This window comes from Salmonella sp. SJTUF15570, from assembly GCF_043357055.1.
GTDB classification, from domain to species: domain Bacteria; phylum Pseudomonadota; class Gammaproteobacteria; order Enterobacterales; family Enterobacteriaceae; genus Salmonella; species Salmonella enterica.
This window is the reverse complement of sequence record NZ_JBEUKJ010000003.1, coordinates 57,672-173,014: the sequence shown is the minus strand read 5'-3', so window position 1 is coordinate 173,014 and position 115,343 is coordinate 57,672. Positions and strand designations below refer to the sequence as shown.

Below are 115,343 nucleotides of genomic sequence, written 5' to 3'. Positions count from 1 at the left end.
CGGCTCATGTCCGCTCTTCTTTAAGCAGTAAAGATGAAACCTTCAGCGGTCGCCTCGAAGATAACAGTACCTATCAGAAACTACGTTGGGTGATGGACTACTGGTGTGCGCTATGGTTTTGGCCGATCGACAAAGCGGATGAGTTGCCGGATCGCGGCACCTGGTTGTTCGAGATGGAAACCCTGCTTGACGGTATTGTCGTCACGGAAAGGGTCACTGAAGCCGCAGAACAGGCTACCGGCGATCTGTTTGCCGACGAGGGCATGGTGCGTGAAGAGTCTTCGCTGTTTTCCGGTGCAGGTCGCCTGAAAACCGATGTGTTGTTCCGCCATTTGCCGCGTCTGGCGATTGTTGATGCGCTGAAGAAGCAGCACCGTTTCTTCCATTGGGATCTGGAATTCTGCGATCTGTTCGCCGAGCGCGGCGGCTTTGACCTGATGCTCGGAAACCCACCGTGGTTGAAAGTAGAATGGCAGGAAGCTGGCGTGCTGGGCGACTACGAGCCGGAGTTTGTGCTGCGTAAGCTGAGCGCCTCGAAGCTGGCAATGTTGCGTGCTGATACCTTTAACGCAATTCCGGCGCTGGAAGATGCATGGCGCAGCGAGTATGAAGGCTGTGAAGGGATGCAAAACTTCCTGAATGCGCAGCAGAATTACCCGGTGCTGCGTGGCGTGCAGACCAATCTGTATAAATGCTTCTTGCCGCAGGCATGGCGTTTAGGAACGCAGAAAGGTGTGGCAGGTTTCCTGCACCCGGAAGGGATTTATGATGACCCTAAAGGTGGGCAATTACGTGCGGCGGTATATCCGAGGTTGAGAGCACATTTTCAGTTTCAGAATGAGTTAAATTTGTTTGTTGAAGTTGATCACCATGCGAAGTTTAGCAGCAATATTTATTCTGCTTGCCCTGGCTCTGTGGGATTTGAACACATATCTAATTTGTATGCTCCGCAAACTATTGATGCATGTTTTGAACATTCTGGTAGTGGGGACATTCCCGGTCTCAAAGACGAGATTGAGAGTGAGGGAAAATTAAAAGTTGTATGGAACACATCTGGCCACCGTTCTCGGCTGATAAATATCGCCACTCATGAGCTAGAATTATTTGCTCGTCTTTATGACAGCAAAGGAACGCCAGCCTGGCAGGCACGTTTGCCAGCTTTACACGCAGAACAACTTGTTGCTGTACTGGAAAAGTTTGCTAATCAGCCGAAGAGATTGGGTGATTTACAGGGGCAATATTTATCCCTGGAAATGTGGCATGAAACAAACCAGCAGAAAGACGGCACTATTGAACGTAAGACGCAGTTCCCTGAGGATGCATCACAATGGGTATTGTCTGGCCCGCACTTCTTTGTTGGAACACCGTTCTACAAGACGCCACGAGAAAACTGTACGTTAAACAGCGATTATGACTGCCTGGACCTGCTAACTTTGCCCGACGATTACCTGCCGCGTACTAACTATATTCCGGCATGTGATGTGCAGGAGTATGCCAAACGTACCCCACGCGTTACATGGACTGACCCGGGTGAAGATGAACCGAGAAAGGTGACGGATTATTATCGCTTGGCTTATAGAGCAATGATTGGTTCAGCTTCAGAGAGAACGTTGTCTTGCGCGCTCATACCTAATACGGTTTCACATGTAAATAATGCTCGTACTTACATCTTCAAAAATAAGCATGATCTGTTGAATATTGCCGCTTGTCACTTTTCACTACCTTTTGATTTTCTTTTAAAATCAACTGGTAAACAAAATTTACACAATACATTGGATGAGTTTTCTTTTACCGAATTTAACACCTTAACTATAATACGGCTTTCAGTAAGGGTTTTAATTTTATCATGTATTACAGACGGTTATGTTTATCTATGGAATAAAACGTTCACTCCAGATTTCAGCACTCAACGCTGGAGCCGTAACCTCCCGCAACTTCCACAAGATTTCTTCGCCAACCTGACCCCAGAGTGGCAGCGTAACTGCGCTTTACGCTCCGACTACAGCCGTCGTCAGGCGTTGGTGGAAATCGACGTGCTGGTGGCGCAGGCGCTAGGGTTAACTCTCGAAGAACTGCTCACCATCTATCGCGTTCAGTTCCCGGTCATGCGTCAGTACGAAGCGGACACCTGGTACGATCAAAACGGCCGCATTATTTTTACCCCAAGCAAAGGGCTGGTGGGCGTCGGCCTGCCGCGTACCGCGCGTAAAGCGGATCTGAAAAATGGCTTTGTCTTTAACGTCGATAGTCCTGACTGGACCGGCGGCGACTGCACCGATCAAGCTATCGGCTGGGATGATGTCAAGCATCTGCAAACCGGTATCGTCAGCGTCACTTTTGATGACTATACCCGAAGCGACGAAGGCGAGCGCCGTACTGTCACTTGGCAGGCTCCGTTTATCAACCCCGACCGCGAAGATGATTACAAAGTGGCCTGGGCATTCTTTGCACAAGATAAGGAGAGCGCGTGATGCTGCCTTCTGTTGTCAGTCGGCAGGTTGCCGACAGCGTTGCTTCCTTTTTACGGGCAGCCTTCCCGCTTAACAGCCCGCTGTTTAATGGTGAAGAAAATAATAACGTCTCGATGCTGGAGCAATTTCTGTCCCAGCCGGAAACGCTGCTGAAAGGGCCGTATCTTTCCGCTCAGCTGCCGTTTCGTAAAAGTGACTTACCGCTGAACTTCTTCCCTAACCTGACGCTGCCGTTCCCACCGCACGCGCATCAGGCGCAGGCGTTTCAGCGCCTGGGTATCGAGACGCCTCAGCCGACGCTGGTGGCGACCGGGACGGGTTCCGGTAAAACGGAATGTTTTATGTTCCCGCTGCTTAACCATTGTGCTGGGGCATCAGAGGCCGGTGTTAAAGCGATCATCATTTATCCAATGAACGCCCTGGCAACCGATCAGGCCAGCCGTTTCGCTAAAACCATCGCCAGCGATCCGCAACTACATGGCAAAGTGACTGTCGGCCTGTTTGTCGGCGACAGTGAAATCGAGCCCAGCAAAAAGATGTCTGCGGATAAAGTCATCACCTGCAAACATACCCTGCGCGAGAACCCGCCGGATATCCTGCTGACCAACTATAAGATGCTGGATTACCTGCTAATGCGCCCCGGCGATCAGAAGCTCTGGCGCTATAACCAGCCAGGGTCACTGCGTTATCTGGTGGTGGATGAACTGCATACGTTTGATGGTGCGCAGGGGTCGGATCTGGCCTGTCTGGTGCGCCGCTTAAAGCATCATATCGGTGTTGATGACAAGCGTTTTGCCTGTGTGGGAACGTCGGCTACCGTAGGTGACGAACTGGGACAACTACTCGATTACGCGAAAACGATCTTTGATCAGCCGTTTAGCAATGACGCGGTTATTCGCGAAGATCGCTACACGGCGGCAGAGTATCTGCAAGGTTATACCATCGAGTACAGTCAGTATCCGGGACAGGATGTCAGCGCAGCGCTGGATCCGCAAACGTACGCCAGCCCGGTAGATTATCTGAACGGACAAATTCCGCTGTGGTTCCCGGATAGTTCACTGCAATTACCTGCCGAGCTGGACAGCGATCTCGGACGTGAAAAGCGTATTGAGTTGGGCTCATTGTTACGTCGCCACAGCATCCTGCACGTACTCCTTGAGGATTTGCAGGGGGGAATTTTGTCGGAACAGCAGTGCCTGGAAAATCTCCAGGTGATGCTGGCGGAAAGCGCCGGGCATGCAACCCGCGTGCTGCAAAGCATTCTGGCACTAATTGCCCAGGCACGCCTGGAGGTTCCAGAAAAACAGGAAGATCGGGAAAAGCGCCTACAGGCGAATAAAGCACGTCCCGTTCTGCCTTTTGTGCAACTACGTTCTCAGCTGTGGTTGCGCGAGATGCGCCGCCTGGTCGCCAGCGTGTCAAAAACACCTGAGCTTGTTTTTGCTGATGATGTCGCGGTGGAAGATCGCGAACATTATCTTCCCGTTATTCACTGTCGTGACTGCCATGCTACCGGGTGGGCGAGCCTGCGCCATGGTCAGAGCGTTCAACTCGAAACTGATCTGGACGGTATTTATCGTCAGTTCTTCGAAAAAGGCCGTTCTATTGTACTGGCCTTCCCGGATAACAACGATAAACCTGTCAGCGGTGTTCACCAGAAGCTGTGCCCTTCCTGTTTAAAGCTCAATAAGCAATCTAACGTGCAGTGCGGGCATTGTGGCCATACTGGTCTGCTACAAGTACTTATCCCGGATATGCTCAAAGAGCGTAAGGATGAGCTGGAATTTGCCAACGAATGCCCGTACTGCAACAGCAAACAGGGTATTTCGATTCTTGGGTCACAGGCAGCCAGCCTGTCGGCGGTGATGATCCATCAGCTTTATGGCAGCCAGTTCAACGAACATAAAAAGCTGATTACGTTTTCTGACTCGGTACAGGATGCCGCACACCGCGCCAGTTTCTTTACCGCCCGAACCTGGCCGTTGATGGTACGCGGACAAATCGCCAGCGTGTTGGGTGAAAAAGAAACGTTACCGTTGGATACCTTTGCGGCACGCGTCTGCCGGCAGACGCGTGAGCGTTCACCGGATGATGCTCATTTTGTCGCGAGCTTCATCGCGCCCAACATGCAGTGGATGAACGATTACCAGACGCTGAAGAACGAAGGCCAGCTGGCAGAGAGTTCCGATTTACCGGAGCTGGTTTCTCTTCGTCTCGACTGGGAGGTATACAGCGAATTTACCCTACGCGCGCGAATTGGACGTACGCTTGAGGCCACGGGTTACGCAGCTGCAGGAATTGATATTGCACGTTTCAATTCAGCGATAACGGCGCTTCACCAACAGCTTGTCGAAGAGCTGGGTGATGAAATGGATGGGGTCAGCGTTGAGCAGGTGGCACACCTGGTGATTGGCGTTCTTTGGCATCAGCGGCAGGCGGGAGCTGTTCTGCATCCGGCGTTCGAAAGTTATCGGCGTGAGGGTAAGACCTTTATGATGACGCAGAAGGAGCGAACTTCACGCTATATGCCGTCTATTGGCCCGAAAACGCGTAAACCTGCCTATGCATCATTTGAAAAAATAAATGGTTTCCATCGCCTGATTGGCGCGAAATCCAACCCCAGCTGGTATCAGCATTGGATCAACCGAACGCTCAGCAACGGCAATAATCTGTTTATCAGCAGCCTGGCCGAGACGGTTTTACGATGTCTGTTTGCGGCACTGAAAATGGCTGGGTTGGTAAAAGATTTTGATACAAAAGGCAAAGAAGCATGGGGGCTGGTACCTTCGGCGCTGGTGGTGAGCCGTGATGTTGTTCAGCTAAACTGCTCTTGCTGTCGTGAGGTTGTTCGGGCACCGGCCGATCAGGGGTGGCACTGGCGAAACGCGCCATGTCTTTCTCTGCGCTGTGAAGGCCGCTATCAGGAAGCTGAAAATGCGGTGACCTGGCACTGGGATAATATGGACATCGCGCGTGTTCAGGGGGCAGAGCATACCGGATTACTGAGCCGTGAAGATCGTGAGGCTACGGAACAATCGTTCTACCGCGGTAATCAGCCATGGAATATCAACCTGCTCTCGGCAACACCGACGCTGGAGATGGGTATCGATGTGGGTGACCTTTCTACGGTATTACTCTGTTCTGTTCCACCCGCGCAGGCTAATTACTTACAGCGTATTGGTCGTGCCGGGCGTAAAGACGGCAATGCGCTTAACATTACGGTGGCTGAGGGGAACCCGCACGATCAGTTCTTCTTTGAACAACCTCTGGAGATGATGCAAGGGCAGGTACAGGCCCCTGGTGTGTTCCTGAACGCAACGGCTATCCTGGAGCGTCAGCTGGCCGCATTCTGCATGGACAACTGGGTGAAAACTGGCGTCCCGGCATCTGCTATCAGCAAAAATGTGAAGCAGATGCTGGACGAGCTGGAGTTTGGACACAAGTCTGGGTTCCCATATAACTTCCTGCGTTATGTTGATCAGCATCATGTGTATATTGCTCAGCAGTTTTCGTCTATCTTCCCTGACCTTACGGAAGACACACGTCTACAGCTCCTGTCATATTTGCAAGGAGCACCAGGACAACGTTCTCTGGTGCAACGTATAGAAGAAGCATTAAAACTGCTGGTGGAGGATCGCAAATCGTTGCGTTCCCGGATTGATAAGCTCAAGCGCAGTATCGACAAGCTGGAGAGCGATCCGCACGATCAAAACTTTGACAGCGATATGCGCGAGTTGACTTCGGAACGTCAGGCGCTGATGGCGCTGGTGAACCAGATCAACAACAAGCAAACGCTTAATTTCCTCACCGATGAAGGATTACTTCCCAACTATGCCTTCCCGGAGGCCGGTATTACGCTGCGTTCTGTGCTGTGGCGGCGTAAAGATGGTGGGGAGACGCGTGAATATCAAAACACGACCTACGAATACGAACGTCCGGCTTCAACGGCGCTGGCTGAGCTTGCTCCATTGAATAACTTCTATGCGGGTGGGCATAAAGTTGAAATCGAACAGATTGATCTGAAAGTGTCTGAGCCTGAAAACTGGCGTATTTGCAGCCACTGTAACTACAGCGAGAATATCGATCAGACCGGCGATCAGCATAAATACTGTCCAAAATGCGGCACACCAGGTTGGGCTGATGCCGGGCAAAAAACGACATTACTGAAGCTTCGTCAGGTTTATGCCCGCTCAAGCGCGCGTGACAGCCAGATCAGTGATGAGAGCGATAGTCGCGAACCGGCATTCTTCCAGCGACAGCTACTGGTCAGCTTCGAAAAAGAGGATGTATCGGCCGCTTATGCTATTGATGAAGGAGAAATCCCGTTTGGCTTTGAGTTTTTGAGCAAAGTGACTCTGCGAGATATCAACTTTGGCAAAATGGCGGATGATGCCAATGAGCTGATGATCGCAGGAGAGGCAAAGAAACGCACCGGGTTTAAAGTTTGCCTCGGCTGCGGCATGGTGCAGCGCCCTCGAGATCATGAACCACGTCATGACCTGAGCTGTAAATATCGCGCTGAACCCGAAAAAGCGAAGTTTGAAGATTATCTCTACCTTTATCGCCAACTGGAATCTGAGGCATTGCGTATCCTGCTGCCAGTGACCAGCTACAGCAACGATCGCGTGGTGGAAGCCTCCCTGGGGGCAGCCATTCAGCTTGGGCTTAAACATTACTTCAAAGGTAACGTGGATCATCTGAAAGGCGTGGTGTATCGCGAGCCGGAAAATGAGGGCGAATCCTGGCGTCAGTATCTGGTGATTTACGACACCGTACCAGGGGGAACCGGCTCACTCAAAGAATTGATGCGTACACCTGACAACCTGCTGAAATTACTTGAGCTGGCCTACAAGGCGCTAGTGGAATGCAACTGCAACCATGATACGCATAAAGACGGCTGCTATCGCTGTGTTTATGCTTACCGTGACCGCGGGCGTATGAAGTATGTATCAAGAGATCAGGCGCGTCTCCTACTGGCGAAAATCCTGAAGGCCAGTGCTTCTATACGCGTTATTGATTCCATCAAAAACATTTCGCTTGATGCCATGATGGGGAGTGAACTGGAAAAACGGTTCATTCACTGCCTGCAGGATAACAAAAATCTTCTCGTGAGCCGGAGTTATGCCCATCAGAATGCAGGCTGGATTATTAATACCCGTACAGAACCGGCGATGAGCTGGCATCTCAAAGCACAGGTTGATTTAGGGGTTAAAGAAGGAGTAGGCATCCTTAGCCGACCAGATTATGTGCTCTATCCTCTGATGCAGTCAGAAAAGATAAAACCGGTAGCAATTTTCCTGGATGGTTTTGCTTTTCATAAAGATAGCGTGTCGGATGATGTCCAAAAACGGCAGGCGATTAAAGACAGCGGTAATTTTTGGGTATGGACAGTGACCTGGGCAGACCTTCAAGAACAAGGTATTAAACATGTACAGAATGTTATGGCGCTTGGTCATAACCCGGATATGAAACAGCCTAAGTTTTATAACCCGTTCCATGATACAAACTTTGCTACGCTTGAAGGTTCATTCAGGGAGAGAAACAGTTTTGCACTGCTACTCGATTATCTCTCTGATCCCGGTAATAAAACTCTGCTATGGCAGAAAATGGCCGCTGCCTTTGCTTGGGTGTGGCTGGATCCTAAAAAGTCGCAGGATACCGGAGCCAAACAAAAGTATGCCTATGAAATGCAGGAGAACGCTCCCGCTTATCGGTTGAATGCACTTTTGCCTGATGAACCTTTTGTATTTGGAGGTTTACTGGATAGCTGTAGTTCATCACAACAGTTCATTGAGCTGGCAGTTGTTGTTCCTCAGCAAGCCATTAAATCAACGACAAGCATTGAACAAATGCGAAATTGGTTGAGGTTGCATATTTGCTTTGACGATCGTTATTCGCAGGATGATGGCTATGAAGCCGGATTTAACGGTTTCTGGTGGATGGTGAATTTACTGCAGTTCCTGCCAGATATGACATTTACCAGCCGTAAAGCGGTTCATTTACCGCAGGAGGCTGAAACGGTAAAAATGCAGACTTCGGTGGTAGTGGATATTCAGCCTGACGAGAGCTGGGCGGAGATACTTGAGTTTGGTTTATTGAGCGCAGAAGAAATCGCTTTGCTTCAGTCGTTATCGCTACCGGCACCGACGGTCGGATATGAATTGCAGGATGACGATGGTGAAATTATTGCGGAAGCCGATCTCGCCTGGCCGTTACAAAAGCAAGCCTTGATTATCGATAATCAGGACTTTACTCCTTTATTCGAAAGTAAGGGTTGGCACGTTGCGTTCGGGCCAATTGACGAAAGCACATTACAACATCTGTTCGGAGGTGACAAATGACGGTTCAAGCGCCAATGGTGGCACTTTCTGATGGTTTTCTGGGGGCTTTTGCGCGGATTCCTAAAGCACAGCAAAAAAAGGTCCAGGAATTCATCTCCAAGTTCCGCCAGGATCCGACGAGTAATGGAATTAACTACGAAAAAATCCACGATGCGCGCAGCAATAACGTGCATTCCGTGCGTATTGATCAGACCTACCGGGGAATAGTCCTGAAACCCGAACAGGGGGATCTGTATATGCTGATGTGGGTGGATAAGCACGACGAAGCTTATGACTGGGCGCGGCGACATGATTGTGCAATTCACCCGGTTACTGGTGCGATTCAGGTAATTGATATCAGCTATATTAAACCCGCCTCCGAACCTGTTGTTGTTGATAAACCCAAACTCTTTGCTGCTTATACTGCGGAGCAGATCCTCGCGCTCGGTGTTCCTCCTGTGTTTATTGAGCAGGTAATGGCTCTTGTAGATACAGTGGGGCTGAATCAGCTAGAAAGCGTGATGCCAGCGGAAGCTTGGGAACCTCTACACTGGCTGGCAGAAGGGCTGGATTACCAGGAAGTGCTGGAAGAGTTTAACGAACATCGTAATGAGCCTGTTGATACTAACGACTTTATTGAGGCGATTGAGCGAAGTAAACGTCGCTTCCATGTTGTTGAAAATGAACAGGAGCTACTGCAAATGCTCAATGCGCCACTGGAAAAATGGCGTGTGTTCCTGCACCCGAGCCAGCGAAAACTGGTGGAGTCTCCGGCAAATGGTCCGGTACGTGTATTAGGTGGTGCAGGCACGGGAAAAACAGTTGTTGCGATGCATCGTGCTCGTTGGTTATCCCAACGTCTGGCCGATAAACCGGGTAAGAAAGTCCTGTTCACGACCTTCACCCGCAACCTGGCGGCGGATATTCGCGCCAACCTCCAGCGTTTGTGTAGTCGTGAGGAGATGGCGCGTATTGAAGTTGTTAACATTGATGCCTGGATGAGCGAGCAACTGAAACGCCATGGATATGATTTCCGCGTGGTGTATGACAGCGATGAAGGGCGACGTAAATGCTGGAACTATGCCTTGCAGCAAGTCCCTGCTGAACTGGGTTTACCGGAAAACTTTTATTCTGAAGAGTGGCAACGTATTGTTCAGCCGAATGCTGTTTACAGCCGTGAAGAATATCTGAAGGTGAGCCGTATTGGTCGTGGCACGGCGTTATCACGTATTCAGCGTGCGAAAATCTGGCCTGTTTTCGAAGAGTTCCGGGCACAAATGGCGCGTGCCAAACTGCGAGAAATGGGTGATGCCATGCATGAGGCTATTATTCTGTTTAAAGAAAAACAGGTGCAATTGCCTTATAGCAGTATCGTAGTTGATGAAGCTCAGGATATAGGTGCACCGGCCTTTACCCTTATTCGTAGCCTAGTCCCGGAGTCTCCTAACGATCTTTTTATTGTGGGTGATGGACATCAGCGTATTTACCGCAATAAAGTCGTGCTCGGTCAGTGTGGGATTAATGTTCGTGGGCGTCGTAGTAAAAAACTGAAAATTAACTACCGGACTACAGAAGAGACGCGACAGTTTGCTGTCGGGTTATTAACCGGCATTAAGGTTGATAACCTGGATGGTGAAACTGATTCCAGCAACGATTATTTATCATTGCTTCATGGTGAAAAACCCATGATCACTTATGCTTCAGATTTTAAAGAAGAGGCTGCGACGATTATCAAGCAAATTCAGGCGTTGTTAGCCAATGATGTTCGTTCCCAAGATATCTGCATTACCGCTCGTACGAAGCATGCTTACGAGCGTTATGCTTCTGCTCTGAATGATGCTGGAATCGAGACCTATAATTTAGGTCAGGATAGTGGTGATAGTGATCAACGCCCTGGTGTGCGTATGGCAACTATGCACCGCATTAAAGGGCTAGAGTTCCAGTATGTGTTCCTTGCGGGTATCAACGATGGCGTCGTGCCGGAAGTGAAAGCCATATCATCTGACGATCCTGTTGAACAACGTGATGCTCTATTTAATGAACGTGCGCTACTCCATGTTGCAGCAACCCGTGCGGTAAAAGGGTTATTTGTTTCTTCATACGGCGTACCGAGTACATTACTAACTGTACACTAGTCTTTTATTATGTGGGCCAGGGTTCTTTTCTCTTGGCCCCGCAGCTGATGATATGCTTTTTCGCAAGCTGATTGACACCATTTGAGATCTTTTTTCACTAGTAGTTTAGCCCTTTGGATCCCTAGGGCAGTTCGTAAGCGTTTAGGCGATAGAGGCATTTTCTCCACTGGACGTGCGGCGGCAGAATCCGTCAAACGGAAGATAGCGGCCTTTATCGTCCGTCACGCGGCTGTAGTGTTGGTTGAGCTTCAGATCCACTCCGTTAAGTTGGGACAATGCAATAAGTACCGGTGATCTTTTGATTGACATGTTGCTATCTCAAAATTTAATGAATTTGAGTTATACAGACCGCCACTTAAAACTATCTCAATTTTCCTTTTTTTTGAGATAGAACGTTCCCTGTGAAGACAGGATAATTTATAGGTATCCCTATGCTTCAATCTCTGAACCACTTAACGCTTGCTGTCAGTAATTTGCAAACTAGCCTGACCTTCTGGCGCGATTTGCTGGGGTTGCAGCTACATGTTGAGTGGGATACTGGCGCTTACCTTACCTGTGGCGACCTTTGGGTCTGCCTTTCTTACGACGTATCCCGTAACTACGTGGCCCCGCAGGAAAGTGACTACACCCACTACGCATTCAGCATCGCGCCAGAAGATTTTGAACCGTTCTCGTATAAGCTGAAACAGGCGGGAGTGACGGTCTGGAAAGACAATAAAAGCGAAGGGCAATCTTTCTATTTTCTTGATCCGGATGGCCACAAGCTGGAGCTGCATGTGGGAGATTTAGCATCCCGACTGACGCAGTGCCGGGAGAGGCCTTACTCTGGAATGCGTTTCGGTCCTGGAAAATAATCACGCAACTTTCTGATCTTCTACGCAGTATTCAATTTTACATCCCATTCTGGGGGCAAATCCCCAAACTAAAACCTCACAATCCACTATTTTTCAATAAATTAAACGAAAAGGCGAGTCCGGCCTTCGCACCAAAAGCATATAAATGAACCTCAACTGAGATCTTTTTTATGTCTAAAATCCAGAAGTTACCTACCTTTCTCGGTTGAGCGCTGTGTTTTTTCCGTTGTTATCAGAATGCTAACTGTCAGTACAGAGCCGACAGACAAAAAGTATGTCTGCAATAATGTCTTGAATGTACATATAGTTGCGAGCATCATCGCAACTATGTGCTCATGGATTCTTTAACGTAATGACCGCTGACAAAACCCTAAAGCAAGCGATATCAAATATTACTATTTGGCGCAAAGGCGAACAGCGAGCGCCGCATAAGCCGTTATTGCTGTTATATGTCCTCTCGCACTATCGGCAGGGTCACGATCGCCTGTTTGATTATGGTTCTGAAATTCATGAGCAATTGCTGGATTTGTTGGAGCGCTATGGGCCACAGCGCCGTGAACAGCGCCCGGATATGCCGTTCTGGCGTCTGAAGGGCGATGGTTTCTGGGAATTGCAAAACGCGGAATTCTGCTCAACCAGCGGTAGCCGCCAGCTACCTAAACGTGAACTCATTGAATATAATGTTGCTGGTGGGTTTGATACCGTCAATTTCGCGCTGGTAACAAAAAAACGTAAGCTAATCGACACGCTGGCGCAGCAGATCCTTGAGGCGCATTTTCCGACCAGTATTCAGGAAGACATCGCTGACGAGATGGGTTTTGATATTCGCACCTCTCTCCGTCAACGCGATCCGAAGTTCCGCCAGGCGGTGCTACGAGCTTACAATTATCAATGTGCGGTCTGCGGCTTCAATATGCGCCACGACAACGCCCCTATAGCCCTTGAAGCAGCCCATATCAGATGGAAGCAGCATCATGGTCCTTGTGAAGTGCCTAATGGCCTGGCGTTGTGCGCAATTCATCATAAAGCGTTCGATCGCGGTTCGATTGGCCTGGATGAAAATATGCGCGTAGTGGTTTCCGACGCGGTGAATGGTGGCGGAGTGGTACAGCGGTTGTTCTGGGATTTTGCGGGGAAAGAGATCGCGTTGCCCCCGGTTAAAGAAAATTATCCGGGCGATCGGTTTGTGGAATGGCATAGGAAAGAGGTGTTCAGAGGAGGGCATTGATCTGGGGGAGTATTTTGAGTGTGGTATACGTTATCTGTTAAAAATAGCTCCACATCAAAAGCATCGAAGTAATCGGCCACGGTTCTCGCACTATGGTCTGTAGCGCGCTGGTGGAGTCACACCTGTGGTCAATCGACGCGTAGAGCGCCAGATGAGCCATCATGAGCGCAAGCGGAATTTATAAGGCGCGGCGCCTTAAAGAGCACGGGGAGATTGTAAGTAGCCCGATATTGTTGGCTTTTGCTTAGCTTGCTGACGGGATTCGTCGTATGAAACATGAAAATTACCTCATGTTTTATATAAGGATTCGACACTATATCAAAACCAGTAACTCTCAATCTTTCAAAGCTATGTGTCAGATCAGGTCGTGATAAGACACATAAATTTAAAAATCTATATATCTGGCCAGATAGACTTTTTTATAACAGCTTTATAAATTAAACAAATCTGCCATAGAGACAGATTTGTTTAATTTATAATTAGAGGTTTGCAACGTTATGATATACTTTTTGCACATCATCATCATCTTCAAGGGCATCAACAAGTCCTTCAAAGATTTCTAAATCTTCTGGTGAAAGTTCAACTTCTGATTGAGCAATCATTTCTAATTCTGTTGTTGAAAATTCAGAAATTCCAGCTGCTTTTAGCGCTGCAATTCCTTTGTGCAGGTCTGTAGCTTCAGTATAAATAACGATGTTTCCTTCTTCTTCGGTTACATCACGAACATCAACTTCAGCATCAAGCAAAATTTCAAAAATATGGTCAGGGTCTGTTCCTTTAAATACAATCACTCCAGTATTGTCAAACATATAGCTGACAGCACCTGCCGCTCCGATATTCCCGCCTTTTTTATTGAAAATTGTGCGGATATTAGCAATCGTACGGTTAACATTAGACGTCAACGTTTCAGCGATAACCATTGAACCATTTGGTCCAAAGCCTTCATAACGCCCTTGCACGAACGTTTCATCTCCGCCACCTTTGGCTTTATCAATGGCTTTATCAATAACATGTTTTGGAACCTGTGCTTGTTTCGCACGTTCAATAACGAATTTTAAAGCTGAGTTTGATTCCGGGTCTGGTTCACCTTGTTTAGCCGCAGCATAGATTTCTACACCGAATTTTGCATATACTTTAGACGTTGCACCGTCTTTAGCTGTTTTTTTAGCAACAATATTTGCCCATTTACGTCCCACTGGAAACATCTCCTCAAAGAATTATTTACATTAATGGCAGGTTAATAACCTGCATGTTTTTCTGCCGTATTATATCATAATATATAAATTCTCGTCTATGAGAAATAAAAAGTTCCAGCTTTTACGGAGGATTACTTTGATTTTAACAATAGCTAATATGGTGGGTAAGTCATTTTTTAATTTTCTTCTGGTTCTTTTTTTATTCTTAATAATTGAATCGCAGCAATAACGTCTTATTGATGGTGGTTTCGTTCATCAGGTGAGGTGGAACGCTTGCACGTTTTGCGACATATTGTGGCAGAAACTTAATGGCGAAATTAAGAGCCTATCCCATTAGGGCTATTTTACTTGCCATTTTGGACCTGGGCAGTGCTCAAAATCCTCACGTACTACGTGTACGCTCCGGTTTTTGCGCGCTGTCCGTGTCCAAACTGGCTGCGCCAATAACGCCTGGTGGGATAGTCTCTAAGACGATATATTCCCGCCTTGAGCCGTGTTAATTTGTTGCATACTTTTAAATGGAGGTATACCTCTTGTAGGCTATACCTCCTGCTTCACGTTATCGCGCGATTAACGCAAATACGCCCCAGCCAAAGTATTCTCGCGTCCAGGTGACGTGACGTTTGGGGGCTACCGTCAGTTCTGTTCGAACCTCTTGCGCAAACTCATCGTCAGGGTTTTCCTCCAGCCAGCGGCGCATGGTCATCCACTTCGCGGCTTCATATCTGTCCCAGCCTTGCAGGTCCGCCAGCACCATTTCCACTACGTCATAGCCGAGTTGGTCGAAAAAGGCGACCAGCTCGGGCAGGGGGCGAAAATCGGCGACAGATGAGACGCCACAGGCGTGGGCGATCTCTTCCGTTGCGGGGATCTGACGCCAGTACGGTTCACCGATGAGAATGATCCCGCCAGGTTTGAGGCTTTTGGCCAGCAGATCTATTGTCCCCGCGACACCGCCCGCAATCCAGGTAGCGCCTACGCAGGCCGCCACGTCATATTTTTCCTCGTCGATATAACCGGCCGCGTCGTTATGAATAAAATGTACATATTCACTGACGCCGAGCTCTTCTGCACGTTGTTTTGCCTGTGTGGTGAAGAGCGGGCTTATGTCAATGCCAGTACCTGTAACACCGTAATCGCGAGCCCAGGTGCAGAGCATCTCACCCGAACCGCTACCGAGATCGAGAATCCGCGTGCCTGGCTTCATGCGTAACGCATGGCCCAGTGTGGCGTACTTTTCCGCTGTAAACGGATTATGGATACGGTGTTCGCTTTCGCTAATGGTAAAAATACGTGGGATATCCATTGGGTTATTCCTTTTACTGAGGGCAATACCCTCAGAAGTGGATGCTTTTTCAGCCAGCAGCGCAAACAGCTTGCCTGCAAAAGTCTCGCCGACCGGCCAGGTGTGACTGTCCGGGCGCTGCAACACAGTGAAGCCAGCATCACCAAGCAGGCTGATATATTCATCATCGCGCCAGGCCTTCATTTGACTGCCGAAACGGGTGGTACAGCCGTTTTCCGCTATCGCCCAGAACTGCGTTGAGCTGGTTTGGGCCTCTTCATCCCAGGCATTTTCCGTTAACAGCAGATGAGGCTCGGCAAGAAACAGGCCGTGCGGACAACGCTGCCAGCCTGGCTGCGCCATGCCCTGGCGTTTAACTTCATCGAAGGTATGCACTTCAACAAGCAGTTTGCCGTCCGGTTTCAACCACTGCGCGCAATGACTGATGAGGCTTTGCGCATCCGCAGCGCTAAAGACATTCAGTTCCCCAAACGTCATCATAATGAAATCGAAAGGTTCCGTGGGGTGGTATGTACGAATATCTTGCTGAATGTAGTCAATATTCAGGTTTGCGGCTTGCGCCTGCTGGCGAGCCCATGTGATGGATGCCGGAGAGAAATCTACGCCTGTGCAGTGAAACCCACGCTCCGCTAACAGGCGGGTATAAAAACCGGGTCCACAGCCGAGATCCAGAATGCGGGCGCCACCGGGTAACTGACGGGTAATCCATGTTACCTGTTGCTCAATCACGGTTAGCCGGCGGCTGGCCCAGTCGTGGTCCTGCGACAGATGATTTTCCAGCATGCGTTGGCTGAAGGCTGGCTCGTCCTAGGGGATTTTGCCTTCATCGGGTAATAACCGAATGCGATGCGTTGCAAAAATAACGGCGCTGATATCCATCATCATCTCCTTAGCGATTGTCAGGCTGGGCGCGAACGTTGTTCAGCCCGGTCGTATTAATGCGGTAGGGCTGACCGTTAACGGATTTGATCAGCTTTTTGGTTTTGAGTTTTTTGAATACAGCGAGCGTGCAATCGGCGAGCAACAGCCCTTCGCGGCTATAGCATTCAACGGCGGTGACGCGGCCTGACGCATCGCGGATGTGCGTAATGCGTCCGCCTTTGGCGAGAACGTGTAAGGTACGTTGTTCCTGACGGGATAAATTCATACTGAAGAACCTGTTTAATCATCATAGGCAAAACGTGCAAACACACTGCGGTGTCCGCATTCGATTTCGGCGCATTGATAATCAGTCCGGCCTGAAAAGGTCGGGGAACTGATCATCAGATGATGACATTCTCCAGCATCAAAGCCTCGGGTTGAGTTGAAAGGTATTTACGTCGTGAATGATAACACCTGATTTCTGTAAGTGAATAACCGGGAGTGAAAAATGTGATCTCAAAGGGAGGATCATGCGTTTAGTAAGTCAGTTGAATAGATCCTGCCGCTACCATAATGAATATTGATTAAACTCATATACCCGATAATGGCCGTTTTGATAATCTCGGCGTATCTTTTTAGCCATTGACAGGGTTGTTGCGTTGGAAATCTTTTTTTAACCCACTGAAAAATATCACTTAAATATTTTTCATACATAAACATTTATGGTCCGCTGAGTTCGGATCCGGTTTTGTATGGGTTAAAAAAGGTACGTTATGAAAGTCATATGGACTGTCACTCCTGTGGGGTATCAGCGCATAGCGAAACGTTGCCCTTCATGCAGCGTAAAACGGGACTTCACGCCTTCTGGGGCATTTCGGGTTAATTCGCAAAAGAAGGTACTCGATGTCTGGAGTATCTATAAATGCACACACTGCGATTACACCTGGAATATCTCCCTGTTCTCGCGCCTGCCAGTCAGCAAAATTAACCGCGGTCTTTATGGCCGACTGATGGCGAATGATGCTGCCACGGTGCAATATTTTGCTTATGACAACGCGATCCTGAAGCGAAACAATGCTGAATTATCGGGGCAGCCTGATTTTCACATTCAGGAACGGTGGCTGGTCAGTATCGCCTCCCACAAGCAGGTCAGTGTTAGCGTCAGGATTTCCCGTTCTTTTCAGGTCAGCCTGCTGTCGATTTTGAAGAAGCAACTCCTGTTAAGCGCAGCCGAAATCAAGAGACGGATTGAAACAGGGCAAATAAGTGGCGTCACGGTGAAAATGCTTAAATCGCGAAAACTGAAGAATGCAAAATATGATTTGCAGCTCTCAGTTGAAACACTGTATGACCGGCGAAGGATTGTTCTGACCCGTCGATAAAAACAATAAGCTCACCTTACGTTTAAGAGTGCTGGTATGGCAACGACGTAACGGAATGAAAGAAGGACTAAGGGACAGGTGAGCTTTAGTTGAATAACGCTTGTCTGTGGCATTCAGTGAAGGCTGAATCGCCACGGATAATCCAGATTTTCGCACCAGTGATGATATTGTATGGATTCTTTGCGCAAGCCAGCAGAATGACAAAGGGCGATGGGTTACAATTATCTGTAGAGTAAACAAAAGGAATATAATGTGGCGCTATACAATATCTCTGAGAAAATACTGACTACCCTTGAAAAAACATCTTTCACCATCGAAAGGCTGCAGGAACGCTATGATCTTCAGGAGGCTATCAAGAAGAATATTGATATTATCGCGCCGGGCTGCCTTGTCATATCCGAAGAATTCTCTGATTGGGAGGATAGTCGGCGGAGGATTGATTTATTAGCGATTGACAAGCAGGCCAATTTGGTTGTCATTGAACTGAAACGTGATGAAATCGGCGCGCATATGGAACTGCAGGCGCTAAGGTATGCGGCAATGATTTCAACGATGAGTTTTGCGAAAGCATGCGAATATTATCAGGCATATCTTTGGAAGCATGGGATCGATGAGAATGCAAAAGAGAAGTTACTGGATTTTGTGGAGTTAGAAGAAAACGAACTCGCTGATTTTGGTAAAGATATTCGCATCGTTCTGGCATCAGCGGATTTCAGTAAAGAATTAACGACAACCGCAATATGGCTAAGAGATAAAGGTGTCGATATTCGCTGTGTTCGCTTAACGCCTTACAACTTTAAGGGTGAAGTGCTGATTAATGCTGAACAAATAATACCAGTCCCTGAACTGGAAGAATATCAGGTCAGATTCAGAGAGAAACGCACGGAACAAATTATTAGCAGTCAAAAGTCGGAGAGGGATTATTCCTTATATAAATATAAAGGAAAAACCTTCAATAAACGGAAGCTTGCACTTGAACTTTTCACTGACTGGATTAATAAACATAATCCTGCGAATATAGATGATCTCAAGAATAAATTGAGTGAAGACTTACAGAAAAGAACAGTAGCACTGGTTGAGCAGATCCCTGAAAAAAGGAAAAACAGATATCATATGCAGGAAGATGCGTTGATTGAGTTGCCGTCCGGTGAGCGTATTGCTATATCGAATCAATGGGGGTTAGGGACTATAGAACTGCTTATTGATTTTGTTCGTCAGGATAATTTTGTAGTTGAAAAAGTGGGTTGACAGGAAGTAATAATAAAATAGATCCCATTCATTAATGGGATCTCACGTTTCATCCGATACGAAGACCCTGGTCTCTTTGTCAGTAGCATCATAATTACGCAAGCCTCTTTACTTTGCTTATCATTTATATTTAATGTAAATATTCACTCAACACCATTAAAAAATAAGAAAAAATGACTCACTGTTGAGCTGATATTAATACCTGAACCACTGAATTAGAGTAATGTGGCGCTATTCATAGCGTAATTTTTTCTGTTGCGGTTACAGGGGGAGGAATGCACACCTTTAGACCATACTCACTAAGGCATAGCGATCTGTTATATGAAGATATTCCGTTAGAAATACGCGAGCAAATAATCTTATTGATTATTAATACGTTAGGGAATTGCTCCTCTTTTTATGATATGACATTATACTGCTATCATAATAGTCATTCTGACGAAGTTTATCGAAGAATATGTAAAACGTTGCGCAAAGAGTATGGCTTATTCACCTTATATGCGCATTCAACGTCATATCTGGATGAAATGAGTAATCTGTTATTAAAAACAGATGATAAAAGAAAGCATATTGATACCATTGAGCTTGCTTTTAACTATATAGATACCTACCTTCGAACCTATGAAGTTACGCTTGGGTTAGAACCGGATAAGGCGATTAGTGAATTAAATAATATATTTCATGAGCATAGTTTAAAATATCGATATGAAAATGGTAGAATTGTAAGGCTGCGCAGAATAAAACGGCTTAAAAACATATGTTATTATTTGTACTCTCCTGGAGAGTATGGCTTTGTCGAATATGATCTTATGGAAGCGTATAATCGCCTGATACTTAATGATTTTGCCTGTGTCGTAAGGGAATGTCATGCAGCCTTCAGAAGCGTTATTCTCAGAATTCATGAGAGAAAAGGTATCGTATATCATGAACAAGATAGTTTAAATACACTAATGGCTAATCTGATGGCGAGAGGCGTTATATCTGCTGAATATGTACATAAATTTCATTTTTTAAGTGACGTGCTGGAGTCAGAAATATTTCTGCCGATGGCGCCAGAAAAGTCGCATCATCACTACGCAATGATGCTCCGTATCTCTGAAGAGTTGGCCTGTAGTATCTATTATCTTACTGAGCGGAGTATATTTTTTCTTACCCAGCGGGCTGAAGAAGACAGTGTCGCGCCATAATAATGATCGCGCTGTCGCTCAGTCAGACTGGATCATCGTTATTTAAATTTGTTCAGACGTCGGAATTTTTTGTTCTGCCGTCTGTTTTTTTAGTGATGAGCTGTTCAGTGCAATAATAAGGGGTACAGTACGATGACTGATTTTTAAACTGCATATCATCTGTGTCGCATTTACTCATGGGTATTGGGTCAGGGAGAGAGAAGAATGAGCGCTATTTTAAAGCCTTTTTTATTGGCAATAACCCTGATGTTAATCTTAATAAGGCCTGGCTTTGCAACGGAGGATGGAGCGATAACCATGGTTAAAACCTACAGCGCTTATGACTATTTGCAGACCCGAGCGCGGTTGATGCACGCTGTCGCCGATCACGGTCTGGTGTTATTTGGGGAATTTGACCATGCCAGAGCGGCACAGAATGTTAACCTGAAAATGCCGCCGACAACGGTTCTGGTCTTTGGCAATCCTAAAGGCGGAACGCCTCTCATGCTGGCGCATCCCGAACTGGCGCTGGATTTACCGTTTCGGGTGCTCATTAGCCAGCAAGCCGATGGGCGAACGTTAGTCAGTTATCATCCCGCTGAAACGCTGCAACGTTATGGTCTTGATGCCGCAGATATACAGGCTTTGAAAAAACTGGAACAGCTCGTTGAAAAAAGTCTCCACTAAAGCTGAAAATCGGGCGATGTGTTTGCACGGGTGATGTCGCGAATAAATGCGCTCACATCGTCCATTACCTGATGCGACAAGGCGGCATCGAACGTGGCGCTATCAGCATCACAGAACCCGTGCCGCGCATCGTACATTTTACACTGCACCCGGGGGCGCTTTTCCAGCGCCTGTCGCATGGCGAGGGGATCAAACGCCGGCTCATAACGCGCGATAATAACCAGTGCCGGACAGAGAGGCGCAAGATGAAGGTACTGGCGTATACGGGAACCGTAATAGCAAATGACGCCATCGCATAACCCACTGGCTGCACTTAGCCATGCGAGCGTTGCGCCGACGCTATATCCTACGACGATTAGCGTCTCGTACTGCGTTCTGAGCTCGTGGAGTAATGTGGTAACGACGGCGGGATCAAAGCCGACATTTGCTGAAAAGTGACGGTAAGCCTCCTGCTGCTGTTCATAGCGAAAGGGGGTATGGTGAGGAAACAGCGCGGGAATATAGATGTCGAATCCGCGCGTCATCCATTCATGGCCTGCGCGTTGGATATGAGCGTTAATACCATAAATTTCATGCAGAATAATCGCTGCCCGGCGATGGCGGCTCGACAAACTGGAGGCGTTGCTTCCCCCGGATACGCCTGGGGCGAAAAACACGGTGTCTTTTATCATAACGCGTTCTTGATACAAAGAGAGCGGCTGGATTTTCGCCGATCACGCTATGTCAGAGACATTGTTCCTGTCAATGTACAGACACATTTTATGGCCTGATTTTTGGTTGATAAATTTTATATTGGTAAACCAATGTGCTGTTCATATTCAGGCATCAGAGCTAAAGGTGGAACATCAGTCGTGTATTGTCTACTGCCTTTCCTTTCATCTGGCCTCACTAGCGAAACGGGGCGCATTATTATTTTGTTGGTTGACCAGTTTCGCGTTTTTGGTGTGCTACGCGTGCTATCCCTCTTTACAAATGCTATAGTCTGATACCGGGAAATCGCATCGGACGGGCACGACCAATATGAAATCAAACACTTCTCAGCAAAGACCTTACCAGGAAGTGGGCGCAATGATACGGGATCTGATTGTTCAGACGCCGTACCGCCCCGGGGAGCGCTTGCCGCCGGAAAGAGAGATCGCTGAGAGGCTCAATGTGACGCGTACCGTCGTGCGTGAAGCGCTGATCATGCTGGAAATTAAAGGTCTGGTTGAAGTCCGCCGCGGCGCCGGGATCTACGTGCTCGACAGCGCGGATAATAACGAGATGGAAGGCGCTGACGTCAATCACTGTAATGACGCCGGGCCGTTTGAACTGTTACAGGCGCGTCAGTTGCTGGAAAGCAATATCGCTGAATTTGCCGCTCTGCAAGCCACCCGCGAAGACATCATTAAAATGCGCCAGGCGTTACAACTGGAAGAGCGAGAGCTCGCCTCCAGCGCGCCGGGCGGCTCAGAAAGCGGCGATATGCAGTTTCATCTGGCCATTGCCGAAGCGACCCATAACAGTATGTTGGTAGAGCTCTTCCGTCAGTCCTGGCAATGGCGTGAAAATAATCCGATGTGGCTCCAGCTTCATAGCCATCTGGGCGATACGCTTTACCGTAAGGAGTGGCTGGTCGATCATAAGCAGATCCTCGCGGCGTTAATTAAGAAAGACGCCCGCGCAGCGAAGCTGGCGATGTGGCAGCACCTGGAAAACGTGAAGCAGCGTCTGCTGGAGTTTTCCAATGTTGATGACATCTACTTTGATGGCTATCTGTTTGAGTCATGGCCGCTGGACAACGTTGATGCCTGATTATACCTGGAATAGCGTGGGCAGACCCAGTCCACGTTTTACTTCCTGTAACGTCTTTTGAGTGACCTCATGGGCCCGCTCGCTACCTTTTTTCAGTAATTCCATTAGCATTCCCTTATCTGCAATAAAGGTTGCCCGTCGTTCGCGTATGGGCGCGATCAGTTCTTGCAGGCAGGTCTCCAGCTCATTTTTACAGACACGGTCGCCTAATCCGCCTTGTTGATAATGTGCTTTCATCGCCGCGACTTTGGTTTTATCCGGATGGAACGCATCCAGCCACGTAAAGACGACGTTACCTTCTATTTTTCCCGGATCGCTAATTTTTAAATGGTTGGGATCGGTGTACATCGCGCTGACCGCACGGTGGATGGTCTCTTCGCTGGCGGAAAGAAGCAGGGTATTGCCGAGCGATTTCGACATCTTGGCGCTGCCGTCAATGCCTGGCAGACGGCCCGTATCGCTCAGGAGCGCCTGACAGGGTCGCAATATCGGCGAGGAGAAAAGACTATTCATCTTATGAACGATCTCATTCGTTTGCTCAATCATGGGCAATTGGTCGTCGCCAACCGGTACCATTTCGGCCTTAAAGGCGGTGATATCTGCCGCCTGGCTAATGGGATACGCCATGAACCCGACCGGCAGGGAACGGGTAAAGCCTTTTTGGGCAATCTCATTTTTTACCGTAGGATTACGCTCCACTCGGGCGACGGTAACAATATTCATATACAGCACCGTTAATTCGGCGAGGGCGGGTAACGCGGATTGCAGGCAGATCGTCGTTAGCGCGGGATCGATGCCGACGGCCAGATAGTCAGCTAACACTTGCGGAATATTATCGCGGATTTTTTGCGGATTACTGCCGTTATCGGTGAGTCCCTGCAGGTCGGCAATCAGGACATACTGTTGGTGATCCTGCTGTAGCGCGACGCGCTGGCGCAGTGAACCGACATAATGGCCGAGGTGCAGCGAGCCGGTGGGGCGATCGCCAGTCAGAATGATGGGAAGGGTGTTCATTAAGGACTCCTTTATGCTTACTGTAAAGCCGAAAGACGTCCCGAAACACAGTAGCCGCCTTTCGGCGGCTACTTAAAGAGGGATAGTGATCCGTGCCGCCTTCAGGAAGGCAGCCACCAGCGGAGATGACGTTGCGTAGCGTTGGATCGTTTCGTGTTCATGTGATCTAACGTATCACGACTAAACGTAAGGGTAAAGCGGCTGGCGTGTCGTCCGGGCATAAAGTCATATCGCCTGAACAGAGAACATGTTACTGACTTTGAAACGCGATTTTATAATTTGCTGCCCAAAAATACGTGGCGCTGAAAGGCGCATTTTTGATGCAAATCATTTATTACTGTGATAACACTGTGCGCGATAAAAACATTAAATATATTCACATAGTAAATATGTTCTATTGGAATGGTTGTTTTCGATATGACAAAAGTCTAAAAAGCCCATTGATGTGAAAAGGAATAAGAATTGTCTATATTCCGATTCTGTGGAATTAAGTAATTTCTCGGATAAAAATAAGAAATGATATTGATATTTCTTTTTTGATATGGTTCTTATAGCGGCTATGGTTATTCAGGAAACGATGCTTGAATGCCTGGCGTAATAGATTTCAGGTCAGTAGCGCTATTGTAAAATGGATTGTTGATGGCAGAAGGTATTTAGCAAGAATCCAGTTATAGCAGATTGTCGTATTTAATCTGGTATACAGAGACACCAACGAAATGGCTGGAAAATGGAACGTTCTTTCATTGTTGGCGTTCCGTCCTTGTCAGCCTGCTTTGCCGCATGATAATCACGGAGGGGGGATGGACGCCATCTATTTAAAACTGGACGGTATTGAAGGCGAAAGCCGGATCAAAGGTTTTGAAAACCAAATAAAACTTATTGCTTACAACCACAACCCGACAAAACGGGAGTCCGGCGAAGCGAGAGGGACATATATTGGAGGGTTGACGCTGACAAAGCCAGTCGATCTTGCTACGCCTGGCCTCTATGAGCACTATTGTAACGGGAAAACGGTGAAAGAAGGCGTGCTGACATTATGCCGTCGTGATAAGGGCGCAATGCTGCCATTTATTATTTATACGCTCACCAATGTGCGAATTTCACGCATGAGCAATCATGGCGACGCCGAAGGCAGCGCCACGGAGACCGTGGATTTGGTTTATAGCCATATTCGCTGGGATATTCCCGCATTAGCGTCGAAAAGCAAAACACGGCGGCCCCTTCACCGACAGGCGCTGTGGCGATGAGGACAAAACAAGCTTGCGGACTCGCAGTGGGCGATGCTGTATAGCGAAATGGCATTTAGCGGCTTGCGAAGGCTGATGAGCGCTCATGTAACCAATCGATTGCCTGAAAAGGCGATAACGCATGGCCCTTACACCCGTTATGATTTTTACGCATAGCCGCTAATAAAACGGCATTTTTTATATACACATCAAGTTGATAGTGTGTTTCTGACCTTGACGTAAATAAGCGGGAAAAGCGATGAAACACACCATTGGGATACTGGGGGGGATGGGACCTGCGGCAACGGCGGATATGTTGGAAAAATTTGTTGAATTGCGACATGCCAGTTGTGATCAACAACACATCCCGCTCATTGTCAGCTCTATCCCTGATATTCCCGATCGTACAGCATGTCTGTTATCCGGCGGGCCTTCGCCATACCGTTATCTGGAGCGTTATCTGCATATGCTGGAAGACGCCGGGGCGGAGTGTATCGTTATCCCATGCAACACTGCGCATTATTGGTTTGATGATTTACAGAACGTCGCGAAAGCGCGAATGATCAGCATCCTGGACGCTACCCTGGGGGATATTCCACCATCGGCGCGGCACGTTGGTCTGCTGGCGACCAATGCGACGCTGGCGACCGGGTTATATCAAAAGAAAGCGCTGGCGCGGGGGCTGACGTTAATTCAGCCAGAAGACGCGGGGCAGGCGTTGGTAATGCAGGCTATTTATACGCTTAAACGTGGCGATAAAACTGCGGCGCAAGCGCTGCTGCTGCCGCAAATCGATAGCCTTATTGCCCGTGGCGCTCAGGCAATTATTATGGGGTGTACCGAAATTCCGCTTATTGTGGCCGGACATGAACGCGCGATAGCGTGCCCGATGATTGATTCCACAGCGTCGCTGGTGCGCGCGGCGATTCGTTGGTATGAGTCCTGGCCAGACACCCGCGCCTCTTTGACCGGGGAGCAACGCCTTACCGCCTGAGGTGTTTACAGCGCGGCCTGAAGCCCACGCAGGTCGCGCCAAAATGTTTCGGCTACCTGACTCATGCGGGTATTCATGCGATAAGCATAAGCCTGAATCGGAATAACCAGTTCGTCGGCATCAAGCACTATCAGGCGCCCGTCGGTAATCTCCTGACGGATAGCATACTCGGGCAACCAGGCGATTCCGCAGCCGTCCATCGCAACCTGTTTTAACAATTCACTCATCGAAGAGACGAAAAATGTACTGAAACTCAGTTCAGCATGGCGAGTCAGAGTACGATTTATCAGCCGGCCCATATAGGAGTTCTGACTGTAATTAAGCAGGGGAAAGTGCGGCTGCTCAAGCGTATAGCGCGGCTCGCCCCGGCCATTGTTGGCGCAAACCGGAAACAGTCTCGACTCAAACAGGCGGATATTATCAAACGGCGCTTGTTGCAGGTTTTCATCGTGATAGGAAAAGATAAAATCGCTTTGCCCCTCACGTAACATATCCACCGCCTGGTCGACATCTATCGCCTCAACGGCGTAGGTAAACTGCGTCGGCATCTGCTTAACGATAGTCGGCAACAGGCCGAGGGAGAGCGAGTGGGCGGCGGCAATCTTGATTTTACGCAGCGTATAATCGCTGCCGCCGCGCAGTTCAGTCAGATTACTTTCCAGCTGCTGTAACAGGTGGCGAACCTGAGAGTGAAAGATTTTACCCTGTTCGGAAAGCTGTAGCGGCGAGACCTGTCGGTTAAACAGTTCAACGCCCACGGCATGTTCCAGGGCGCGAATCCGCCGGCTAAAAGCGGGTTGCGATACGTTGCGGATAATGGCGGCCTGAGAGAAATTGCGGCACTTTTCCAGCGTCAGAAAATCATACAGCCATTTTGTCTCAATATTGTGCAAACCTGCTCCAGTTACATCCATTTACCGTTATCCTGTCAGCCGCCCGAAGGGGCATTCTACGTCCATTCGGGCGGCTGACAACCGCTTATCCCGTCCTCTTTCAGAATGCCGCGATGGGGCAGCCTGAAACTAGCAGGAATTACGCCGGTTCAAAGGTACCTTTTACGCAGGCTTTCCCCTCATTGACCATGCGTTTGCCGCGCGCATACACCTGCTCAATGCGTAAATCTGCGCTAAAGACGAGCAGATCCGCATCGTGACCGGGACGGATTTCGCCTTTGCCGTCCAGACTGAGGAAGGCGGCTACGCTGGTTGTCAGCGGACGCAGAGCATCGGTCAGGCTGAATCCGTAGTGATTAACCAGCGTCTGCAACGTCTCCAGCAAACTTTCGAAGCCCGCGACGCCGATACCCGTCAGATTTCCGGCAGCGTCAAATAGCGGCTGGCTGCCGTTACCGTCTGAACTGAGCGTCACCCGGGAAAGCGGGACGCCGGCTTTTACCGCTCTGGCAATGCCCTCCGCCGGCGCGACGGGATCCGGGATACTGGTGGTAATGTCGATCACGCCGCCTTTAAGCGCAAACGCCAGCGCCTGCTCGAAAAGAGATTCGCTACGGTTGACGTGGGTAGGCAGCAGTTTACCGATCGGCACGTCGCTGTTTTCCAGGATGTCATACAGCGGCTGTAACCCTTTTTTGCTGCTGCCCATATGAAAAACGCTGACACCAGGTTTGCCCCCCAGCAGGCCGCCAACGCGTGATTCGGCGGCCATGCTGGCGAGTTGATTCCCGCTGGGTGCGGCGGAACGGTGGTCGGAGACTGCGCATTTCACGCCAATGACGCGATCGATCAGCGCGACGTCTTTTTCTACCGAGCCAGTAATGGTCGGCGACGGAACGTGATAAGCGCCCGTGAGCATCCAGGCGGTGATCCCCTCCTCATTTAGCGCTCGCGTTTTGGCTAACAGCGACGCGGGATGACGGCTGACGGAGTCGGTGCCAAGCAGGCCGACGACCGTTGTTATCCCGGCTTCCGTCAGGCGGCTCAGAGAGACTTCCGGCGTCCGCGTCGTCGGCCCCGCTTCGCCGCCGCCGCCGATCAGATGAACGTGTTGGTCGATAAAGCCCGGGCACAGCATACGGCCGCTAAGATTAATCACCGCACAGTCCGGTACGATATCGCCGGGGATGTCAGCGCCGACGGCAATAATTTTGCCATTCGCGAGTAGAACATCGCAGATGCCCCGGTCTTCTGGCGCAAACAGGTGCGCACCCTGTAACAAGGTAAACTCCGCGGCGGATAAATCAGGCATGATAACTCCTTATTAAACAATAAGCTGCATGACCCAGATCGACAGCAGCGCATTGATGGCGCAGACTGCGATAATATGCGGGTAATATTTGGCGTTGACTTCGGCAGTACCGAGACAGCGGCCGACATTCTGTACCGGGTTTCCCATCAGGTAAATGGCTGGCAGTAGTACGGTAACATCGTGGCCGCTTAGCGCACCGGCGGTAGCCAGACTGGCCGCCACGCCAACGGCGCCGCCCATACTCATCAGCGAAGCCAGAAGCACCGTAGCCGCTTCGCCGGGAAGCCCCCACAACGCCATCACGGGCTGGCAGATATGGCCTACCCAGTCGAGCAGACCGGTAATTTTCAGCGCCTGAATAATGACAAATGCCATGACCACATTGGGTAACAGGTTGGTCGTGGCGATGGTAAAACCGCGGCGTGCGCCATCGATAAACATATCCATGACATTCTTACGTACCTGAGTCGTCATGATTGGGCTCCTTGCGCAGGGTGACGGCGTTCTTCGATGTTAATCCAGACGCGCAAAAGGTTTGCGCCGATAAATTTGAATAGCAGAATGACCACCAGCGGAATGATGACTGACGTTCCCAGAAAGGCGAATACTGCAACGCCGGAGGAGAAATAGTTGGTGATAATAGCGCTGCCGCTGGTCTGCCAGGCGGCAAAAATCACTTTATCGCGTTCAGTGATTTCGCCTTCCTGCGCCAGTTCTTTGGTCATACCCGCCGCGGCGTCGGTATTTTGCAGGTTGGCGATCAGCGCCAGTGAGCAAATACCGGGAATGCCAAGCAACGGTTTCAGGATGGGCGTCATCAGTTGCTGTGCCGCCCGCAGACCGCCCAGTCCATCCGTAATCGCGATGATACCCAGAGAAAGGATAACCGACGGTGCCAGCTCCAGCGCAAAAAGGAAGCCATCTTTCGCGCCCGTTCCGCCCGCGCCGCGAAAGGTCTGCGTACCGGTCACATGTCCGAATGACCCGTTGAGTACGGTAAAATCAAAAACGCGCCACCAGCCTTCGCTTCCGGAAAATACGCCGGAAAAGAAAATAATGGTGAGAAAAAACGCCAGGTATCCCTTTATCCCGACCTTTTCTGTATCAAGCGGCATGGCCGCCCCGTCCACTTGTTGCGCCATAGCGATCCCCGAATTTTTTTGATGATGTGTTGGTTGTAGCCACAGGCCAAAAAGCCCGAAACAGAAAGACCTTATCAGTCATGAGGGTAAGGGCAAAATGCAAGTATGTATCGTACTATGCGTTTCTTGCATAGCAGCGCGAAAAATCACCATCCTCGCTACTGCCGGAGGCGCGGGGAACCGTGGACGGTATAACGCGAGGTAAAAAAGCAAAGAAACAGGTGTTGACGCAGGCCGGAGCTGGGAGCAGGAAAAAAGGAGAAATAAATTTGACGTTAGTCAATTTCACGCCACTTAATTATCGTTGTTAAAAAATAGGATTTTTTAACCTAAATTTTACTTTTTTACTGTAATTTTTCACGCCTTAAGAGGAATTGTCACGGTCAGGTCAGTAGCCGCTGATAGGTCAGCTTGCGCCCTAAGAATCCTACGGGCAGGTAATAAAAAACGAATAATCGAATTAATTTCATGATGTGATTTATTTATAATTGTGATGATTTGAGAGGCAGCGATAATCATCATAATGGAATATATAGCCAAAATAATTCGAGTTGCTTAAAGGCGGCAAGGGAGTGAGTCCCCAGGAGCATAGATAACGATGTAACTGGGGTGAGCAACGGCCCGTCAGGGCGAGGCCCATGGATGGGCCGGGTAATCCGTAGCCAACACAGAAGCCACTTGAGGTAGGAAGGGTATATAAAATAATAGGCAGATTAATAGCACTAATGACCATAGAATAAGTATAGTTTTTAGTGGCATCTTTACCCTGAAATAACGTGTTGAGGATGTGCTATTAAAAACAGATCCGCATTGCGCCGCGAATAGCATTAAAGATACAACCCGGTGCGGATAGCGCGGGTTTACTCTACCGCTTATTCACGTATCACAAACCGTTTTTGTTTTATCTGCTGCGCGGCGCTGATCAGCGCGGCAAAAAAGAGCGCCGCGGCGCCGCAAAGCGTGGCGTTGATAATTGCCGACGCGCCATTGCCTGACAGACTGGCGGCGAGCGGACCGAGAATTTGCCCAATACCATACGTTAGCGTCACCAGGCCTAACAAATTAATATTGCCCGGCGCGCTGAGTTGTCGGGCAAGCGGCATCACCAGCGAGGTTGTGCCCATAAACGTGGCGCCAAAACCAATACTGCTCAGTATTAACAGCAACAACGAGTCGCTGGCGAGAGACAGTAGCACGCAGGCGCTCTGGATCAACAGGTTCGCGGTCAGGCATGGTAGGACGCCCCAATGTTTTGCCGCCCACAGCCAGCCGAAGCAGCCGGGAATGATCGCCAGGCCGACCAACGACCAAAGGTGCGCCGTGAGTAGCGGAGAGCCCGCGCTTTTCGCCATCAGCGGCAAATAGGTGGCGACAATGATGTAGCCGAATCCGGCGAAACCGTACAACAGCGCCAGTTGCCACCAGGGCATAGGCTGATTTTCGATTCTTGCTAAGGGCGCAGGCGGCAGCGCATGAGCGCGGGGGGGAATCAACATTGCCACGATTAATAGCAATATACCGGCGAGCGCTCCGGCCCCCAGCCATAGCGAATGGGCCGAAAGCGCATAATGTAAACCGCCAATGACATATTCGTTGCCCAGTGCAATCCCGGCCCCGACGCCGGAAAAGAGCGCGGCGATCACAAACGGATGGCGGGTATGATGCAACACAATCATTGATCCAAAAATCATCATTCCCGCACTCGCGACGCCTGCCAGGAAGCGCACCAACATGACGACCGCGGGCTGAGTAAATATCGCCATAGACAGAATAAGAATACCGGTGGCGACCGCCGAAGCCAGCAGCATGGGGCGTAGACGAGAGGGGAGATGAAAAAGGCCAAAGGAAAACAGTAAGCTTCCCGCCAGGTACCCTGCATAATTGGCGCTGGCAATCCAGGAGAGTTGGTTAAACGTTAGCTGCTTTTCCGCCAGCATTACTGGCAGCATGGGCGTATACAGAAAGCGGCCAACTCCCATCCCCAGCGTCAATACCATCATACCGAAAAGCGCCGTAAAAATGGGATGGCGAGGTGAAGCGCTCTGAGCATGAACCATGGTTTTTCTCTTTGCTAAAGTAAGGCAGGAATGCCGGATTGTTGTTGTAAATGATAATAAAAAGTAAAATTAATGTTTCAAATTTGCAAGAAAAGAAAGTGAAGCGCAGGCGAATAGCGGATTGAGAAGAGGGGCATCGGTGGGAAATGGCATTAAATTAATGCCTCCCACGTGCGGGGTTTGGCAGTTAATCTGAACGAGAATTGCGCCTTCCCCTTCTTAGATACTGAGCAGTGCCGGTATTTGCGACAGTAAATATAACACCAGACCAATAGCGCCGCCGACCAGCGTGCCGTTCACGCGGATAAACTGCAAATCTTTACCGATATTAAGCTCAATCTGCTGCGACATATCGCGCGCATCCCAGCCTTTTACGGTATCGCTGATGTGGCGCGTCAGGAAGGCGGCGAATTCCGGCGCGACGCGGTGCGCGGCCTGTTCCAGATGACCGTTAAGCGAGGCGCGTAATGCGTCGTCGGCGATCAGCGTCTCGCCAAACCATTGTCCGGCATGAGCGATGCGCTGCTTCACCTTCGAGTCTTCGGCGTTGATATCTGTTTTTAACCACTGGCGCAGATCCGCCCAGATCTCGCCGAGATAACGGTTAAACGCCTCATCTTCCTTCAGGTAACTTTTAATGTTTTCTGCCCGGGCAGCCATTTCCGGATCATGTTTAAGTTTATCGATCAGCCTATACGTCGCGCGATCGAAGGCATGACGAATCTGATGCGCGCGGTCGTGACTGATATCATCCAGCAGAGAATTTACCGCGTCGGAGACCAGTTCAGCGCTGTGTTCTCCCAGCCATTCGGTCGGCAGAATCTTCGCTTTTAACGGATGCTCGGTTTCCAGCCAGCGTATGATCTGTCTGGCGATAAATGTTCGGGAGCTGTCACGCTGTAACAGGGCGATAAGCTGGGCGATCAGCGTATCGAGTAACACCTGGTGACGATCGTTTTTGGTCATGCTTTCCAGCATCAGGGCGCTGGTGCCGGAAAGATCCACTTTATCAATCGCCTTATGTACCGCTCGCTTGAGCAGCCGCTGAATACGGGCGTCATCGGTCAGTTCCAGAAAGCCGCTCATAATTTGCAGCAGATGCTGCCCGACCCGGCTGGCGTTGTCCGGCTGGCTGAACCAGTTTCCGATAAGCAGCGCGGGTTCATGGCGGCGGATTAGCGCGATCAGCGACTGCGTATCAAGGAACTTCTCCTGCACAAATTGCCCAAGATTTTCGCCGATTCGGTCTTTATTACGGGGAATAATCGCCGTATGTCGTGAAATAAACGGAATGGGAATGCGGCGAAACAGCGCCACCACGGCAAACCAGTCCGCCAGCGCGCCAACCATCGCCGCTTCGGCAATAGCTTTTACGCCCAGCACCCAAAAACTGGGCGGCAGGAAAAGCGTGGTCACAAACGTCGCGGCGGCTATCAGCAACAGTGAGAGCGCCAGGCGTTTGGCGCGTTTGAGTTCGGCGATTTTATTCATAGGGTTAAGGATAGAGCCAGACGGCAGGAACGTGCAAAAAACATCAGGTTATCCTTTGCCGGATAAGCCTCTATCCGGCAGAGTGTTTACTTCTCAGCGGCCAGTTCTGCCGCCTCATGCTGGCGCACGCGCTGTAATAATGTCGCCAGGGTGAAGACCACGATCACCCCGGCTACCGCTGCCAGCAGGTGAAACGGCAGTCTCCCGCCGTGAAACCACAGCCAGCGGCCAACTTCGACCGACACCGCCATCACCGTCAGAATCACCATGTTCAGCGAGGCCGAAACCGTCCCTTTTGGCAAGTTGTTGGAGAAAAGCGTGAAGCGAAACAGCGTCGGGAAAATCATGCCAATGCCGAACGCGTACAGGCTGGTGCCCAGCACAGACCAAAGCCAGACGTGCGGCAGAAGAAGATTACCGAGGAGCAATGTCGCCAGCCCGCTTAACTGGATTGGTACGGCGCGCCAGATAAAACGCGGTCGGGTCGGATCTTTCACCAGGCGCACAACGATCATATTGGCCACGATCACCGCGCCGAATACGGGCACCTGCGCCCAGGCGAATTGCGAAGTACTCATCCCGCCGGCATCGATCAGGATCACCGGCGACACCGCCACCCAGCTCATCATCGGGATGTAGCTCAACGACAGCGTCGCCGCCCCGGTGAGAAAAATCGGGTTGCGAAACACATTACGAAAATCGCACAGTACGCTCACCGCGCTGAACGGCACCGCGCCGCGTTGCACCGTTTCTGGCATCGCCAGCAGCAGGCCGCACAACGCCAACAGTCCCATCACCGCAATAATACCGAACAGTACCTTCCAGTGAACGAAGTGCATCAGCGCGGCGCCGGAGAGCGGGCCGATAACCGGAGCGACCAGCACAATGGAGGTAATAATCGCCATCAGCTTAATGGCTTTGGTTTGACCGAAGGCCTCCTGTACCGTGACGTAGCCGACCGTTGCGATAAAGCAAATGCTGGTGCCCTGCACAAAACGGGCAACCAGAAACTGCGTCATTGAGGTCGTCAACAGCGTTGCCGCGCAGGCGAGAGTAAAAATTAATGCGCCTGCAATCAGCACTGGCCGGCGGCCAATCCTGTCGGATAGCGGCCCCAGAAGCCATTGCAACGCCATTCCGCCTGCCAGATAGAGACTGACCGAGGCCGGCGCAAGACTGACGTCAGCGTTAAAATCGCGCACGACGTAAATGATGCCAGGCTGAATCAGATCCGTCGTCAGATAGGCGGCAAAATCGTACAAAATCAGCGCCATCGGGAAAAATAACGTTGTGGCGCGTTGGGAGAAAAACTGAATAATCCGTTGCATAAAAAATGCGCTCCATGTCGGAGAACCCTATGATGGGACAGCGAAACTCAATACCGTCATCGTGACGTCAGGCAGGCGATGGAAACAGCGGCTGCGGATGTACTGAATTTCATGTAATCAAAAACGCTGCCGGTGAAAACACAGACAGGAAGAGACGCGTTCTGAATCTCGTCAGAACGTGTGGCGATTACAGATAACAATCAGCACATCACACCTCGGGAAATTTACGTTGCACGGAAAATATACACATTAAGTGTAATTAAATTTTGATGTTAATCAAAAGAGTTTGTCTGGTTAATAAAGATAAAGGCAGGGCGCGCAGACTGGCATTTTGCGTGTTCAGTTCCGAAAAAGCATATGCATTACAGATAACAGGATTTATCTTCCGTCGCGCCTCGCAATGCTGAAAAGGTACGGATGAGAAAGGAATTTTCAGGAGGTAGAGTCGCAGCTTCCTGGTTTGGGGTGACGGAGCGCCATGAAAAAATCGACGACCTCAACACCGCATGATGCGGTGTTTAAAACCTTTTTGCGCCACCCGGAAACCGCCCGCGATTTTATGGAGATTCATCTGCCGGTGTCGTTACGCCAGCTTTGCGACCTGCGGACGCTAAAGCTGGAACCCGGCAGTTTTATTGAAAAAAATCTGCGAGCCTATTATTCCGATGTGCTTTGGTCGCTGAAAACGCGCGAGGGCGACGGTTATATTTACGTCGTGATTGAACATCAGAGCACGCCGGATGCGCATATGGCGTTTCGGCTGATGCGGTATGCGATGGCGGCAATGCAACAGCATCTGGATGCGGGGCATAAGCATCTTCCGCTGGTGGTGCCGATGCTGTTTTATCACGGTGTTGATAGCCCGTATCCTTTTTCGCTGTGCTGGCTGGATGAGTTTGCGAACCCGGAAGTGGCAAGAAGACTCTATGCCGCTGCCTTTCCGCTGGTCGATATTACGGTGGTATCGGATGATGACATTATGCAGCACCGCCGCATTGCGCTGCTGGAGCTCATCCAAAAACATATCCGCCAGCGGGACCTGCTGGGACTGGTTGAACGGATTGCTTCGCTGTTAGTTACTGGTTGCGCTAATGACAGGCAGCTTAAAGCGCTGTTTAATTATCTTATGATTCAGCACGGACATACACCTCGTTTCACCACGTTTATTCGTGATGTGGTAGGGCATGTCCCGCACACTAAGGAGAGACTGATGACGCTGATAGAGAGGATCCGCGCAGCGGATCGCAGAAAAGGGGAACGGCAAGGGAGACAGCTCGGTCTGGAGGAAGGATTAGCAGAAGGATTAGAAAAAGGGCTGGAAAAAGGTCAGCATGTTGCCGCATTGCGTATCGCCAGACAGATGCTGGCGGACGGACTTGACCGCGAGACTGTCCAGCGGTTCACCGGCCTTACGGCTGAAGAGCTTCAGGATGTTAGCCACTAACGCGGTTCCAGTCTGAATGTTGCAGGCCCGGTGCCCACCGGGCAACGCTCTCTATAATTATCGCTGATAACCTCACGAATATACCGAACTTTACCGATAGCGCCAGCCATCTCTACTACCCTTATTGTTCTGAGCGGCATTTCCGGCTGCCTTAATGACGATAACAAGGAGACATGTGATATGGCTTACCAGACAGTGAATCCTGCCAATAATCAGCTCATTAAAGAGTACCCCCCGCACACGGACGCGGATATTGAAGCCGCGCTGCAAAAAGCTGACGCGCTCTATCACTCCGACTGGTCCAGGGGAGAGATTGACCAACGTTTGCCGGTACTGCATAAGCTGGCTGACTTGATCGACAGCCGTGTTGAAGAACTGGCAAAAATCGCCAGCCAGGAGATGGGCAAGCTCATCGAGCAGAGCCGTGGCGAAGTCAAACTGTGTGCGCAGATCGCTCGCTATTATGCGGATAACGCGAAGCAGTTTCTTGCCCCGGTGCCTTATAAAACCGAGTTTGGCGACGCGTGGGTAGAACATCATCCGATTGGCGTCATCATGGCCGTTGAGCCGTGGAACTTCCCGTACTATCAGTTGATGCGTGTGCTGGCGCCGAACCTGGCCGCTGGTAACCCGGTGCTGGCGAAACATGCCAGCATCGTACCGCACTGTGCCGAGACGTTTGCCCATCTGGTGCGTGAAGCCGGCGCGCCGGACGGCGCATGGACCAACCTGTTTATTTCCTCCGATCAGGTGGCGAATATCATCGCCGACCCGCGCGTGCAGGGCGCGGCGCTGACCGGATCTGAAAAAGCGGGGAGCGCCGTGGCGGCACAGGCGGCGAAGCACATTAAAAAATCGACGCTGGAACTGGGCGGGAACGATGTGTTCGTCGTGCTGGACGATGCCGATCTTGAGAAAGCGGTGAAAATTGGCGTGCAGGCACGGCTCACTAATGCGGGGCAGGTATGTACGGCGGCGAAGCGCTTTATCCTGCATGAGAAAATCGCCGATCAATTCCTCAGCCAGTTCACCGAGGCGTTCAGGAAGGTGAAGGTGGGGGATCAGATGGACGCTTCTACCGAACTGGGGCCGCTGTCGTCGAAAGATGCGCTGGAAACATTGACCAGACAGGTCGAGGAAGCGGTGAAAAATGGCGCGACGCTGCACGTTGGCGGCAAGCCGCTGGAAAGCAAAGGCAACTTCTTTGAGCCGACCATTCTGACCCACATTACGCGTGACAACCCGGCGTACTTTGAAGAGTTCTTCGGCCCGGTGGCGCAGATGTATGTGGTGAAAGACGATGACGAGGCGGTAAAACTCGCCAACGATTCCCACTACGGCCTGGGCGGCGCGGTGTTTAGTCAGAATATCGAACGCGCTAAACGCATGGCCTCCCGGATTGAAACCGGGATGGTTTATATCAACTGGCTGACCGACACCGCAGCGGAGCTGCCGTTCGGCGGCGTTAAGCGTTCGGGCTTCGGACGCGAGCTATCGGATCTGGGGATTAAGGAGTTTGTGAACCAGAAGCTGGTAGTGGTGCGCCGCTAATCCCTGTTGCCCCTCTGAAATCGGGAGGGGCCTGGCTTTTTGCAGCGAAGGACGCGGATCTTAAATCAGAACGAAATAAGCGAACAAAACCCCCTCAATTGCCCTCCTTATTTATCCACGTTGCACTAACCGTGCTTTTTATCCCGGTATTGTTTGTACAGACATTCATGATGCCCGCATTTTCTGTTCTATGCGGAGGCCGGTATGGAATTTTACGAGAACCGCCCCAGACAACCATTCATTGGCTTTGTGCAGCTCAGACGGGCGCTAAAAAGGTGGTGGCTGCGTAAGCGAGCCTGTCAGGCGCTGCGACGAATGAGTGACGAGCAGTTAAGGGATATTGGGTTGGAAAAGAAGGATGTGGAATAACAGATAAGAGCCAGTAAAACTGGAAAGGCTGGATAATCTTATCTTAACCTCTCCAGTAGGCGGGTATCCTGGAACGCTAATTTTCCTGCCAGGCTTTCTCGATCAGCAGTTTGGCTTTATCCAGATCGTGTTCGTTACGCACAATCAATTCGACGTCGCCGGTTCCCCAGTGGCCAATATGCGTGACGTCCCGGCTAAATCCTTCTTCAAGCTGGATATGCTGTGGATTGATTTTCAGCCACAGGCGTAGGTGTGGGTCGGTCACGGGATAAACGGCTACGCACAGAAAGTTGCGAATGAGGCGGAAGGCGTCATAGAGCTTAAGCTCTTTAAACTGAACCTCATCACTGAGTGACAGCACATAACTTTTTAGCTGTTCATATAATGAAAGCAGCGCGGGAGAGGCCGAAGAGAGCTGTTCGCGCTGCGTGCGGGTATGGCGTTTACCGCTGCTGACGGAACCGTTCGCGATGATGTACTGAGGGCTATTTTCGACCACGGCGTTAAACAATTCCAGCATTAACAGGTCGTCGGCAAAAAGCTTGTAGCGAATCAGGTTGATATTGCGGTTGATTTGCTGAACGGCATGTTCGTCGTATTTATTAAAATCGGCGGCAATACAGATTAACCGTGTGCCGGACCAGTCAATGACTTTGGCCGCGGTTTTACTTATTTTCTCCATCACCAGCAACTGAAATTCCGCTTTATGATCGAGCAGCCAGTCGAGATAAAAGAGCCCTTGGTTAATGACGTTTTCATTGCTGTGGCGTTTATATTCAATAATCACCGGGCAGTTATTTTCGTCGAGGCCGAGGGAATCAATTCGTCCACGATGGTTTTTACCCGTGCGGTATTCGGTCTCGAGAAAGCGGACGCCAAGGAATGTTTCCATATGGGATTCGATCAGCATTTGCAGATCTTTTTCAATGGCTGCGGCTTTGCCCGGCAGTTCTTGTACTTTCCCGCCACCGAGGCGGAAAAGCTGGATATCGCTCATGGATCCCTCCTGTCTTTCATATTACCGGGTATGATACTGCACAGAGTAGAATCAGAAAGCATAAAATTGAGTCTGAGGATATGTTATTTGTGGTAATTTATTAATTTGAAAAGAGAAAATGGCAGGAGCGCCAGAATGAGTACGTTTGACACGACGAAAATTGCTTTAAAAGATATCCTGGGGCAGATTACTGATGGACGGGTACAGTTGCCTGATTTCCAGAGAGGGTGGGTATGGGATGATGAGCATGTCCGGTCTTTGCTGGTTAGTATTGCCCGTTCTTTTCCCGTTGGTGCGGTTATGCTGCTGGAGACTGGGGGAGAAGTTCGCTTCCAGGTGCGTCCCGTTGAAAATGTAGAATTGCAGAAAACCGAGCCTGAGATGTTGATTCTGGATGGCCAGCAACGTTTAACGTCCTTGACTCAAGTCCTGATGCTGGATACGCCCGTTAAGACTTTTAACGAGAAAGGAAAGCAGATAGACCGTTTTTATTATATTGATATTGAGGCCGCTCTGGACAATAGGCTTGATGAAGCTTTTATTTCTGTTGAAAAGTCTAAAAAAGTAACGATGAATTTTGGTCGTGATATAAAAACTTTTGTTAACTCATTTGGGGAAACGGTTGAAATGGATTTTTCTACCGTGCAAAAAGAGTGCGAAGCATTATTTTTCCCTTGTAACCAAATTATCAACTCTGATGCATGGGAAAGTCATTTATATAAGTGTTCACAAGAAAAGTTTTTCACTTATATGCAGTTCCGTGAAAAAATTCTGAATGCCTTTAGGAACTATTTGCTGCCTGTTATCAAATTGGGTAAATCAACTAGCAAAGAGGCCGTTTGCCTGGTGTTTGAAAAGGTTAATACCGGTGGTGTTCCACTATCCGTATTTGAACTGGTGACCGCCAGTTTTGCGGCTGATGGGTTTAATCTTCGGGATGACTGGTTTGGCAGTAATTTGCGTCAAAAATTTGGCCGCCGAAATGTACTGAATAAAGAAGCTATCCTACAGGGCGTAGAGCCGACAGACTTTTTACAGGCTATCAGCATATTGAATACGCTAAAAAAACGGCGTGCCGATCTGGCCGAAGGGAAGACAGGGAAATCAGTTACTGCAGTAAGTGCTAAACGTGTTTCAGTATTAGCGCTTTCTCTTGAAGATTATCATTGCTGGGCCGACGATGTGGAAAAAGGCTTCTTACTTGCCGCTAAATTTCTCCATCATGAATGTTTTATGCACTCATGGGATCTTCCTTATCGTACGCAGCTTGTGCCGCTGGCGGCAGTATTATCGCAATTACAAGGCAATTGGCTGGAGCCCAAAATTTATGACAAACTGGCGCGCTGGTTCTGGTGCGGTGTCCTGGGGGAACTGTACGGCGGCGCGGTAGAAACACGTATCGCAAACGATGTGGAAGAGTTACTAAACTGGATTGAGAGGGACGGTGAAGAACCGCGTACCATTTATGAAGCATCATTCCAGCCCGGGCGTTTATTGACGTTACGCTCCCGATTGAGCGCCGCGTATAAAGCGCTAAGCGTGTTGATCCTACGCAATGGCGCTCAAGACTTTTTCTGGAAGTCGACTATCCAGAAGCTGGATTTTGGTGAGATTGCACTCGATATCCACCATATTTTCCCTAAGATATGGTGTGAGAATAATAATGTTAGCCCAGCGGTGTATAACTCTATCATTAATAAAACGTCAATCTCCTATAAGGCCAATCGAATGATTGGTGGGAGATCTCCGGCTGAATATCTGTCGCAGATCCAGACGCATCCGCAGGTAGGTCTGGAGAATGCCGAGATGGATGCGATCCTACGCAGCCACTTTATTGAGCCTTCGCTGTTACGGCAGGATAGTTTCGAGGCATTTTTTGCCGATCGAAAAAAACAATTGCTGAAATTGATCGAAGCGGCAATGGGGAAAAATATTAGTCAGGATGATGTTGCTGAATTAGAGACAGCAACAGACGAGATTGATGTCTGATACTGCAACCCAGGTACGAATTAAATCGCACTTGGGTTTCCTGCCTATTTAGAAGAAATCACGCGGATAAACGTTTGAACTTGCTTTTGTTTACGTACTGACAGCTTGCTTACTTGCCGTAAAGACTCAACCAGCTCAGGCTCTGGTGGTTTCACGGTCAGTACAATGCAGCCTTCCATCACCTTAATATCCATTTTGCTGCCGGTGGTAAAACCAGCGGCTTCCAGCCACTGGCCTTTTAGGGTAATGGCGGGGATACGGGTGTATTCCGGGTAGCGGCTCGCATAACTGACGGTGGCGGCGCGGTTATTTGTCGGGGAGACTTCTGGATCGGTGAATTCTGCAATAGAATGCGGGGTAGTCATGGTCTCTATTCCTTTTCAATAGGGATTGTGATTAGCGAGGCGCTCGTGTTGCAGCACGGGCGTCTTGCGAAAAATACCTGTACATAACATCAGTGAATAGAAGGAAAGTCCAGCTGAAAATGAATGAAAATAACGGCGCGGATGAAGGGAAGGATTATTACTGGTGATGGGAATAAAGCGGCTATTTAGCCGCTTTATTGGTTTCTGGGGGCGGGTTAATTTATGGCGGCGTCGGTGAGGGCGTCGGCCAGGTGGACCTGGGTTTGTTGGGCGGATTGGATGCTAACTTTCAAATTAGATAAAGTTGTATCTATTTCATTAATTTTTTTAATGATTATCCCTTGTTCATTTTTTGGTGGAAGAGGTACAAGAAGTCCCATAAGTTCATTTGAATTAATGTTTTTGACACCTGTAGTTGTTCTAATAGGACCTTCAATTTGCTCACGTATTAAATTTGATTTCATTATCATGTTTATATATCTGGCATTAATATATTCGTTATGTAGCCGTACTCTAATTATATAGCCAGCATAAGCATGATCTTTTAGATCGTGTTGAACTAATGTACTTTGACCGACAATATTAGTGCTGCCATTAGATCTTATAAATAAGAGATCATTTTTATTTAGTGTAAGATCTTTTAATTCAGAATCGGTTAATGCACCATACTTTATGTCGGCAAGATCGATAATACCTTTTACAATGTTAGGAATTCTTAGAACAGGATAGCCTGAAATATTATAATCACATTTTTGAGAAGTTCCATATTTTATATCATGGAGTATATTTCCCAATTTAACCCATTCCCACCCATCTGGCAGTTCAAATGGTTTTTCCTCATCACTAATCGGTGGCAACGGTTTTTGCTTTTTCATTTTCCCGTCTTTCACCAGCTGTGCTTTTTCCTGCGCAATACGTTTGAGCAGTTCAGAGGCCGGTTCATCGTTCGGATCCTGCGGTACCAGTTTGCCCATCACCGCCAGTTGCAGAATGGTCTGTTTTAAGGCGTCAATGCTGGCTTCGGTGGTAAACAGTGTGTCGAAATGCTCGCTGATACGCGACCAGTTTTCGGCCAGTTCATCGGCGTTCTGGCTGTCGGTTAGCGTGGTTAGCAGGGTTTCAACCAGCTGTTGATGGGCATCCAGACTGGTCAGGGAATGCAGCTCCAGTTGGTCGCAGAGGGACATTAGGGTTATGACATAAGATAAAATCTTCTCTTGCATTTTAAGAGAAGGAAGCGCGATAGGTATACTACCTATGACACTTTGGTTTATCGCGGGTATCGAGGTACCTGATTGGTACTTTGACATATCGAGAGCACTAAGGATTAGATAGAACCACTCACCTGATATTGCATTACATGGTTTTATTCCAAGACAGTTGTTATCAATTGCTGTTTCCTGAACTAAAATTCTTCGCTTATTAGTCGCAATTGCTCCGCCAATTTTAGGGAAAATGATGGTGCCGGGCTCTGAAGTTTTAATTTTATATTCATCAGCTAGATCTTTTGAAATTGTATTTATTGTTGAAACGATGAATTTCTCGTTACCCTCGAGATTCATGTCGCTAACCTTACACATCAAAATTTCTTTATCAGAGTTTCCTTGAACCACATTTGGAAAACCAGAACCTAAAGCCCATGTACCAAGATTAATTAATCGGGTCCATTCCCACCCCACCGGTAGCTCAAACGGTTTCTCTTCCTCGCTAATCTCCGGCAGCGGCTTTTGCTTTTTAATTTTCCCTTGCTTCATCAGCTCGGCCTTTTCCGCCGCAATACGCTCCAGAAGTACTGACGCCGGTTCGTCGTTCGGATCCTGCGGCACCAGCTTGCCGCGCACCGCCAGCTCCAGAATTAGCTCGCGCAGCTTCTTAATGCCGTACAGGTCAATCTTACCCGAGCTGCCGCGCCCCGCCGTGGAGCGGGTTTGCAGCGCCGTGGTCCAGGTGTCGATATGGTCGACAATCAGTTTTTCCACCGCCATCAGTTGGTCTCCTTACCGGAGAGCGCCGCGCCGAGGATATCGCGCAATTGGTGGCGCAGGGTCTGGATTTCTTCCTGCTGCTTCGCGTACTGCGCCAGCAGTTCGTCCGGGTCGTGGCTGACGGTTTCCGCCTGGTGCGGGTTCTTGATATCGAGGTTAAAGTTGCGGGCAATCACCTCGTCGATGCTGACCTTCCACGCCTGTTCGTTCTCGACGCGGCTGGCGAAGCCGTCGGCCTCGTTGCCCCACCAGTCGATCTCGGCCTGGAACTCGTCAAACTTCATCGGTTTGGTTTTGCTGTAGTTCTTCACCCCCGCCGGGTACGGGTGCTCGTAGAACCAGATTTCTTTAGTCGGCTGGCCTTTGGTAAAGAACAGCAGGTTGGTTTTGATCCCGGTGTACGGGTTAAACACGCCGTTCGGCAGACGCACGATGGTGTGCAGGTTGCACTCCTCGGTGAGCAGCTTTTTGATCTTGGTTTTCACACCTTCGCCAAACAGCGTGCCGTCCGGCAGCACCACCGCCGCGCGGCCGTTTTTCGCCAGCACTTCAACGATCAGTTGCAGGAACAGATCCGCCGTTTCGCGGGTCTGCATTTCTGCCGGGAAGTTCTTCTCGATACCGTCTTCTTCGGTGCCGCCGAACGGCGGGTTGGTGACGATCACATCCAGCTGTTCATCCCACGACGACAGCGGCTTGTTGAGGGTATTGTCGTGACGAATTTGCACCGGCACTTCGATACCGTGCAGCAGCATATTGGTGGTCGCCAGCAGGTGCGGGAGCTGTTTTTTCTCCACGCCGTGGATCTGCTGTTGTAGCGTCTGGTGATCGGCCACGCTCTTCACGTAGTTGTTTTTGACGTGATCGAACGCGCAGGCGAGGAAGCCGCCGGTGCCGCAGGCCGGATCCATAATCGACTCGCCGAGCTTCGGATCGACGCGATCGACCATAAAGCGGGTGACGGCGCGCGGGGTATAAAATTCACCGGCATTGCCCGCCGATTGCAGATCTTTGAGGATCTGTTCATAAATGTCGCCGAACAGGTGGCGTTCGCTGGCGCTGGTGAAGTCAATTTCGTTGAGCTTGTTGATCACCTGACGCAGCAAGGTGCCGTTTTTCATGTAGTTATAGGCATCGCTGAACGCCTGTCTGACCACAAAGCCGCGCGGGTTTTTATCGATGGGGGCGGTGAGGTTTTTCAGCGCCGGGAACAGGTCATCGTTGACGAATTCCAGCAGGGAATCACCGGTAATGCCCTCGGCGTTTGCCGCCCAGGTGCGCCACAGGTAGCGCTGTGGGATCGGATACTGATAGTTATCCTGCTCCAGTTCCAGCGCCTCTTCCTGGGCGTCAAAGATTTTCAGAAACAGCAGCCAGGAGAGCTGGCCGAGGCGCTGCGCATCGCCGTCCACGCCGGCGTCTTTGCGCATAATGTCCTGTAATGATTTGATTACTGAGCTGATTGACATGATGTATTCCATGTTTCATTAACAATAAGGCCTTCTGCTACGCGGTGGCAGCAGAAGGCGCAAAAGGGGAGTGGTTACGCGGAGCGGGGCGGTAGGTGGTAGATTTCGCTCTCCAGCTCGCTGATGGCCTGATTATACCCGTTACGGTCGCCGAATCCGCTTTTAATGATCTCCGGCAGCGTACCCATGCTGTCGAACGGCTTGAGCTTCAGCACCTGGATACTCTCGATTTCCTGCACGCCCGCATCGGCGTATTTATCCAGCAGCGTATTCAGCACCGCCTGCGCGGCGTCGGAGTATTTGGTGAAGTAGTTGCGTTTACGCACGTTCTCCGCCCGCTCTTTGCGGGTTAACGGCGGCTGACCATACACCACGTGGCACAGCATGTCGAACGGGTCGAGCTCTTTACCGACCTCTTCCGCCAGCACTTCCCAGATGATCCCCTGCTGCTCCAGTTCCTTGATGATGGCTTCTTTGCGTTCGGCGTCCTGCCATTTGCGGGTGAAATCATCCAGCGAGGCGTACTCTTTGAGCAGCGTTTTACGGGTGTAGTCTTTGAAGGATTCGGTGACCAGCTTGCCGTCGGCATCGTAATACTGCACGCGCTGGGCAATCACGCCGACGGCCACGCCGTTGACGTGAAACTTACGTACTTTGTTCTCGTCGTCTTCCGGCAGCGGGCCGACATCGTCTGCACCGGTGACGGTATACGGCGCGGGATCTTCATCGGCCCCGGTGATGTCGTCTTTAGTCTCTTCTTCGTGCTCGTCGAACTGCTCTTCAAAATCAGAGTCCGGGTCGGCGATATCTTCCGGCGTGGTGTCCATCACCTTTTCCGGAATGCCGTCGAAGCGTTCGTCGGCGAACAGTTCGGTTGCCTTTTTGAAGTCGAGGATGGTGAACCACAGCTTGCCGTAGCGTTCATCAATGCGGGTACCGCGGCCGATGATTTGCTTGAATTTGGTCATCGACTGAATGTTTTGGTCCAGCACCACCAGTTTGCAGGTCTTTGCGTCGACGCCGGTGGTCATCAGCTCGGAGGTGGTGGCGATAACCGGATAGGCTTTTTTGGGGTTAATAAAGTTATCCAGCTGTGCTTTGCCGATGTCGTCATCGCCGGTGATTTTCATCACATACTTGTCGTTCTTCTTGACCTGTTCCGGGTTGAGATTGACCAGCGCGCGGCGCATCCGCTCCGCGTGATCGATGTCGTTACAGAAGATGATGGTTTTATCCATCGGGTTGGTGCGTTTGAGGTAATCGGTAATGGTTTTGGCCACCAGTTCGGTACGCTCATCAATCACCATCGTGCGATCAAAATCTTTCTGGTTGTAGATACGGTCGTCGATCAGCTCGCCGTTTTTATCTGTCTGGCCTTTGGTCGGGCGCCATCCCTGAAGATCGACATCGATATCGACGCGCACCACTTTATAAGGGGCAAGGAAGCCGTCTTCGATGCCTTCTTTCAGTGAGTAGATATACACCGGGTCGCCGAAGTAATCGGTGCTGGAGACTTCATGAGTCTCTTTCGGCGTGGCGGTTAAGCCAATCTGCGTGGCGGCGCTGAAATAGTCGAGGATTTCACGCCACGCGCTATCTTCCGAAGCGCTGCCGCGGTGGCATTCGTCGATGACAATCAGGTCAAAGAAATCCGGGGCTACTTGTTTAAAGGCCTTTTGATCTTCTTCCGGGCCGGTGATGGCCTGGTACAGCGCGAGATGGATTTCAAAGGCCGGATCGATAGTGCGCCCGGTGACTTTGGTCATTGCCGTGCCAAACGGCAGAAAATCGTTGTTTTTGGTCTGATCGACCAGAATATTGCGATCGGCGAGAAACAGGATCCGCTTTTTACTTTTCGCTTTCCATAAGCGCCAGATGATCTGGAAGGCGGTGTAGGTTTTCCCCGTTCCGGTTGCCATCACCAGCAGAACGCGGTTCTGCCCGGCGGAAACGGCTTCAATGGTTTTATTGATGGCCTGTAGCTGGTAATAACGCGGTGCTTTGCCGGTGCCGTCGTCGTAGTAGTCCTGGGTAATCACCGGAAGCTGAGCTTCAGTATAGCCTTTTGATAAGCATAATTTTTGCCACAGTTCCGAGGGAGAAGGGAATTCGCCGAGGGTAATCGGTTTTTCCATTAGTTCGCCGTCAGCAACCGTGGCATCGCGGAAAATAAAACCGTCGCCGTTGGTAGCAAAAACAAAAGGAACGTCCAGCAGGCGCGCGTATTCAATACCCTGCTGCATCCCTTTACCAATTTCATGTTTATTGGCTTTGGCTTCAATCACTGCCAGCGGAATACCCGGCTTGTAATACAGGACGATATCGGCGGATTTCACCGTTCTACGCGCCGCGACTTTGCCGCGCACGATGACTTTGCCGTCCCGGAGTTTGACCTCTTGTCTGATTTGCGTTGTGTCGTTCCAGCCAGCATCAAGGATGGCGGGCATAACGCGTTTGGTGATGATGTCTGCTTCCGTCAGGGTACTCAGGTTCAGGTCAGCCATTGGGGATTCTCATCGAATAGCGATGCGCAAATTCTACACACAAAATCAGATGAAATCATTACACTCTGTGTGCATTATTGGTGTTAAGTCTCTGTTTTAGATGAATTCGTGAATTCTGTACCCAACATATAAGGTTTTAATATGGAAGTTATTAAGATTTGGAGATCCTTTCTTAAACATTTTAAACAGAAAAAATTAGATTCTGCGGTGATTGTCTATGGCGTGATCGCAATCTATTTAATCCCCTATAAAGTTCCTTTAAAAAGTTACCTGGTTGCATTTCTCTTTGTATCTATTCTAATATTCTCTTGCACTCAAGAAAATCGAATTAGGGAATATATCAGTTTCTTTGTACGCACAGACAATGATCATTTATTGACTCGGTTTGCTGGTATTCTATCGCTAACTGCATGGTCAATTTTTTTGCTTTTGTTGTTGTCTGCTAATGTGTTTGTCAACACCATAACGTATTGGTTAGCTATTTTATTTTCAGTCTCTATCCTCATTAGTAGCATTTTGACTATTTTAGATTTTGCCAGAAATAATACAGCAAAAACCTTTAAGGTAATCGGCTTGGCGGTTACCGCATTTTCAGGTGTTTTTGTTTTTACTAGTAGTTACTCTGCCAGTATTTTCTGGCAAATCAGTAACCTGGAGCTATCCTCTTCTCCATGGTTAGAATATTGTTGGAAAGCCACCGCATTTCTTATGTTTTTCCTGTGGTTATCACAACCTATTTGCTATGGGCTATTTCTGCGTTACGGTGATAAAGCAAAAGGGTATCGAATCTTTACATTAACAGGTGCTTTTATTATGTCTATGTTTTTGTTTCTGCTTGTTCCTGTGTTGATTGGTGATGTCGCTTATTTTGTGCTAAAAAAGACCATCAACCATGAATGGCGCAATGAAGCAAAGTGCGGTGAATTGGAAGTGAAGAATAAAAACGAAAAATATTTTGGTTTTAATACTGATAAATATACTGTGTTTTATTCGGATAAAAATGATAAGTGGGGTTTCTATGAGATCACCTGCAAAAAAGGGAGCGACAGGAGAGATACTTATAGTGTGGAGCCTTTGCCGGAGTATAATATCCCCTCGTGGTTAAGGTAGTTTGTATTTATCATTATGTAGTGGTGCGCTGGTGGAAGATATAATATGCTAACGGTGAATAGAGAGTGCCATATCTGCTCTGAAGGCCATCATTCTGTGATGGCCTTGATGCGGGTTACTTCCTTAACCCCGCAAATGCCGCTCTGATCTCGTCTTCCGGCAACTGGATCCCGATAAATACCAGCGTGCTGTGCGGCGTTTCGTCGCCCCACGGTCTGTCCCAGTCGGCGCTGTAGAGACGCTGCACGCCCTGGAACAGCAGGCGGTTGGGGGCGCCGTCGATCCACAGCATCCCTTTGTAACGCAGCAGTTTATCCGCTGATTCCAGCAGCAGGTTTTCCATCACCCGCGACACCTCGCTGATATCCACCGGGTAATCCAGTTCCACCACAATTGACGATACATCGTTCTGTTTATCGGCAATAAAGTGGAAACGCGGTTGGCTTGCCAGCACGTTCTCTTCCAGCATAAAGCCGCTGGTATTAAACAACTGACTCAGGTCAATATCGCCGTGTACCACGGTGTAAACCGGGGCGCGGGCGTTGATACGCGCCAGCCGCTCGCGCAGTTTCTCGCTGTCGCCTGCCACGTCGGTTTTGGTCAGCAGGATACGGTCGGCGTAGCCTATCTGCGACTGGGCGATGGTGAACTGGTTCATCTGCTCGTTAGCGTGCACCGCGTCGACCAGCGCAATCACGCCGTCTAACAGGTAGCGTTCGCATAATACGTCATGGGAGAAAAAGGTCTGAATAATCGGGCCGGGGTCAGCCATGCCGGTGCATTCAATCACCAGGCGGTCGAAAGCAATATCGCCGCGGTCGCGGCTGTCGAGCAGGTCTAATAGCGCATCTTCCAGCTCGTTGGAGCGGGTACAGCAGATGCAGCCGTTAGTCAGGGTTTTGATCTGTGTGGCGCGATCGCCAATCAGTTGATCGTCAACGGAGACTTCGCCAAATTCGTTTTCGATAACGGCGATTTTAAAACCATGTTGTTCGTTGAGGATATGGCGTAGTAGGGTGGTTTTGCCGGCACCAAGAAAACCGGTAAGTAGGGTAACTGCAATCGGGGTCATAGTCTCTCCATTAACAACAGCGCATACCGCCTTTGCCATCGCCGCCGTAACGTGCTTGCTGACGTTCGCGGAAGAACTCTTCATAGGTCATGTACGGCTTGTCGGGATGGTTGGTTTTCATGTGCTCGACATAGTTGTCGTAGTCCGGAATACCAATCAACATTTTTGCCGCCTGGCCGAGATATTTTTTTGCCTGACCTAAAGTATCAAACATTCTGCCGTCCTGTTAATGAATAAAGCCGGATGGCGGCTTGCGCCTTATCCGGCCTACACTAGCCGGGGTCGCTGTGCGCTACCCGGCATCAGTTTTAGTGGTGTGAAGAGATCTTCACGCCGCCTTCCGGCACGGGCACATACGGGGTTTCTTTGTCGGTACGTTTATCGCTGTTGCGTACCTTCATCCAGGTGGTGAAACCGTAGAAGATAATACTGTACACCACCACCAGGAACAGAATACTCAAACCAGCGTTAGTGTAGTTGTTCACCACGATATGGTTCATATTGGCAATCTGCTGCGCGGTCAGGTTGGCGTCGTTGGCAATCTTCTCTTTATACAGGTTTGCCATGTAGAAGAAACCTTCCATCTGTGGGTTGGCGCTGAACAGTTTCAGGCCCAGCGCCCAGGTGGTGCAGATCAGCAGCCATACCGCCGGAATTACCGTCACCCAGATGTATTTGGTGCGCTGCATTTTGATCAGTACCACGGTGCTCAACACCAGCGCCACGGCGGCCAGCATCTGGTTAGAGATACCGAACAGCGGCCACAGGCTCTTCACGCCGCCCAGTGGGTCGACCACGCCCTGATACAGCAGATAGCCCCACAAACCGACGCAGCCTGCGGTACCGATGATACCCGCGACCAGAGAATCGGTTTTTTTCAGGAACGGGACGAAGTTACCCAGCAAATCCTGCAACATAAAGCGGCCGGAACGGGTACCCGCATCCAGCGCGGTCAGGATAAACAGCGCTTCGAACAGAATACCGAAGTGATACCAGAAGCCCATATCCGCCATCGGCAGGACTTTGTGGAACACATGCGCGATACCTACTGCCAGCGTTGGCGCGCCGCCTGCGCGGTTCAATACTGACGGTTCACCGATATCTTTCGCAGTTTGCAGGATTTGTTCCGGGGAAATCACAAAGCCCCAGGAGCTGACGGTCGCCGCTGCATGTGCGGTAACGTCTTTCAACTGCGCCATAATCAGCGGCGCGTTCTCGCCGCCCATCTCGTGCAGGTTTGGCATGGTAATGCCCAGACCTGCCGGCGGGGTGTTCATCGCGAAGTAGAGACCCGGTTCAATGATCGAGGCCGCCACCAGCGCCATCACCGCAACAAAGGACTCCATCAGCATCGCGCCGTAGCCGATAAAACGCGCATCGGTCTCACAGGCCAGCAGTTTCGGCGTGGTACCGGAAGAGATGAGCGCGTGGAAGCCAGAGACGGCGCCACAGGCGATGGTGATGAACAGGAATGGGAACAGAGCGCCTTTCCACAGCGGGCCAGTACCGTCGACATATTGCGTCAATGCCGGCATTTTTAGTTCCGGGTTGAGGATCACAATCCCCAGCGCCAGACCGACGATCACGCCGATTTTCAGGAAGGTAGCGAGATAGTCGCGCGGGGCAAGGATCAGCCATACCGGCAGCAGCGCGGAAACAAAGGCGTAGCCGATCAGCGCGAAGGTAATGGTGGTGTCTTTAAAGGTCAGCGCCGGGCCCCAGTACGGGTCGTGGGCAATCACGCCGCCGAAGTAAATAGACGCCACCAGCAGCACGATACCAATAACGGAGACTTCGCCTACGCGTCCCGGACGCAGGAAGCGCATGTAGATGCCCATAAACAGCGCAATCGGCACCGTGGAGCAGACGGTGAAGACGCCCCACGGGCTTTCGGCCAGCGCTTTAACCACAATTAATGCCAGCACCGCGAGGATGATGATCATGATTAAGAAGCAGCCGAACAGCGCGATGGTGCCTGGAACGGTACCCATCTCTTCTTTGATCATCTCGCCAAGAGAGGCGCCGTTACGGCGGGAGGAGATGAACAGCACCATAAAGTCCTGCACTGCGCCCGCGAGCACTACGCCCGCCAGCAGCCACAGCGTCCCCGGCAGATAGCCCATCTGCGCGGCCAATACCGGCCCGACCAGCGGACCTGCGCCGGCGATGGCGGCGAAGTGGTGACCAAACAGCACGTAGCGGTTAGTCGGCACGTAGTTCAGGCCGTCGTTATTGATGACCGCCGGCGTCGCGCGCGTCGGGTCGAGTTTCATGACCTTCTGGGCGATATACAGGCTGTAGTAGCGGTAAGCCACCAGATAGACGGAAACGGAAGCGACCACGATCCACAGGGCGCTCACGTGTTCACCCCGACGTAGGGCAACGACCGAGAGGCAGAAAGCACCGATGATTCCGAGAATCACCCAGGGTATGTGCTTGAATATCTTTTTCGTATCCATAGTAAAACCTGGTTGTAAGTTTAATTATCAGCCGAAGCTGGGTGGACATTGAGTTCGTGTTTGAGGAGGTAGATTGACTGCTATGCTGAGAGGATCTTGCCAGATCATCGCGCGCGTAAAGTTAGGTAAATCAGTGAGTGGTTGTATGGCGGTTTAAGCGGTCGGACGTACCGGTAAGCGGTTTCGCGGAGGAGGGCGTGGGCTATTTTATGTGATTGAGATCACGATATAAAATGGGACGATCCTTGTTGCGCGGGGCGTCATAACGACTTCACTGAGCTAATCGTGATATTAATGGCGCGCATCCCATAAAGTTTTCCCTTTCCAGGCCGAAAATTCTGTATCTGTCTAGCGGAAAGAGAAAACATGTTAAAGCGAATTAAAATTGTTACCAGCTTACTGCTGGTATTGGCGCTATTTGGCCTTTTACAACTGACATCCGGCGGGCTGTTCTTCAACTCGCTGAAGAATGACAAAGAAAACTTCACCGTATTGCAAACCATTCGTCAGCAGCAGTCTGCCCTGAATGCAACCTGGGTGGAGCTGTTGCAAACGCGTAATACCCTGAATCGCGCGGGTATCCGCTGGATGATGGACCAGAGCAATATTGGCAGCGGCGCAACTGTCGCTGAACTGATGCAGGGGGCGACCAATACGCTGAAGCTGACCGAAAAAAACTGGGCGCAGTATGAGGCGTTACCGCGCGATCCACGTCAGAGTGAAGCGGCTTTCCTTGAGATCAAACGAACCTATGATATCTACCACGGCGCGTTGGCGGAGCTTATTCAGCTTCTTGGCGCGGGTAAGATTTGATCAACCGACTCAAAGCTATCAGGACGCTTTTGAGAAGCAGTACATGGCCTATATGCAGCAAAACGATCGTCTGTACGATATTGCTGTTGAGGATAACAACAGTTCCTACAACCAGGCGATGTGGGTACTGGTCAGTGTGCTGATTGCCGTTCTGGTGGTCATTATCGCCGTCTGGTTCGGCATCAAACTGTCGCTTATCGCCCCGATGAATCGTCTGATTGAAAGCATTCGTCATATCGCCAGCGGCGATCTGGTGAAGCGTATCGACGTGGAAGGCTCCAACGAAATGGGGCAGTTGGCTGAAAACCTGCGTCATATGCAAAGTGAACTGATGCGTACCGTTGGCGATGTACGTAACGGCGCGAATGCGATCTATAGCGGCGCCAGCGAGATTGCGATGGGCAACAACGATCTCTCTTCCCGTACTGAGCAGCAGGCAGCGTCTCTGGAAGAGACCGCCGCCAGTATGGAACAACTGACCGCCACCGTGAAACAGAACGCCGAAAACGCCCGTCAGGCCAGTCACCTGGCATTGAGCGCCTCTGAAACAGCGCAAAAAGGCGGCAAAGTGGTGGATAACGTCGTACAAACAATGCGCGATATCGCCTCCAGTTCGCAGAAAATCGCCGATATTATCAGCGTAATCGACGGTATTGCTTTCCAGACCAATATCCTGGCGCTGAATGCGGCGGTAGAAGCGGCGCGCGCAGGCGAGCAGGGACGCGGGTTCGCGGTGGTGGCCGGTGAAGTCCGTAATCTGGCCCAGCGTAGCGCGCAGGCGGCACGAGAGATCAAGAGTCTGATTGAGGATTCCGTGAGCCGTGTTGATGTGGGGTCGACGCTGGTCGAAAGCGCCGGTGAAACCATGGATGAGATCGTCAATGCAGTTACCCGCGTGACCGATATCATGGGCGAGATTGCCTCGGCGTCTGACGAGCAAAGCCGTGGTATCGACCAGGTGGGCCTGGCGGTAGCGGAGATGGATCGCGTAACGCAGCAGAACGCCTCGCTGGTGGAAGAGTCCGCCGCCGCGGCTGCGGCGCTGGAAGAGCAAGCCAGCCGTCTGACCCAGGCCGTCGCAGTGTTCCGTATTCACCAGCAACAGCAGCGTGCGCGTGAAGTGGCTGCGGTAAAAACCCCGGCAGCCGTGTCGTCACCAAAGGCCGCAGTGGCCGACGGCAGCGATAATTGGGAAACGTTTTAAGGGCGTATGGTGAACAGTCGGCCTACAGATGATCGTAGGCCGGATGAGATGTTCACACTTTTGCCTGATGGCGTAGCGCTTACCAGGCCTGGCAGTCCGCGCAGGCCGATTTTAAACCAGCATCAGGCGCATGGCGCAGCGTGATTCATACGCGAGGCCGTGCGCCGCTTCCTCCTCTCTTTTCTGATATCGCGCGCTAATCCAACGTTGAGTGAAGGTGTGCGGTGATCCACAAAAAATGAATAAAGCGAGAGAACGCACGACAGGAGAGCCTTGTTTCGCGGCATCATAATTGCTGATGTGATAATCGTGAGAGGATACGATGCGCAAAGATGCCCTGCTTGCTTTCCTGATGAACCAAACGGATTTTTTTGATCCGGAAAATGTCAGTGAGGTGTTTACCGCGCGCTATCTGGCGCAGCGTTTTAATATGCAGCGTAATACCGCCAGCCATTATCTGAACCAACTGGTGGCGCAGGGCGTGCTCTGCAAAATCAATACCCGTCCCGTCTATTTCCTGCATAAGCAGGCATTTAGCCAACAGTTTTTTACCCTTTCGCGTAATGAATACGCCAGCGTCGCGGAGCTGTTAGCGTACGGGGAACAGGAGTGCGCGCCGGACGATCACTTTTCCCTGTTGATTGGCCATAACGAAAGCCTGAAGCGCCCGATTGAGCAACTGAAAACCGCGCTGTTTTATCCCGACGGCGGACTGCCGCTACTGATGACCGGCGAAAGCGGCACCGGGAAAAGTTATCTGGCGCAGCTCATGCACGAATATGCCATCGCCCAGGCGCTTCTGTCGCCGGATGCGCCATTTATCAGTTTCAATTGCGCCCAGTATGCGAGCAATCCCGAACTGCTGGCGGCGAATCTTTTTGGCTATGTGAAGGGCGCGTTTACCGGTGCGCAGAGCGACAGACCGGGCGCGTTCGAGGCGGCTGACGGCGGCATGTTATTTCTGGATGAAGTCCACCGGCTGAGCGCCGAAGGGCAGGAGAAGCTCTTTACCTGGCTCGATCGTGGTGAAATTTATCGGGTAGGCGACACCGCGCAGGGGCATCCGGTTTCGGTACGTCTGGTATTTGCGACGACCGAAGAGATACACAGTACCTTTCTGACGACATTTTTGCGACGTATCCCGATTCAGGTCAACCTGCCGGATCTCCAGCACCGCAGCCGCCAGGAAAAAGAGGCGCTGATCTTACTGTTTTTCTGGACGGAGGCGAAAAAACTCTCGGCCACGCTTATCCTCAAACCGCGTTTGTTGCAGATCCTCAATCAGTATGTTTATCGCGGCAACGTCGGCGAGCTGAAAAATGTGGTGAAGTATGCGGTGGCGACAGCATGGGCAAAAAAGCCTGGGCAGGAAACCGTTACCGTGTCGCTGCACGATCTGCCGGATGCCATGCTGTCGGCATTGCCGTCACTGAATGAACCGCTGGCGGACGACACGCCGGTGAGCATCTCGCCCGACACGAACCTGACCTGGCTGCTGCGCGCCCGCGACGAGATGCAGGGCATGATCCATGATACGCAGTGTCATGTGCTGGCGCTGTACGAGCTGGTACGTAGCGGGAAAGAGGAGTGGGAGACGGTACAAAAAAGAATGGGCGATGAAATTGAAACCCTCTTCGATCGCCTGATTTTTACCGGCGACGATAATGTGCACTCACAGCGGTTGCTGTTAATTACAAGCCAGGTGCGGGAAGAGTTTTATCGTCTGGAGAAGCGCTTCAATATGCAGCTTAACGGCAACTGTATTTACGCGCTTAGCCACTATTTAATCCATCGTACCGCACTGGCGCCTTCTCGTCTCAACAGCGAGCAGATCCGCCAACTGGACGCCTTCCTCGCCCAGAAATATCCGCTGCTGTACAGCTTCTGTTTACAAATTCTGGAGACGCTGGGCCAGAAGCTGGATCTGGAGCCGAGACGCATTGATATGCTGCTGCTGGCGCTTTGGCTGCATAAACAGGGGGCTAACAACCAAAAACAGGTGACGCATGCGGTGATTCTGGCGCATGGCTATGCCACCGCCAGCAGTATCGCCAACGTCGCCAACCGGTTACTAAAAAATACGATTTTTGAATCGTTCGATATGCCGCTGGACGTCACGCCGGAGGCGATAGCGCAGCAGGTGATGCGCTATCTGGAAGAGCATCCGCTCGCCTCCGGCCTGATGATTCTGGTGGATATGGGATCGCTCAAGGCCATTCATCGTCATTTTGATCGCGCGCTTTCCACGCCGGTGACGATTATCAACAACGTCTCGACCAGCATGGCCCTGTATGTAGGGGAGCGTATTTTACAGGGGCATTTTATTGAAGAGATCGCCCGCGATATCGCCCGGGATGTGCCGGTCGAGTATCAGCTCTACTGGCCGAAAAGCAACAAACCGCGCGCCATACTGACCACCTGCGCGACCGGTATCGGTGTGGCGACGAATCTTTGCGCATTACTGAGCGCCAGTATTCCGCAGACGCTGGAGATTGACGTCGTCGCCTGCGATTATGCGATGCTGGCGAGCAATAAAACTCAGGAGCCGGTATTTATGCGCTACGACGTACTGGCGATAGTTGGCACGCTGGACCCGCACATCGCCAGCGTGCCGTGGATTTCGCTCGACTCGCTGATCTCCGGCGAGGGGAACCACTACCTGATGCGGCTGTTTGGTTCGCTGACCACGCCGGAGCAGGTGGCGGAGATCAACAACCTGCTGCTGAAAAACTTCTCGCTCCGACGAGTGATCGAATCCGTCACCATCCTCGACACCAGCAAAGTCATCAACCACGTTGAGCAGTTTCTGCTGCGCTATGAGCATCTGGCGGGCGTTACCGTCTCGAATGAAAGAAAGGTGGCGCTCTATGTGCATATTAGTTGCTTGATTGAGCGTCTGATCCGCCATGCGGGTATTACTGCCTGGAGTGGGCAACAGTGTCCGGAACAGGAACTGAATCGGCTACGGGAAGCGTTTAGTGTCATTGAGAGTAACTACAGTGTCAAAATCCCCACCGCCGAGCTTGGCTATATCCATAATATCCTGACCTTCGAAACAGAACTTATCGAGCAAGATCAAGAGTTTTAACGATTTCCCTCTGTTAACCCACATCTTTTTTCGGCGCGCCACTTTTTCTGGCACGCCGCTTGCTCTCTTTTATCACAGTGGAATGTGTTTTAGAGGTCAGGATGAAGAGACATTATATTTTCGCCAGCCACGGCACGCTGGCCAGCGGAGTTTTAAACTCCGTGGAGCTGATTTTAGGCAAACGGTCAAATGTCTGGACGCTGTGCGCTTACGTTGAAGAGAGCGTGGATTTAAGCCAGCAGGTAGATACGCTAATTGCCCGGATCCCGCCGGAAGATGAAATTATTGCGCTGACCGATATTTTTGCCGGCAGCGTGAATAACGAATTTGTCCGTTATTTATCACGGGAAAATTTTCATCTGCTAGCAGGGATTAACCTGCCGCTGGTTATCGATCTCTTTATGTCGGAAAACGATGGCAATACCACGCATACCATAATGACGGCGTTAGCGGATTCAAAAGAAAATATTCAGTACTGCAATCAAACTATCACCAGCGCCATGCAAAGCGATAAAGATTTTTAAGGGGAGGAAGCGTCATGATTGTTTTTTTACGGGTGGATCATCGTTTATTACATGGACAGGTCGCCTTTTCCTGGACGCAGTACGTTGGCGCAGACTGTATTTTAATTGCCAACGACAGTGTACCTAATGATGACCTGCGTAAAACCACCATTAAAATGGCGAAGCCGCCCGCGGTGAAGCTGGTTATTAAAAATATTGCCGATTCAATTGAAGCGATAAAAAGCGGCGTTACCGATAAATATAAACTTTTTATTGTTGTTGAATCCGTGGCGGATGCGTACCGGCTGGCGCGCGAATTACCCGACATTAAAAGTATTAATTTAGGCGGCACGAAGGTGCGTGAAGGGAGTCAGAATATTGCTAAAGCCATCAATCTGTTAGCGGATGAAATGACTCAACTTCGGGAGCTGGCGGCTGGCGGAGTAGAGATAGAAATTCGGCTGGTGCCTAACGATCGTAAACAACTTTTTGCCTGAGCGGATACCCTCCTGAGGACATATTATGGTAGAGGCGCTTTTACTTGGACTGGTGGCGTTTATCGCCCAGTCTGAATATGCATTAGGGACGTCGCTGATTTCCAGACCTATCGTGACCGGACTTTTAACCGGACTGGTGCTGGGCGACATGGAAACCGGAATTGTGATGGGCGCGACGCTGGAGTTGGCGTTTATCGGTTCCTTTTCGGTGGGCGCGTCGCTGCCGCCGGATGTGGTCACTGGCGGTATTTTAGGTGTGGCCTTTGCGATTAATTCCGGCGCTGGGGCGGAAACCGCGCTGTTATTAGGTTTGCCTATCGCGACACTGGCGTTAATTGTGAAAAATATCTATAACGGAATGTTTATTCCGTTGCTCTGTCATAAAGCCGATGCTTACGCTGAGATGGGGGATACCCGGGGCATTGAGCGTATGCATTTAATCTCCGGCATTGGGCTGTCGCTGATGCTGGGGATTATCGTCACGGTCTCTTATTTAGCGGGCGTGAATATGGTTAAAGGTTTTCTGGATGCCATTCCAGAATTTATTAAACATGGATTAAGCGTTGCCACCGGTATTATTCCCGCGCTGGGTTTTGCCATGCTGGCGCGCTTATTAATTAATAAAAAGGTCGCCCCCTATTTTTTCCTCGGTTTTGTTTTAATGGCGTATTTAAAAATTCCGGTGACGGGTATTGCGATTCTCGGCGCGATCGTCGCCGTCGTGATGGTCAATATGCCGAAATTTGCGGCCTCGCAACCGGCACCTGCGCAAGGAGCGTCTCATGACGATGAAGATGATTTCTGATAAAGACCGCCAGCAGGCGGAAACCACTGGTCTGGTCACCGCGCGTGATTTACGCCGCGTCTTCTGGCGGTCATTCCAGATGGAGTTTTCCTGGAACTATGAACGACAAATGAACCTGGCGTTCGTCTATACGCTCATTCCGGTATTAAAGAAACTGTATAGCCGAAAAGAAGATCTTGCCGAAGCGCTAAAACGCCATCTGGCTTTCTTTAATACCACGCCGCACATTGTGACGTTGATCCTCGGTATTACCGTGGCGATGGAGGAGAAAAATAGCCAGCAAAAAGAGATGGACGCCAGTTCTATCGATAACGTCAAAGCGTCGTTAATGGGGCCGCTGGCGGGTATTGGCGACTCTTTTTTCTGGGGAACATTGCGTCTTATCGCCACTGGCATCGGTACCAGCCTGGCGCTGAAAGGCAATATTCTGGGGCCGATTTTATTTCTGCTGGTGTTTAACGTACCGCATATTCTGGCCCGCTGGTTCTTTACCCGCTGGGGCTATGTGCTGGGAACCGGCGTACTGCAACGTATTCAGCAAAGCGGAATGATGGAAAGCCTAACCTATGGCGCCTCGATTATCGGTCTGATGGTGGTTGGCGCGATGACGGCCTCCATGATTGATATCACCATTCCCATTACGTTTGGTACGGGAGAGGCGAAAACCCATGTTCAGGACATTATTAACGACATCATGCCTTGTCTGCTGCCGTTAATTAGCTTCGCCATTGTGTACTGGCTGTTAGGGAAAAAAGTGAAACCGTTAACCATCATTGGCGGTATTGCGCTGGTGGGAATTTTCGGTTCCTGGATAGGGTTATTTTAAGAGGGATACACAATGTCACCAACCATGCTGACCTATATTAACGAAGAGTCTGACGTCCTGGCGAATATTATTCGCCGCCATCGCCAGTCGCTGGAAGAAGTATCGCGGTTCGCCAGCCAAAAAACGTTACGACGAATACTGATATTAGCCACCGGATCGTCATTGAATGCCGCCTTTTGCGCCCGTTATTTCTTTGAGCGCTGCGGTATCTCTATCGATATTAAAGAGCCGTACACCTTTAGCCAGTATGAGAATAGCGATCCGCAAGCCGATATGGTTATTGCTATTTCCCAGAGCGGGAAAAGCGCTTCTACCCTGGAGGCGATGCGTAAAGTTCAGGCGCAGGGACGTCCGGTATTCGCTCTGACCGCCGATCCGCAAAGCCCTCTTGGCAAGGCCAGTGATTATCCACTGGATATTCTGACCGGGATTGAGTCCGTCGGCTTTGTTACCCGTGGATTTAGCGCGACGGTACTGAATCTGTTGCTTATCGCGTTGTTAGTTGCCCGTCAGCAGCAGCGGCTGACGGAATCGCAGGTCGAGGAGTATGTGGCGCAGCTTCAACGCATCGCGGCAACCCTGCCGTTGGTTATCGTGCGTACGGAAGCGTTTATTCACCAGCACCAGGCCGTTTTACGAAACGGGACGCGTTTTGTGGCGATAGGCTACGGCGCGCTGGTTGGGGTGGCAAAAGAGTTGGAAACTAAATTTACCGAGACGGTACGTGTTCCCTCAAGCGGGTTTGAGCTGGAAGCCTATATGCACGGCCCGTATCTGGAAGCCAATGCGGAACACGTGATGTTCTTCTTTGAGGACCGGCCCGACGCGCGCTCCAGGGCGCTACGGGAGTATATGACGCCTGCGGTCGCCAAAACCTTTACTCTCACGCTGGCGAAGGCGGCGCAGGATGACCAGACGCTTGCGCTGGATGTAGCGGTTGATCACCATTTCTCGCCATTACTGTTGATTGTGCCGGTACAACTCATGGCGTTTCATATCGCCTCACTGAAAGGCATCGACCTTTCGGTACGCATTTTTGACGATTTCGATCGCGTTTTAAAAAGTAAAATCTGAACAATCAGGAGAAAAATATGTTGGGTTTTAATCAGGACGAGTACCTGACGAGTGCTCGTGAGATCATCGCTGCGCGCCAGAAGGCAGAACAGGTTGCTGACGAGATTTATCAGGCCGGGTTCAGTTCTTTATTTTTCGCCTCTGTTGGCGGTTCACTGGCACCAATGATGGCAATTAATGAATTTGCCAAAGAATTAACGACGTTGCCGGTTTATGTTGAGCAGGCGGCAGAATTAATTCATAAAGGAAATAAGCGGCTGAATAAAAACTCTGTGGTTGTTACGCTGTCTAAATCCGGTGATACCAAAGAATCGGTGGCGATCGCCGAGTGGTGTAAAGCGCAGGGAATACGCGTAGTCGCTATTACCAAAAATGCGGACTCTCCGCTGGCGCAGGCGGCGACATGGCATATTCCGATGCGTCACAAAAATGGCGTGGAATATGAATATATGCTGCTGTACTGGCTGTTTTTCCGCGTGCTGTCGCGCAATAACGAATTCGCCAGTTACGATCGCTTCGCCAGCCAACTGGAAATTCTGCCGGCGAATCTGCTGAAAGCGAAACAAAAATTTGATCCGCAGGCCGATGCTATCGCCAGCCGTTATTATAACAGCGATTATATGATGTGGGTCGGCGGCGCGGAGATGTGGGGCGAGGTCTATCTGTTCTCCATGTGTATCCTGGAAGAGATGCAGTGGAAGCGCACGCGCCCCGTCAGCTCTGCGGAATTTTTCCACGGCGCTCTGGAGCTGCTGGAAAAAGACGTTCCGCTCATTCTGGTGAAAGGGGAAGGGAAATGCCGCGCGCTGGATGAACGCGTTGAGCGTTTTGCCAGTAAAATTACCGATAACCTGGTGGTGATTGATCCGAAAGCGTATGCGCTGGACGGCATTGATGATGAGTTCCGCTGGATCATGGCGCCCTGCGTCGTCTCGACACTGCTGGTTGATCGGCTGGCGGCGCACTTCGAGAAATATACCGGCCACAGTCTGGATATTCGTCGCTACTACCGTCAGTTCGATTATTAACAGAAAGGGGCGTGTAGCATATACAGTGCCTGATGGCGTTTCGCTTATCAGGCCTGTGCGCCAGTTTATGGATAAAGATGATGTGTAGGCCGGGTAAGGCGCAGCCGCCACCCGGCATATATGACCTTCTCTTTTAACCCTCAACATTCACCACTTTGATCTCCACCATGCCAATCCCCAATTTGCGCGGCGAATGGCCCAAAATATTACCTTCGTTGGTGGAGACGGGAGCGGGCGGCGCAATGACTAAGGTATTCGCGTCCGTCGGGTTGTTGAAATGCAGCGTGATAGTGGACACATCGTGACCCAGCACCAGCGTCTGTTCTTCGTTGCCTACGCGTACCGGAATCGGCCGATTCGCGTTGTCGCCGAAGGCTTTGGCGGTGATCACCAGATCAAACTTTTTCGGCAGCGGCGCTTTATATTCGATTTTAACCTCATCGCCCAACTGCGCATTTGACCAGCGGCCCCAGGACTCCGGCCGGGAAATGCCGCTAAACTGCTTCACCTCCTCCGGCGCGCCCGCCACATTAAAGATAAAGCTATCGGCTTTATAACGAATATCGTTATCGACAATCTTTAAAGTATCGACGTTGCCTTTGTAGCGTTCCATATCGATCATCGTGTCTTTAAACGCCGTCTTACCCTGCCACTGCGCTTTATCGACATGCTGTACGGTTTGCTGCCCGCCAAGCTGCCCCTGCGAGACGCACCAGTCGGTGGAGAGCGCCAGCGCCGGCGCCCATAGCTGCGCCATTTTGTAGCAGCGATCGATCCAAACGAAATTATCGCGCGGGGCGAAGTCGGCCAACTGGAACCGTAGCGGAGCGGAGTATTCACTTTCTGGTAACGGTTCAACACGCTTATCCGATACGCGCAGTAGTAACGGCAGGCGGAAGTGGCTGCCGGAAAAAGCGATCATGTTTTTGTCCCGATCGACGGTAAAATCTTTTATCTCTTTCGGGAAATTCCACAGGCGAATGATATCCGGCTTCATCGCCAGCACTTTCTCTTTTACATTCAGGAACACTTCCGACAGCGACTGCCCGGAAAGGCTGCTACGTCCCAGACCGATAAAATTATCGCCGCCGAGAATATCCAGCACCGTTGCGCCGTTGTCCATCGTGTTGCGTTTGACCGCCAGAGTCTCCTGCTGTGGTTTATCGCCGCGCAGAATGAAAAACAGATTGTTGCGATCTTGCTTATTCAGGTATTTCCAGGCCGTATTATTCATCGCCAGATGGTCGGAAGAGACGACGATAACGGTATCTTTAAACCACGGCGACGCTTTGATTTTGTTGATAAACTCGGCGATGTTTTCCTGGCTGCAACTTACGGCGCTAAAGGACTGGTTGGGCTTGCCGTCATAATCGTAGCGTTTGCGGTTGCAGGTGCGCGAGATAAAACCGTCCGGGTGATGGGTATCCACCGTCAGCGTAAACAGCGAAAAACGCTGGCCTGAGCGGGAAAGCGCTTCAAATTTCTTCCATGCCTCATCGAGCACCGTATCGTCGTAGAAGCCCCAGTCGTTACGATAAGACGGGTCCGCCACCACCGTTTTTAGCTCTTCAGCGCCGTACAGATGATCGAATCCGTGTGATTTCAGGAACACGTCTTTCCCGGCAAAACGCAGGTTAGCGCCCTGCACGAAATAGTTCTGGTAGCCGGAGTTTTTCAGAATATCGCCGAGGCAGATATTCTGCGGGAAGAAGCTGGAAACCGACGCGGACGCATTGCCCTCAAACGGCGCAAACAGCGGAATACCGCACTGGGAAGCCACCATCCCGGCGATGGTGTAATCCGTTCCCGGCAGTTGCATGGTATGGCTGAAATCCAGCCCCTCATTTTTCAGCGCGCCTAACTCTGGCGTGAGATTGGGGAACGCGTCATTATCAAAATAGGTCCGTTCCAGGCTCTCGCCGTAGATATAGACCAGATTGAGCTTCGGATTAGGAATGGTTTTTGCTGGTTCTTTATAATAAACGGCAAAATCCGGATCGCCATCGCGCATTTGTGATTTTACCAGTTCGGTAATCTGGCGAAACGCCGGGCTGGCGTCGACCGAACCCAACGCCAGCAGTAACGCCAGCAGGCTGTAACCGACATGATGAGGATGGTGACGGCGGCGGCGTAGTACCCATCCCAGCGCGCCGAATACCGCCACTAACGCCAGGGCAATGCCGATTCCCGGCAGAATATATTTGCCGACTCCCGCTCCCGTCAGACTATTCGTGAGCGTATAAAGCACTGCGTCGTTGATCCCGTCGCCGGTAAAATAGTCGCTGGCATACAGGGTAATATTCAGAATGACAAAAAGTCCCAGCACCGTGAGAGTGGCGGCAAACCACCAGGTGTTACGACCCGCCTTCCAGGCATATATCAGCACAGAGGCGAGAAACAGAGCGACAGAGAGCAACTCGGACAACTGACGATCCTCAATAAACCAGGCTTATCGCTGGCAGGAAAAAATTTCTAACAATGTAATAGCGATGTCACATTGCTGCAATTCTAATAACTTTACACGGCGCTGTTATTTAGAATGAGTTTAGAAAGTTGGTTTTTTGATCGGCATCACTTCCTGCCATAGCGGTTAATAACAGGAAAAGACGAAGAGAAAAATCGGGTTAATGCCGTGTTGGCGGGTAAAGGGCCAAAACACGGCTTTTATCAGGGCGTCCCGGCGTGGCGCACGGTCAGAAAAACGCAGTCAGGAGAGGAAATTCAGCCCTTGCTGCAACACCAGATCGCAAGCTTTGGTTTTCACCTTTTCCGCCAGCGGCGTACTGCCGATATTATTGAGGTTCAACTGCTGGCCGTCCTTCGTCTTGAGCAACCCTTGCAGGCCGTTCAGGTAGTTAGTATCCTGCTCCTGCTGTGTGGTATCCAACCCCAACTTGTTCAGAATCTGATTTTTAACGTTTTCCACGTTGGTAGCGGACGCCAGTTTCTGTTTGGCGCAGTACTGCAAAATACCGGCGGCATTATTCATATTATCGGCGCTGAGTGACTGGGCACCTCTGCTGAGCAGACCGGTTAGCGCAGAAAGCGACATCCCGCCCTGCTGTGCGTTCGCGCCCTGAGCGCTTAGCTGACTGGCGGCAATACCGCTGGTGGAAATCAGTACGCTGGCGATCGCCGCGCAGCACAGAACATGTTTCGCTGTATTCATGGTAATCACCTGTGTTATGCCAGCCAGGCGTTGTATCGCCCTGGCGCACGTTGCAATTTAATACTCTTTACCCGTCACCCGGCTGCGGTAACTGTCCCAGGTAAAATTAACCCATAAACTGTTGCCGAGACGCATACGGTCCATGACGCGTTCGCCAAGCATTTTCGTCATCTCTTCCATATTGCTGTTCGTCAACATGCCGGTGGGACGTTTTGACGAGGAACGACGATCGACAATTTGATTGATGATCACTTTTTCATAGCGAGATTCTGTCTGCACGCCGATCTCGTCGATCACCAACAGATCAACGTTACTCAGATCGTTAAGCAACTGCTCTTCGCTGGTTTCCCGATTGCTGAACGTGTCTTTCATCGCTGACATAATATCCGCTACGGTGATAATCAGTACCGACTTTCCGCGCAGCAGCAGCTCGTTACAAATAGCCGCGGCGAGATGGTTTTTACCGGTTCCCGGCTTGCCGGAAAAGACAAAGCTGGCGATATTGCCGTCAAACTCATCAACGTACTGTCGGGCTTTGCTTAACGCGTTCATTTGTCCGTCGCACTCAACCCGATAGTTATCAAACGAGCAGTTCTGATGCAGCGGTCGAATGCCGGAACGGTTAAAGGTGCGCTGCATTTTCATCGCCCGATTTTCCCGCGCCAGCGCTGCCGCCCGGATCTCGCCCTGCTCTTTCTGCCAGGCCAGCAGTTCTTCGCCCGTTTTAAACGCCGGCGTAATATGCGCAGGCATCATTTTTTGTAGACGCTGCATCAGGTCGCCAACATTTTTCATCGTTACCCCCTAAAACCTGGTGGAATATGATTGTCAGGTTCGCTGACGCTATTGATGTCGCGCTGCGGCATTCCGCCATTGCTGGAACGGCTGATTTGCACGCTGCGCGCCAGCTTTTGCTGCCACTGGATATGGTGAAAAACCTTACCTTCCGCCTGCCAGTAGGCGATAAACGCCGCCAGCTCTTCTGCGGTGACCGGCTCCCGAAGCGCCACGCCCCAAAGGGCAGCCTGACGCTGAAAATCCGCATCCGGTTGCCAAGCGGGATACATGGCGAATTTTCCGCAGGGAATCGCAACGGGGGCGGCTTCGGGTTCTTCGTAAAATTGCGCGTCTAACGCCACATCGCTTCCCGGACGTGATAACTTTTCTTCAAGCGCCAGCAGTTCAGCCATGCGTGCAGGCGTCACGGCATAAAATGCAGGCGCATTATTAGCGAATACCGCCACTGCGCCGCCCGTTGACTTCGCCAGCACAGCATGATGATCGTGTAAAAGGGCGTCAATACCGATGACGTCCGACGTTAAAATTCTGGAAGACATAATGTTTCTCAATATGGAACAACAACCGAGAAGGGCGACTGTTTTTATAGTACCACACAGACCTGTAAGAACAGCAGGAGGCGTTCCACCATTCACACGCGGGGGCGTTTGCGGTACAGCCATAATCCCGGTACAGAGAGGCCAATTGAGAGCGCGCCAACAATGGAAGAGGCTTTCAGAAAATTGGTCAGCAGCGTAATCATCATCGGTTCGCTATAGCCCAGATGGCTAATTTTTACTGCGGAAATCATCGCGGTATAGGCGGAAATCCCCGGAAACATCGGGATCACGGCCGCGACGGTAAACACTTTAGGGTGAGCGAGATACCAGCGTGACCACTGAATACCAATACTGCCGACCAGCAGCGAAGCCATAAACGTCGACCATTCGATATTAAAGCCTGCGCTCATCATCAGCATACGCGAGCCATGACCCAGCGCCCCCAGTAGCGCGCACCACGGAAGCGCCCGGTGGGGAACATTAAAGACCATCGCAAACCCGACGGCGGGGATCGCAGACAAGATCATGTCCTGCATTAGCGCCAGTAAAAAGTCGATTATACCCATCCTCGTAGCCCCCATACTGTCATTGACATCACTACGCCCACACAGGTGGCCAGTGTCAACAGGCTGGCGATAGCCCAGCGCGCCAGCCCGGTATTAATATGTCCTTTAAACATATCTGCGACGGAATTAATCAGCGGAAAGCCCGGCACCAGTAGCAGTACGCTCGCCGCCATGGCGATAGTGGGCGTCTGGCTAAAGGCGGGAAGGGTGAGCATCAGCCCGGAAATCGTGGTAGCGACAAAGGCGGTAATGCAAAAATTGATCTGCGGATGTAAATGCCGCTGCGCCAGCATCTGGCGGATATACATGGCTATCATACTGGCGAAAAAGGTGATAACCGCGCCATCCCAGCCGCCATTATTCAGCTTACAAAAGCAGGAGCAGGAAAGACCGACCATAAACGCCACCAGCCAGCGCGGATAACGCAGCGGGCGGAGCTGGCTAAAGCGTTTTTCCACGCCTTTGTAATCCAGCAGACGATGTTCCGCGAGGATAACGATATGCTGAACCTCCGTGACGACGTGCATATTAATGCCGCGATCCTGGTTTTTACGTGTCGATGTCAGACATTGTCCGTCTTTAATGGTCGTCAGGACAATGGCGTTAGAGGAGATCGCGCTTTCGACGCTATCCATACCGAGCGCCAAACCGAGGCGGGTGGAAAGCTCATCAACCAGTGCGCTTTCCGCCCCGTGCTGCAATAAAAGCAGCCCGCATTGAATACATAACCGTGTTACTGCTCGTTGAATTGATTGCTCTTCTTGCATGACTCGTCCTGTCCGAAAAGACATTCTATGCGCCGCCACTATGACAGAGGCTTTCTTTTTAACACGAAGCGCAGGCATGATGGCGTTGGTTAAGATCAATTTCTTGTTGATAAAAACGTCAACCGCCAGACGCAACGCATAAGCTTCCTGAGACGTGCGCTTCGTCACAGGCAGGATATCCTTATGGGCGACGGTTCTCGTATGTCCGTTTCCAGAATAGAGGCATTATGCCAGCCTGGCCGCTCATTTTTGAATCAATGATGTGGTGAATTTTATCAACGATATGCATTAATGGTTTAACCACAATGGCGTGAGCAGCGGGCGTAAAAATAGGCATGACTTAGTGTAATTCGTAGATATTACATGGGTTTTATGGATGGTGGACAGTATTGTTGGGCTTTTGTTTTAGGACTCAGCAATATGAATGAAGGGCGAACTCATATTTTAAATTTATTAATATGATGCGTTTTCGTTAGAATTGCTAATGTGCAAATTTAGTTAATTTAATTGTCTTGCTTCTGGTTTTATGAGTAACTATGCGATAGTGATTTCATGTTTTTGTGCTATGTGGATTGTAGCGCAATCAATGTTAGATATTTAAAAATAAAACAAGGATAATTAATCCACTTGGCCTATATTTCTTTGCGATCATTGTTAATAGTGTTTTTATTAATGGGGCAATGAAAAGTGGCGGCGTGGGTGCGGAGGAATTATGCTGCCAGGATGCTGCAAAAATGGACTTATTATCAGTAAAACCCCTCTTATACAGGAAGGCCTTAAAGGGGCTATAACAGGTAATTTCCCCGATTATAAACTGGCGTATTGTCGTACGATAGAAGAGCTAACGCTGCTACAGCTACGCCGAAGTAATTTAGTTATTGCTGATTTAGCAGTTAACAATGCCTCTCCCCGCGCTATCTGCGAATATTTTTATAGCTTAATCTCGCAATATCGCGACATACATTGGGTATTTCTGGTTCCTAAATCCTGCTATCCACATGCGGTTGATCTCCTGATGGGCCCCGTCAGCACCTTGCTTTCAGACGAAGAGCCAATCGAGAATCTTATTAGCGTTATCCATGCGGGAAACGCTCGCTCAGAAAGAATAAGTAAAACGTTATTATCGCCTCAGGTACCGTCTGAAATTCAGCAGGCCCACGACAGGCCGATTGTCCTTACGCTGTCTGAACGAAAAGTATTACGCCTTTTAGGAAAAGGGTGGGGCATTAACCAAATTGCGGCGTTACTTAAAAAAAGTAATAAAACAATTAGCGCCCAAAAAAATAGCGCCATGCGACGCTTATCAATACACAGTAATGCAGAGATGTATGCATGGATAAACAGTTCTCAGGGAGCCAGAGAATTGAACCTACCTTCGGTATATGGAGAAACCATGGAATGGAAAACAGAATCAGCAAGAGAAATGTTGCGCTCGTAGAAAAATGCGTGATGAGCACCATTGGTATTAAAGGGCTATTTGATGCAATGCCGGATTGCCGACATACGCTTCATATTTTTTCAAAACCATCCGCGTTTTATAAGTCTGCGCTAAAGACGCCGTTTTCTGCCGTTATTTTTTCTCTTTCTGCGTTAAGAACTGAACGCCGGACAGGATTATCCAGCCTGACGGAACTGGCGATAAATTATCCCCATATGCGGCGTCTGGTGATTGCCGATGATGATGCTGAAGCCCGCTTAATCAGCGCGCTATCCCCGCTGCCGCTGGATGGGGTCATCAGCAAAGCGTCGCCGTTGGATGTTTTACAGGATGCCTTATTTACATCGCTTAATAGCGCCCGACGGACAACGGAGCGTACAGACAACCTTTGGGAGCTTCACCAGAATTGTATGCTTAGTCCAACCGAGCGGGAGATTCTGCGTTTCATGTCGAACGGCTACTCAATGCCGCAAATTGCCGTCCAGTTAGAACGTAACATTAAGACTATCCGGGCGCATAAGTTTAATGTGATGTCCAAGCTGGGCGTGAGTTCTGATGCCGGGTTACTCGATGCGGCGGATATTCTGTTATATCTGCGCGCCGGAGATGCTACCGCGCTCCAGCATCGGGTATAGCCCGCGCCGGATGCGCCGTGCTTGTTCGGGGAATCCGGGTGTCAGGCACGTTATTGGCACACGTCTACCCAGGTCGCCGATGTCAGTTCAGCCATTCTTTCCGGCGTGATGCGTACCGCGCTGTGCGTGGCGCCTGCGGCAGGCAATACTTCGTTATACCCCTTCAGAGAGATGTCGCAATAAACGGGCAGCGGGTGCTCCAGCCCGAAAGGACATACGCCGCCGACAGGATGTCCGGTTGCATTGACCACTTCATCGCTGCTCAACATACGGGCTTTTGCGCCGAAAGTGGTTTTAAGCTTCTTATTATCCAGGCGGGCATCGCCTTTCGCGACCACCAGGATAATGGTGTCTTTTACTTTAAGCGAGAGCGTCTTAGCTATCTGCCCTGGCTCTACGTTGTGCGCTTTGGCTGCCAGTTCGACAGTCGCTGTACTTTGATTTAATTCGATAATTTCAATATCGGGAGCATGATCGGCCAGAAATTGCCGTACAGATTGCAGACTCATTCTTCTCTCCTGAGACCTTACCAATAGCCACGGTAGACCCAAAAATGGCAAAACGTAATTTGGCATACGGAGAGCGCCGCTGTAAATATAATAATGTGACAGGCCAGCAGCAGTAAGCCGTGACGATAACTGAAGGCAACGTAAAGCGGTTTACTTTAGCGTGCAGTCGCCGCACTGCTGTACGTCAGGTAAGCGGTAACGTTGGCAGCAGGTTCTGCGTACCAGAAGACCGTCGCGCATTACGACGGTCCGCCACAGCGGGTTATCCTGGCCGTCGGATAGCTGCTTTTCAAAAAAACAGCGCTGGCGTAGCGTTGCCAGCAGGGCTTCGCCAAGCAGCGGTTTCATCTCAGTCAGATACCAGTTGATTAAATAACCGGTATTGCTCCAGATAAGTTTCGCGTTGATGTCGCCAGTCGCCTCCAGCGCCTGAATGACCGGCTGTAGTGCGGAGACTACCAGCGTTTCCATTCGTTCTTCCGGGGAACGCCCCGTTGCCAGGTTATCCTGATGCACGTCAAGCCAGAAACACGCGGCGCGCCCGGTTTCATGAAATTCAACGTGAATATGTTCTGCCGAGACATTGATAGCGCGCGCTTGCGTCAGTAATGCCAGCATCAGCGGCGGCGTCATCAGCCCGATATACCATTGCGCCCATAGGGAGAGTAACGGCTTATTTTCACGTGGCAGGCCTGGCGTGTGCCGATAGATGTGATCGGAATAGGCGGCCAGCAATGAACGAAACGTCGCGGGGCGCGTCCACTGGGCAAGAGTCATCGCCGCTGGCGGCGGCGTTTCATCCAGCCGGATGAAGTCCAACAGGTGCTTACGGGTAGAGGCGATCGTCTCGCGTACTGCGTCCGCCAGCGAGGCGTCTTCCGGCTGGGGAGCGGCTCGCCAGATAATATCGTCAGCAATCGGTGCGGAACGGTAGGCCATAGCGCAGTTTAATGATGTTAATCTAAATGATAATGATTGCTAATCCTATCGATAGCGATAAACGATGGCAAGCGGTTTATGGTTAACGCTGTTGGCGTAGCACGATTACGTCAGCAGGATTCATAGGGCGCGCATGTCGTCGCTGACCAGAATGTGGTTACGTCCAAGATGCTTGGCTTCGTAGAGCGCTTTATCCGCTTTTTCGATAGCGTCTCCGATATTGCGATCCGTCAGGGGCGCAATGCCGATACTGACAGTGACATTGGTGGCGACGCTTTCGTTAAACATATGCGGGATTTTAAGATCGTATACTTCCTGTCGGATACGTTCTGCGGTAGCGCGGGCTTGCTGTGGTTCGGCGGTGGTCAGCAACACCAGAAATTCTTCCCCGCCAAAACGGCAGACGACATCGCGCGATCGCACGGCGTCCCGAATTGCCGCTGAGACGCGGATTAACGCCTGATCGCCCATCATATGACCGTAGTGATCGTTATACGCTTTGAAATGATCGATATCCAATAGCAGGACGTAGTGTTCATGGCTGCCCGGCGCCTGTAACGTATCCAGCCGATTTTGCAGGCCACGGCGGTTATATAAGCCGGTTAATGGATCAAGCATACTCAGGCCATTGAGGGTTTCCCGCTCGGCCAGCAGCTTAAACATGAGCTGTTGGGCAAAATTATCGTAGCGTTTCTGGATAACATGTTGAATAGCGATTCCCACCATTGGCAGGGCCAGCAAATAGAGAATTCGCAAACCTTGTTCATTACCGTTCAGCCACAGGCAGACCGCGACTGGCGGTAGCGAATAGAGCGTAAACGCGACGATATTCGCGGCAAAGGCTATCGAGCCGATAAACAGAACGCTAAGCAGGGAGATCAGTAAAAAAGAGAAATCATAATGGCCTAACGCCGGATACTTTAGCGCAATATGCGCCGCCCATATTCCCCCAAAGAGTAGGGAGATAAAGGGGAGGTTAATTCTTTTTTGTCCATATTTCCCATGCCATATCAACAGTAATACGCTCAGGACCACTATCCCGATCATTGGCGTGCAAAATACATTGATCTGATAAAGGGGGAAAACGAGAGTAAATAGCGCCGACACGGCGTTGAGAAACAAGAAAAGACGTAAAGAAAACTGATACTTCTTAATACGAAGCGACCGCCAGGATGGTGTTGTCATGGGTAATTGTCGTTATTTATCGGTGATATACACGGAATCGGGCGCCAACATGAAAATAACGTATGAGAAAAGGTCGCCTAAAGCGAGGTGTTGTTGTTTTTACGTTAACAGTCGGACAATTTATCACCTTACTGAATACGTGTCATCAACCGTTAAGTAAAACTCATCTCTTTAGCTTTCTCCCTGGCTGACAAATGAGAAAATATATCATATGATATTGGTTATCATTATCAATTCCAGAGGTGAAACCATGTTGCAGCGGACGTTAGGCAGCGGATGGGGCGTGTTATTGCCTGGAGTGATTATCGTTGGACTGGCGTTTATCGGCCTGTCAGCTTATGCGCTGAAGCTGTTGATTGTATCAGGATTGCTACTGTCTGCGCTGATGTTGTATCACAAACAATTACGGCATTTTGTACTGCTGCCATCGTGTATAGCGCTTATTGGCGGCATGATGTTGGCAATGATGAACTGGAATCAGGGATGAAAATGAAGAGGCAAAGGAAGGATAAGATAATTGGTGCGAGGGGGGGGACTTGAACCCCCACGTCCGTAAGGACACTAACACCTGAAGCTAGCGCGTCTACCAATTCCGCCACCTTCGCACAGTTATCTTACTTTTTGATATCGCCTCGTTGGTGCGAGGGGGGGGACTTGAACCCCCACGTCCGTAAGAACACTAACACCTGAAGCTAGCGCGTCTACCAATTCCGCCACCTTCGCCCAGTGCGAGCAATATCAACGTGGTTTTGGTGCGAGGGGGGGGGACTTGAACCCCCACGTCCGTAAGGACACTAACACCTGAAGCTAGCGCGTCTACCAATTCCGCCACCTTCGCATACCATCGATTCTTGAAAAGAATCACTACCACGGAGGCGCATTCTAGTGGTTTTCAGCTATTCGTCAATAGTTAATTGCATGGGACAGATTGATTGCTGCAAAAATGGGCGCGAGACGTAGGTTGGATAAGACGCCTGGCGTCGCCATCCGGCACATGCAACCAGATGGCGCTGCGCTTATCAGGCCAACTATTTCTTCGCCTGACGGGTCATCACGGTACGATAAACCTTAAAGCGCCCGGTTTGCGCGATGACTTCATGGAAGCCAAAGGTCTCATCCAGAATCTTAGGATAGGGCAGAAAGGCGTTCGCCACGATGCGTAACTCTCCGCCGCTGTTCAGATGGCGCACTGCGCCGCGAATGAGCGTTTGCGCCGCATCAAGGCTGGTTTGCATTCCGTCGTGGAACGGCGGGTTGGAGATGATCATGTCAAAACGTCCTTTGACTTCCGAAAAGACGTTGCTGGCGAATACCTCGCCTTCAAGACCATTAGCGGCAAGCGTGGCGCGGCTGGCTTCCACCGCCGGCGCGCTGACGTCACACAGCGTCAGGCGCACTTTCGGCGAATGGCTGGCCAGCGCGGCGGAAAGTACGCCAGCGCCGCAGCCGACATCCAACACTTTACCTTTGGTGTGCGGCGTCAGCGTAGACAGCAGCAGTTGGCTACCAACATCCAGTCCGTCGCGGCTGAATACGCCCGGCAACGTTTTGATGGTCAGCCCGTCGATATTGTACTCGGCCCACCAGGATTCAAGACTAAACTGCGGCTGCTTTTCCAGACGACCATGGTAAAGGCCGCAACGTCGCGCGCTATCTACTTTGTTCAGCGGCGCATAGTCCGCCAGCATCGGTTCGGCGCTACGCACGCCGCTGCGGTTTTCTCCCACGACGAAAACATCGCTGCCCACCGGCATCAGCGACAAAATATTCATCAACTGGAACTGCGCTTCGGGTTTATTTTTCGGCCAGTAGTAGATCAGCGTATCGCAGTCAGCGACATCGCTGGCTTGCGCGACCAGGCTAAAACGGACGTTATCGCCCATCTGGCGGCTTAACGCCTGCCAGTGGTGAAACTGTTGCGTATACGCGCGGCTGGCGGCGCATTCAAAGCGCGCGGGCAGGTCATCCTGCAAATCTCCGGCAAAAAGAATACGGCTTTGTTCGAAATCATCACTGTGGCGCAGCAAGACTTCACTTGCCGGGGTAAAAGCAGACATGGAATGCTCCTTAATTCAGACTGGCGGCGATTATAGTAGTTTGATGGCGGAGATTCGACAGATTTGCTATATTTGCGCCCCTGATTACAGGAGCGTTTCGCTATGACATCCCGACGAGACTGGCAGTTACAGCAACTGGGTATTACGCAGTGGGCGCTGCGACGTCCTGGCGCGCTACAGGGCGAGATTGCGATTTCCCTTCCCGCGCACGTTCGTCTGATCGTGGTTGCAGAGGAATTACCCGCGCTGAACGAGCCGCTAATGCGCGATATTTTACGCGCGTTGACCGTGAGTCCCGATCAGGTTTTACCCCTGGCGCCTGAGCGCGTCGCCATGCTGCCGCAGGGCAGCCGTTGTAATAGCTGGCGGTTAGGAACTGACGCGCCGCTCCAACTCGAAGGCGCTCAGGTCACGACGCCGGCGTTTAATGAACTCCGGGCAAACCCGGCGGCACGCGCCGCACTATGGCAACAAATCTGCGAACATGAACACGATTTCTATCCTCAGCACGACCGATCTCCCCGCAGCCTGGCAGATTGAGCAACGCGCTCATGCGTTTCCGTGGAGCGAAAAAACGTTTTTCGGCAACCTGGGTGAACGGTATCTCAACCTTAAGCTGACCGCTGATGACAGAATGGCCGCGTTTGCCATTACACAGGTGGTGCTGGACGAAGCGACGCTGTTCAATATTGCCGTCGATCCGGATTTTCAGCGTCGGGGGCTGGGGCGTATGCTGCTTGAGCATCTGATTGATGAACTGGAAAAACGCGGTGTTGTAACGCTATGGCTGGAGGTACGCGCCTCTAACGCTGCCGCCATCGCGCTGTATGAAAGTCTGGGGTTTAACGAGGCGACGATTCGCCGCAATTACTATCCCACGGCACAAGGGCATGAGGACGCCATCATCATGGCGTTACCGATAAGCATGTAATAAAAGAGGCAAGGTGTAATGATGAAGTGGGACTGGATTTTCTTTGATGCCGATGAAACGCTGTTTACGTTTGATTCTTTCACCGGCTTACAGCGGATGTTCCTTGACTATAGCGTCACCTTTACCGCTGAGGATTTCCAGGATTACCAGGCCGTGAATAAGCCGCTATGGGTGGATTATCAGAACGGCGCGATTACCTCATTACAATTGCAGCACGCGCGCTTTCAAAGTTGGGCTGAACGGCTAAACGTTGCGCCGGGGCTGCTGAATGACGCATTTATTAGTGCGATGGCGGAGATCTGTTCTCCTTTGCCGGGCGCCGTTTCGCTACTTAATGCGATTCGCGGGCAGGCTAAAATCGGTATTATTACTAACGGTTTTACCGCGCTACAACAAACTCGTCTGGAGCGCACCGGGCTGCGCGAGTATTTCGATCTGCTGGTGATTTCCGAGCAGGTTGGCGTCGCGAAGCCCGATCCGAAAATCTTTAACTACGCCCTGGAGCAGGCGGGGAATCCTGACCGCTCGCGCGTATTAATGGTTGGCGATACCGCGGAGTCCGATATTCTTGGCGGCATTAACGCCGGGCTGTCGACCTGCTGGCTTAACGCGCATCATCGCGAGCAGCCTGCGGGTATTCATCCAACCTGGACTGTGGCGTCATTAAGCGAACTGGAGCAGCTCCTGTGTAAACACTGATTGCCTCCCCCAGGTTGATGGGTAAAATAGCCGCATTTTTCGTATTCAACATGCGTGGTCAAACGCCGCGCTTACTCAAGAAGATTTGACTATGACGTTGTCTCCTTATTTGCAAGAGGTGGCCAAACGCCGCACTTTTGCCATTATTTCTCACCCGGACGCCGGTAAAACCACCATTACCGAAAAAGTGTTGCTGTTCGGACAGGCGATTCAGACCGCCGGTACGGTAAAAGGCCGTGGCTCCAGCCAACATGCAAAATCTGACTGGATGGAGATGGAAAAACAGCGTGGTATCTCCATCACGACCTCGGTGATGCAGTTCCCGTATCACGACTGTCTGGTGAACCTGCTGGACACCCCGGGGCACGAAGACTTCTCCGAAGATACCTACCGTACCCTGACGGCGGTGGACTGCTGCCTGATGGTGATCGACGCCGCAAAAGGCGTTGAAGACAGGACCCGTAAGCTGATGGAAGTTACCCGTCTGCGCGATACGCCGATCCTGACCTTTATGAACAAACTCGACCGTGACATCCGCGACCCGATGGAGCTGCTGGATGAAGTCGAGAACGAGCTGAAAATCGGCTGCGCGCCGATCACCTGGCCGATTGGCTGCGGCAAGCTGTTTAAGGGCGTTTATCACCTTTATAAAGATGAAACTTATCTGTATCAGACCGGTAAGGGCCACACCATTCAGGAAGTGCGCATCGTTAAAGGGCTGAATAACCCGGATCTGGACGCTGCCGTCGGTGAAGATCTGGCGCAGCAGCTGCGCGACGAGCTGGAACTGGTGCAGGGCGCGTCTAACGAGTTTGATGAAGAGCTGTTCCTGGCAGGGGAAATTACCCCGGTATTTTTCGGTACCGCGCTGGGTAACTTTGGCGTTGACCATATGCTGGATGGTTTAGTGGCGTGGGCGCCCGCGCCGATGCCGCGTCAAACCGATACCCGTACAGTGGAGGCCTCGGAAGAGAAATTCACCGGTTTTGTCTTTAAAATTCAGGCCAATATGGACCCGAAACACCGCGACCGCGTGGCGTTTATGCGCGTGGTTTCCGGTAAGTATGAGAAGGGCATGAAGCTACGCCAGGTCCGTACCGGCAAAGATGTGGTGATTTCCGACGCGTTAACTTTTATGGCGGGCGACCGTTCGCACGTTGAAGAAGCGTACCCGGGCGATATTTTGGGTCTGCATAACCACGGCACCATTCAGATCGGCGATACCTTCACCCAGGGCGAGATGATGAAGTTTACCGGTATCCCGAACTTTGCGCCGGAACTGTTCCGTCGTATTCGCCTGAAAGATCCGCTCAAGCAGAAACAGCTACTGAAAGGGCTGGTGCAGCTTTCTGAAGAGGGGGCGGTGCAGGTATTCCGTCCCATCTCCAACAACGATCTGATTGTCGGCGCCGTGGGCGTTCTGCAGTTTGACGTTGTTGTCGCGCGCCTGAAAAGCGAATACAACGTTGAGGCGATTTATGAATCCGTCAACGTGGCGACGGCGCGTTGGGTGGAAAGCACCGATGCGAAGAAATTCGAAGAGTTTAAGCGTAAGAATGAAACGCAGCTGGCGCTGGATGGCGGCGACAACCTCACCTATATCGCCCCCACGATGGTTAACCTGAACCTGACCCAGGAACGTTACCCTGACGTTCAGTTCCGTAAAACGCGCGAACACTGATCCCTTTCCGGGCGCGGCATCTGCCGCGCCTTCGTACTTTCCCTGCCTTTTTAACCGCTTACGGAATGTTCTTAAATCCCGCGTTTTTTCTCCGATCTGCCTGTTTTTTATACGCACCGACAAGCGATTTTAAAATTGTGATCTATATTTAACAAAGTGATGACATAAATGTCGGCTTTAATGCCTGTTCAATGCGTGAATATGAGAGCTTAAAGCTGAGATTTGTTTCAGTCACGATATTAATAACTGAAACGGAAGGGTGGCAGGCGACGCGTCGTTACAAATTCACGAATGTGATGCCAGTCATTGACTTCAGAAACCGGTGAGTTTCACCGCATTCAGCAATGCAACCTCGTGTTGCCTGAGCTCAAATTACGAGCAAACTATACAGGACAAAATCGATGACTATGACAAGACTGAAGATTTCTAAAACTCTGCTGGCCGTAATGTTGACCTCTGCTGTTGCGACAGGTTCTGCCTTTGCAGAAAACGCAACAACGGACAAGGCGCAAAGCGGAACCGAAACCGCAGGGCAAAAAGTCGATAGCTCTATGAATAAAGTCGGTAACTTCATGGATGACAGCGCTATCACTGCGAAAGTCAAAGCTGCGCTGGTAGACCATGACAATATTAAAAGCACCGATATTTCTGTCGAAACCAATCAGAAAGTCGTCACCCTGAGCGGCTTTGTAGAAAGCCAGGCGCAGGCTGAAGCCGCCGTGAAAGTGGCGAAAGGCGTAGAAGGCGTGACCTCCGTTAGCGACAAACTTCACGTTCGCGACAATAAAGAAGGTTCCGTGAAAGGTTATGCCGGCGATACGGCCACGACCAGTGAAGTCAAAGCCAAGTTGCTGGCGGACGATCTCGTCCCTTCCCGTAAAGTGAAAGTGGAAACGACCGATGGCGTCGTACAGCTCTCCGGTACCGTTGAAACTCAGGAACAAAGCGACCGCGCTGAAAGCATCGCGAAAGCCGTTGATGGCGTAAAAAGTGTTAAAAACGATCTGAAAGTTCAGTAATTCGTCGTAATTCGTCCTCCCGACGTTTGTCGGGAGGCGTAATGTGCACCACACTAAAAATATCGCGAATGAGTAGCCTGAGCGCTCATATTTAGCGGTCGACATTAACTATGGTAAAGGAGAGGCTTATGTTTCGTTGGGGCATTATATTTCTGGTTATCGCGTTAATTGCCGCCGCATTGGGTTTTGGTGGACTGGCTGGTACGGCTGCCGGCGCGGCGAAAATCGTCTTCGTCGTCGGGATCGTGCTCTTCCTGGTCAGCCTGTTCATGGGCCGTAAACGACCCTAGCAGGCATCTGTAAAGATATATTGCTATCAAGCCAGTCCAGCGGACTGGCTTTTACGGTTTTAGCCGTTAACGTTTTGCGTTACCTTGTCAGCCTGGAAAAAAATGAAAAACAGGAAGGCAGAGGTGGGCCAGCGAATACCGGTTACGCTCGGCAATATTGCGCCGTTATCATTAACACCGTTCCGGCCAGGCCGTATGGCGCTGGTCTGTGAGGGCGGGGGGCAGCGGGGTATCTTTACCGCAGGCGTGCTGGATGAGTTTATGCGTGCGCAGTTTAATCCTTTCCATCTCTACTTCGGCACATCAGCCGGTGCGCAAAATCTCTCGGCGTATCTCTGCAACCAGCCCGGCTACGGGCGTAAAGTCATTATGCGCTATACCACCAGGCGCGAATTTTTTGATCCGCTGCGATTTGTACGCGGAGGAAACCTTATCGACCTCGACTGGCTGGTGGAATCCACCGCCGCCCGGATGCCGCTGCAAATGGATACCGCAGCGCGCCTGTTTGACAGCGGAAAATCCTTTTATATGTGCGCCTGCCGGGGGGATGATTACACGCCGGGCTATTTCTCGCCGACAAAACAAAACTGGCTTGATATCATTCGCGCCTCCAGCGCCATACCGGGTTTCTACCGTACCGGCGTTACGTTAGAGGGCATCAACTATCTGGACGGTGGCATTAGCGACGCCATTCCGGTTCAGGAGGCGGCAAAGCGGGGGGCGAAAACCATTGTGGTGATCCGCACCGTACCCTCGCAAATGTATTACACGCCGCAGTGGTTTAAGCGTATGGAGCGCTGGCTGGGAGAGAGCAGTCTACAGCCGTTGGTCAACCTGGTGCAGCATCATGAAACGTCCTACAGCGCGATCCAACAATTTATTGAAAAGCCGCCGGGTAAGCTGCGGATCATTGAAATTTATCCGCCGAAACCGCTGCACAGCATGGCGCTGGGCAGCCGTATCCCGGCGCTGCGTGAGGATTACAAAACCGGGCGATTATGCGGGCGTTATTTCCTTGCCACCGTTGGTAAATTGCTCGCCGCAACGCCGCCTCTCTTGCGCCATTCGTCGCGGATTGCCGTGCCGGAAACGGTGGTCGTGCCTCCGGCGCCGGTGGCCAATGATACGCATGTGGCGGAGGTCATTAGCGCGCCGCAGGCAAACGACACCACATTTACCGACGAGGATCTGGCGTGAGCTGGCGCTTTATCGATACGCATTGCCATTTTGATTTCCCGCCCTTTACGGGCGATGAGCGTGCCAGTATTCAGCGTGCCTGTGAGGCGGGCGTTGAAAAAATCATCGTGCCGGCGACCGAGGCGGCTCACTTTCCCCGCGTGCTGGCGCTGGCGGCGCGTTTCCCGTCGCTTTATGCTGCGCTGGGATTACACCCCATTGTGATTGAGCGTCATGCCGATGACGATCCTGATAAGCTGCAACAAGCGCTGGCGCAACAACAGAACGTCGTGGCGGTAGGCGAGATCGGGCTCGATCTTTATCGCGACGATCCGCAGTTTGCCAGGCAAGAGCGATTTTTAGACGCGCAACTGCAACTGGCAAAACGCTACGATCTGCCGGTGATCCTGCACTCGCGGCGCACGCATGACAAACTGGCGATGCACTTAAAGCGCCAGGATCTGCCGCTAACCGGTGTGGTGCATGGTTTTGCCGGCAGTCTGCAACAGGCCGAACGCTTTGTGCGACTGGGCTATAAAATCGGCGTCGGCGGCACCATCACCTACCCGCGCGCCAGTAAAACCCGTGATGTTATGGCGCGGTTGCCGCTGGACGCGCTGTTGCTGGAGACCGATGCGCCGGATATGCCGCTAAAGGGGTTTCAGGGGCAGCCGAACCGCCCGGAGCAGGCGGCGCGCGTATTTGATGCGCTCTGCGAATTACGTCCGGAGCCTGCAGAGGTGATAGCCGATACGCTGTATCGCAATACCATTACCTTGTTTCGGCTCTGAGGGCATCGCAGCCGCCATCTGGCAGGCGACGCTTACAAATATAGCGCCGGCAAAATCAGCTTCGCCACCCCACGCGCGCGCAATCCGTCTGCCAGCCGTTCCACCTCTTGCGGCGTCGCGCCTGGCCAGGCTTTCGCTTCGCCATAGACGCCGTGCGCATGAAAGGCATTCAGGCGCACCGGAACCTCGCCCAGCGAAGTAATAAACGCCGCCAGTGAATCGATATGCGCCGCATAGTCCACCTGACCCGGGATAACCAGCAACCGCAGCTCCGCCAGTTTTCCCCGCGCAGCAAGAAAGCGGATACTGTGCTTAATATGCGTGTTATCACGTCCGGTCAGACGGTGATGACACTCGCTCTTCCAGGCTTTCAGATCGAGCATTACGCCGTCGCAAACCGGCAGTAGTTTTTGCCAGCCGGTCTCGCTTAACTGACCATTACTGTCCACCAGGCAGGTCAGCCGTTGTAACTGCGGATCGGCTTTGATCGCCGTAAATAGCGCCACAATAAACGGTAATTGCGTGGTCGCCTCTCCGCCGCTGACGGTAATACCTTCAATAAACAGCGATGCTTTACGAATATGACGCAGCACATCGTCAACGCTCATGGTCTGCGCCATTGGCGTTGCCCGCTGTGGGCACATTTTCAGGCAGGTATCGCACTGCTCGCAGACGTCCGACCGCCATACCACTTTCCCGCCATCAACGCTGAGGGCGTGATGCGGACACTGCGATACGCATTCCCCGCAGTCGTTACAGCGACCCATCGTCCACGGGTTATGGCAATTCTTGCAGCGCAAATTGCAGCCCTGTAAGAATAATGCCAGGCGGCTGCCTGGCCCATCGACGCAGGAAAACGCAATGATCTTACTGACTAAAGCGCATCTGTTGTTCATGGCTGACTACGCGTGGCTGTCGTTCCAGGATGCGGGTATTACGTGCGGCTTCTTCTCCCAGCCAGGTGGTATTCGTGCGCGAGCCTTCGGCGCGAAATTTCGCCAGATCCGACAGGCGCACCATATAACCGGTGACGCGCACCAGATCGTTGCCGCTGACATTGGCGGTAAATTCCCGCATCCCGGCTTTGAACGCGCCAAGACAAAGCTGAACCAGCGCCTGCGGATTACGCTTGATGGTTTCGTCCAGCGTCAGAATGTCGCTGATCCCGGCATGATAAAAGGCATGGTGCGGCGCGACGGTTTGCAAATGGGTGATAGGGTCCGGTTCATCGCCATACGGCAGACGTGCGCCCGGCGTAGTGCCAATATCGGAACTGATGCCAGACTGGGCATGGAGCAGCGCCCGTTGCTTCCAGCCATACTTCACTGGCGTATTTTCGACGAAATCCGCCAGTTGGGCGCTGATACGGTAGCCCAGCTCGTTCGCCGTTTCATTCTTGCCGTAACGGGCGTTCAGGCCCGCGTTTTCGCACAGCAGATTCACGGCTTCCGCCAGCCCGTACATACCGAACATCGGCGCAAAACGTTCGGGATCGATCAAACCTTCCTGTACAAGAAAGCTATTCTCAAAGAAATGTGACTTTTCATAGAGGAATTCACATCGTGAATTAATGATGGCGATCTGCTGTCGGCAGTAGTGCGGTAGCGTACGTGAAAAGAAGTCATCGACAGACGTACTGCGTTCTGCCACGGCTTTCAGGTTGAGACGTACCAGCGTACTGCCGCCGCCGCCAAGCGGTAGCGAGTTATAACAACTGACGATGCCATAATGGCCTTTTGTGAAAATTTTATCATTTACAGGGCCATTGGAAATGTGTGGCTTACTGCATTCGCAAATGTTTTTGGCGACCTCCAGCAGCAGATCGTCCGGCGTGATTTCCGCATCGTAGATAAACGTCAGGTTAGGCGTCACCTGCTTTAGCTCGGCATCAGCGCGCAAAATCGCTCGTGTGACAGGCGTATCGGCAGGGCCAATATTGGCATGCATAAAGGCGTCTGGCAGCGTTCTGTCGAGATAACGCCAGAAACGTTTTATTCGAATATCGATCGCATCTTGTGTTAGAATTCTAACATACGGTTGCAGCAACGCATCAAGCTGGCCGAGATAAACCGGCATGGACGTCACGGAAGGAACGTGATGATACAGAATGGTGAGTAGGGATAACGCATCATCCAGATCTTTCGCGCCTTCCAGTTCCAGCCACTGTGAACCGTTAGCCAGAAATCGGGCGTAATCGGGCAACACGTAGCGCGGTTTGAAGGGGGCGTGCCCCTCAAACATATCGCAAATGACGCCTTCATCCAGCGCCTGGCGGGCATCTTCCGGCAGGGGGGGATAAGGCAGGGCGTTTTCAGCTTCCAGCGCCAGAAAATGGCGTTTTTGTTCAGGCGTGAGCACCGGGCTGGTCACAATTTGCTGGCAACGCTGCTGGAGCGCAGTTTCGCATGAGGCAGGCATCTTCGTTTCCTCTTTATGCCGGGACGATGCGCTATTGTAGAAAATGGCGGCAAACCGACTTTGATCCTGATGCGCTTATCGCTCGAAGAACAGGCGGTGACGGCGGGATAATTTGATTCAGATCTCATTACAGTAATGCAAATTTGTACGTAGTTTTCATTAACTGTGATGTATATCGAAGTGTAAACGCGAGTGAATGTTAGAATATTAACAGACTCGCAAGGTGAAATTTTATACGGCAATGCCGTTGGAGAATGTCATGACTGATTTAAAAGCAAGCAGCCTGCGTGCGCTCAAACTGATGGATCTGACCACTCTGAACGATGACGACACCAATGAAAAAGTGATCGCGTTGTGTCATCAGGCGAAGACCCCGGTTGGCAACACGGCAGCAATTTGCATCTATCCACGTTTCATTCCTGTTGCGCGTAAGACTCTGAAAGAGCAGGGCACGCCGGATATCCGTATTGCCACCGTCACTAACTTCCCGCACGGCAATGACGACATCGAGATCGCGCTGGCTGAAACCCGCGCGGCGATTGCCTACGGTGCTGACGAAGTGGACGTGGTATTCCCGTACCGCGCGTTGATCGCCGGTAACGAGCAGGTGGGTTTTGACCTGGTAAAAGCCTGTAAAGACGCTTGTGCCGCAGCGAACGTATTGCTGAAAGTGATCATCGAAACCGGCGAGCTGAAAGAAGAGGCGCTGATTCGTAAAGCCTCTGAAATCTCCATCAAAGCCGGTGCGGATTTCATCAAAACCTCTACCGGTAAAGTGCCGGTAAACGCTACGCCGGAAAGCGCGCGCATCATGATGGAAGTGATCCGCGACATGGGCGTTTCCAAAACCGTTGGCTTCAAACCGGCGGGCGGCGTACGTACGGCGGAAGACGCGCAGAAATTCCTCGCGATTGCAGACGAACTGTTTGGCGCTGACTGGGCAGATTCTCGTCACTACCGCTTTGGCGCATCCAGCCTGCTGGCAAGCCTGCTGAAAGCGCTGGGTCACGGCGACGGTAAGAGCGCCAGCAGCTACTAAGCTCTGATTTGCCGGATGGCGCTGTGCTTATCCGGCCTACAAATCCAGGCCTGTAGGCCGGATAAGGCGTTAACTGCCATCCGGCGATGTAAGCCTTCTACTCTTTTCCCTCAGGAGGGTACCGTGTTTCTCGCACAAGAAATTATTCGTAAAAAGCGTGATGGTCATGCGTTGAGTGACGAAGAAATTCGTTTCTTTATTAATGGTATTCGTGACAATACTATCTCTGAAGGGCAGATTGCCGCCCTGGCGATGACCATCTTCTTCCACGATATGACCATGCCGGAGCGTGTTTCGCTGACCATGGCGATGCGGGATTCCGGTACTGTCCTTGACTGGAAAAGCCTGAATCTCAATGGCCCGATTGTCGATAAGCATTCGACCGGCGGCGTAGGGGACGTGACGTCTCTGATGCTGGGGCCAATGGTAGCGGCCTGTGGCGGTTATGTGCCGATGATCTCCGGTCGCGGCCTCGGACATACCGGCGGTACGCTCGACAAACTGGAAGCGATCCCGGGCTTCGATATCTTCCCGGACGACAACCGTTTCCGCGAAATTATTCAAGACGTGGGTGTGGCGATTATTGGGCAAACCAGCTCGCTTGCACCGGCGGACAAACGTTTTTACGCCACCCGCGATATTACCGCGACGGTGGACTCTATTCCGCTGATCACCGGTTCCATCCTCGCCAAGAAACTGGCCGAAGGGCTGGATGCGCTGGTAATGGACGTCAAAGTCGGCAGCGGTGCGTTTATGCCAACCTATGAACTTTCTGAAGCCCTTGCTGAAGCGATTGTCGGCGTGGCAAACGGCGCGGGAGTTCGCACTACGGCGTTGTTAACCGATATGAACCAGGTGCTGGCTTCGAGCGCCGGTAACGCGGTGGAAGTGCGTGAAGCCGTGCAGTTCCTGACCGGAGAATACCGCAATCCGCGCTTGTTTGACGTTACCATGGCGCTATGCGTGGAGATGCTGATCTCCGGCCAGCTGGCGAAAGACGACGCCGAAGCGCGTGCGAAATTACAGGCGGTTCTGGATAACGGTAAAGCGGCAGAAGTCTTTGGTCGTATGGTGGCCGCGCAGAAAGGGCCGAGCGATTTCGTTGAGAACTACGATAAATACCTGCCGACCGCCATGTTGAGCAAAGCGGTATATGCTGATACCGAAGGGTTTATCAGCGCAATGGATACGCGTGCGCTGGGGATGGCGGTCGTCTCGATGGGCGGCGGCCGTCGTCAGGCGTCAGATACCATTGATTACAGCGTTGGCTTTACCGACATGGCCCGTCTGGGCGACAGCATCGACGGGCAGCGCCCGCTGGCGGTGATTCATGCCAAAGACGAAGCCAGTTGGCAGGAAGCGGCGAAGGCCGTCAAAGCGGCAATTATCCTTGACGATAAAGCGCCAGCAAGCACACCTTCGGTCTATCGTCGAATTACTGAATAGTTGTATACTGATCTGATCAATTATTTTTGAAGCACTAAGTACGGAGAAGATATGAAACGTGCATTTATTATGGTGCTGGACTCATTCGGCATCGGCGCTACTGAAGACGCGGATCGTTTTGGCGACGTAGGTTCCGACACTCTGGGCCACATCGCAGAAGCTTGCGCCAAAGGCGAAGCTGACAATGGCCGTAAGGGCCCGTTGAATCTGCCTAACCTGACTCGTCTGGGGCTGGTGAAAGCGCATGAAGGCTCTACCGGTAAAATTGCCGCCGGTATGGACGGCAACGCGGACGTTATTGGCGCATACGCATGGGCGCACGAACTGTCCTCCGGCAAAGATACGCCGTCCGGCCACTGGGAAATCGCCGGCGTGCCGGTACTGTTCGACTGGGGCTATTTCAGCGACCACGAAAAGAGCTTCCCGCAGGAACTGCTGGATAAGCTGGTGAAACGCGCCAACCTGCCGGGCTATCTCGGTAACTGCCACTCTTCCGGTACGGTCATTCTGGACCAGCTCGGCGAAGAGCACATGAAAACCGGCAAGCCGATTTTCTACACCTCCGCTGACTCCGTGTTCCAGATTGCCTGCCACGAAGAGACCTTTGGCCTGGATAAACTCTACGAGCTGTGCGAAATCGCCCGTGAAGAGCTGACCGAAGGCGGCTACAACATTGGCCGCGTGATCGCGCGTCCGTTTATCGGCGACAAGGCCGGTAACTTCCAGCGTACCGGCAACCGTCACGACCTGGCCGTAGAACCGCCAGCGCCGACTGTGCTGCAGAAACTGGTCGATGAAAAACAGGGCCACGTGGTGTCCGTCGGTAAGATTGCCGACATCTACGCCAACTGCGGCATCACTAAGAAAGTGAAAGCGACCGGTCTGGACGCGCTGTTCGACGCGACCCTCAAAGAGATGAAAGAAGCGGGCGATAAAACCATCGTCTTCACTAACTTCGTCGACTTCGACTCTTCCTGGGGCCACCGTCGCGACATCGCGGGCTACGCCGCAGGCCTGGAGCTGTTTGACCGCCGTCTGCCGGAGCTGATGGAGCTGGTGGGGGAAGATGACATTCTGATCCTGACCGCTGACCACGGCTGTGACCCGAGCTGGACCGGTACTGACCATACCCGTGAGCACATTCCGGTGCTGATCTACGGTCCGAAAGTCAAACCGGGCTCTTTAGGTCACCGTGAAACCTTTGCGGATATCGGCCAGACGCTGGCGACCTACTTTGGTACATCGCCGATGGACTACGGTAAAAACATGCTGTGATACCTGTTGTCTTTCGCGCTGTAGATGCGTTGACTTCATTCGCTCACCCCGGTCACATAGTTCATCTATGCTCCCGGGGATTCACGAATTCGTCGCCTTCCTACAACGCGAAATTCTTAGGGTATTTCACTGTTTTTGCACACGTTTTGTAGACCTGATAAGGCGTAGCCGCCATCAGGCAATAACAACAAATTTAAAGGGAACTGAAGATGGCAACTCCACATATTAATGCAGAAATGGGTGATTTCGCTGACGTCGTATTGATGCCGGGCGACCCGCTGCGTGCGAAGCACATTGCTGAGACTTTCCTCGAAGATGTTCGCGAAGTGAACAACGTTCGCGGCATGTTAGGTTTCACCGGGACTTACAAAGGCCGTAAGATCTCCGTGATGGGCCACGGTATGGGTATCCCGTCCTGCTCCATCTACACCAAAGAGCTGATCACCGATTTCGGCGTGAAGAAAATCATTCGCGTCGGCTCCTGCGGCGCTGTGCGCATGGACGTCAAACTGCGCGACGTGGTGATCGGTATGGGTGCCTGCACCGACTCCAAAGTGAACCGTATCCGTTTTAAAGATCATGACTTCGCGGCTATCGCTGACTTCGACATGGTGCGTAACGCAGTTGATGCGGCAAAAGCGCTGGGCGTTGACGCGCGCGTAGGCAACCTGTTCTCCGCTGACCTGTTCTACTCTCCGGACGGCGAAATGTTCGACGTGATGGAAAAATACGGCGTACTGGGCGTAGAGATGGAAGCGGCGGGTATCTACGGCGTTGCGGCTGAATTTGGCGCGAAAGCGCTGACCATCTGCACCGTATCTGACCATATCCGTACCCACGAGCAGACCACTGCCGCTGAACGTCAGACGACCTTCAACGACATGATCAAAATCGCGCTGGAATCCGTACTGCTGGGCGATAAAGAGTAAGATTGTGCTGTGCCCGGTGGCGCTTCGCTTACCGGGCCTACAACGGCCTGCGGTTGTTACTGGATAAGGCGTAGCCGCCATCCGGCAATCTGCTGTTTATACTGCGAGCCTCATTCCCGAATTACCCTCTCCGCATTGCCTTTTGCTATTAACCCGTTACGTTTGGATTTTGTTTAAGGAATGAACAAAATGTCGAACTATCGTCGTTATTACATTAACGGTGGCACCTGGTTTTTCACGGTTAATCTGAAAAACCGGAAAAGTGATTTACTTGTCCGCCAGATTGCGGAATTACGCTCTGCTATTCGCCGAGTGAAAAATACGAAGCCTTTTCAAATTGATGCTTTTGTCGTGTTGCCTGAGCATCTGCATTGCATCTGGACGCTTCCTGAGAACGATTGTGACTTTTCATCTCGCTGGCGGGAGCTTAAAAAGTTATTTACCAAATCGATAATGCGCCATGACGTGTGGCAGCCACGATTCTGGGAGCACGCGATTCGCGACGAAAAGGATTTTCGCCGACATGCCGATTACCTCTACTTCAACCCCGTGAAGCACGGTTGGGTAAGGCGGGTGCAGGACTGGCCATTTTCGACCTTTCATCGTGATGTTCGCAATGGCGTTTACCCGGTTGATTGGGCGGGGGAGGTGAGGGATCTTGACGCTGGTGAGTGGCGGTAATGCCGGATGGCGCGTTGCTTATCCGGCCTACAGAAAGCACTCATTTGTAGGCCGGATAAGGCGTAGCTGCCATCCGGCAATTCTTTAACGCACGGCCCCTGCGACCCAACTCGCCAGTTCCCGCAACTCACTCTCCTGTTCCGGAAACGTCGCTATCAGCGCTTCGCACGTTTCCTGTAGTTTATCCGCGCGGTACAAACACCCTTGCAGCCGCTCGGCCAGCGCTTCCAGCGGTGCCGGGTTCAGGCTATCGGTAAACACCTGTGCGCGGGTAATCACACCTTTCTCGACGTCAAAATGCAGTTCGACGCCGCCCCAGGTGAAACGCTCGTCCAGCAGATGGCTGAACGCCGGTGCCTGGCCGAAATTCCACTCCCAACTGCTCTGGCGCGCAAAGGTTTCGGCAAAATTCGGTAGATCCGGCGTTTTATCCGGTGAGATCACTTCCGCGTCGACGCGTTCGCCGTAATGGGCGAAAAAGGCTTCCGTCACCGCCTGGCAGACCTGTTCATGAGTGATACCCGGTAATAGCTCGGTAAGATTGGCCACGCGGGAGCGAACAGAGGTAATCCCTTTCGCCGCAAGTTTCTTTTTATCGGGATTCAGATAGTTCGCCAGACGGCTGAGGTCGGCGTTCAACAGCAGCGTACCGTGATGGAAACCGCGATCTTTGGTTTCGCGATAGGCTGAACCGGAGACTTTGCGATCGCCGTCCGGCGTTTTTACGACCAGATCGTTGCGTCCCGAAGCATCGGCCATGACGCCCAGCGAATTCAGCGCCGCGAGCACAATATGGGTGGAGATGGTTTTATCGTATTCCGGTTTACCGGCCATAAAGGTAAAACAGGTATTACCGAGGTCATGGAATACCGCGCCGCCGCCGCTGCTACGGCGGGCCAGACGGACATTATCTTCTTCCATACGCCGCGTATTACACTCTTTCCACGGGTTTTGCGCGCGTCCAATGACCACCGTGTCCGCGTTGCGCCACAGGAACAGCACGCGCTGGGTGGCGGGCATCTGGCGGAAAATGCACTCCTCGACCGCCAGGTTAAACCATGGATCGTAAGAGTCAGAAATAAGCAGGCGTAATGTTGTCATGGTGGTTTTCCTTACCTTTATTAAGCCGTCATTTTACTCTTTTTCCTCACGCTCTTCCTCTTCCGGAACAGGCTTGCTGGCCGTTAGCAGGAAGGGCGACTGCTGCCAGCGGGTGCGTTTACCTTGTAGCAAGGTGCGCGTCAGCACCACGCCTATCGCCAGCGAGAGTAGCAGCATCAGGCGTAGAATGTTGGTGGTGTTATCGACCTGCTTTGCTTCGGTGGCCAGCGTGTGGGTATCCAGCGTCAGACGCAGGTAGCCCAAGGGGCCGTTTTTCCCCTGGATAGGCTCGACAATTTGTTGGTTAAAATAGCTGCCCGCTTTTTTGCCATCCAGCGCCAGCCTGTCGCGCACATTGACGCTTTCGCCAGCGCGAGTAATAAGATCGCCCTGTTCATCATAGACGCCAGCATCCAGAATACGGCTCTCTTGCGTGAGCTGACGCAGCACGGCGTTGATGCGATTTTCGTCCGGTGTTTCGCTGCGCATCAGCGGGGCGATGTTGAGCGTCACCTGGCGCGCCAGCGTGCGGGCCAGCTCTTCCAGCTGCGGATTGCGCTGTCGCTGGTGGTTTTGACTAAACCAGGACGCGCCCTGCATGAGCGCGACGAGCAGTGTGAGACAGAACAATACAATGACTGCACGATGCAGCCGAAATTTCAGTTTTGCGCGAGCCATATTCCACCTGCTGAAAATTTGAGGCTTAATGTTGCCAGAAGCGATGGTTACAAGGTAGCCTCATGCGTTATTTTCCGCGGGGCGGTTACCGGCCTGAACGATTTACAGGAGCTTTAATGCCTAACATTACCTGGTGCGATCTGCCTGAAGATGTCTCTTTATGGCCTGGTTTGCCTCTTTCTTTAAGCGGCGACGAGGTGATGCCTCTGGATTACCATGCAGGCCGCAGCGGTTGGCTGTTGTATGGGCGCGGGCTGGATAAGCAGCGTTTAACTCAATATCAGACCAAACTGGGCGCCGCAATGGTGATTGTCGCCGCCTGGTGCGTGGAGGATTATCAGGTCATTCGTCTGGCGGGGTCGCTAACGCCGCGTGCGACGCGGCTGGCGCATGAGGCGCAGCTGGATGTCGCGCCGCTGGGTAAAATTCCGCATCTGCGCACGCCGGGGCTGCTGGTCATGGATATGGATTCCACGGCGATCCAGATTGAGTGTATCGATGAAATCGCTAAGCTGGCCGGTACCGGTGAGAAGGTGGCTGAAGTGACGGAGCGCGCGATGCGCGGCGAGCTTGATTTTACCGCCAGCCTGCGCAGCCGCGTGGCGACGCTGAAAGGCGCGGATGCCGATATTTTGCGCCAGGTACGCGGGAATCTGCCGCTAATGCCAGGATTAACGCAGTTGGTGCTAAAACTGGAAGCGCTTGGCTGGAAAATCGCTATCGCCTCCGGCGGCTTCACTTTCTTCGCCGACTATCTGCGTGACCAGCTACGCCTGACGGCGGCGGTCGCCAATGAGCTGGAGATCATGGACGGTAAATTTACCGGCCACGTTATCGGCGATATTGTGGATGCTGAGTATAAAGCCAATACCTTGCTTCGTCTGGCGCAAGAGCATGACATCCCGCTGGCGCAGACGGTGGCGATTGGCGATGGTGCTAACGATCTGCCAATGATCAAAGCGGCAGGGTTAGGTATTGCCTTCCATGCCAAGCCAAAAGTAAACGAAAAGACGGAGATTACGATCCGCCACGCTGACCTGATGGGCGTGTTTTGCATTCTCTCCGGCAGCATGAACCAGAAATGATTAACCTGCCCAATGGCAAGGCGACCGTAGGCCGGATAAGCGTCAGCGCCATCCGGCAACAGCGTTAACGAAAGAGGTAAAACGTGGCAAAAGCTCCCAAACGCGCCTTTGTTTGTAATGAATGCGGGGCCGATTACCCGCGCTGGCAGGGGCAATGCAGCGCCTGCCATGCCTGGAACACCATTACCGAGGTGCGCCTTGCCGCGTCGCCGACGGTGGCGCGTAACGAACGTCTGAGCGGATACGCCGGCAGTGCGGGCGTATCAAAAGTGCAGAAACTGTCTGACATCAGTCTTGAGGAACTGCCGCGCTTTTCTACCGGTTTTAAAGAGTTTGACCGTGTGCTGGGCGGCGGGGTGGTACCCGGCAGCGCCATTTTGATTGGCGGTAATCCCGGCGCGGGCAAATCAACGTTGCTGCTGCAAACGCTGTGCAAGCTCGCCGAGCAGATGAAAACGCTGTACGTCACCGGCGAAGAGTCGCTACAGCAGGTGGCGATGCGTGCGCACCGTCTCGGCCTGCCGACCGCTAATCTGAATATGCTCTCCGAAACCAGCATCGAGCAGATCTGCCTGATAGCGGAAGAAGAACAGCCGAAACTGATGGTGATCGACTCCATACAGGTGATGCATATGGCGGACATCCAGTCGTCGCCGGGCAGTGTCGCCCAGGTCCGCGAAACGGCAGCCTACCTGACGCGCTTCGCCAAAACGCGCGGCGTGGCGATCGTGATGGTCGGCCACGTCACCAAAGACGGGTCGCTGGCCGGGCCGAAAGTACTGGAACACTGTATCGATTGCTCAGTATTGCTCGACGGCGACGCCGATTCTCGTTTCCGCACGCTGCGCAGCCACAAAAACCGCTTTGGCGCAGTCAATGAGCTGGGCGTCTTCGCCATGACCGAACAGGGGTTGCGCGAAGTGAGCAATCCGTCCGCCATCTTTTTAAGCCGTGGCGATGAGGTCACTTCCGGCAGTTCAGTGATGGTCGTCTGGGAAGGTACGCGACCGTTGCTGGTGGAGATTCAGGCGCTGGTCGATCACTCGATGATGGCGAACCCCAGACGCGTGGCGGTCGGTCTGGAACAAAACCGTCTGGCAATCCTGCTGGCGGTGCTGCATCGACACGGCGGTCTGCAAATGTCGGATCAGGACGTCTTCGTCAACGTGGTCGGCGGCGTGAAAGTCACCGAAACCAGCGCGGATCTGGCTTTACTGCTGGCGATGGTCTCCAGCCTGCGTGACAGGCCGTTGCCGCAGGATCTGGTGGTGTTTGGCGAAGTGGGGCTGGCAGGCGAGATTCGTCCGGTGCCGAGCGGGCAGGAGCGTATTTCCGAGGCGGCGAAACACGGTTTTCGTCGGGCGATTGTGCCTGCCGCCAACGTACCGAAAAAGCCGCCGGAAGGAATGCAGGTGTTCGGTGTTAAAAAGCTCGCAGATGCGTTAAGCGTGTTTGACGACTTATAATTCTCTGTATGTAGTGATGTTGTATAATTTGCCGGATGGCGATGCAATGCGTCTTATCCGGCCTACGGATTGATACGGATTGATGTTGTAGGCCTGATAAGCGAAGCGCCGTCAGGCAGTGTTATGCGATTTTTCCAGCAGGAGGCTCTTGTGTCATCGTTCGACTATCTCAAAACCGCGATTAAGCAGCAAGGTTGCACTCTGCAACAGGTGGCTGACGCCAGCGGTATGACCAAGGGGTATCTGAGTCAGTTACTTAACGCCAAAATCAAAAGCCCCAGCGCGCAAAAACTGGAGGCGCTACACCGTTTTCTCGGGCTGGAGTTTCCCCGCCGACAGAAAAACATTGGCGTGGTGTTCGGTAAATTTTATCCATTGCATACCGGGCACATCTACTTGATCCAGCGCGCCTGTAGCCAGGTGGATGAGTTGCACATCATTATGGGATATGACGATACGCGCGACCGCGGGCTGTTTGAGGATAGCGCCATGTCGCAGCAGCCCACCGTGTCGGATCGCCTGCGCTGGTTGCTGCAAACCTTCAAATACCAAAAAAATATTCGCATCCACGCCTTTAATGAAGAGGGGATGGAGCCTTATCCGCATGGCTGGGACGTCTGGAGCAACGGCATTAAAGCGTTTATGGCAGAGAAGGGAATACAGCCGAGCTGGATCTACACTTCCGAAGAGGCTGATGCGCCGCAGTACCTGGAGCATTTAGGGATTGAGACGGTGCTGGTTGATCCTGAACGCACGTTTATGAATATCAGTGGGGCGCAAATCCGCGAAAATCCGTTTCGTTACTGGGAATATATTCCTACCGAAGTGAAGCCGTTTTTCGTGCGTACCGTCGCCATTCTGGGCGGGGAATCAAGCGGCAAGTCTACGCTGGTCAATAAGCTCGCCAATATTTTTAATACCACCAGCGCCTGGGAATATGGCCGCGACTATGTCTTTTCGCATCTGGGCGGCGATGAGATGGCGTTACAGTATTCCGACTACGATAAAATCGCGCTGGGTCATGCGCAATATATTGATTTTGCAGTGAAATATGCGAATAAAGTGGCGTTTATCGATACCGATTTCGTCACCACCCAGGCATTTTGCAAAAAATACGAAGGGCGCGAGCATCCCTTTGTCCAGGCGCTGATCGACGAGTATCGCTTCGACCTGGTGATTTTGCTGGAGAATAATACGCCGTGGGTAGCTGACGGACTGCGAAGCCTGGGCAGTTCAGTGGATCGCAAAGCGTTCCAGAACCTGCTGGTCGAGATGCTGAAAGAAAACAACATTGAGTTCGTTCACGTTAAAGAGGCTGATTACGATGGCCGCTTTTTGCGCTGTGTGGAACTGGTGAAAGAGATGATGGGCGAGCAGGGATAAGAACCAATGCCTGATGCGACGCTTACCGCGTCTTATCAGGCCTACAGTTTCACAACGTACTGGAATCGCTGGGTTTGTAGGCCGGGTAAGCGCAAGCGCCACCCGGCATTCAGACATTTATTTGGCAATACGCTTGTACTTGATACGCTTCGGCTCCAGCGCCTCGGCGCCCAGCGTGCGTTTCTTGTACTCTTCGTATTCGGTAAAGTTGCCTTCGAAGAATTCCACCTTACCTTCATCCTGATAATCCAGAATGTGGGTGGCGATACGGTCAAGGAACCAACGGTCGTGCGAGATAACCATCGCGCAGCCAGGGAACTCCAGCAGGGCGTTTTCCAGCGCGCGCAGGGTTTCGATATCCAGGTCGTTCGTCGGTTCGTCGAGCAGCAGGACGTTGCCGCCCACCTGCAGCAGCTTCGCCAGATGCAAACGACCGCGCTCACCGCCGGACAGTTCGCCAACGCGTTTGCCCTGATCGACGCCTTTGAAGTTGAAGCGGCCTACATAGGCGCGGCTTGGCATTTCGGTATTGCCGATCTTCATGATATCCAGCCCGCCGGACACTTCTTCCCAGACGGTTTTGCTGTTGTCCATCGCGTCGCGGAACTGATCGACCGAGGCCAGCTTGACGGTTTCACCCAGCGTAATGGTGCCGCTATCAGGCTGCTCCTGACCGGACATCATGCGGAACAGGGTCGATTTACCCGCGCCGTTTGGCCCGATGATCCCGACGATAGCGCCTTTCGGCACCGAGAAGCTCAGGTCATCGATCAGTACGCGGTCGCCGTAGGATTTACGCAGGTTGCTGACTTCAATGACTTTGTCGCCCAGACGCGGTCCTGGTGGAATAAACAGTTCGTTGGTTTCGTTACGTTTCTGATACTCAACGCTGTTCAGTTCTTCAAAGCGAGCCAGACGCGCCTTACCTTTCGACTGACGGCCTTTCGCGCCCTGACGCACCCACTCCAGCTCTTTCTCAATGGATTTACGGCGCGCCGCTTCGGCAGACGCTTCCTGCGCCAGACGCTGATCTTTCTGCTCCAGCCAGGAGGAGTAGTTGCCTTCCCACGGAATACCTTCGCCGCGGTCAAGTTCCAGAATCCAACCGGCGACGTTATCGAGGAAGTAACGGTCGTGGGTAATCGCCACGACGGTGCCTTCGAAGTCGTGCAGGAAACGTTCCAGCCACGCAACAGATTCGGCATCCAGGTGGTTGGTGGGTTCGTCGAGCAGCAGCATGTCCGGCTTTTCCAGCAACAGACGGCACAGCGCCACGCGACGGCGCTCGCCGCCGGACAGTTTTTCGACTTTGGCATCCCAGTCCGGCAGACGCAGGGCGTCAGCTGCGCGCTCAAGCTGCACGTTCAGATTATGACCGTCGTGCGCCTGGATAATCTCTTCAAGCCGGCCTTGCTCTGCGGCCAGCTTGTCGAAGTCGGCATCCGGATCGGCGTACAGCGCGTACACTTCATCCAGACGTTTGAGGGCGTTAACCACTTCCGAAACGGCCTCTTCAATCGACTCGCGTACCGTGTGTTCCGGGTTTAGCTGAGGTTCCTGCGGCAGGTAGCCAATCTTAATGCCGGGCTGCGGGCGCGCTTCACCCTCGATATCTTTATCGAGACCCGCCATGATGCGCAGCAGGGTAGACTTACCGGCGCCGTTAAGGCCCAGCACGCCGATTTTGGCGCCAGGGAAGAAGCTCAGCGAGATGTTTTTCAGAATATGACGTTTCGGCGGAACCACTTTGCCGACACGATGCATGGTATAAACGAATTGAGCCACGTTGGACTTCGCCTCTATGTTTATCGTGATGGTGAATAGATTTCAAAGGCGAAGTGTAGCCTTTTTCCCTGCCTAAGCCCAGCCAGCAGATCGCACTCGCAATAAAAGTAAAAAAGTGTCCGTAACGTGGCGCAAATGGCTATGACTGGTTAGCATAAATTCATTACGCGGCATGATGCTGCATTGGATAACAATTGAGGAAGTGCTTGTGGATAGAGCCAAACCATTTGTCTGGCGTCTCGTCGCCGCCAGCGTATGCCTGCTGACCTTTTGTCACCTCGCGCGGGCCGACTCACTGGAAGAGCAGCGTAACCGCTATGCGCAGATTAAGCAGGCCTGGGACAACCGCCAGATGGATGTGGTAGAGCAGATGATGCCGGGTCTGAAAGATTATCCGCTCTACCCGTATCTGGAATACCGTAAGATCACCGACGATTTGATGAACCAACCGGCGATTGCTGTCACGCAGTTTGTGCGCGCCAATCCTACGCTTCCGCCTGCGCGTACGCTGCAATCACGCTTCGTCAATGAGCTGGCGCGTCGTGAAGACTGGCGCGGCTTGCTGGCGTTTAGCCCGGAGAAACCCGGCACCACGGAAGCGCAATGTAACTATTACTACGCGAAATGGAGTACCGGGCAAACGGAAGCGGCCTGGCAGGGCGCGAAAGACCTTTGGCTGACCGGCAAAAGCCAGCCGAATGCCTGCGATAAACTGTTCAGCGTCTGGCGGGCCTCCGGCAAGCAAGACCCGCTGGCGTATCTGGAACGTATTCGGCTGGCGATGAAAGCCGGAAATACGGGGCTGGTTACGGTGCTGGCCGGACAGATGCCGACGGAATATCAAACGATCGCCTCAGCGATCATTACCCTGGCTAATGACCCTAATAACGTGTTGACCTTCGCACGCACCACCGGTGCCACCGATTTTACCCGCCAGATGGCGGAAGTCGCGTTTGCCAGCGTCGCCCGCCAGGACGCGGAAAATGCGCGTCTGATGATCCCCTCGCTGATACAGGCGCAGAAACTTAATGAGGAACAAACGCAGGCGCTGCGCGATATCGTTGCCTGGCGACTGATGGGCAACGATGTGACCGATGCGCAGGCGAAATGGCGCGATGACGCGATTATGCGCTCGCAATCGACGTCGCTTATCGAGCGGCGCGTGCGTATGGCGCTGGGGATGGGCGATCGTCGCGGTCTCAATACCTGGCTTGCCCGACTGCCAATGGAGGCGAAAGAGAAAGACGAGTGGCGTTACTGGCAGGCGGATTTATTGCTGGAGCGCGGTCGTGACGCCGAAGCGAAAGAGATCCTTCATGCTTTAATGCAGAAGCGCGGTTTTTATCCGATGGTCGCGGCGCAGCGTTTAGGCGAAGAGTACACGCTTAAAATCGATAAAGCGCCCGCCAACGTAAACAGCGCGTTGACGCAGGGGCCGGAGATGGCGCGTGTACGGGAGCTGATGTACTGGAACCTGGATAACACGGCGCGCAGCGAATGGGCGAATCTGGTAAAAAGCCGTAGTAAATCTGAACAGGCGCAGCTGGCGCGCTATGCGTTTAACCAGCACTGGTGGGATCTGAGCGTACAGGCGACGATCGCCGGAAAACTGTGGGATCATCTGGAGGAGCGTTTCCCGCTGGCGTATAACGATCTTTTTACCCGCTATACCCGCGGAAAAGATATCTCACAAAGCTATGCCATGGCGATTGCCCGCCAGGAGAGCGCCTGGAACCCGAAAGTAAAATCGCCGGTAGGGGCCAGCGGCTTAATGCAGATTATGCCGGGAACGGCCACCCATACGGTGAAAATGTTTTCGATTCCGGACTACCGCGGCCCCGGCCAACTGCTGGAGCCGGAGACCAACATCAACATTGGCACCAGCTATTTGCAGTATGTCTATCAGCAGTTTGGTAATAACCGTATTTTCGCCTCGGCGGCGTATAACGCCGGGCCGGGGCGCGTGCGCACCTGGCTTGGCAATAGCGCCGGGCGTATCGATGCCGTAGCGTTTGTCGAAAGCATTCCCTTTTCGGAAACGCGCGGCTACGTGAAAAATGTTCTGGCCTATGACGCTTACTATCGCCACTTTATGGGGCAGAAAGAGGCCTTAATGAGCGACTCTGAGTGGCAGCGACGGTATTAATGCAGACGGGTTATGTTATCATTTGTACTCGTGTAACAGTACAAACGGCGGTATAACATGACCCAGCATTCCCCTTATTCATCGGCTATCGCCGAACAACGTAATCAGGAGTGGCTTCGTTTTGTGGAGTTACTCCGTCAGGCATATGCAGAGGATCTGCATCTGCCTTTATTACAACTGATGCTTACGCCGGACGAGCGTGAAGCGCTGGGAACGCGCGTGCGCATTATTGAGGAGTTGCTGCGTGGCGAAATGAGCCAGCGCGAGTTGAAAACCGAGCTGGGGGCGGGCATCGCCACCATCACGCGCGGGTCAAACAGCCTGAAATCCGCGCCGGTTGAACTGCGTCATTGGCTTGAGAACATACTGCTGAAAAACGCCTGATTTGCTCGTAGGCCGGATAAGGCGAAGCGGCCATCCGGCAATATCGCCACGAAATGCCTGATGGCGCTGTGCTTATCAGGTCTACAACATAGCGCAAATAATTATCGATACACCGCGTTATGAAACGGGCTTAACGCCAGAATCACCGCCTGGTAGTAAACGCTGGAGCGCGTTAATTTTCCGGCGGTAAATACGCCAATGGCGCCCTCTTTGCGACCAATCTCGTCAATACCGGTATAGTGGGACATCACCGGGCCAAGCGCTTCTCCCTGGCGGACTCTGTCGAGAATGACGGCGGGCAGCGGCAGCGTGGCCGATCGCGCTTCACCGCGCTGAACGCCGTTATCAATCACCACCCAACTGAAGGTGGCGTCATCGTCAATTCCGGCTTCAATGGCTACCCAGAAATCAGCTTGTGGATGCAGGCGTCGCGCATTATCCACGCGATTTCGTGCGCCAGCACGCGTTTCCTCGCTTCCGAAGGGCTGCTCCGGTACGCCGCTCTCGACGGCGACGGGCGTAATATGGCACGATCCTTCGCCGAAAATCTCTTCAAATGCCTGTAGAATTGCCTGAATTTTGGCAGGATTGGTGGTCGCAGAGATAACCTGGTGCATAATTAAGCTCAGTTTTAAAAATTTATCGCAGTATAACGGAAAAAAAACATGTTACAGGTATACCTTGTTCGCCACGGTGAAACGCAGTGGAACGCCGAGCGACGTATTCAGGGCCAATCGGACAGTCCCCTGACAGCAAAAGGCGAGCAGCAGGCCATGCAGGTAGGAGAACGCGCCCGTAGCCTCGGCATCACCCATATCATCAGCAGCGATTTAGGCCGCACAAAACGCACGGCGGAGATTATCGCCCAGGCGTGCGGGTGTGATATCACCTTTGACTCCCGCCTGCGCGAGCTGGATATGGGCGTGCTGGAAAAGCGCCAGATCGATTCGCTGACGGAAGAAGAAGAGGGCTGGCGTCGTCAGCTGGTCAACGGCACGCAGGATGGCCGCATTCCCGGCGGGGAATCGATGCAGGAGTTGAGCGATCGCGTTCATGCCGCGCTGGCGTCCTGTCTGGAGCTACCGCAGGGCAGCCGACCTTTATTGGTCAGTCACGGTATCGCGTTGGGCTGTCTGGTCAGTACTATACTGGGACTACCCGCCTGGGCGGAACGCCGGTTACGTTTGCGCAACTGCTCTATTTCCCGCATCGATTACCAGGAAAGTCAGTGGCTGGCGTCTGGGTGGGTGGTAGAAACCGCAGGGGACGTTTCGCATCTGGACGCCCCTGCATTGGATGAGCTACAGCGTTAACGGCGAATCGGGATCAGAAATTCGCAGCGCAGGTTGATAGGGCGATCGCCGGTTTTGGTATCTTCTGACGGGTAGTATCGCTCTATATCCTGTCCTTTACGACGGGTCAGATTCAGCATTGGCATACAGGTGCCGTAAACGGTCAGGATAAAATCCTGCACGCCGGTTCCTAACCCTTCATAGGTGAACATGACGTATTCACCGCCCTGCAACAGCACAGGATGCGCCGACTGAACATAGCCATCGGCCTGCTCTTGCGGCAGTGCGGTGGTATAGAATACTTCCTGCTCATCGTCTTTCTCCATGCTGGGGCGCGTTTCATTAAGCCCATAAAGCACTGGCGGAATAGTTGGCGAATGACCGAGGAAATCATGCCAGAATTGCACGCGCATTTCGTGGCGGAAGTCGGAAATCTGTTCCAGCGAGCAGGAATAGCTCTGCGTGACGCCAAGGAGCGGCGTATCTTCCAGCGTAACGAACTGATGTTCCGGCACGGTAAACTCGCCCAGCCGTAATGGCGGGCGAATGCCAAAGGCGCTCCATTCCAAGGAGCGACGATACAGCGCTGGCGTCTGGGAAAACTGTTTCTTAAAGGCGCGCGTAAAGGTTTGCTGAGAATCGAAGCGGTACTGAAGAGCAATATCCAGAATTGGACGCGCGGTCAAACGCAGCGCTACTGCTGATTTCGATAAACGACGGGCGCGGATGTAAGCGCCAATGGCGTGGCCCGTCACGTCCTTAAACATTCTCTGCAGGTGCCACTTGGAATAGCCTGCTTTTGCCGCCACATTGTCAAGTGACAGCGGCTGATCCAGATGACCTTCCAGCCAGATTAACAGGTCGCGAATTATGCCAGCCTGATCCATAAAATATCCCCATCCTTTCAACAACGAGCACCCGATATCAGGTAAGAGGATAATAGCATTTTTTGTTCTTTTAGCATTCAGTGTTTTTTTTGAGCTTAAATGCTTTTTTTAGGCAACGTGACAGGTAATTATTCTAATCCTGTGATCTATAACCATTTTATTTTAGAATGTCTAATAATTACGCAATGTCACTTTTATGAATGGTAACAATATGAAATACAAGAGCTTAGTACTTTTCTCAATTTTGTTGCTGCTGGGGCAGAGCGCCCGTGCGGAACAAATTGGTTCAGTCGATACGGTATTTAAAATGTTCGGTCCTGACCATAAAATCGTGGTGGAAGCTTTTGACGATCCTGATGTCAAAAACGTGACGTGCTATGTTAGCCGGGCGAAAACGGGCGGCATAAAAGGCGGATTAGGGCTGGCGGAAGATACGTCTGACGCCGCCATCTCTTGCCAGCAGGTCGGGCCTATTGAACTGAGCGACAAAATTAAGAACGGCAAGGCGCAGGGAGAGGTGGTGTTCAAAAAACGCACCTCATTGATATTTAAGTCATTGCAGGTCGTGCGTTTCTATGATGAGAAACGCAACACGCTGGCGTATCTGGCCTATTCCGACAAAGTGGTCGACGGGTCGCCGAAGAACGCCATCAGCGCGGTGCCGGTCATGCCGTGGCGACAATAACAGGGAAAGAGTATGCAGCAACCGCAGGTCTGGTTAGTCGAGGATGAACAGGGAATCGCCGATACGCTCATCTACACCCTGCAACTGGAAGGGTTTACCGTTGAGCTATTCGCTCGTGGGCTGCCCGCGCTGGAAAAAGCGCGTCAGCAACGGCCGGATGCGGTGATTCTCGATGTGGGACTGCCGGATATCAGCGGCTTTGAGCTGTGTCGGCAGTTGCTGGAACGCCATCCTGCGCTGCCGATTCTTTTCCTGACTGCCCGTAGCGATGAAGTGGATCGATTGCTTGGTCTGGAGATCGGCGCAGATGATTATGTCGCCAAGCCGTTCTCGCCGCGCGAAGTGAGCGCCCGCGTGCGCACGCTGCTGCGCCGGGTGAAAAAGTTTGCTGCGCCGTCGCCGGTGGTGCGTACCGGACATTTTGAACTCAATGAACCGGCGGCGCAGATCGCCTGGTTTGGTACGCCGCTCTCGCTGACGCGTTATGAGTTTCTGCTTCTTAAAACCCTGCTGCTGTCGCCGGAGCGCGTGTACTCGCGTCAGCAATTGATGGATATTGTCTGGTCTGATGCCCAGGAGACCTTCGATCGGACGGTCGATACACACATCAAAACCCTGCGCGCTAAGCTACGCGCGATCAACCCGGATCTCTCGCCAATTAACACGCATCGTGGAATGGGATACAGCCTGAGGAGCGTCTGATGCGCATCGGAATGCGTTTGCTGCTGGGCTACTTTCTTATTGTCGCCGTCGCCGCCGTGTTTGTGCTGTCTATCTTCGTTCAGGAGATAAAGCCGGGCGTCCGCCGCGCGACGGAAGGGACGCTGATTGACACCGCGACGCTGCTGGCGGCGCTGGCCCGCGACGATCTCCTTTCCGGCAACCCGACTGACGGCCAGTTGGCGAAAGCATTCGCCCAGCTGCAACATCGCCCGTTTCGCGCCAATATCAGCGGGATCGTCAAAGTGCGCAATGAATACCATGTCTATATGACGGATGCGCAGGGGAAGGTGTTGTTTGATTCGGAAAACAAAGCGGTGGGACAGGATTATTCTCGCTGGAATGACGTCTGGCTTACGCTGCGCGGACAGTATGGCGCCCGCAGCACGGCAAAAGATTCTGCCGATCCCAATAGCACCGTGATGTACGTAGCCGCGCCGATAATCAGCGATGGACGGATTATCGGCGTCCTGTCTGTCGGTAAACCGAATGCGGCAATGGCGCCGGTGATTAAGCGCAGCGAACGGCGCATTCTATGGGCCAGCGCCGTTTTACTGGGGATTGCGCTGGCGATTGGCGCGGGGATGGTCTGGTGGATTAACCGCTCCATCGCCCGGTTGACGCGCTATGCGGATTCCGTCACCGAAAACCGCCCGCTTGCGTTACCTGCATTAGGCAGCAGCGAGCTGCGTAAACTGGCGCAGGCGCTGGAGAGTATGCGCATTAAGCTGGAAGGCAAGAATGAGATTGAGCAGTACGTGTATGCGTTGACTCATGAGCTGAAAAGTCCGCTGGCGGCGATACGCGGCGCGGCGGAGATTCTGCGTGAAGGACCGCCCGCGGATGTGGTTACCCGCTTTACAGAGAATATACTGGCGCAAAATACGCGAATGCAGGCGCTGGTAGAAACCCTGCTGCGCCAGGCGCGGCTGGAAAACCGACAGGATATCCCTCTCGCGCCGGTTGCTGTTGATGAGCTATTTACGCAGCTTAGCGAGGCGCGCAGTATTCAGTTGGCGGCAAAAAAGATCACCCTTACTCTACGGCCTTCCTCGCTGGTTGTCGTCGCCGACGCGGAGCTTCTGGCGCAGGCGCTGGGCAATGTGTTGGACAATGCCATCGACTTTACGCCTGAAAATGGCGTTATCACATTAAGCGCTCAACCGATGGGAGAGAAAGCGATCCTGCAGGTGACGGATTCCGGCTGTGGTATTCCTGATTTTGCGCTGCCGCGCATTTTCGACCGATTCTATTCGTTGCCCCGTGAAAACGGACGTAAAAGCAGCGGGCTTGGGCTGGCGTTTGTCAGCGAGGCGGCGCGGCTCCTCAACGGTGAGGTGACGTTGTGCAACCGCCCCGAAGGCGGCGTGCTGGCCTCGTTGACACTTCACCGTCACTTCACATAACTTCAAATTCTCCCCACATCGCGTTCTTACACTGCTGGCATTGCAAAGGAGAACGCTATGTTGAAATCCCCCCTGTTGTGGAAAATGATTACGTTAGGTGGCGCCATGATCCTGCTGTTAATTCCCCTGATGATGGTACGGCACACCATCGTGGAGCGTGCTGATTATCGAAGCCATGTAGAAGCCGCTATTCGTCAGAGTACCAGCGGCCCGCAAAAGGTTGTCGGCCCGCTGGTGGCGGTTCCGGTGACAGAGCTCTATACCGTGCTGGAAGAGGAGAAAGAGGTCCAGTATAAGCGCAGTTATCTCTATTTTTGGCTGCCGGAGTCGCTATTGGTCGAAGGCAATCAAAACGTTGAAGCGCGAAAAATAGGTATTTATCAGGGGCAGGTGTGGCATACCGATATGGCGATAAAGGCGGAGTTTGATGTGGCCCGTCTGCATGAGCTGAACAGACCGAACATTACCCTTGGAAAGCCCTTTATCGTCGTAGGCGTCGGCGATGCGCGCGGTATCAGCGCAGTAAAAGCGCCGCAGGTGAATGGTGAAACGCTCACTGTAGAACCGGGAACCGGCTTACCGGAAAGTAGAGAGGGCATTCATATCCCGCTGCCGGACAGTCAGTGGGCGACGCGCAACCTGACGTTGGCGATGTCGCTAAATTTAAGCGGAACCGGCAGCTTTTCACTGGTTCCCGTCGGGCGTAGCAGTGAAATGACCCTGACCAGCAACTGGCCGCACCCAAATTTTGTGGGGGATTTTCTTCCCGGTAAACGCGCAATCAGCGGTTCGGGATTTCAGGCCCAGTGGCAAACCAGCCGGTTTGCCACGAATCTCGGCGAACAGTTTGCTGATGCGCAAAAGGTGGATTGGGACAACTTACCGGCGTTTAGCGTCGCTGTATCGACGCCAGCCGACCAGTATCAACTGACGGACAGAGCGACGAAATATGCCATTTTGTTGATTACGCTAACGTTTATGGCTTTCTTTGTCTTCGAAACCCTGACGGGGCAGCGGTTACACCCGATGCAGTATCTGCTGGTGGGGTTATCGCTGGTGATGTTCTACCTGCTGTTGCTGGCACTGTCGGAACATATCGGTTTCACGCCAGCCTGGATCGCCGCCAGCCTGGTGGGCGCGTTGATGAATAGCGTTTATTTGCAGGCAGTGCTGAAAGGATGGCGCAATAGCGTACTGTTTACGCTAGCGTTATTGGCGCTGGATGGCGTGATGTGGGGATTGCTGCGTTCGGAAGATAGCTCGTTGCTTCTGGGTACCGGCGTTCTGCTACTGGCGCTTGGCGGCGTGATGTTCCTGACGCGCCATCTGGACTGGTATTCGCTCTCTTGTCAGCAACGTAAGTCATTACCGCCAGTAAAAGATGACGAATTACGTTTGTGGAAATAAATCTAACGGGCGCGCGCGTTAACGTTTTCCCGCGCAGCGCCAGAAAATGTGATGCCGTTAGTTATAGGTCAGGTTTAATGTTGCCGTGGCATTCGCTTGCCCGGCCGTTACCGTGGCGGCGGTTTTATAGTAGCGCGCGCTAATTTTCAGGGTGGTCGACATATTCATGGTTCCGCCGTTAACCGTCTGGCTGCCATCGGCATTGGTAGTAATCGTGTGAGTGAAGAGATCAATTTTTTGATTGATTGGCAAACTGTCGGTAAAGAAACCGGCGTCCGGCGCCTGAATACCCAACTGTACGCCAACGCCGGTTGCGCTGGTTGGCGCGCTCGCATTGCTCAACTGGATGACTGAATTATCAGGGTTATTTCCGCTGGCCGGTTGGGCGCTTAACGATGCGGAAATAGCGGTGCCTTGTTCGCAGGTCAATAAGATATCCTGCTCGCCTGTGCCCGCGGTTTGACTGTTAGCGAAACTGCCTAAATTGACGCTGCCTAAATCAACGGTGATGGCAGGTGTTTCTACCCGACATCCCATCGCTTTCATAATCAATTGCGTATTCCCCAAATACAGATGGGTCAGGATGTCGCCGCCGGAGTCTTCCGTTGCGCTATCGCGAAAAGATACGCGCGCCAGTGGGCTTTGGAATGTCGCGGTACCGGAGGTGATCGGACCGCCTAAGGCGACCAGTTCAACATTGTAGGCGGGAGCCATCGCATGGTGTGTTTTATTGCCATCGCCATTATGGTAGGTATTATCGATTGGCATGACATTATCGTAAGGGCCAGCATTCGTTTGGGTTTTAATCGCAATGCCCACGCCGGAAATCCCGGTGCTAAATACCGGCGTGTTGTTCCCGTCATTCGCATTGATTGTCGCTGATGTATTTGACTGCGCGCTACCGGGTTCATATAAAAAACCGACCTTATAATCGCGACTACAGCCATCCATTGTGACTTCGGAGGTGGAAACCCAGCCCGATTGCCACAACACCTCGCCTGCGGTATAGGCGTGGCTATCCACCACAAGCTGCGACGGCGGGGTGATAGTGATCGCGCCTTCATTACCGGAACGTTTACAGGAAGCGTAACCATGACTGGAGTACGCGAACAGCAGAATAAGCGCCAGATATAACCTTCTCATGAAAAATTCCTGCTTTTATACCAGGTGAAATAGAAAGATGTTATTGCCATGCGATAGTGATCGTCACAACGGACGTGAAATCCCCTGCCGTGACTTTTCCATACGGGGTATACATCCTTGCGGCGACAGGCAAATTGGCTTCATGGGTATTACTGTTGATATCCACCGTGTAAGTGACGTTGTTGGCCAGATTGACCAGACTTTTGCCGTCCAGGTTAAAAAGCTGTAATCCTAAATCCTGCGCCGGATTGGCCGCGCTGTTTGCATAAATTGCAGAAGCATAATTTGGATCGGGATAAGGTACGCCGTTAAATGAAATCGCGGCTTTTGTGGTCGTTGCCGGGCAATTCGTCATTTTTATGGTGAAAGGAATGGTGGCGGTATTGCCACCGGCCACAGCGATATCCGCCCGGGCATATTGCCCAAGAGAGATCGTGTCAGGTACCGTCACGGTACACGGATCGGCATAAATTAATCCCGTAACGTTAATGTCTACGGCATCTGCGGTATTGTATGCCGCGCTGATCGAGGGCGACCATAATGCCAGACCCGTGAACGTTAACAGGGCGGCTAATGCAGCAAATCTGTTCATATTCATCTTTTATCCCACCAGAATCACTGGCATTGCTCGTGTAAGATTTCTACGCCAGAAGCGGAGGGGGAGCTCGGTATACGATAAGAGACCTGACACTGGTCTGCTGCTGTTGGCCCCCACTTCACTAATAACCGCCCTTGTTTTTCCAGTCCGGTTAACCAGGCTTGCCCCGCATCACCAACAAAACTGCTGTGATTGTTTGGTTTTGTTAAAGACGAGACGGTCGCGCCAAAAGGAACAGGCAGATTGTTTATGCGGGTTAATACCATCAATGCCTTGTAACCAATATTGGTTTTATATTCAGCCCTGACCACCGCGCCACGGGTAGGCACCAGTGTTTTACTGGTATCAATGAGCTCAATATTTTTTCTAATGCCAGTCGTATCTAAAGACACTTCATTACGATGGTAAGGCGAAGCATAAGGTACGACGGCATAGCCCCGAAAATCGGTGTCCACGCCCGTTTCGTTATTCACGGGGACACCCGCTGCGCCAGGGGCTTTAACCAATATGATGGTGTCGTCCATTGGCTGGGATAGTGTCAGGCCATTTCGATGTAGTAGTACGCCGCCCTGAACGCCATAATTCAGGCGACGCATATGATTATCGTAGCTATACCCGCCGTTAATATCCGCATACGTCCCGTTATAGGTTGCGCTCACATTACCGCTGGTGGCTTTCTCTTGAGAGGAATAACCTTCCTGAACGCTCCATGAGAGATTTTTCTGTGCCAGCGCTGTTCCGTTTAAACCGACAGTGTGCGTGGTATCGCCGTCTTTCGCGGAGTTCATATTGTAGGTGGCATACGTTGACGGCATAAAGGCATCTAACGGAATACTAATATTGATTGAAATTTGCTGGTCATTACTGTCTTCCGTATCGTCGTCTTCATCCTGAGAATTATCGGCGTTCAGCGTATAAGAATAGTTAATGCCATAGCTTACGTTATGCCATGTGTTGTTATAGCCAATACCTAATGATGTGGTATGAGTGTCATTCCAGTAATCTTCATTATATAAAGTGAGTGAAATGGAACCGTAGACAATGTCTTGCGACAACGACAGGTCGGTGCGATTGCGGACATGATCATAGTGACTATTATCGCTATAGGTATCCAGCACATCCTCAAGAGCGTAGTAATCTTTGGTCGAATAACGGTAGCCAGCGACAGTGAAATTGGTGCCTGTTGACTGAATATCTTTGCTGTAACGAATACGCCAGGACTGTCCGGTAAGCGTATCGCTAACCACATCGCCTGCTTTAATTTTTGACCATGAGTTGGTGACGTCTAAAGACAATGCGCCCAGATCGCCAAGGTTTAAGCCTGTCCCGATGAGCGCCGCATGATAAACATCATTGCTCAGCGTACTCTCTATTCCGCCATAGGCGGTTATGCCGCCTGCTAATCCGTATAAGGCCGTCAGTTCAGCGAAGTTCTGTTGCGCGGAATGCGTATCTGATGAACGCGTGCGGCCTACCGTCAGGTCGTATTTCAGGTGGCCTTCACGCTGTAATACCGGAACGCTGGCGTAGGGCACAATGAAATGCTGTTCAGAACCATCGGATTCTTTGATGGTGACGTACAGGTCGCCCGAACCGCCGGTTGGATAAAGATCGTTGATGGCGAATGGACCCGCCGGAACGTTAGTTTTGTAGATGGTATAACCGTTTTGTTCAACGGTTACCTGCGCGCTGCTTTTGGCCACCCCGCGAATGACCGGGGCGAACCCTTTCATACTGTCCGGCAACATATCGTCATCAGAAGAGATCTGTACGCCTTTAAATGAAATACTGTCAAAGACGTCCGCGGGCGTGTTATTTTCCCCGGCGATCAGCTGTCCTTTTAAAAATTCGATATCGCGAGAAACATAGGTGTAGGCAGAATCCCAGCTATTTTGCCCATCGCTATCATGATTCCAGGTTGAGTAGTTGCGAAAACGCCATGCGCCAATGTTAATACCAGGGCGCAGGTTAGCGTATTCGCTATTTTCCGTCCGGTTTTCATCAATATCGTGATCCTGCGATCCGGTAAAACTGTAGTTCAGCAAAAAAGCATTAATGCCTTCATCCCATTCGCTGGTAGGGACGAATTCTCGCGGGTCGGCGATCAACGCGATTTGAGGGATCGCTAAATCCAGCCGGTTACCGATGACATTAAACTTTGCTACAGCGCCAGCCAGCAGACTAAGATCGGTACACCCGTTTGGGTCATTTTTAAGCTCGGGGAAGTTTTCTGTTTTTACGCCCCACTGCTTGAGTTGTTCAACGCTAAGACACGGCTGTAGGGAGAGCTTATTATCTGCTGATTTTTTATTTTTAAAGGCAATATTTTTTGTTTCAACACTGGTGTTATTAATATAAATATCAACATTATAGGTGCCTTCTGCCTGCCCCCCCTTTTCGAAAACCGATAGATCGACATTCTCCACGCCCGGTTCATCATTTTCCAACGATAATGGATTAAAATGATCATGCGCTAACGCTGGTTTTATGGAACAGCATATAAACAGAAACGATAACGCTAATTGAGAACGGGGCTCTACTCTGGAGAATTGCACAGTAAAAGTCCTGAAAGGGTAAAAGTAAAATGAAGTCGTTAATGGCTAGAATGAACCGGAATGCGGCTCTAAACTCATCCCATAATCGCTGATTAATCGCCACGTTACCGTGCCATGAGGGGCGGCAGTAGAACCCAATTTAAATGACGCTGATGATTTTGGCGGAACGAAGGTCGCTGATTTCACTTCATGGCTGTTAAGCGTCACACTGGCAAAGTTCATATAATAGGGAGTGGGGTTATTTACGGTAATAACATCACCTGCCGTCTGCCATTTTAATTGTTGGCTCTGGCTATCAGGCGTTGATTTTGTTAATGCTGGCGGTCGATATATAAGCTTTATTTGGGTATTAATGGAGATTTCCACGCGGTTCGCGGAGGCATTATCATCAATAGAAGGAATACCCTTAATATTGAGCCAGTACATAGACTCCCGATCTGCAGGTAGGGGGGCGCCAGAGCGAATAACCCGAATACTGTTCTTTTGCCCGGCATCAAGGCGAAAAAGAGGCGGGGTGATAATAAACGCCTGCTTATTTGTGACCTGGGGATCGGCAACCGATAACCATGACTGAACAAGATTCGCTTTGCTGTCTTTATTCTCTACATTGATTGACGACTCATCATTATTGCCGTCGAAAACCAGTCGGGTTCCGCCAACAACAATGCTGGCATGGGCAACATGGCTTGTCAGTAATACGACCAACACGGATTTCTTTATGTGTTTCATTTTTTACTCTGTAAAGATGTTTTACGCTATGGACTGGCATCCTGCCTGTCCACATCAGGATGAGAATGCCTTACTGATACGAAACGGTATACGTAACCTGAGTGCTAACATCTCCACCGGTTACGGTTGCGGAACCATCGTTTGCCATGGCGGCGTAATAGGTAAAGTCTGCTTTCGAGCCGTCGGTTGGCAGGTTCACTGCGGCATCATCCGTGTTATCTGTCACATCGCTATGTGAAGCGTTCTGAATAGAAATACCGATACCCGCGGCGCCCGTTTCCGATCCTTCGTCCGCGTTTTTGAAGTACGTTGGGTTGGAATCATCCGTTGCGCCGTGGAAGCGGAACATGGCCTGGGTTGGTACGCCAGTCCCTGCTTCCGGGCAGCTAACCAGGCTTACGGTAAACGGCACGTAATCGGTTGTGGCGCCTTTTTCCGCGATGCGTTCTTTGCTGTAATTACCTAAATCAATGGTGGTATCCGTGGAGCCATTAACCTGAATCGTACACGCCTGATCGTAAATTTTGCCATTGAACGTAATCGTGTTCTGGGCAAATACCGGTGTGGATGCTACGGCAGTTAACATTGCCAGGATGATAATTTTCTTATTAAACATATTAATTGTTGCCTGATTCTATTCGCTGAAAAATAAAGATAGCTATATAAAATAAAATATTATATTTTACTCTGTATGCGCTTCTTTCTGTTCTGTAGATAAGCAGGCGGCTATTCTACGTATATCAACTATGAACTCAATAAAAATTCTGATGCAATATTGAACGGCAGTCCAGTTTCGGACTCGGTAACAAAGTTTAATAAAATACCACTAAAGAAGTATGGTTGATGACTGGATTTATAGAGCAAGAGCTCTTTTTTGATAATAATTATTATTTCCTGGAGGATTTATTTAACTCTATATTGCTTTATTTTTAAGAATATACGACGCTTGTCCGTTTAAAATGAAACCGGCAGGTTTCGAAGCTCTAACAGTCTTCCATGCAGTATTTTTATATAGTCCCCCGCTTTTAGTTCTGAAAGTACCTGCATGATACGGCTGCGTGAAAGCCCGGTTCTCTGCTGTATGAAGTTCTGTGCGTTGATCTCAAATCGTGAGCTTTCAGGATACGACCACAGTTCAAGTAACAGCGCTTTTATCTGGCTATAGGCGTCCTGCCCGATAAGGTTTCTGTCACGGTTAGTCATGAAAGCAATGCGGTACATCAGGATGTTCGAAATGTCACGCCAGAGATGCTTTTCATCAGCTATTTCCACAAAATCTTTTACTGGGACAGGATAATATTCACAGGTGGTTTCGGCGATAAAAAAGACGTCTGAATTCTCTTCTAACTGGTATAAGTCAGCATAGGCATCTACAAGGCCTAAAATCATTGGTGAGACACCGCAGCCCATTACAATGCTGTCGATACGCCGACATACTTTAATAGCGCCTTTAGTGATTAACAGGATGTGGGATTGATTATCAATCTTGATATCCAGTGTTTTACCGGCCGTAATAGTGACAGGGGAGATGTTTTGAATAACGTGCCGATGAATATTTAAAATGGCTTGCAGGTTTTTTTCTTTCCCTGTGGGACGACACACATTCCCGCCGTTTAACTGCTTCATATCTTCCCCATTATTATGGCTGATAAAGTGGTTGACTATTAAAAGGTAAACATAAATTTAATATTCACTTAAAATTATAATTAAGTAAATTAAAATAGCCAACAAGAATATTTAAGTCAATGTATTCACCTTATCAATGCATGAGCGACAACGCTGTTTGTAAGGTTAACCATAGTAAATGTGATGATTTTATTTGCAATCATTTTATGACAGCTATCATAGGTACCGTGCTTAACGAGCGCGTAGAGCGTACAGGATAGCGAAGCGATGAACATCGCTGTTGGAGGATGCGAATGAGAGAAAAGTACAAAATGCAGGCGGGCGGCGTTTTACTGAGCGCAATCGCCGCCTGCCGGAACTCCTCCCGGCGGGAGCCATAAGCGGTTAGCGGTACTGGACGATCAGGCTTTGAATCTCCGGATGATCTTTTAACGACACGTGTCGTACCGTGGCGATTCCATTCATCAACGAAATAGCGTTTCCAGACGGTGTGGCGACTGTCTGCAAATGGGGGATATTATTCCGCAAACATGATACCTCGATATTGCGATCGTGAGGCGCAAGATTACAACCATATTCGACAATCTGTCCTTTGAAATGAATAACGCCTGCGGAGACCGGCGCGGTAGCAGCCAGCGCGGCTGATGAAGCTGACATCGCTGCACAAAACAGGTAGCAGCATAATGGTGATTTTTTCATCCTGTGAAACCTCACGTCCTGTGAGCATCCCCTTATTTTTTGGGGACTAACAAATCCCGTGTATTACTCTTTAATGTAAATACACAAACTACCTTAACTTTCGCAAGCTGAGATAAACAGCGCTATACGACAATTTTTATGTAAAAGAGTACGTCATAACGGCAGGTCAGGAGGGAAAGCGAGGCCGCTTAGCGGAAGGGGGACATAAGAAACAGCCAGTAAGAATAACTTACCGGCTGTTTTTACGGTTTGGCGCCTGGACCGAATTAATCCTGCAGGTCGCCGCAGAAGCGATAACCTTCGCCGTGAATGGTAGCGATGATTTCCGGCGTATCCGGCGTGGATTCGAAATGCTTACGAATACGACGAATGGTAACGTCAACAGTACGGTCATGCGGCTTCAGCTCGCGCCCGGTCATTTTCTTCAACAGCTCTGCGCGTGACTGAATTTTGCCAGGGTTTTCGCAGAAGTGAAGCATCGCGCGGAACTCGCTGCGCGGTAGTTTATACTGCTCGCCGTCCGGGCCGATCAGTGAACGACTGTTGATATCCAGTTCCCAACCGTTGAACTTGTAGCTTTCAACGCTACGACGCTCTTCGCTGACGGTACCCAGGTTCATGGTACGGGACAGCAGGTTGCGGGCACGGATGGTCAATTCGCGTGGGTTAAACGGTTTGGTGATGTAATCATCCGCGCCGATTTCGAGGCCGAGAATTTTGTCGACTTCGTTATCGCGGCCCGTCAGGAACATCAGCGCAACGTTAGCCTGTTCACGCAGTTCACGCGCTAACAGGAGACCGTTTTTCCCTGGCAGATTGATATCCATGATCACCAGGTTGATGTCATATTCAGAGAGGATCTGATGCATTTCCGCGCCATCTGTCGCTTCGAATACATCATAGCCTTCCGCTTCGAAAATACTTTTCAACGTGTTGCGTGTTACCAACTCGTCTTCAACGATAAGAATGTGCGGGGTCTGCATGTTTGCTACCTAAATTGCCAACTAAATCGAAACAGGAAGTACAAAAGTCCCTGACCTGCCTGATGCATGTCGCAAATTAACATGATCGGCGTAACATGACTAAAGTACGTAATTGCGTTCTTGATGCACTTTCCATCAACGTCAACAACATCATTAGCTTGGTCGTGGGTACTTTCCCTCTGGACCCGACAGTGTCAAAAACGGCTGTCATCCTAACCATTTTAACAGCAACATAACAGGCTAAGACGTACCGGACACCTAATAAAACTACGCTTCGTTGACATATATCAAGTTCAATTGTAGCACGTTAACAGTTTGATGAAATCATCGTAGCTAAATGCTAGCTTTCATCACAAATTTGCAATATTCCAACTAGTTACGTAAGCCAACTAATAAATGTGATGAATCCAAAGAACAGGATCTATTTTAAATTAAATTATCCTAAATAAACAGCAGGATAACGATGTTCTGTTAACATAAACAGCAATAGTACAGATACGCAATAGTGTAGCGTCTTTTACGAAATCAAAAATGCTTTTTCAGTGATATCCGTTAAAATTTTGTAAATTTGCGAAGCGTAATATGCTTACAAACGCCAGCTAATTTCCTGTAAATTAGTCAAAAAGAGTAATGAAATGCGTGTAACAATCGTTCTTGTCGCTCCCGCCAGAGCGGAAAATATCGGCGCAGCCGCCCGGGCTATGAAGACCATGGGATTTACTGACCTGCGTATTGTCGACAGCCAGGCGCACCTGGAGCCCGCCACCCGTTGGGTCGCACATGGATCTGGAGATATTATTGATAATATTGAGGTTTTCCACACCCTTGTCGACGCGCTCCACGATGTGGATTTTACCGTCGCGACGACAGCCCGCAGCCGGGCAAAATTTCATTACTACGCTTCGCCCGCTGAACTGGTTCCCTTATTACAGGAAAAATCACGCTGGATGCGTCATGCTGCGCTGGTTTTTGGCCGTGAGGATTCCGGTTTGACCAATGACGAGCTGGCGCTGGCGGATGTATTGACCGGCGTGCCGATGGTGGCGGATTACCCTTCGCTCAATCTGGGTCAGGCGGTCATGGTGTATTGCTATCAATTAGCAGGTTTAATGCAACAGACCACTGAATCCGTTGATATTGCTGATGAATCGCAGTTACAGGCGTTACGCGCGCGCCTTTTACGCCTGCTAACGACTCTGGAGGCGGCCGATGACCACAAATTAACCGACTGGCTACAACAGCGAATCGGCCTGCTGGGACAGCGAGATACGGTAATGTTGCACCGTTTGGTCCATGATATTGAAAAAAAACTAACAAAATAACGTGCTGTAATTTTTAAAATAATAAGAGATTACGTCTGGTTGCAAGAGATCATAACAGGGGGAATTGGTTGAAAATAAATATATCGCCAGCAGCACATGAACAAGTTTCGGAATGTGATCAATTTAAAAATTTATTGACTTAGGCGGGCAGATACTTTAACCAATATAGGAATACAAGACAGACAAATAAAAATGACAGAGTACACAACATCCATGAACCGCATCAGCACCACCACCATTACCACCATCACCATTACCACAGGTAACGGTGCGGGCTGACGCGTACAGGAAACACAGAAAAAAGCCCGCACCTGAACAGTGCGGGCTTTTTTTTCGACCAGAGATCACGAGGTAACAACCATGCGAGTGTTGAAGTTCGGCGGTACATCAGTGGCAAATGCAGAACGTTTTCTGCGTGTTGCCGATATTCTGGAAAGCAATGCCAGGCAAGGGCAGGTAGCGACCGTACTTTCCGCCCCCGCGAAAATTACCAACCATCTGGTGGCGATGATTGAAAAAACTATCGGCGGTCAGGATGCTTTGCCGAATATCAGCGATGCCGAACGTATTTTTTCTGACCTGCTCGCAGGACTTGCCAGCGCGCAGCCGGGATTCCCGCTTGCACGGTTGAAAATGGTTGTCGAACAAGAATTCGCTCAGATCAAACATGTTTTGCATGGTATCAGCCTGCTGGGTCAGTGCCCGGACAGCATCAACGCCGCGCTGATTTGCCGTGGCGAAAAAATGTCGATCGCGATTATGGCGGGACTCCTGGAGGCGCGTGGACATCGCGTCACGGTGATCGATCCGGTAGAAAAATTGCTGGCGGTGGGCCATTACCTTGAATCTACCGTCGATATCGCGGAATCGACTCGCCGTATCGCCGCCAGCCAGATCCCGGCCGATCACATGATCCTGATGGCGGGCTTTACCGCCGGTAATGAAAAGGGTGAACTGGTGGTGCTGGGCCGTAATGGTTCCGACTATTCCGCCGCCGTGCTGGCCGCCTGTTTACGCGCTGACTGCTGT

Annotated in this window: 100 protein-coding genes, 3 tRNA genes, 3 pseudogenes and 1 other annotated feature (2 of these 107 cut by a window edge); of the genes and pseudogenes, 55 read left to right on the top strand and 51 right to left on the bottom strand. The window is 51.4% G+C overall.

The window, feature by feature from the left end; genetic code table 11:
• The 3 genes in view from ABVN44_RS07125 to ABVN44_RS07115 are tightly spaced (each overlapping or abutting the next) and all read left to right on the top strand, a layout consistent with a single transcriptional unit that may run on beyond the window.
• Positions 1-2,471, top strand: the 3' portion of a protein-coding gene (locus ABVN44_RS07125; protein ID WP_023231498.1) for a class I SAM-dependent DNA methyltransferase. 2,464 nt of this gene lie to the left of the window's left edge; the window shows 2,471 of its 4,935 coding nt (coding positions 2,465-4,935); the start codon falls outside the window, past its left edge; it ends in the stop codon at positions 2,469-2,471.
• Positions 2,471-8,812: a DEAD/DEAH box helicase gene (locus ABVN44_RS07120; protein ID WP_023231497.1), complete on the top strand. Its 6,342-nt coding sequence runs from the start codon at positions 2,471-2,473 to the stop codon at positions 8,810-8,812. The genes ABVN44_RS07125 and ABVN44_RS07120 overlap by 1 nt, the downstream gene beginning before the upstream one ends.
• Positions 8,809-10,926: an ATP-dependent helicase gene (locus ABVN44_RS07115; RefSeq protein WP_023231496.1), complete on the top strand. Its 2,118-nt coding sequence runs from the start codon at positions 8,809-8,811 to the stop codon at positions 10,924-10,926. Before ABVN44_RS07120 ends, ABVN44_RS07115 begins: the two co-directional genes overlap by 4 nt.
• 141 nt (positions 10,927-11,067) lie before the next feature.
• Here the strand turns inward: ABVN44_RS07115 and ABVN44_RS07110 are convergent, their stop codons facing one another.
• Positions 11,068-11,235: a hypothetical protein gene (locus ABVN44_RS07110; protein ID WP_153251661.1), complete on the bottom strand. Its 168-nt coding sequence runs from the start codon at positions 11,233-11,235 to the stop codon at positions 11,068-11,070.
• Between the two features lie 122 nt (positions 11,236-11,357).
• Here ABVN44_RS07110 and ABVN44_RS07105 point away from each other — a divergent pair, with 122 nt between their 5' ends.
• Both ABVN44_RS07105 and ABVN44_RS07100 read left to right on the top strand, forming a co-directional pair.
• Positions 11,358-11,780, top strand: coding sequence for a fosfomycin resistance glutathione transferase FosA7.3 (locus ABVN44_RS07105; protein WP_023231494.1), 423 nt, complete (start codon positions 11,358-11,360; stop codon positions 11,778-11,780).
• Between the two features lie 352 nt (positions 11,781-12,132).
• Positions 12,133-13,008, top strand: a complete 876-nt coding sequence (locus ABVN44_RS07100) for a phosphorothioated DNA-binding restriction endonuclease (RefSeq protein ID WP_048349005.1) — start codon at positions 12,133-12,135, stop codon at positions 13,006-13,008.
• A gap of 479 nt (positions 13,009-13,487) precedes the next feature.
• On the opposite strand, the gene ABVN44_RS07095 is transcribed toward ABVN44_RS07100, so the two are convergent.
• The 3 genes and pseudogenes from ABVN44_RS07095 to ABVN44_RS07085 all read right to left on the bottom strand — a co-directional run bounded on the left by ABVN44_RS07095 (position 13,488) and on the right by ABVN44_RS07085 (position 16,657).
• Positions 13,488-14,204 carry a YebC/PmpR family DNA-binding transcriptional regulator gene (locus ABVN44_RS07095; protein WP_000532937.1) on the bottom strand — a complete coding sequence of 239 codons (717 nt, stop codon included), beginning with the start codon at positions 14,202-14,204 and terminating at the stop codon, positions 13,488-13,490.
• A 559-nt stretch (positions 14,205-14,763) separates the two neighbouring features.
• A pseudogene (locus tag ABVN44_RS07090) lies at positions 14,764-16,395 on the bottom strand (methyltransferase domain-containing protein).
• A 4-nt stretch (positions 16,396-16,399) separates the two neighbouring features.
• On the bottom strand, positions 16,400-16,657 hold the full coding sequence (locus ABVN44_RS07085) for a YjhX family toxin (protein ID WP_001054380.1): 258 nt from the start codon (positions 16,655-16,657) through the stop codon (positions 16,400-16,402).
• A gap of 487 nt (positions 16,658-17,144) precedes the next feature.
• Here ABVN44_RS07085 and ABVN44_RS07080 point away from each other — a divergent pair, with 487 nt between their 5' ends.
• From ABVN44_RS07080 to ABVN44_RS07065, 4 genes are all read left to right on the top strand, one after another.
• Entirely contained in the window at positions 17,145-17,753 is a 609-nt protein-coding gene (locus ABVN44_RS07080) for a DUF1062 domain-containing protein (protein ID WP_001727634.1), read from the top strand.
• Positions 17,754-18,005: 252 nt separating this feature from the next.
• Positions 18,006-19,001 carry an endonuclease NucS domain-containing protein gene (locus ABVN44_RS07075; RefSeq protein ID WP_023231490.1) on the top strand — a complete coding sequence of 332 codons (996 nt, stop codon included), beginning with the start codon at positions 18,006-18,008 and terminating at the stop codon, positions 18,999-19,001.
• 275 nt (positions 19,002-19,276) lie between these two features.
• Positions 19,277-20,188: an STM4504/CBY_0614 family protein gene (locus ABVN44_RS07070; protein WP_023203351.1), complete on the top strand. Its 912-nt coding sequence runs from the start codon at positions 19,277-19,279 to the stop codon at positions 20,186-20,188.
• A gap of 204 nt (positions 20,189-20,392) precedes the next feature.
• Positions 20,393-20,854 (top strand): DUF302 domain-containing protein, encoded by a 462-nt coding sequence (locus tag ABVN44_RS07065; RefSeq protein WP_023231489.1) that lies wholly within the window; start codon positions 20,393-20,395, stop codon positions 20,852-20,854.
• Here the strand turns inward: ABVN44_RS07065 and ABVN44_RS07060 are convergent.
• Positions 20,851-21,525, bottom strand: a complete 675-nt coding sequence (locus ABVN44_RS07060; RefSeq protein WP_000588698.1) for a dienelactone hydrolase family protein — start codon at positions 21,523-21,525, stop codon at positions 20,851-20,853. The genes ABVN44_RS07065 and ABVN44_RS07060 overlap by 4 nt on opposite strands.
• Positions 21,526-21,874: 349 nt before the next feature.
• On the opposite strand from ABVN44_RS07060, the gene uxuR reads away from it, so the two are divergent.
• On the top strand, positions 21,875-22,648 hold the full coding sequence (gene uxuR / locus ABVN44_RS07055; RefSeq protein ID WP_000841654.1) for a Uxu operon transcriptional regulator: 774 nt from the start codon (positions 21,875-21,877) through the stop codon (positions 22,646-22,648).
• Here uxuR and trpS read toward each other — a convergent pair whose 3' ends face one another.
• Entirely contained in the window at positions 22,649-23,662 is a 1,014-nt protein-coding gene (gene trpS / locus ABVN44_RS07050; protein WP_023231488.1) for a tryptophan--tRNA ligase, read from the bottom strand. It lies immediately after the preceding gene.
• 716 nt (positions 23,663-24,378) lie between these two features.
• Between trpS and ABVN44_RS07045 the strand changes: the two genes are divergently transcribed.
• Together ABVN44_RS07045 and ABVN44_RS07040 are read left to right on the top strand one after the other, a co-directional pair.
• Entirely contained in the window at positions 24,379-24,909 is a 531-nt protein-coding gene (locus ABVN44_RS07045; protein WP_000907671.1) for an Hcp family type VI secretion system effector, read from the top strand.
• A gap of 238 nt (positions 24,910-25,147) precedes the next feature.
• On the top strand, positions 25,148-25,882 hold the full coding sequence (locus ABVN44_RS07040) for an aspartate/glutamate racemase family protein (protein ID WP_000683247.1): 735 nt from the start codon (positions 25,148-25,150) through the stop codon (positions 25,880-25,882).
• Positions 25,883-25,887: 5 nt separating this feature from the next.
• Here ABVN44_RS07040 and hypT read toward each other — a convergent pair whose 3' ends face one another.
• The 7 genes from hypT to mdtM all read right to left on the bottom strand — a co-directional run bounded on the left by hypT (position 25,888) and on the right by mdtM (position 34,105).
• The gene (gene hypT, locus ABVN44_RS07035; protein WP_000383509.1) at positions 25,888-26,796 is read right to left on the bottom strand and encodes a hypochlorite stress DNA-binding transcriptional regulator HypT; all 909 of its coding nucleotides are present in this window, start codon (positions 26,794-26,796) and stop codon (positions 25,888-25,890) included.
• Between the two features lie 118 nt (positions 26,797-26,914).
• Positions 26,915-28,087 (bottom strand): beta-aspartyl-peptidase, encoded by a 1,173-nt coding sequence (gene iadA, locus ABVN44_RS07030; protein WP_021294479.1) that lies wholly within the window; start codon positions 28,085-28,087, stop codon positions 26,915-26,917.
• Between the two features lie 12 nt (positions 28,088-28,099).
• Positions 28,100-28,561, bottom strand: coding sequence for a YjiG family protein (locus ABVN44_RS07025; RefSeq protein ID WP_000211979.1), 462 nt, complete (start codon positions 28,559-28,561; stop codon positions 28,100-28,102).
• A complete protein-coding gene (locus ABVN44_RS07020) occupies positions 28,558-29,229 on the bottom strand; it encodes a nucleoside recognition domain-containing protein (RefSeq protein ID WP_000068752.1) in 672 nt (223 codons plus the stop codon). Before ABVN44_RS07020 ends, ABVN44_RS07025 begins: the two co-directional genes overlap by 4 nt.
• 872 nt (positions 29,230-30,101) lie before the next feature.
• Positions 30,102-31,286: an MFS transporter gene (locus ABVN44_RS07015; protein WP_000233266.1), complete on the bottom strand. Its 1,185-nt coding sequence runs from the start codon at positions 31,284-31,286 to the stop codon at positions 30,102-30,104.
• 219 nt (positions 31,287-31,505) lie between these two features.
• A complete protein-coding gene (locus ABVN44_RS07010) occupies positions 31,506-32,777 on the bottom strand; it encodes a DUF445 domain-containing protein (protein WP_001033037.1) in 1,272 nt (423 codons plus the stop codon).
• A gap of 86 nt (positions 32,778-32,863) precedes the next feature.
• Positions 32,864-34,105, bottom strand: a complete 1,242-nt coding sequence (gene mdtM / locus ABVN44_RS07005) for a multidrug efflux MFS transporter MdtM (protein ID WP_052908358.1) — start codon at positions 34,103-34,105, stop codon at positions 32,864-32,866.
• A 478-nt stretch (positions 34,106-34,583) separates the two neighbouring features.
• Here mdtM and ABVN44_RS07000 point away from each other — a divergent pair, with 478 nt between their 5' ends.
• Both ABVN44_RS07000 and ABVN44_RS06995 read left to right on the top strand, forming a co-directional pair.
• The gene (locus ABVN44_RS07000) at positions 34,584-35,549 is read left to right on the top strand and encodes an Rpn family recombination-promoting nuclease/putative transposase (protein ID WP_000749991.1); all 966 of its coding nucleotides are present in this window, start codon (positions 34,584-34,586) and stop codon (positions 35,547-35,549) included.
• Between the two features lie 180 nt (positions 35,550-35,729).
• Entirely contained in the window at positions 35,730-37,100 is a 1,371-nt protein-coding gene (locus ABVN44_RS06995; protein ID WP_023231487.1) for an NAD-dependent succinate-semialdehyde dehydrogenase, read from the top strand.
• A gap of 94 nt (positions 37,101-37,194) precedes the next feature.
• Here ABVN44_RS06995 and ABVN44_RS06990 read toward each other — a convergent pair whose 3' ends face one another.
• Entirely contained in the window at positions 37,195-37,338 is a 144-nt protein-coding gene (locus ABVN44_RS06990; RefSeq protein ID WP_001595639.1) for a hypothetical protein, read from the bottom strand.
• On the opposite strand from ABVN44_RS06990, the gene yjiS reads away from it, so the two are divergent.
• The gene (gene yjiS, locus ABVN44_RS06985) at positions 37,305-37,469 is read left to right on the top strand and encodes a DUF1127 domain-containing protein YjiS (RefSeq protein ID WP_000397916.1); all 165 of its coding nucleotides are present in this window, start codon (positions 37,305-37,307) and stop codon (positions 37,467-37,469) included. The two genes, ABVN44_RS06990 and yjiS, sit on opposite strands and share 34 nt — an antisense overlap.
• Before the next feature lie 76 nt (positions 37,470-37,545).
• On the opposite strand, the gene ABVN44_RS06980 is transcribed toward yjiS, so the two are convergent.
• Positions 37,546-38,466, bottom strand: a complete 921-nt coding sequence (locus ABVN44_RS06980; protein ID WP_023231486.1) for a DUF5655 domain-containing protein — start codon at positions 38,464-38,466, stop codon at positions 37,546-37,548.
• A 135-nt stretch (positions 38,467-38,601) separates the two neighbouring features.
• On the opposite strand from ABVN44_RS06980, the gene ABVN44_RS06975 reads away from it, so the two are divergent.
• Positions 38,602-40,455 carry a DUF262 domain-containing protein gene (locus ABVN44_RS06975; protein ID WP_023231485.1) on the top strand — a complete coding sequence of 618 codons (1,854 nt, stop codon included), beginning with the start codon at positions 38,602-38,604 and terminating at the stop codon, positions 40,453-40,455.
• A 44-nt stretch (positions 40,456-40,499) separates the two neighbouring features.
• Here ABVN44_RS06975 and symE read toward each other — a convergent pair whose 3' ends face one another.
• From symE to hsdR, 4 genes are all read right to left on the bottom strand, one after another.
• A complete protein-coding gene (symE, locus tag ABVN44_RS06970) occupies positions 40,500-40,820 on the bottom strand; it encodes an endoribonuclease SymE (RefSeq protein WP_001736427.1) in 321 nt (106 codons plus the stop codon).
• Positions 40,821-41,035: 215 nt separating this feature from the next.
• Positions 41,036-42,805: a restriction endonuclease subunit S gene (locus tag ABVN44_RS06965; RefSeq protein WP_023231484.1), complete on the bottom strand. Its 1,770-nt coding sequence runs from the start codon at positions 42,803-42,805 to the stop codon at positions 41,036-41,038.
• Entirely contained in the window at positions 42,805-44,274 is a 1,470-nt protein-coding gene (locus ABVN44_RS06960) for a type I restriction-modification system subunit M (protein WP_023231483.1), read from the bottom strand. Before ABVN44_RS06960 ends, ABVN44_RS06965 begins: the two co-directional genes overlap by 1 nt.
• 74 nt (positions 44,275-44,348) lie before the next feature.
• Positions 44,349-46,778: an EcoAI/FtnUII family type I restriction enzme subunit R gene (gene hsdR, locus ABVN44_RS06955; protein WP_023231482.1), complete on the bottom strand. Its 2,430-nt coding sequence runs from the start codon at positions 46,776-46,778 to the stop codon at positions 44,349-44,351.
• Positions 46,779-46,919: 141 nt separating this feature from the next.
• On the opposite strand from hsdR, the gene ABVN44_RS06950 reads away from it, so the two are divergent.
• Positions 46,920-47,888, top strand: a complete 969-nt coding sequence (locus ABVN44_RS06950; protein ID WP_000452024.1) for a hypothetical protein — start codon at positions 46,920-46,922, stop codon at positions 47,886-47,888.
• Between the two features lie 115 nt (positions 47,889-48,003).
• On the opposite strand, the gene yjiA is transcribed toward ABVN44_RS06950, so the two are convergent.
• The 3 genes from yjiA to btsT form a co-directional block, all read right to left on the bottom strand.
• Entirely contained in the window at positions 48,004-48,960 is a 957-nt protein-coding gene (gene yjiA / locus ABVN44_RS06945) for a GTPase (RefSeq protein WP_000187835.1), read from the bottom strand.
• 10 nt (positions 48,961-48,970) lie between these two features.
• Positions 48,971-49,174 carry a YbdD/YjiX family protein gene (locus ABVN44_RS06940; protein ID WP_000460616.1) on the bottom strand — a complete coding sequence of 68 codons (204 nt, stop codon included), beginning with the start codon at positions 49,172-49,174 and terminating at the stop codon, positions 48,971-48,973.
• A 94-nt stretch (positions 49,175-49,268) separates the two neighbouring features.
• Positions 49,269-51,419, bottom strand: coding sequence for a pyruvate/proton symporter BtsT (gene btsT / locus ABVN44_RS06935; RefSeq protein ID WP_023216448.1), 2,151 nt, complete (start codon positions 51,417-51,419; stop codon positions 49,269-49,271).
• A gap of 366 nt (positions 51,420-51,785) precedes the next feature.
• Between btsT and tsr the strand changes: the two are divergent.
• Positions 51,786-53,436: pseudogene (tsr, locus tag ABVN44_RS06930) on the top strand (methyl-accepting chemotaxis protein).
• A 111-nt stretch (positions 53,437-53,547) separates the two neighbouring features.
• Here tsr and ABVN44_RS06925 read toward each other — a convergent pair.
• A pseudogene (locus ABVN44_RS06925) lies at positions 53,548-53,622 on the bottom strand (GNAT family N-acetyltransferase); the annotation flags it as partial.
• Positions 53,623-53,758: 136 nt separating this feature from the next.
• On the opposite strand from ABVN44_RS06925, the gene ABVN44_RS06920 reads away from it, so the two are divergent.
• The 7 genes from ABVN44_RS06920 to ABVN44_RS06890 all read left to right on the top strand — a co-directional run bounded on the left by ABVN44_RS06920 (position 53,759) and on the right by ABVN44_RS06890 (position 61,257).
• Complete coding sequence (locus ABVN44_RS06920; RefSeq protein ID WP_023231481.1) at positions 53,759-56,524, top strand: sigma 54-interacting transcriptional regulator; 2,766 nt, start codon at positions 53,759-53,761, stop codon at positions 56,522-56,524.
• Between the two features lie 101 nt (positions 56,525-56,625).
• On the top strand, positions 56,626-57,048 hold the full coding sequence (locus ABVN44_RS06915; RefSeq protein WP_000820693.1) for a PTS sugar transporter subunit IIA: 423 nt from the start codon (positions 56,626-56,628) through the stop codon (positions 57,046-57,048).
• Positions 57,049-57,062: 14 nt separating this feature from the next.
• Positions 57,063-57,524 (top strand): PTS system mannose/fructose/N-acetylgalactosamine-transporter subunit IIB, encoded by a 462-nt coding sequence (locus ABVN44_RS06910; protein ID WP_000634729.1) that lies wholly within the window; start codon positions 57,063-57,065, stop codon positions 57,522-57,524.
• A 25-nt stretch (positions 57,525-57,549) separates the two neighbouring features.
• Positions 57,550-58,329, top strand: coding sequence for a PTS mannose/fructose/sorbose/N-acetylgalactosamine transporter subunit IIC (locus ABVN44_RS06905; RefSeq protein WP_023231480.1), 780 nt, complete (start codon positions 57,550-57,552; stop codon positions 58,327-58,329).
• Positions 58,307-59,155 (top strand): PTS system mannose/fructose/sorbose family transporter subunit IID, encoded by an 849-nt coding sequence (locus ABVN44_RS06900; protein ID WP_000178065.1) that lies wholly within the window; start codon positions 58,307-58,309, stop codon positions 59,153-59,155. Before ABVN44_RS06905 ends, ABVN44_RS06900 begins: the two co-directional genes overlap by 23 nt.
• Positions 59,156-59,167: 12 nt before the next feature.
• Complete coding sequence (locus tag ABVN44_RS06895; protein WP_023231479.1) at positions 59,168-60,229, top strand: SIS domain-containing protein; 1,062 nt, start codon at positions 59,168-59,170, stop codon at positions 60,227-60,229.
• A 17-nt stretch (positions 60,230-60,246) separates the two neighbouring features.
• The gene (locus ABVN44_RS06890; protein WP_023231478.1) at positions 60,247-61,257 is read left to right on the top strand and encodes an SIS domain-containing protein; all 1,011 of its coding nucleotides are present in this window, start codon (positions 60,247-60,249) and stop codon (positions 61,255-61,257) included.
• Positions 61,258-61,390: 133 nt separating this feature from the next.
• Here the strand turns inward: ABVN44_RS06890 and opgB are convergent, their stop codons facing one another.
• The 6 genes from opgB to ABVN44_RS06860 all read right to left on the bottom strand — a co-directional run bounded on the left by opgB (position 61,391) and on the right by ABVN44_RS06860 (position 67,096).
• A complete protein-coding gene (opgB, locus tag ABVN44_RS06885) occupies positions 61,391-63,682 on the bottom strand; it encodes a phosphatidylglycerol--membrane-oligosaccharide glycerophosphotransferase (protein WP_001292725.1) in 2,292 nt (763 codons plus the stop codon).
• A 282-nt stretch (positions 63,683-63,964) separates the two neighbouring features.
• Positions 63,965-64,426, bottom strand: a complete 462-nt coding sequence (locus ABVN44_RS06880) for a DUF2501 domain-containing protein (protein WP_001090314.1) — start codon at positions 64,424-64,426, stop codon at positions 63,965-63,967.
• A 57-nt stretch (positions 64,427-64,483) separates the two neighbouring features.
• Complete coding sequence (gene dnaC / locus ABVN44_RS06875; protein WP_000799924.1) at positions 64,484-65,221, bottom strand: DNA replication protein DnaC; 738 nt, start codon at positions 65,219-65,221, stop codon at positions 64,484-64,486.
• Positions 65,222-65,223: 2 nt separating this feature from the next.
• Entirely contained in the window at positions 65,224-65,763 is a 540-nt protein-coding gene (gene dnaT / locus ABVN44_RS06870) for a primosomal protein DnaT (protein WP_000098573.1), read from the bottom strand.
• 92 nt (positions 65,764-65,855) lie between these two features.
• Complete coding sequence (locus tag ABVN44_RS06865; RefSeq protein ID WP_000511329.1) at positions 65,856-66,329, bottom strand: threonine/serine exporter; 474 nt, start codon at positions 66,327-66,329, stop codon at positions 65,856-65,858.
• Positions 66,320-67,096 carry a threonine/serine exporter ThrE family protein gene (locus ABVN44_RS06860; protein ID WP_001727653.1) on the bottom strand — a complete coding sequence of 259 codons (777 nt, stop codon included), beginning with the start codon at positions 67,094-67,096 and terminating at the stop codon, positions 66,320-66,322. The genes ABVN44_RS06865 and ABVN44_RS06860 overlap by 10 nt, the downstream gene beginning before the upstream one ends.
• 712 nt (positions 67,097-67,808) lie before the next feature.
• On the opposite strand from ABVN44_RS06860, the gene ABVN44_RS06855 reads away from it, so the two are divergent.
• Positions 67,809-68,534 (top strand): response regulator transcription factor, encoded by a 726-nt coding sequence (locus ABVN44_RS06855; protein ID WP_000936652.1) that lies wholly within the window; start codon positions 67,809-67,811, stop codon positions 68,532-68,534.
• Positions 68,495-69,169 carry a DNA-binding transcriptional activator BglJ gene (bglJ, locus tag ABVN44_RS06850; protein ID WP_000431551.1) on the top strand — a complete coding sequence of 225 codons (675 nt, stop codon included), beginning with the start codon at positions 68,495-68,497 and terminating at the stop codon, positions 69,167-69,169. The genes ABVN44_RS06855 and bglJ overlap by 40 nt, the downstream gene beginning before the upstream one ends.
• Before the next feature lie 50 nt (positions 69,170-69,219).
• Here the strand turns inward: bglJ and ABVN44_RS06845 are convergent, their stop codons facing one another.
• The 3 genes from ABVN44_RS06845 to ABVN44_RS06835 form a co-directional block, all read right to left on the bottom strand.
• Complete coding sequence (locus tag ABVN44_RS06845) at positions 69,220-69,678, bottom strand: YbaK/EbsC family protein (protein WP_000058276.1); 459 nt, start codon at positions 69,676-69,678, stop codon at positions 69,220-69,222.
• A gap of 150 nt (positions 69,679-69,828) precedes the next feature.
• Positions 69,829-70,617: a siderophore-iron reductase FhuF gene (gene fhuF, locus ABVN44_RS06840; protein WP_001525831.1), complete on the bottom strand. Its 789-nt coding sequence runs from the start codon at positions 70,615-70,617 to the stop codon at positions 69,829-69,831.
• Between the two features lie 120 nt (positions 70,618-70,737).
• Positions 70,738-71,802 carry a GGDEF domain-containing protein gene (locus ABVN44_RS06835; RefSeq protein WP_000211207.1) on the bottom strand — a complete coding sequence of 355 codons (1,065 nt, stop codon included), beginning with the start codon at positions 71,800-71,802 and terminating at the stop codon, positions 70,738-70,740.
• A 250-nt stretch (positions 71,803-72,052) separates the two neighbouring features.
• Here ABVN44_RS06835 and ABVN44_RS06830 point away from each other — a divergent pair, with 250 nt between their 5' ends.
• Positions 72,053-72,289, top strand: a complete 237-nt coding sequence (locus ABVN44_RS06830) for a DUF1435 domain-containing protein (RefSeq protein ID WP_000941878.1) — start codon at positions 72,053-72,055, stop codon at positions 72,287-72,289.
• Between the two features lie 31 nt (positions 72,290-72,320).
• Here ABVN44_RS06830 and ABVN44_RS06825 read toward each other — a convergent pair.
• From ABVN44_RS06825 to rsmC, 4 genes are all read right to left on the bottom strand, one after another.
• A tRNA-Leu gene (locus ABVN44_RS06825) sits at positions 72,321-72,407 on the bottom strand.
• Between the two features lie 31 nt (positions 72,408-72,438).
• Positions 72,439-72,525, bottom strand: a tRNA-Leu gene (locus ABVN44_RS06820).
• Positions 72,526-72,552: 27 nt separating this feature from the next.
• A tRNA-Leu gene (locus ABVN44_RS06815) sits at positions 72,553-72,640 on the bottom strand.
• A gap of 190 nt (positions 72,641-72,830) precedes the next feature.
• The gene (gene rsmC, locus ABVN44_RS06810; RefSeq protein ID WP_001272293.1) at positions 72,831-73,859 is read right to left on the bottom strand and encodes a 16S rRNA (guanine(1207)-N(2))-methyltransferase RsmC; all 1,029 of its coding nucleotides are present in this window, start codon (positions 73,857-73,859) and stop codon (positions 72,831-72,833) included.
• Between the two features lie 102 nt (positions 73,860-73,961).
• On the opposite strand from rsmC, the gene ABVN44_RS06805 reads away from it, so the two are divergent.
• The 8 genes from ABVN44_RS06805 (at position 73,962) to ABVN44_RS06770 (ending at position 80,446) form a co-directional block, all read left to right on the top strand.
• Positions 73,962-74,399, top strand: coding sequence for a DNA polymerase III subunit psi (locus tag ABVN44_RS06805; RefSeq protein ID WP_000203996.1), 438 nt, complete (start codon positions 73,962-73,964; stop codon positions 74,397-74,399).
• A complete protein-coding gene (rimI, locus tag ABVN44_RS06800) occupies positions 74,344-74,790 on the top strand; it encodes a ribosomal protein S18-alanine N-acetyltransferase (RefSeq protein WP_001092431.1) in 447 nt (148 codons plus the stop codon). Before ABVN44_RS06805 ends, rimI begins: the two co-directional genes overlap by 56 nt.
• Before the next feature lie 21 nt (positions 74,791-74,811).
• Positions 74,812-75,489, top strand: coding sequence for a pyrimidine 5'-nucleotidase (gene yjjG, locus ABVN44_RS06795; protein ID WP_000870686.1), 678 nt, complete (start codon positions 74,812-74,814; stop codon positions 75,487-75,489).
• 91 nt (positions 75,490-75,580) lie between these two features.
• Positions 75,581-77,170 (top strand): peptide chain release factor 3, encoded by a 1,590-nt coding sequence (prfC, locus tag ABVN44_RS06790; protein WP_000175966.1) that lies wholly within the window; start codon positions 75,581-75,583, stop codon positions 77,168-77,170.
• Between the two features lie 401 nt (positions 77,171-77,571).
• Positions 77,572-78,189, top strand: coding sequence for a molecular chaperone OsmY (osmY, locus tag ABVN44_RS06785; protein WP_000178963.1), 618 nt, complete (start codon positions 77,572-77,574; stop codon positions 78,187-78,189).
• A gap of 128 nt (positions 78,190-78,317) precedes the next feature.
• Positions 78,318-78,479 (top strand): DUF1328 domain-containing protein, encoded by a 162-nt coding sequence (locus ABVN44_RS06780; RefSeq protein WP_000490276.1) that lies wholly within the window; start codon positions 78,318-78,320, stop codon positions 78,477-78,479.
• A 123-nt stretch (positions 78,480-78,602) separates the two neighbouring features.
• Positions 78,603-79,676: a patatin family protein gene (locus ABVN44_RS06775; protein WP_023219087.1), complete on the top strand. Its 1,074-nt coding sequence runs from the start codon at positions 78,603-78,605 to the stop codon at positions 79,674-79,676.
• The gene (locus tag ABVN44_RS06770) at positions 79,673-80,446 is read left to right on the top strand and encodes a metal-dependent hydrolase (RefSeq protein ID WP_023232170.1); all 774 of its coding nucleotides are present in this window, start codon (positions 79,673-79,675) and stop codon (positions 80,444-80,446) included. The genes ABVN44_RS06775 and ABVN44_RS06770 overlap by 4 nt, the downstream gene beginning before the upstream one ends.
• Positions 80,447-80,478: 32 nt before the next feature.
• Here ABVN44_RS06770 and ABVN44_RS06765 read toward each other — a convergent pair whose 3' ends face one another.
• Together ABVN44_RS06765 and ABVN44_RS06760 are read right to left on the bottom strand one after the other, a co-directional pair.
• Positions 80,479-81,342 carry a YjjW family glycine radical enzyme activase gene (locus ABVN44_RS06765; RefSeq protein WP_023232169.1) on the bottom strand — a complete coding sequence of 288 codons (864 nt, stop codon included), beginning with the start codon at positions 81,340-81,342 and terminating at the stop codon, positions 80,479-80,481.
• On the bottom strand, positions 81,314-82,864 hold the full coding sequence (locus ABVN44_RS06760) for a YjjI family glycine radical enzyme (RefSeq protein WP_001111676.1): 1,551 nt from the start codon (positions 82,862-82,864) through the stop codon (positions 81,314-81,316). Before ABVN44_RS06760 ends, ABVN44_RS06765 begins: the two co-directional genes overlap by 29 nt.
• A 259-nt stretch (positions 82,865-83,123) precedes the next feature.
• On the opposite strand from ABVN44_RS06760, the gene deoC reads away from it, so the two are divergent.
• From deoC to ABVN44_RS06735, 5 genes are all read left to right on the top strand, one after another.
• The gene (deoC, locus tag ABVN44_RS06755) at positions 83,124-83,903 is read left to right on the top strand and encodes a deoxyribose-phosphate aldolase (protein ID WP_023232168.1); all 780 of its coding nucleotides are present in this window, start codon (positions 83,124-83,126) and stop codon (positions 83,901-83,903) included.
• A gap of 123 nt (positions 83,904-84,026) precedes the next feature.
• Positions 84,027-85,349 (top strand): thymidine phosphorylase, encoded by a 1,323-nt coding sequence (deoA, locus tag ABVN44_RS06750; protein ID WP_000477838.1) that lies wholly within the window; start codon positions 84,027-84,029, stop codon positions 85,347-85,349.
• Positions 85,350-85,400: 51 nt separating this feature from the next.
• Entirely contained in the window at positions 85,401-86,624 is a 1,224-nt protein-coding gene (deoB, locus tag ABVN44_RS06745) for a phosphopentomutase (RefSeq protein ID WP_023232167.1), read from the top strand.
• 209 nt (positions 86,625-86,833) lie between these two features.
• A complete protein-coding gene (gene deoD, locus ABVN44_RS06740) occupies positions 86,834-87,553 on the top strand; it encodes a purine-nucleoside phosphorylase (protein ID WP_000224864.1) in 720 nt (239 codons plus the stop codon).
• A gap of 189 nt (positions 87,554-87,742) precedes the next feature.
• Positions 87,743-88,234, top strand: coding sequence for a transposase (locus ABVN44_RS06735; protein WP_000073956.1), 492 nt, complete (start codon positions 87,743-87,745; stop codon positions 88,232-88,234).
• 84 nt (positions 88,235-88,318) lie between these two features.
• Here the strand turns inward: ABVN44_RS06735 and lplA are convergent, their stop codons facing one another.
• Both lplA and ABVN44_RS06725 read right to left on the bottom strand, forming a co-directional pair.
• Positions 88,319-89,335 (bottom strand): lipoate--protein ligase LplA, encoded by a 1,017-nt coding sequence (lplA, locus tag ABVN44_RS06730; protein WP_023232166.1) that lies wholly within the window; start codon positions 89,333-89,335, stop codon positions 88,319-88,321.
• A gap of 33 nt (positions 89,336-89,368) precedes the next feature.
• A complete protein-coding gene (locus ABVN44_RS06725) occupies positions 89,369-90,013 on the bottom strand; it encodes a YtjB family periplasmic protein (RefSeq protein WP_000090067.1) in 645 nt (214 codons plus the stop codon).
• 116 nt (positions 90,014-90,129) lie between these two features.
• On the opposite strand from ABVN44_RS06725, the gene serB reads away from it, so the two are divergent.
• The 3 genes from serB to nadR all read left to right on the top strand — a co-directional run bounded on the left by serB (position 90,130) and on the right by nadR (position 93,947).
• Positions 90,130-91,098, top strand: coding sequence for a phosphoserine phosphatase (serB, locus tag ABVN44_RS06720; RefSeq protein ID WP_001132983.1), 969 nt, complete (start codon positions 90,130-90,132; stop codon positions 91,096-91,098).
• A gap of 83 nt (positions 91,099-91,181) precedes the next feature.
• Positions 91,182-92,564: a DNA repair protein RadA gene (gene radA / locus ABVN44_RS06715; RefSeq protein WP_001029710.1), complete on the top strand. Its 1,383-nt coding sequence runs from the start codon at positions 91,182-91,184 to the stop codon at positions 92,562-92,564.
• A 150-nt stretch (positions 92,565-92,714) separates the two neighbouring features.
• A complete protein-coding gene (nadR, locus tag ABVN44_RS06710; RefSeq protein ID WP_000093829.1) occupies positions 92,715-93,947 on the top strand; it encodes a multifunctional transcriptional regulator/nicotinamide-nucleotide adenylyltransferase/ribosylnicotinamide kinase NadR in 1,233 nt (410 codons plus the stop codon).
• 117 nt (positions 93,948-94,064) lie between these two features.
• On the opposite strand, the gene ettA is transcribed toward nadR, so the two are convergent.
• Positions 94,065-95,732 (bottom strand): energy-dependent translational throttle protein EttA, encoded by a 1,668-nt coding sequence (ettA, locus tag ABVN44_RS06705; protein ID WP_000046770.1) that lies wholly within the window; start codon positions 95,730-95,732, stop codon positions 94,065-94,067.
• Positions 95,733-95,940: 208 nt separating this feature from the next.
• On the opposite strand from ettA, the gene sltY reads away from it, so the two are divergent.
• Together sltY and trpR are read left to right on the top strand one after the other, a co-directional pair.
• The gene (sltY, locus tag ABVN44_RS06700; RefSeq protein ID WP_023232165.1) at positions 95,941-97,878 is read left to right on the top strand and encodes a murein transglycosylase; all 1,938 of its coding nucleotides are present in this window, start codon (positions 95,941-95,943) and stop codon (positions 97,876-97,878) included.
• A gap of 57 nt (positions 97,879-97,935) precedes the next feature.
• On the top strand, positions 97,936-98,262 hold the full coding sequence (trpR, locus tag ABVN44_RS06695) for a trp operon repressor (RefSeq protein ID WP_000192002.1): 327 nt from the start codon (positions 97,936-97,938) through the stop codon (positions 98,260-98,262).
• A gap of 101 nt (positions 98,263-98,363) precedes the next feature.
• On the opposite strand, the gene yjjX is transcribed toward trpR, so the two are convergent.
• Positions 98,364-98,879: an inosine/xanthosine triphosphatase gene (gene yjjX, locus ABVN44_RS06690; RefSeq protein ID WP_000554310.1), complete on the bottom strand. Its 516-nt coding sequence runs from the start codon at positions 98,877-98,879 to the stop codon at positions 98,364-98,366.
• Between the two features lie 48 nt (positions 98,880-98,927).
• Between yjjX and gpmB the strand changes: the two genes are divergently transcribed.
• Positions 98,928-99,575 (top strand): 2,3-diphosphoglycerate-dependent phosphoglycerate mutase GpmB, encoded by a 648-nt coding sequence (gene gpmB, locus ABVN44_RS06685; RefSeq protein WP_000942363.1) that lies wholly within the window; start codon positions 98,928-98,930, stop codon positions 99,573-99,575.
• On the opposite strand, the gene robA is transcribed toward gpmB, so the two are convergent.
• Positions 99,572-100,441, bottom strand: coding sequence for an MDR efflux pump AcrAB transcriptional activator RobA (robA, locus tag ABVN44_RS06680; protein WP_023232164.1), 870 nt, complete (start codon positions 100,439-100,441; stop codon positions 99,572-99,574). The genes gpmB and robA overlap by 4 nt on opposite strands.
• Positions 100,442-100,652: 211 nt before the next feature.
• Between robA and creA the strand changes: the two genes are divergently transcribed.
• From creA to creD, 4 genes are read left to right on the top strand one after another with little or no spacing between them, the layout of a single operon-like run.
• Complete coding sequence (gene creA, locus ABVN44_RS06675; RefSeq protein WP_000875811.1) at positions 100,653-101,126, top strand: protein CreA; 474 nt, start codon at positions 100,653-100,655, stop codon at positions 101,124-101,126.
• A gap of 12 nt (positions 101,127-101,138) precedes the next feature.
• Complete coding sequence (creB, locus tag ABVN44_RS06670; RefSeq protein ID WP_001187046.1) at positions 101,139-101,828, top strand: two-component system response regulator CreB; 690 nt, start codon at positions 101,139-101,141, stop codon at positions 101,826-101,828.
• A complete protein-coding gene (gene creC / locus ABVN44_RS06665) occupies positions 101,828-103,252 on the top strand; it encodes a two-component system sensor histidine kinase CreC (protein WP_023232163.1) in 1,425 nt (474 codons plus the stop codon). The genes creB and creC overlap by 1 nt, the downstream gene beginning before the upstream one ends.
• 57 nt (positions 103,253-103,309) lie before the next feature.
• Positions 103,310-104,659, top strand: a complete 1,350-nt coding sequence (creD, locus tag ABVN44_RS06660; protein ID WP_000920382.1) for a cell envelope integrity protein CreD — start codon at positions 103,310-103,312, stop codon at positions 104,657-104,659.
• A gap of 57 nt (positions 104,660-104,716) precedes the next feature.
• Here creD and sthE read toward each other — a convergent pair whose 3' ends face one another.
• From sthE to arcA, 8 genes are all read right to left on the bottom strand, one after another.
• On the bottom strand, positions 104,717-105,802 hold the full coding sequence (sthE, locus tag ABVN44_RS06655) for a fimbrial major subunit SthE (protein ID WP_023181320.1): 1,086 nt from the start codon (positions 105,800-105,802) through the stop codon (positions 104,717-104,719).
• 40 nt (positions 105,803-105,842) lie between these two features.
• A complete protein-coding gene (locus ABVN44_RS06650; RefSeq protein ID WP_001056980.1) occupies positions 105,843-106,400 on the bottom strand; it encodes a fimbrial protein in 558 nt (185 codons plus the stop codon).
• Between the two features lie 17 nt (positions 106,401-106,417).
• Positions 106,418-108,955 (bottom strand): fimbrial outer membrane usher protein, encoded by a 2,538-nt coding sequence (locus ABVN44_RS06645; protein WP_023232162.1) that lies wholly within the window; start codon positions 108,953-108,955, stop codon positions 106,418-106,420.
• 45 nt (positions 108,956-109,000) lie between these two features.
• Complete coding sequence (gene sthA, locus ABVN44_RS06640) at positions 109,001-109,684, bottom strand: fimbrial biogenesis chaperone SthA (protein WP_000680522.1); 684 nt, start codon at positions 109,682-109,684, stop codon at positions 109,001-109,003.
• A gap of 70 nt (positions 109,685-109,754) precedes the next feature.
• On the bottom strand, positions 109,755-110,300 hold the full coding sequence (locus ABVN44_RS06635) for a fimbrial protein (protein WP_023232161.1): 546 nt from the start codon (positions 110,298-110,300) through the stop codon (positions 109,755-109,757).
• Between the two features lie 338 nt (positions 110,301-110,638).
• On the bottom strand, positions 110,639-111,310 hold the full coding sequence (locus ABVN44_RS06630) for a winged helix-turn-helix transcriptional regulator (RefSeq protein WP_023232160.1): 672 nt from the start codon (positions 111,308-111,310) through the stop codon (positions 110,639-110,641).
• A gap of 384 nt (positions 111,311-111,694) precedes the next feature.
• Positions 111,695-112,009: a hypothetical protein gene (locus tag ABVN44_RS06625; RefSeq protein ID WP_000749515.1), complete on the bottom strand. Its 315-nt coding sequence runs from the start codon at positions 112,007-112,009 to the stop codon at positions 111,695-111,697.
• 266 nt (positions 112,010-112,275) lie between these two features.
• Positions 112,276-112,992 carry a two-component system response regulator ArcA gene (gene arcA / locus ABVN44_RS06620; RefSeq protein ID WP_001194359.1) on the bottom strand — a complete coding sequence of 239 codons (717 nt, stop codon included), beginning with the start codon at positions 112,990-112,992 and terminating at the stop codon, positions 112,276-112,278.
• Between the two features lie 95 nt (positions 112,993-113,087).
• Between arcA and yjjY the strand changes: the two genes are divergently transcribed.
• The 4 genes from yjjY to thrA form a co-directional block, all read left to right on the top strand.
• Positions 113,088-113,228 (top strand): protein YjjY, encoded by a 141-nt coding sequence (gene yjjY / locus ABVN44_RS06615; protein WP_001541509.1) that lies wholly within the window; start codon positions 113,088-113,090, stop codon positions 113,226-113,228.
• A 399-nt stretch (positions 113,229-113,627) separates the two neighbouring features.
• Positions 113,628-114,314, top strand: coding sequence for a tRNA/rRNA methyltransferase (locus ABVN44_RS06610; protein WP_023232159.1), 687 nt, complete (start codon positions 113,628-113,630; stop codon positions 114,312-114,314).
• 213 nt (positions 114,315-114,527) lie between these two features.
• Entirely contained in the window at positions 114,528-114,593 is a 66-nt protein-coding gene (gene thrL, locus ABVN44_RS06605; RefSeq protein ID WP_001575544.1) for a thr operon leader peptide, read from the top strand.
• Positions 114,529-114,649: a sequence feature (Thr leader region), on the top strand. It overlaps the preceding gene by 65 nt.
• A gap of 25 nt (positions 114,650-114,674) precedes the next feature.
• Positions 114,675-115,343, top strand: the start of a protein-coding gene (gene thrA / locus ABVN44_RS06600) for a bifunctional aspartate kinase/homoserine dehydrogenase I (protein WP_023232158.1). 1,794 nt of this gene lie beyond the right edge of the window; the window shows 669 of its 2,463 coding nt (coding positions 1-669); its start codon is at positions 114,675-114,677; the stop codon falls past the right edge of the window.

What these genes read in the sequence shown, in the direction of transcription:
- ABVN44_RS07120 (WP_023231497.1), top strand. Translation starts at nt 2,471, where the DNA reads ATGCTGCCTTCTGTTGTCAGTCGGCAGGTTGCCGACAGCGTTGCTTCC.
- ABVN44_RS07115 (WP_023231496.1), top strand. Translation starts at nt 8,809, where the DNA reads ATGACGGTTCAAGCGCCAATGGTGGCACTTTCTGATGGTTTTCTGGGG.
- ABVN44_RS07110 (WP_153251661.1), bottom strand. Translation starts at nt 11,235, where the DNA reads ATGTCAATCAAAAGATCACCGGTACTTATTGCATTGTCCCAACTTAAC.
- ABVN44_RS07105 (WP_023231494.1), top strand. Translation starts at nt 11,358, where the DNA reads ATGCTTCAATCTCTGAACCACTTAACGCTTGCTGTCAGTAATTTGCAA.
- ABVN44_RS07100 (WP_048349005.1), top strand. Translation starts at nt 12,133, where the DNA reads ATGACCGCTGACAAAACCCTAAAGCAAGCGATATCAAATATTACTATT.
- ABVN44_RS07085 (WP_001054380.1), bottom strand. Translation starts at nt 16,657, where the DNA reads ATGAATTTATCCCGTCAGGAACAACGTACCTTACACGTTCTCGCCAAA.
- ABVN44_RS07080 (WP_001727634.1), top strand. Translation starts at nt 17,145, where the DNA reads ATGAAAGTCATATGGACTGTCACTCCTGTGGGGTATCAGCGCATAGCG.
- ABVN44_RS07070 (WP_023203351.1), top strand. Translation starts at nt 19,277, where the DNA reads ATGCACACCTTTAGACCATACTCACTAAGGCATAGCGATCTGTTATAT.
- ABVN44_RS07065 (WP_023231489.1), top strand. Translation starts at nt 20,393, where the DNA reads ATGAGCGCTATTTTAAAGCCTTTTTTATTGGCAATAACCCTGATGTTA.
- ABVN44_RS07060 (WP_000588698.1), bottom strand. Translation starts at nt 21,525, where the DNA reads ATGATAAAAGACACCGTGTTTTTCGCCCCAGGCGTATCCGGGGGAAGC.
- uxuR (WP_000841654.1), top strand. Translation starts at nt 21,875, where the DNA reads ATGAAATCAAACACTTCTCAGCAAAGACCTTACCAGGAAGTGGGCGCA.
- trpS (WP_023231488.1), bottom strand. Translation starts at nt 23,662, where the DNA reads ATGAACACCCTTCCCATCATTCTGACTGGCGATCGCCCCACCGGCTCG.
- ABVN44_RS07045 (WP_000907671.1), top strand. Translation starts at nt 24,379, where the DNA reads ATGGCTGGAAAATGGAACGTTCTTTCATTGTTGGCGTTCCGTCCTTGT.
- ABVN44_RS07040 (WP_000683247.1), top strand. Translation starts at nt 25,148, where the DNA reads ATGAAACACACCATTGGGATACTGGGGGGGATGGGACCTGCGGCAACG.
- hypT (WP_000383509.1), bottom strand. Translation starts at nt 26,796, where the DNA reads ATGGATGTAACTGGAGCAGGTTTGCACAATATTGAGACAAAATGGCTG.
- iadA (WP_021294479.1), bottom strand. Translation starts at nt 28,087, where the DNA reads ATGCCTGATTTATCCGCCGCGGAGTTTACCTTGTTACAGGGTGCGCAC.
- ABVN44_RS07025 (WP_000211979.1), bottom strand. Translation starts at nt 28,561, where the DNA reads ATGACGACTCAGGTACGTAAGAATGTCATGGATATGTTTATCGATGGC.
- ABVN44_RS07020 (WP_000068752.1), bottom strand. Translation starts at nt 29,229, where the DNA reads ATGGCGCAACAAGTGGACGGGGCGGCCATGCCGCTTGATACAGAAAAG.
- ABVN44_RS07015 (WP_000233266.1), bottom strand. Translation starts at nt 31,286, where the DNA reads ATGGTTCATGCTCAGAGCGCTTCACCTCGCCATCCCATTTTTACGGCG.
- ABVN44_RS07010 (WP_001033037.1), bottom strand. Translation starts at nt 32,777, where the DNA reads ATGAATAAAATCGCCGAACTCAAACGCGCCAAACGCCTGGCGCTCTCA.
- mdtM (WP_052908358.1), bottom strand. Translation starts at nt 34,105, where the DNA reads ATGCAACGGATTATTCAGTTTTTCTCCCAACGCGCCACAACGTTATTT.
- ABVN44_RS07000 (WP_000749991.1), top strand. Translation starts at nt 34,584, where the DNA reads ATGAAAAAATCGACGACCTCAACACCGCATGATGCGGTGTTTAAAACC.
- ABVN44_RS06995 (WP_023231487.1), top strand. Translation starts at nt 35,730, where the DNA reads ATGGCTTACCAGACAGTGAATCCTGCCAATAATCAGCTCATTAAAGAG.
- yjiS (WP_000397916.1), top strand. Translation starts at nt 37,305, where the DNA reads ATGGAATTTTACGAGAACCGCCCCAGACAACCATTCATTGGCTTTGTG.
- ABVN44_RS06990 (WP_001595639.1), bottom strand. Translation starts at nt 37,338, where the DNA reads ATGGTTGTCTGGGGCGGTTCTCGTAAAATTCCATACCGGCCTCCGCAT.
- ABVN44_RS06980 (WP_023231486.1), bottom strand. Translation starts at nt 38,466, where the DNA reads ATGAGCGATATCCAGCTTTTCCGCCTCGGTGGCGGGAAAGTACAAGAA.
- ABVN44_RS06975 (WP_023231485.1), top strand. Translation starts at nt 38,602, where the DNA reads ATGAGTACGTTTGACACGACGAAAATTGCTTTAAAAGATATCCTGGGG.
- symE (WP_001736427.1), bottom strand. Translation starts at nt 40,820, where the DNA reads ATGACTACCCCGCATTCTATTGCAGAATTCACCGATCCAGAAGTCTCC.
- ABVN44_RS06965 (WP_023231484.1), bottom strand. Translation starts at nt 42,805, where the DNA reads ATGGCGGTGGAAAAACTGATTGTCGACCATATCGACACCTGGACCACG.
- ABVN44_RS06960 (WP_023231483.1), bottom strand. Translation starts at nt 44,274, where the DNA reads ATGTCAATCAGCTCAGTAATCAAATCATTACAGGACATTATGCGCAAA.
- hsdR (WP_023231482.1), bottom strand. Translation starts at nt 46,778, where the DNA reads ATGGCTGACCTGAACCTGAGTACCCTGACGGAAGCAGACATCATCACC.
- ABVN44_RS06950 (WP_000452024.1), top strand. Translation starts at nt 46,920, where the DNA reads ATGGAAGTTATTAAGATTTGGAGATCCTTTCTTAAACATTTTAAACAG.
- yjiA (WP_000187835.1), bottom strand. Translation starts at nt 48,960, where the DNA reads ATGACCCCGATTGCAGTTACCCTACTTACCGGTTTTCTTGGTGCCGGC.
- ABVN44_RS06940 (WP_000460616.1), bottom strand. Translation starts at nt 49,174, where the DNA reads ATGTTTGATACTTTAGGTCAGGCAAAAAAATATCTCGGCCAGGCGGCA.
- btsT (WP_023216448.1), bottom strand. Translation starts at nt 51,419, where the DNA reads ATGGATACGAAAAAGATATTCAAGCACATACCCTGGGTGATTCTCGGA.
- ABVN44_RS06920 (WP_023231481.1), top strand. Translation starts at nt 53,759, where the DNA reads ATGCGCAAAGATGCCCTGCTTGCTTTCCTGATGAACCAAACGGATTTT.
- ABVN44_RS06915 (WP_000820693.1), top strand. Translation starts at nt 56,626, where the DNA reads ATGAAGAGACATTATATTTTCGCCAGCCACGGCACGCTGGCCAGCGGA.
- ABVN44_RS06910 (WP_000634729.1), top strand. Translation starts at nt 57,063, where the DNA reads ATGATTGTTTTTTTACGGGTGGATCATCGTTTATTACATGGACAGGTC.
- ABVN44_RS06905 (WP_023231480.1), top strand. Translation starts at nt 57,550, where the DNA reads ATGGTAGAGGCGCTTTTACTTGGACTGGTGGCGTTTATCGCCCAGTCT.
- ABVN44_RS06900 (WP_000178065.1), top strand. Translation starts at nt 58,307, where the DNA reads ATGACGATGAAGATGATTTCTGATAAAGACCGCCAGCAGGCGGAAACC.
- ABVN44_RS06895 (WP_023231479.1), top strand. Translation starts at nt 59,168, where the DNA reads ATGTCACCAACCATGCTGACCTATATTAACGAAGAGTCTGACGTCCTG.
- ABVN44_RS06890 (WP_023231478.1), top strand. Translation starts at nt 60,247, where the DNA reads ATGTTGGGTTTTAATCAGGACGAGTACCTGACGAGTGCTCGTGAGATC.
- ABVN44_RS06880 (WP_001090314.1), bottom strand. Translation starts at nt 64,426, where the DNA reads ATGAATACAGCGAAACATGTTCTGTGCTGCGCGGCGATCGCCAGCGTA.
- dnaC (WP_000799924.1), bottom strand. Translation starts at nt 65,221, where the DNA reads ATGAAAAATGTTGGCGACCTGATGCAGCGTCTACAAAAAATGATGCCT.
- dnaT (WP_000098573.1), bottom strand. Translation starts at nt 65,763, where the DNA reads ATGTCTTCCAGAATTTTAACGTCGGACGTCATCGGTATTGACGCCCTT.
- ABVN44_RS06865 (WP_000511329.1), bottom strand. Translation starts at nt 66,329, where the DNA reads ATGGGTATAATCGACTTTTTACTGGCGCTAATGCAGGACATGATCTTG.
- ABVN44_RS06860 (WP_001727653.1), bottom strand. Translation starts at nt 67,096, where the DNA reads ATGCAAGAAGAGCAATCAATTCAACGAGCAGTAACACGGTTATGTATT.
- ABVN44_RS06855 (WP_000936652.1), top strand. Translation starts at nt 67,809, where the DNA reads ATGCTGCCAGGATGCTGCAAAAATGGACTTATTATCAGTAAAACCCCT.
- bglJ (WP_000431551.1), top strand. Translation starts at nt 68,495, where the DNA reads ATGGAAAACAGAATCAGCAAGAGAAATGTTGCGCTCGTAGAAAAATGC.
- ABVN44_RS06845 (WP_000058276.1), bottom strand. Translation starts at nt 69,678, where the DNA reads ATGAGTCTGCAATCTGTACGGCAATTTCTGGCCGATCATGCTCCCGAT.
- fhuF (WP_001525831.1), bottom strand. Translation starts at nt 70,617, where the DNA reads ATGGCCTACCGTTCCGCACCGATTGCTGACGATATTATCTGGCGAGCC.
- ABVN44_RS06835 (WP_000211207.1), bottom strand. Translation starts at nt 71,802, where the DNA reads ATGACAACACCATCCTGGCGGTCGCTTCGTATTAAGAAGTATCAGTTT.
- ABVN44_RS06830 (WP_000941878.1), top strand. Translation starts at nt 72,053, where the DNA reads ATGTTGCAGCGGACGTTAGGCAGCGGATGGGGCGTGTTATTGCCTGGA.
- rsmC (WP_001272293.1), bottom strand. Translation starts at nt 73,859, where the DNA reads ATGTCTGCTTTTACCCCGGCAAGTGAAGTCTTGCTGCGCCACAGTGAT.
- ABVN44_RS06805 (WP_000203996.1), top strand. Translation starts at nt 73,962, where the DNA reads ATGACATCCCGACGAGACTGGCAGTTACAGCAACTGGGTATTACGCAG.
- rimI (WP_001092431.1), top strand. Translation starts at nt 74,344, where the DNA reads ATGAACACGATTTCTATCCTCAGCACGACCGATCTCCCCGCAGCCTGG.
- yjjG (WP_000870686.1), top strand. Translation starts at nt 74,812, where the DNA reads ATGAAGTGGGACTGGATTTTCTTTGATGCCGATGAAACGCTGTTTACG.
- prfC (WP_000175966.1), top strand. Translation starts at nt 75,581, where the DNA reads ATGACGTTGTCTCCTTATTTGCAAGAGGTGGCCAAACGCCGCACTTTT.
- osmY (WP_000178963.1), top strand. Translation starts at nt 77,572, where the DNA reads ATGACTATGACAAGACTGAAGATTTCTAAAACTCTGCTGGCCGTAATG.
- ABVN44_RS06780 (WP_000490276.1), top strand. Translation starts at nt 78,318, where the DNA reads ATGTTTCGTTGGGGCATTATATTTCTGGTTATCGCGTTAATTGCCGCC.
- ABVN44_RS06765 (WP_023232169.1), bottom strand. Translation starts at nt 81,342, where the DNA reads ATGAACAACAGATGCGCTTTAGTCAGTAAGATCATTGCGTTTTCCTGC.
- ABVN44_RS06760 (WP_001111676.1), bottom strand. Translation starts at nt 82,864, where the DNA reads ATGCCTGCCTCATGCGAAACTGCGCTCCAGCAGCGTTGCCAGCAAATT.
- deoC (WP_023232168.1), top strand. Translation starts at nt 83,124, where the DNA reads ATGACTGATTTAAAAGCAAGCAGCCTGCGTGCGCTCAAACTGATGGAT.
- deoB (WP_023232167.1), top strand. Translation starts at nt 85,401, where the DNA reads ATGAAACGTGCATTTATTATGGTGCTGGACTCATTCGGCATCGGCGCT.
- deoD (WP_000224864.1), top strand. Translation starts at nt 86,834, where the DNA reads ATGGCAACTCCACATATTAATGCAGAAATGGGTGATTTCGCTGACGTC.
- ABVN44_RS06735 (WP_000073956.1), top strand. Translation starts at nt 87,743, where the DNA reads ATGTCGAACTATCGTCGTTATTACATTAACGGTGGCACCTGGTTTTTC.
- lplA (WP_023232166.1), bottom strand. Translation starts at nt 89,335, where the DNA reads ATGACAACATTACGCCTGCTTATTTCTGACTCTTACGATCCATGGTTT.
- ABVN44_RS06725 (WP_000090067.1), bottom strand. Translation starts at nt 90,013, where the DNA reads ATGGCTCGCGCAAAACTGAAATTTCGGCTGCATCGTGCAGTCATTGTA.
- serB (WP_001132983.1), top strand. Translation starts at nt 90,130, where the DNA reads ATGCCTAACATTACCTGGTGCGATCTGCCTGAAGATGTCTCTTTATGG.
- trpR (WP_000192002.1), top strand. Translation starts at nt 97,936, where the DNA reads ATGACCCAGCATTCCCCTTATTCATCGGCTATCGCCGAACAACGTAAT.
- yjjX (WP_000554310.1), bottom strand. Translation starts at nt 98,879, where the DNA reads ATGCACCAGGTTATCTCTGCGACCACCAATCCTGCCAAAATTCAGGCA.
- gpmB (WP_000942363.1), top strand. Translation starts at nt 98,928, where the DNA reads ATGTTACAGGTATACCTTGTTCGCCACGGTGAAACGCAGTGGAACGCC.
- robA (WP_023232164.1), bottom strand. Translation starts at nt 100,441, where the DNA reads ATGGATCAGGCTGGCATAATTCGCGACCTGTTAATCTGGCTGGAAGGT.
- creA (WP_000875811.1), top strand. Translation starts at nt 100,653, where the DNA reads ATGAAATACAAGAGCTTAGTACTTTTCTCAATTTTGTTGCTGCTGGGG.
- creB (WP_001187046.1), top strand. Translation starts at nt 101,139, where the DNA reads ATGCAGCAACCGCAGGTCTGGTTAGTCGAGGATGAACAGGGAATCGCC.
- creC (WP_023232163.1), top strand. Translation starts at nt 101,828, where the DNA reads ATGCGCATCGGAATGCGTTTGCTGCTGGGCTACTTTCTTATTGTCGCC.
- creD (WP_000920382.1), top strand. Translation starts at nt 103,310, where the DNA reads ATGTTGAAATCCCCCCTGTTGTGGAAAATGATTACGTTAGGTGGCGCC.
- sthE (WP_023181320.1), bottom strand. Translation starts at nt 105,802, where the DNA reads ATGAGAAGGTTATATCTGGCGCTTATTCTGCTGTTCGCGTACTCCAGT.
- ABVN44_RS06650 (WP_001056980.1), bottom strand. Translation starts at nt 106,400, where the DNA reads ATGAATATGAACAGATTTGCTGCATTAGCCGCCCTGTTAACGTTCACG.
- sthA (WP_000680522.1), bottom strand. Translation starts at nt 109,684, where the DNA reads ATGAAACACATAAAGAAATCCGTGTTGGTCGTATTACTGACAAGCCAT.
- ABVN44_RS06635 (WP_023232161.1), bottom strand. Translation starts at nt 110,300, where the DNA reads ATGTTTAATAAGAAAATTATCATCCTGGCAATGTTAACTGCCGTAGCA.
- ABVN44_RS06630 (WP_023232160.1), bottom strand. Translation starts at nt 111,310, where the DNA reads ATGAAGCAGTTAAACGGCGGGAATGTGTGTCGTCCCACAGGGAAAGAA.
- ABVN44_RS06625 (WP_000749515.1), bottom strand. Translation starts at nt 112,009, where the DNA reads ATGAAAAAATCACCATTATGCTGCTACCTGTTTTGTGCAGCGATGTCA.
- arcA (WP_001194359.1), bottom strand. Translation starts at nt 112,992, where the DNA reads ATGCAGACCCCGCACATTCTTATCGTTGAAGACGAGTTGGTAACACGC.
- yjjY (WP_001541509.1), top strand. Translation starts at nt 113,088, where the DNA reads ATGACTAAAGTACGTAATTGCGTTCTTGATGCACTTTCCATCAACGTC.
- ABVN44_RS06610 (WP_023232159.1), top strand. Translation starts at nt 113,628, where the DNA reads ATGCGTGTAACAATCGTTCTTGTCGCTCCCGCCAGAGCGGAAAATATC.